Origin of the sequence: Parolsenella sp. LCP21S3_E11, assembly GCF_052118165.1 — a bacterium.
Lineage (GTDB): Bacteria > Actinomycetota > Coriobacteriia > Coriobacteriales > Atopobiaceae > Parolsenella.
Genome location: NZ_JBQKHS010000006.1, coordinates 1 through 115343, shown reverse-complemented (window position 1 = coordinate 115343; position 115343 = coordinate 1). Strand labels below are relative to the sequence as shown.

General features: G+C 61.4%; 101 protein-coding genes, 1 tRNA gene and 1 pseudogene (1 of these 103 running past the window's edge). 28 read left to right on the top strand and 75 right to left on the bottom strand.

Annotated features, from left to right (window positions below; genetic code table 11):
• The 3 genes in view from ACTQ1Z_RS06870 to ACTQ1Z_RS06860 are tightly spaced (each overlapping or abutting the next) and all read right to left on the bottom strand, a layout consistent with a single transcriptional unit that may run on beyond the window.
• On the bottom strand, window positions 1-809 hold the 5' portion of the coding sequence (locus tag ACTQ1Z_RS06870) for a zinc ribbon domain-containing protein (RefSeq protein WP_320679286.1). The gene continues 181 nt to the left of window position 1, outside the view; the window shows 809 of its 990 coding nt (coding positions 1-809); its start codon is at window positions 807-809; its stop codon lies off the left edge, out of view.
• Window positions 806-3481: an aconitate hydratase AcnA gene (gene acnA, locus ACTQ1Z_RS06865; RefSeq protein ID WP_441859799.1), complete on the bottom strand. Its 2676-nt coding sequence runs from the start codon at window positions 3479-3481 to the stop codon at window positions 806-808. Before acnA ends, ACTQ1Z_RS06870 begins: the two co-directional genes overlap by 4 nt.
• Window positions 3471-5894, bottom strand: a complete 2424-nt coding sequence (locus ACTQ1Z_RS06860; RefSeq protein ID WP_441859797.1) for an HAD-IC family P-type ATPase — start codon at window positions 5892-5894, stop codon at window positions 3471-3473. Before ACTQ1Z_RS06860 ends, acnA begins: the two co-directional genes overlap by 11 nt.
• Before the next feature lie 168 nt (window positions 5895-6062).
• Between ACTQ1Z_RS06860 and ACTQ1Z_RS06855 the strand changes: the two genes are divergently transcribed.
• From ACTQ1Z_RS06855 to ACTQ1Z_RS06815, 9 genes are all read left to right on the top strand, one after another.
• Window positions 6063-6139 (top strand) — tRNA-Arg (locus ACTQ1Z_RS06855).
• Between the two features lie 150 nt (window positions 6140-6289).
• Window positions 6290-7309, top strand: a complete 1020-nt coding sequence (aroF, locus tag ACTQ1Z_RS06850; RefSeq protein WP_320679454.1) for a 3-deoxy-7-phosphoheptulonate synthase — start codon at window positions 6290-6292, stop codon at window positions 7307-7309.
• Window positions 7310-8218, top strand: coding sequence for a prephenate dehydrogenase (locus ACTQ1Z_RS06845; protein ID WP_320679456.1), 909 nt, complete (start codon window positions 7310-7312; stop codon window positions 8216-8218).
• A complete protein-coding gene (aroB, locus tag ACTQ1Z_RS06840; RefSeq protein ID WP_441859794.1) occupies window positions 8218-9363 on the top strand; it encodes a 3-dehydroquinate synthase in 1146 nt (381 codons plus the stop codon). Before ACTQ1Z_RS06845 ends, aroB begins: the two co-directional genes overlap by 1 nt.
• A 12-nt stretch (window positions 9364-9375) precedes the next feature.
• Complete coding sequence (gene aroA / locus ACTQ1Z_RS06835) at window positions 9376-10686, top strand: 3-phosphoshikimate 1-carboxyvinyltransferase (RefSeq protein ID WP_441859792.1); 1311 nt, start codon at window positions 9376-9378, stop codon at window positions 10684-10686.
• Between the two features lie 11 nt (window positions 10687-10697).
• A complete protein-coding gene (aroC, locus tag ACTQ1Z_RS06830) occupies window positions 10698-11846 on the top strand; it encodes a chorismate synthase (RefSeq protein WP_441859790.1) in 1149 nt (382 codons plus the stop codon).
• Window positions 11847-11871: 25 nt separating this feature from the next.
• Window positions 11872-13017, top strand: coding sequence for a bifunctional chorismate mutase/prephenate dehydratase (locus ACTQ1Z_RS06825; RefSeq protein ID WP_441859788.1), 1146 nt, complete (start codon window positions 11872-11874; stop codon window positions 13015-13017).
• Window positions 13017-14312, top strand: a complete 1296-nt coding sequence (locus tag ACTQ1Z_RS06820) for a shikimate kinase (protein WP_441859786.1) — start codon at window positions 13017-13019, stop codon at window positions 14310-14312. Before ACTQ1Z_RS06825 ends, ACTQ1Z_RS06820 begins: the two co-directional genes overlap by 1 nt.
• Before the next feature lie 162 nt (window positions 14313-14474).
• Window positions 14475-15437: a type II 3-dehydroquinate dehydratase gene (locus ACTQ1Z_RS06815; RefSeq protein ID WP_320679471.1), complete on the top strand. Its 963-nt coding sequence runs from the start codon at window positions 14475-14477 to the stop codon at window positions 15435-15437.
• Window positions 15438-15570: 133 nt separating this feature from the next.
• Here ACTQ1Z_RS06815 and nrdG read toward each other — a convergent pair whose 3' ends face one another.
• Entirely contained in the window at window positions 15571-16122 is a 552-nt protein-coding gene (gene nrdG / locus ACTQ1Z_RS06810; protein ID WP_441859783.1) for an anaerobic ribonucleoside-triphosphate reductase activating protein, read from the bottom strand.
• A gap of 77 nt (window positions 16123-16199) precedes the next feature.
• Window positions 16200-18422, bottom strand: a complete 2223-nt coding sequence (gene nrdD, locus ACTQ1Z_RS06805) for an anaerobic ribonucleoside-triphosphate reductase (protein ID WP_441859781.1) — start codon at window positions 18420-18422, stop codon at window positions 16200-16202.
• A 422-nt stretch (window positions 18423-18844) separates the two neighbouring features.
• Here nrdD and trpS point away from each other — a divergent pair, with 422 nt between their 5' ends.
• The gene (trpS, locus tag ACTQ1Z_RS06800; protein WP_320680368.1) at window positions 18845-19906 is read left to right on the top strand and encodes a tryptophan--tRNA ligase; all 1062 of its coding nucleotides are present in this window, start codon (window positions 18845-18847) and stop codon (window positions 19904-19906) included.
• Window positions 19907-20077: 171 nt separating this feature from the next.
• Here trpS and ACTQ1Z_RS06795 read toward each other — a convergent pair whose 3' ends face one another.
• From ACTQ1Z_RS06795 to rnd, 6 genes are all read right to left on the bottom strand, one after another.
• Window positions 20078-20503, bottom strand: a complete 426-nt coding sequence (locus tag ACTQ1Z_RS06795; protein WP_320680366.1) for a C-GCAxxG-C-C family protein — start codon at window positions 20501-20503, stop codon at window positions 20078-20080.
• A 94-nt stretch (window positions 20504-20597) separates the two neighbouring features.
• On the bottom strand, window positions 20598-20951 hold the full coding sequence (locus tag ACTQ1Z_RS06790; RefSeq protein ID WP_441859779.1) for a histidine triad nucleotide-binding protein: 354 nt from the start codon (window positions 20949-20951) through the stop codon (window positions 20598-20600).
• A gap of 8 nt (window positions 20952-20959) precedes the next feature.
• The gene (gene xseB / locus ACTQ1Z_RS06785; protein WP_320680364.1) at window positions 20960-21220 is read right to left on the bottom strand and encodes an exodeoxyribonuclease VII small subunit; all 261 of its coding nucleotides are present in this window, start codon (window positions 21218-21220) and stop codon (window positions 20960-20962) included.
• 42 nt (window positions 21221-21262) lie between these two features.
• Entirely contained in the window at window positions 21263-22654 is a 1392-nt protein-coding gene (gene xseA, locus ACTQ1Z_RS06780) for an exodeoxyribonuclease VII large subunit (RefSeq protein ID WP_320680363.1), read from the bottom strand.
• The gene (locus ACTQ1Z_RS06775) at window positions 22655-23359 is read right to left on the bottom strand and encodes a zinc metallopeptidase (protein WP_441859776.1); all 705 of its coding nucleotides are present in this window, start codon (window positions 23357-23359) and stop codon (window positions 22655-22657) included.
• Between the two features lie 105 nt (window positions 23360-23464).
• A complete protein-coding gene (gene rnd / locus ACTQ1Z_RS06770; protein WP_441859774.1) occupies window positions 23465-24598 on the bottom strand; it encodes a ribonuclease D in 1134 nt (377 codons plus the stop codon).
• Between the two features lie 100 nt (window positions 24599-24698).
• On the opposite strand from rnd, the gene ACTQ1Z_RS06765 reads away from it, so the two are divergent.
• Window positions 24699-25670 carry a diacylglycerol/lipid kinase family protein gene (locus ACTQ1Z_RS06765; protein WP_441859772.1) on the top strand — a complete coding sequence of 324 codons (972 nt, stop codon included), beginning with the start codon at window positions 24699-24701 and terminating at the stop codon, window positions 25668-25670.
• 285 nt (window positions 25671-25955) lie between these two features.
• Here the strand turns inward: ACTQ1Z_RS06765 and rfbA are convergent, their stop codons facing one another.
• Entirely contained in the window at window positions 25956-26837 is an 882-nt protein-coding gene (gene rfbA, locus ACTQ1Z_RS06760; RefSeq protein ID WP_441859770.1) for a glucose-1-phosphate thymidylyltransferase RfbA, read from the bottom strand.
• A gap of 104 nt (window positions 26838-26941) precedes the next feature.
• Here rfbA and gltX point away from each other — a divergent pair, with 104 nt between their 5' ends.
• Window positions 26942-28432: a glutamate--tRNA ligase gene (gene gltX / locus ACTQ1Z_RS06755; RefSeq protein ID WP_441859768.1), complete on the top strand. Its 1491-nt coding sequence runs from the start codon at window positions 26942-26944 to the stop codon at window positions 28430-28432.
• A 268-nt stretch (window positions 28433-28700) separates the two neighbouring features.
• Here gltX and ACTQ1Z_RS06750 read toward each other — a convergent pair whose 3' ends face one another.
• From ACTQ1Z_RS06750 to yqeB, 18 genes are all read right to left on the bottom strand, one after another.
• Entirely contained in the window at window positions 28701-30017 is a 1317-nt protein-coding gene (locus tag ACTQ1Z_RS06750; RefSeq protein ID WP_441859766.1) for a lysylphosphatidylglycerol synthase transmembrane domain-containing protein, read from the bottom strand.
• Window positions 30018-30257: 240 nt separating this feature from the next.
• A complete protein-coding gene (locus tag ACTQ1Z_RS06745; protein WP_441859765.1) occupies window positions 30258-30953 on the bottom strand; it encodes an AAA family ATPase in 696 nt (231 codons plus the stop codon).
• Window positions 30954-30963: 10 nt separating this feature from the next.
• On the bottom strand, window positions 30964-31602 hold the full coding sequence (locus tag ACTQ1Z_RS06740; protein WP_441859763.1) for an amino acid ABC transporter permease: 639 nt from the start codon (window positions 31600-31602) through the stop codon (window positions 30964-30966).
• Window positions 31603-31605: 3 nt separating this feature from the next.
• A complete protein-coding gene (locus tag ACTQ1Z_RS06735; protein ID WP_441859761.1) occupies window positions 31606-32352 on the bottom strand; it encodes an amino acid ABC transporter permease in 747 nt (248 codons plus the stop codon).
• A gap of 94 nt (window positions 32353-32446) precedes the next feature.
• Entirely contained in the window at window positions 32447-33286 is an 840-nt protein-coding gene (locus ACTQ1Z_RS06730) for a transporter substrate-binding domain-containing protein (protein ID WP_441859759.1), read from the bottom strand.
• A gap of 128 nt (window positions 33287-33414) precedes the next feature.
• A complete protein-coding gene (locus ACTQ1Z_RS06725) occupies window positions 33415-34155 on the bottom strand; it encodes an amino acid ABC transporter ATP-binding protein (protein WP_441859757.1) in 741 nt (246 codons plus the stop codon).
• A gap of 295 nt (window positions 34156-34450) precedes the next feature.
• Entirely contained in the window at window positions 34451-36373 is a 1923-nt protein-coding gene (locus ACTQ1Z_RS06720; RefSeq protein ID WP_441859755.1) for an ABC1 kinase family protein, read from the bottom strand.
• Between the two features lie 6 nt (window positions 36374-36379).
• Complete coding sequence (locus ACTQ1Z_RS06715) at window positions 36380-36730, bottom strand: phasin family protein (RefSeq protein ID WP_320680343.1); 351 nt, start codon at window positions 36728-36730, stop codon at window positions 36380-36382.
• Between the two features lie 147 nt (window positions 36731-36877).
• Window positions 36878-38074: an HAD hydrolase-like protein gene (locus tag ACTQ1Z_RS06710; protein WP_441859753.1), complete on the bottom strand. Its 1197-nt coding sequence runs from the start codon at window positions 38072-38074 to the stop codon at window positions 36878-36880.
• Window positions 38075-38096: 22 nt separating this feature from the next.
• A complete protein-coding gene (locus tag ACTQ1Z_RS06705) occupies window positions 38097-39131 on the bottom strand; it encodes a molybdopterin-binding protein (RefSeq protein ID WP_320680341.1) in 1035 nt (344 codons plus the stop codon).
• Complete coding sequence (locus ACTQ1Z_RS06700) at window positions 39131-39604, bottom strand: MOSC domain-containing protein (RefSeq protein WP_320680340.1); 474 nt, start codon at window positions 39602-39604, stop codon at window positions 39131-39133. The genes ACTQ1Z_RS06705 and ACTQ1Z_RS06700 overlap by 1 nt, the downstream gene beginning before the upstream one ends.
• 1 nt (window position 39605) lies before the next feature.
• Entirely contained in the window at window positions 39606-40115 is a 510-nt protein-coding gene (gene moaC, locus ACTQ1Z_RS06695; protein ID WP_441859750.1) for a cyclic pyranopterin monophosphate synthase MoaC, read from the bottom strand.
• Window position 40116: 1 nt separating this feature from the next.
• A complete protein-coding gene (gene moaA, locus ACTQ1Z_RS06690; protein WP_441859748.1) occupies window positions 40117-41067 on the bottom strand; it encodes a GTP 3',8-cyclase MoaA in 951 nt (316 codons plus the stop codon).
• Between the two features lie 5 nt (window positions 41068-41072).
• Window positions 41073-42200 carry a sulfate/molybdate ABC transporter ATP-binding protein gene (locus ACTQ1Z_RS06685; RefSeq protein ID WP_441859746.1) on the bottom strand — a complete coding sequence of 376 codons (1128 nt, stop codon included), beginning with the start codon at window positions 42198-42200 and terminating at the stop codon, window positions 41073-41075.
• Window positions 42197-42871 (bottom strand): molybdate ABC transporter permease subunit, encoded by a 675-nt coding sequence (gene modB, locus ACTQ1Z_RS06680; RefSeq protein WP_320680334.1) that lies wholly within the window; start codon window positions 42869-42871, stop codon window positions 42197-42199. The genes ACTQ1Z_RS06685 and modB overlap by 4 nt, the downstream gene beginning before the upstream one ends.
• A 20-nt stretch (window positions 42872-42891) precedes the next feature.
• Window positions 42892-43752 (bottom strand): molybdate ABC transporter substrate-binding protein, encoded by an 861-nt coding sequence (gene modA / locus ACTQ1Z_RS06675; RefSeq protein ID WP_441859743.1) that lies wholly within the window; start codon window positions 43750-43752, stop codon window positions 42892-42894.
• Window positions 43753-43874: 122 nt separating this feature from the next.
• A complete protein-coding gene (locus ACTQ1Z_RS06670) occupies window positions 43875-44846 on the bottom strand; it encodes an XdhC family protein (RefSeq protein WP_441859741.1) in 972 nt (323 codons plus the stop codon).
• Window positions 44847-44848: 2 nt separating this feature from the next.
• Window positions 44849-45643, bottom strand: coding sequence for a selenium-dependent molybdenum cofactor biosynthesis protein YqeB (yqeB, locus tag ACTQ1Z_RS06665; protein ID WP_293814515.1), 795 nt, complete (start codon window positions 45641-45643; stop codon window positions 44849-44851).
• A gap of 111 nt (window positions 45644-45754) precedes the next feature.
• On the opposite strand from yqeB, the gene yqeC reads away from it, so the two are divergent.
• Window positions 45755-46498, top strand: coding sequence for a selenium cofactor biosynthesis protein YqeC (gene yqeC / locus ACTQ1Z_RS06660; RefSeq protein WP_320680330.1), 744 nt, complete (start codon window positions 45755-45757; stop codon window positions 46496-46498).
• 102 nt (window positions 46499-46600) lie between these two features.
• On the opposite strand, the gene ACTQ1Z_RS06655 is transcribed toward yqeC, so the two are convergent.
• Genes ACTQ1Z_RS06655 through ACTQ1Z_RS06630 form a run of 6 tightly spaced genes read right to left on the bottom strand, consistent with a single transcriptional unit; the run spans window position 46601 to window position 51738 of the window.
• Window positions 46601-47761 carry an aminotransferase class V-fold PLP-dependent enzyme gene (locus ACTQ1Z_RS06655; RefSeq protein ID WP_320680328.1) on the bottom strand — a complete coding sequence of 387 codons (1161 nt, stop codon included), beginning with the start codon at window positions 47759-47761 and terminating at the stop codon, window positions 46601-46603.
• Between the two features lie 36 nt (window positions 47762-47797).
• Complete coding sequence (locus tag ACTQ1Z_RS06650; protein WP_441859845.1) at window positions 47798-48025, bottom strand: DUF3343 domain-containing protein; 228 nt, start codon at window positions 48023-48025, stop codon at window positions 47798-47800.
• A gap of 29 nt (window positions 48026-48054) precedes the next feature.
• Window positions 48055-48675 (bottom strand): sulfurtransferase-like selenium metabolism protein YedF, encoded by a 621-nt coding sequence (gene yedF, locus ACTQ1Z_RS06645; RefSeq protein ID WP_320680327.1) that lies wholly within the window; start codon window positions 48673-48675, stop codon window positions 48055-48057.
• A gap of 27 nt (window positions 48676-48702) precedes the next feature.
• Complete coding sequence (selD, locus tag ACTQ1Z_RS06640) at window positions 48703-49740, bottom strand: selenide, water dikinase SelD (RefSeq protein ID WP_441859843.1); 1038 nt, start codon at window positions 49738-49740, stop codon at window positions 48703-48705.
• A 57-nt stretch (window positions 49741-49797) separates the two neighbouring features.
• Window positions 49798-50565, bottom strand: coding sequence for an acyl-CoA dehydratase activase (locus tag ACTQ1Z_RS06635; protein WP_441859738.1), 768 nt, complete (start codon window positions 50563-50565; stop codon window positions 49798-49800).
• Between the two features lie 9 nt (window positions 50566-50574).
• Window positions 50575-51738: a double-cubane-cluster-containing anaerobic reductase gene (locus ACTQ1Z_RS06630; RefSeq protein WP_441859736.1), complete on the bottom strand. Its 1164-nt coding sequence runs from the start codon at window positions 51736-51738 to the stop codon at window positions 50575-50577.
• Between the two features lie 357 nt (window positions 51739-52095).
• Between ACTQ1Z_RS06630 and ACTQ1Z_RS06625 the strand changes: the two genes are divergently transcribed.
• On the top strand, window positions 52096-53295 hold the full coding sequence (locus ACTQ1Z_RS06625; protein WP_441859734.1) for a M20 family metallopeptidase: 1200 nt from the start codon (window positions 52096-52098) through the stop codon (window positions 53293-53295).
• A 114-nt stretch (window positions 53296-53409) separates the two neighbouring features.
• Here the strand turns inward: ACTQ1Z_RS06625 and ACTQ1Z_RS06620 are convergent, their stop codons facing one another.
• The 20 genes and pseudogenes from ACTQ1Z_RS06620 to metG all read right to left on the bottom strand — a co-directional run bounded on the left by ACTQ1Z_RS06620 (window position 53410) and on the right by metG (window position 73342).
• Window positions 53410-54117, bottom strand: a complete 708-nt coding sequence (locus ACTQ1Z_RS06620) for a 5'-methylthioadenosine/adenosylhomocysteine nucleosidase (RefSeq protein WP_320680323.1) — start codon at window positions 54115-54117, stop codon at window positions 53410-53412.
• 245 nt (window positions 54118-54362) lie between these two features.
• Complete coding sequence (locus ACTQ1Z_RS06615; protein WP_441859731.1) at window positions 54363-56951, bottom strand: FeoB small GTPase domain-containing protein; 2589 nt, start codon at window positions 56949-56951, stop codon at window positions 54363-54365.
• Between the two features lie 144 nt (window positions 56952-57095).
• Window positions 57096-57323, bottom strand: a complete 228-nt coding sequence (locus ACTQ1Z_RS06610; protein WP_320680320.1) for a FeoA family protein — start codon at window positions 57321-57323, stop codon at window positions 57096-57098.
• Window positions 57324-57426: 103 nt separating this feature from the next.
• Complete coding sequence (locus tag ACTQ1Z_RS06605) at window positions 57427-57666, bottom strand: FeoA family protein (protein WP_441859729.1); 240 nt, start codon at window positions 57664-57666, stop codon at window positions 57427-57429.
• 322 nt (window positions 57667-57988) lie between these two features.
• The gene (locus tag ACTQ1Z_RS06600; RefSeq protein WP_320680371.1) at window positions 57989-58789 is read right to left on the bottom strand and encodes a purine-nucleoside phosphorylase; all 801 of its coding nucleotides are present in this window, start codon (window positions 58787-58789) and stop codon (window positions 57989-57991) included.
• Window positions 58790-59197: pseudogene (locus ACTQ1Z_RS06595) on the bottom strand (DUF523 domain-containing protein); the annotation flags it as partial.
• Between the two features lie 7 nt (window positions 59198-59204).
• The gene (locus tag ACTQ1Z_RS06590) at window positions 59205-60122 is read right to left on the bottom strand and encodes a hypothetical protein (RefSeq protein WP_441859727.1); all 918 of its coding nucleotides are present in this window, start codon (window positions 60120-60122) and stop codon (window positions 59205-59207) included.
• 97 nt (window positions 60123-60219) lie between these two features.
• The gene (locus tag ACTQ1Z_RS06585; protein WP_441859725.1) at window positions 60220-61314 is read right to left on the bottom strand and encodes an isocitrate/isopropylmalate dehydrogenase family protein; all 1095 of its coding nucleotides are present in this window, start codon (window positions 61312-61314) and stop codon (window positions 60220-60222) included.
• Between the two features lie 111 nt (window positions 61315-61425).
• Window positions 61426-62034 (bottom strand): hypothetical protein, encoded by a 609-nt coding sequence (locus tag ACTQ1Z_RS06580; protein WP_441859723.1) that lies wholly within the window; start codon window positions 62032-62034, stop codon window positions 61426-61428.
• 12 nt (window positions 62035-62046) lie between these two features.
• Window positions 62047-62835: an NYN domain-containing protein gene (locus ACTQ1Z_RS06575; protein ID WP_320678912.1), complete on the bottom strand. Its 789-nt coding sequence runs from the start codon at window positions 62833-62835 to the stop codon at window positions 62047-62049.
• A gap of 5 nt (window positions 62836-62840) precedes the next feature.
• A complete protein-coding gene (locus ACTQ1Z_RS06570) occupies window positions 62841-63272 on the bottom strand; it encodes a hypothetical protein (protein ID WP_320678908.1) in 432 nt (143 codons plus the stop codon).
• Window positions 63273-63275: 3 nt separating this feature from the next.
• Window positions 63276-64346, bottom strand: coding sequence for an NAD(P)-dependent oxidoreductase (locus tag ACTQ1Z_RS06565; RefSeq protein WP_441859721.1), 1071 nt, complete (start codon window positions 64344-64346; stop codon window positions 63276-63278).
• Between the two features lie 64 nt (window positions 64347-64410).
• Window positions 64411-65493, bottom strand: coding sequence for a DegV family protein (locus ACTQ1Z_RS06560; RefSeq protein WP_441859719.1), 1083 nt, complete (start codon window positions 65491-65493; stop codon window positions 64411-64413).
• Complete coding sequence (gene hpf / locus ACTQ1Z_RS06555; RefSeq protein WP_330028117.1) at window positions 65486-66058, bottom strand: ribosome hibernation-promoting factor, HPF/YfiA family; 573 nt, start codon at window positions 66056-66058, stop codon at window positions 65486-65488. Before hpf ends, ACTQ1Z_RS06560 begins: the two co-directional genes overlap by 8 nt.
• Before the next feature lie 178 nt (window positions 66059-66236).
• Window positions 66237-67226, bottom strand: coding sequence for a substrate-binding periplasmic protein (locus ACTQ1Z_RS06550; protein WP_320678902.1), 990 nt, complete (start codon window positions 67224-67226; stop codon window positions 66237-66239).
• 444 nt (window positions 67227-67670) lie between these two features.
• Window positions 67671-68216: a ComF family protein gene (locus ACTQ1Z_RS06545; RefSeq protein WP_441859716.1), complete on the bottom strand. Its 546-nt coding sequence runs from the start codon at window positions 68214-68216 to the stop codon at window positions 67671-67673.
• 311 nt (window positions 68217-68527) lie between these two features.
• On the bottom strand, window positions 68528-69604 hold the full coding sequence (locus ACTQ1Z_RS06540) for a D-alanine--D-alanine ligase family protein (protein ID WP_441859715.1): 1077 nt from the start codon (window positions 69602-69604) through the stop codon (window positions 68528-68530).
• 109 nt (window positions 69605-69713) lie between these two features.
• A complete protein-coding gene (locus ACTQ1Z_RS06535; protein ID WP_441859713.1) occupies window positions 69714-70766 on the bottom strand; it encodes a TatD family hydrolase in 1053 nt (350 codons plus the stop codon).
• Window positions 70763-71650 carry a 16S rRNA (adenine(1518)-N(6)/adenine(1519)-N(6))-dimethyltransferase RsmA gene (rsmA, locus tag ACTQ1Z_RS06530; RefSeq protein ID WP_441859711.1) on the bottom strand — a complete coding sequence of 296 codons (888 nt, stop codon included), beginning with the start codon at window positions 71648-71650 and terminating at the stop codon, window positions 70763-70765. Before rsmA ends, ACTQ1Z_RS06535 begins: the two co-directional genes overlap by 4 nt.
• 78 nt (window positions 71651-71728) lie before the next feature.
• Window positions 71729-73342 (bottom strand): methionine--tRNA ligase, encoded by a 1614-nt coding sequence (metG, locus tag ACTQ1Z_RS06525; protein WP_441859709.1) that lies wholly within the window; start codon window positions 73340-73342, stop codon window positions 71729-71731.
• Window positions 73343-73630: 288 nt separating this feature from the next.
• Here metG and ACTQ1Z_RS06520 point away from each other — a divergent pair, with 288 nt between their 5' ends.
• From ACTQ1Z_RS06520 to ACTQ1Z_RS06490, 7 genes are all read left to right on the top strand, one after another.
• Complete coding sequence (locus ACTQ1Z_RS06520) at window positions 73631-74419, top strand: ADP-ribosylglycohydrolase family protein (RefSeq protein WP_441859707.1); 789 nt, start codon at window positions 73631-73633, stop codon at window positions 74417-74419.
• A 72-nt stretch (window positions 74420-74491) separates the two neighbouring features.
• Entirely contained in the window at window positions 74492-76093 is a 1602-nt protein-coding gene (locus ACTQ1Z_RS06515) for a sensor histidine kinase (protein ID WP_441859705.1), read from the top strand.
• The gene (locus ACTQ1Z_RS06510) at window positions 76083-76799 is read left to right on the top strand and encodes a response regulator transcription factor (RefSeq protein WP_330027681.1); all 717 of its coding nucleotides are present in this window, start codon (window positions 76083-76085) and stop codon (window positions 76797-76799) included. Before ACTQ1Z_RS06515 ends, ACTQ1Z_RS06510 begins: the two co-directional genes overlap by 11 nt.
• A gap of 308 nt (window positions 76800-77107) precedes the next feature.
• The gene (locus ACTQ1Z_RS06505; RefSeq protein WP_441859840.1) at window positions 77108-79966 is read left to right on the top strand and encodes a cation-translocating P-type ATPase; all 2859 of its coding nucleotides are present in this window, start codon (window positions 77108-77110) and stop codon (window positions 79964-79966) included.
• A 2-nt stretch (window positions 79967-79968) separates the two neighbouring features.
• Window positions 79969-80622, top strand: a complete 654-nt coding sequence (locus ACTQ1Z_RS06500) for a potassium channel family protein (RefSeq protein WP_441859703.1) — start codon at window positions 79969-79971, stop codon at window positions 80620-80622.
• A gap of 8 nt (window positions 80623-80630) precedes the next feature.
• On the top strand, window positions 80631-81290 hold the full coding sequence (locus ACTQ1Z_RS06495) for a potassium channel family protein (protein ID WP_441859701.1): 660 nt from the start codon (window positions 80631-80633) through the stop codon (window positions 81288-81290).
• Window positions 81291-81478: 188 nt separating this feature from the next.
• Window positions 81479-81646: a hypothetical protein gene (locus ACTQ1Z_RS06490; RefSeq protein WP_320679511.1), complete on the top strand. Its 168-nt coding sequence runs from the start codon at window positions 81479-81481 to the stop codon at window positions 81644-81646.
• Between the two features lie 71 nt (window positions 81647-81717).
• On the opposite strand, the gene rsmI is transcribed toward ACTQ1Z_RS06490, so the two are convergent.
• The 5 genes from rsmI to ACTQ1Z_RS06465 all read right to left on the bottom strand — a co-directional run bounded on the left by rsmI (window position 81718) and on the right by ACTQ1Z_RS06465 (window position 87804).
• Window positions 81718-82551, bottom strand: a complete 834-nt coding sequence (gene rsmI / locus ACTQ1Z_RS06485) for a 16S rRNA (cytidine(1402)-2'-O)-methyltransferase (RefSeq protein ID WP_441859838.1) — start codon at window positions 82549-82551, stop codon at window positions 81718-81720.
• Between the two features lie 83 nt (window positions 82552-82634).
• Window positions 82635-83696 carry a glycoside hydrolase family 5 protein gene (locus tag ACTQ1Z_RS06480; RefSeq protein WP_441859698.1) on the bottom strand — a complete coding sequence of 354 codons (1062 nt, stop codon included), beginning with the start codon at window positions 83694-83696 and terminating at the stop codon, window positions 82635-82637.
• A gap of 52 nt (window positions 83697-83748) precedes the next feature.
• Window positions 83749-85599 carry an ABC transporter ATP-binding protein gene (locus tag ACTQ1Z_RS06475; protein WP_441859696.1) on the bottom strand — a complete coding sequence of 617 codons (1851 nt, stop codon included), beginning with the start codon at window positions 85597-85599 and terminating at the stop codon, window positions 83749-83751.
• A complete protein-coding gene (locus ACTQ1Z_RS06470; RefSeq protein WP_441859694.1) occupies window positions 85599-87329 on the bottom strand; it encodes an ABC transporter ATP-binding protein in 1731 nt (576 codons plus the stop codon). The genes ACTQ1Z_RS06475 and ACTQ1Z_RS06470 overlap by 1 nt, the downstream gene beginning before the upstream one ends.
• Window positions 87322-87804 (bottom strand): MarR family winged helix-turn-helix transcriptional regulator, encoded by a 483-nt coding sequence (locus tag ACTQ1Z_RS06465; RefSeq protein WP_320679784.1) that lies wholly within the window; start codon window positions 87802-87804, stop codon window positions 87322-87324. Before ACTQ1Z_RS06465 ends, ACTQ1Z_RS06470 begins: the two co-directional genes overlap by 8 nt.
• 576 nt (window positions 87805-88380) lie before the next feature.
• Between ACTQ1Z_RS06465 and ppdK the strand changes: the two genes are divergently transcribed.
• The gene (gene ppdK, locus ACTQ1Z_RS06460) at window positions 88381-91170 is read left to right on the top strand and encodes a pyruvate, phosphate dikinase (protein WP_441859837.1); all 2790 of its coding nucleotides are present in this window, start codon (window positions 88381-88383) and stop codon (window positions 91168-91170) included.
• 350 nt (window positions 91171-91520) lie between these two features.
• On the opposite strand, the gene ACTQ1Z_RS06455 is transcribed toward ppdK, so the two are convergent.
• The 11 genes from ACTQ1Z_RS06455 to ACTQ1Z_RS06405 form a co-directional block, all read right to left on the bottom strand.
• Window positions 91521-92726: a MalY/PatB family protein gene (locus tag ACTQ1Z_RS06455; RefSeq protein ID WP_441859691.1), complete on the bottom strand. Its 1206-nt coding sequence runs from the start codon at window positions 92724-92726 to the stop codon at window positions 91521-91523.
• A 94-nt stretch (window positions 92727-92820) separates the two neighbouring features.
• Window positions 92821-94503 carry an ammonium transporter gene (locus ACTQ1Z_RS06450; RefSeq protein WP_441859689.1) on the bottom strand — a complete coding sequence of 561 codons (1683 nt, stop codon included), beginning with the start codon at window positions 94501-94503 and terminating at the stop codon, window positions 92821-92823.
• Window positions 94504-94516: 13 nt separating this feature from the next.
• Window positions 94517-95242 (bottom strand): amino acid ABC transporter ATP-binding protein, encoded by a 726-nt coding sequence (locus ACTQ1Z_RS06445; RefSeq protein WP_441859687.1) that lies wholly within the window; start codon window positions 95240-95242, stop codon window positions 94517-94519.
• Window positions 95239-96078, bottom strand: coding sequence for an amino acid ABC transporter permease (locus ACTQ1Z_RS06440; RefSeq protein WP_441859685.1), 840 nt, complete (start codon window positions 96076-96078; stop codon window positions 95239-95241). Before ACTQ1Z_RS06440 ends, ACTQ1Z_RS06445 begins: the two co-directional genes overlap by 4 nt.
• A 12-nt stretch (window positions 96079-96090) precedes the next feature.
• Complete coding sequence (locus ACTQ1Z_RS06435; protein ID WP_320679791.1) at window positions 96091-96792, bottom strand: amino acid ABC transporter permease; 702 nt, start codon at window positions 96790-96792, stop codon at window positions 96091-96093.
• A gap of 17 nt (window positions 96793-96809) precedes the next feature.
• A complete protein-coding gene (locus tag ACTQ1Z_RS06430) occupies window positions 96810-97694 on the bottom strand; it encodes a substrate-binding domain-containing protein (protein ID WP_441859683.1) in 885 nt (294 codons plus the stop codon).
• 518 nt (window positions 97695-98212) lie between these two features.
• Window positions 98213-100576 (bottom strand): xanthine dehydrogenase family protein molybdopterin-binding subunit, encoded by a 2364-nt coding sequence (locus ACTQ1Z_RS06425; RefSeq protein ID WP_441859681.1) that lies wholly within the window; start codon window positions 100574-100576, stop codon window positions 98213-98215.
• Complete coding sequence (locus tag ACTQ1Z_RS06420; RefSeq protein ID WP_343005003.1) at window positions 100576-101115, bottom strand: (2Fe-2S)-binding protein; 540 nt, start codon at window positions 101113-101115, stop codon at window positions 100576-100578. The genes ACTQ1Z_RS06425 and ACTQ1Z_RS06420 overlap by 1 nt, the downstream gene beginning before the upstream one ends.
• Window positions 101115-102002 carry an FAD binding domain-containing protein gene (locus ACTQ1Z_RS06415; RefSeq protein ID WP_441859679.1) on the bottom strand — a complete coding sequence of 296 codons (888 nt, stop codon included), beginning with the start codon at window positions 102000-102002 and terminating at the stop codon, window positions 101115-101117. Before ACTQ1Z_RS06415 ends, ACTQ1Z_RS06420 begins: the two co-directional genes overlap by 1 nt.
• 342 nt (window positions 102003-102344) lie before the next feature.
• A complete protein-coding gene (locus ACTQ1Z_RS06410; RefSeq protein ID WP_441859677.1) occupies window positions 102345-103637 on the bottom strand; it encodes an NAD(P)-dependent oxidoreductase in 1293 nt (430 codons plus the stop codon).
• A 93-nt stretch (window positions 103638-103730) separates the two neighbouring features.
• Window positions 103731-104894 (bottom strand): glycerate kinase, encoded by a 1164-nt coding sequence (locus ACTQ1Z_RS06405; protein ID WP_441859675.1) that lies wholly within the window; start codon window positions 104892-104894, stop codon window positions 103731-103733.
• Between the two features lie 224 nt (window positions 104895-105118).
• Between ACTQ1Z_RS06405 and ACTQ1Z_RS06400 the strand changes: the two genes are divergently transcribed.
• The 5 genes from ACTQ1Z_RS06400 (at window position 105119) to bilS (ending at window position 109131) form a co-directional block, all read left to right on the top strand.
• Window positions 105119-105991 carry an amino acid ABC transporter substrate-binding protein gene (locus tag ACTQ1Z_RS06400; RefSeq protein WP_441859673.1) on the top strand — a complete coding sequence of 291 codons (873 nt, stop codon included), beginning with the start codon at window positions 105119-105121 and terminating at the stop codon, window positions 105989-105991.
• A gap of 108 nt (window positions 105992-106099) precedes the next feature.
• The gene (locus ACTQ1Z_RS06395) at window positions 106100-106753 is read left to right on the top strand and encodes an amino acid ABC transporter permease (RefSeq protein ID WP_441859671.1); all 654 of its coding nucleotides are present in this window, start codon (window positions 106100-106102) and stop codon (window positions 106751-106753) included.
• 9 nt (window positions 106754-106762) lie between these two features.
• Entirely contained in the window at window positions 106763-107563 is an 801-nt protein-coding gene (locus tag ACTQ1Z_RS06390) for an amino acid ABC transporter ATP-binding protein (RefSeq protein WP_441859669.1), read from the top strand.
• Between the two features lie 128 nt (window positions 107564-107691).
• Window positions 107692-108378 (top strand): orotate phosphoribosyltransferase, encoded by a 687-nt coding sequence (gene pyrE / locus ACTQ1Z_RS06385; RefSeq protein WP_320679906.1) that lies wholly within the window; start codon window positions 107692-107694, stop codon window positions 108376-108378.
• Window positions 108379-108603: 225 nt separating this feature from the next.
• Window positions 108604-109131: a flavodoxin family protein BilS gene (bilS, locus tag ACTQ1Z_RS06380; protein WP_441859666.1), complete on the top strand. Its 528-nt coding sequence runs from the start codon at window positions 108604-108606 to the stop codon at window positions 109129-109131.
• A 212-nt stretch (window positions 109132-109343) separates the two neighbouring features.
• Here bilS and ACTQ1Z_RS06375 read toward each other — a convergent pair whose 3' ends face one another.
• The 3 genes from ACTQ1Z_RS06375 to ACTQ1Z_RS06365 all read right to left on the bottom strand — a co-directional run bounded on the left by ACTQ1Z_RS06375 (window position 109344) and on the right by ACTQ1Z_RS06365 (window position 112490).
• A complete protein-coding gene (locus ACTQ1Z_RS06375; protein ID WP_441859664.1) occupies window positions 109344-110666 on the bottom strand; it encodes an argininosuccinate synthase in 1323 nt (440 codons plus the stop codon).
• A gap of 68 nt (window positions 110667-110734) precedes the next feature.
• Window positions 110735-111169 carry an arginine repressor gene (locus ACTQ1Z_RS06370; RefSeq protein ID WP_320679910.1) on the bottom strand — a complete coding sequence of 145 codons (435 nt, stop codon included), beginning with the start codon at window positions 111167-111169 and terminating at the stop codon, window positions 110735-110737.
• A gap of 388 nt (window positions 111170-111557) precedes the next feature.
• Entirely contained in the window at window positions 111558-112490 is a 933-nt protein-coding gene (locus ACTQ1Z_RS06365; protein ID WP_441859662.1) for a TIGR02452 family protein, read from the bottom strand.
• 318 nt (window positions 112491-112808) lie between these two features.
• On the opposite strand from ACTQ1Z_RS06365, the gene ppk1 reads away from it, so the two are divergent.
• A partial coding sequence (ppk1, locus tag ACTQ1Z_RS06360) for a polyphosphate kinase 1 (RefSeq protein WP_441859660.1) occupies window positions 112809-115343 on the top strand: 2535 nt, incomplete at its 3' end.

Sequence of the window (115343 nt, the reverse complement as noted above, 5' to 3'; positions counted from 1 at the left end):
AGCCAGCTTGCCAACGTAGAGACGTTAGTCCTCTGGTCCGCATAGGTACCCGTCGTCACCACATCAATGTTAGAAATCGTCGTCGCCACGTTGCTGGCGTCAAGCGAAAGCTGCTTTGCCTCCTCAAGGGCAGCGGAGCGATCCTCAGAAGAACCCGAGATACCCGTGGTGTCGAGTCTCGATTCAAGGTCATCCGCCCTGTCCGAAATATCCTTAAGGCTCTCATAAGCCGAGAGGAGCGAGTTGTATGTCAGGTCGTCGGCGCTTTCGGCCGACGTCGCACCAGAAACCTTATCCTGGCCCTGCAAGGCGGATATCGTACCGGGGAAACCTGCCTGCGAGGTGTCCGCCGGCGTCGTCGCGCGAGTGTCATTCAGGTTGGGGTTCCACGGATGAGTAATGACAAGCGTAAGACCACCGACAAGGAGCAAACTCGCAATGGCGGCGAGAGCGAAAACCTTCGTGTGAGGCAGCCTCTCGCGGCCATAGGCAGATTCTGCCGAGGGATCAGGCTCCGAAGGAATGGCGCTTTCAATACGCGGCAGCGAGGACGTGCGCTCGCGCTCGAGCGCGCGATCCTCGGCACGCCTATGCTCCATCTGCTCTGCGGCCGAGTTAACGCGAGACGCATCGACCGGCATGCCGCACTTAGGACACGTGGTGGCTCCCGCGGGCACGAGCGCGCCGCAGGAGGAGCACCAGGTACCCGTAAGTTTGGGCATCACGCGAGTCATGGCAAGGTCCGCGTGACAAGCTGGGCAGACAGAGAGCCCGTCAGGTATAACGGACCCGCAAGAAGGACAAATCACGAAAGCTCCTCAAGAACATAGGGAAGAATGCCGCCGGATGCGAGGAATCTACCCTCAAGGGCGGTATCTACGCGCACGACACAAGAGAACTCGACAACCGTACCGTCTTGCTTCGTGGCTCGAACGTTGGTGGTACGGCTCGCGGGAAGACCCGACGAGAGGTCGACGGCGTCAATCTCGTACGCCTCGGTGCCATCAAGCCCAAGCGAGGAAGCGCCCTCCCCCTCGACAAACTCGAGAGGCAGCATGCCCATCTGGACAAGATTCGAGCGATGGATGCGCTCGAAGCTCTCGGCTATCACCGCGCGCACGCCGAGAAGCATCGGACCCTTTGCCGCCCAGTCGCGGCTCGAACCAGAGCCATACATACGGCCAGCGACGATGACGAGGGGCACACCGGCACGGTTGTAATCCTCGGCGGCGTCAAATACCCTCACGACCTCGCCAGAAAGCTGGTCAAGCGTAAAGGGACCAGGACGGCCGGCAAGCTTGTTCTCGAGCTTCACGTTGGCGAAGGTTCCTCGCGCCATGCACTCATGATTGCCTCGACGGGCACCATAGGTGTTGAAATCTGCCTGCTCAACGCCTCGCTCGTTAAGATAGCGCGCGCAAGGAGAATCAGCGGCGATCGCGCCTGCCGGAGAGATGTGATCCGTGGTGACGAAATCCCCAAAGAGGGCAAGGGCACGCGCTCCACAAATGCCAAACTCCTGCTGGGACTGAGCCATCTCGAAATAGGGCGGACGGCGTACATAAGTCGACATCTCGTCCCAACTGAACGTGTCAGTCGCCGACGCCTCGATAGAGCGCCACGTGGCATCTCCCTCCATAAGGCCCTTCATACCGAGGGAATAGACCTCTGGAGTAAGGACCTCAGAAAGAACGGCGTCGATCTCCTCGGTAGACGGCAGGATGTCAGAAAGCATGACGGGAGCGCCAGATGCGTCCGTACCGAGCGGCGTGACCGTAAGATCGACGTCCATCGTGCCGGCAATCGCATAGGCCACGACAACCGCGGGCTGCGCGAGGAAGTTCTGTGCCACATCGGGAGAGATACGACCGTCGAAGTTGCGGTTGCCAGAGAGGACGCTCGTAAGCTCGCAGTCGGCTGCGATCGGCTTGAGAGCGGGAAGGATATCTCCGGAGTTACCGATGCAGCTCATGCAGCCAAACCCACAGGTATAGAAGCCAAGCGCCTGAAGGTCGCCGAGGAGGCCCGCGCGCTTGAGAATATCCGCCGCGGCATGGCTGCCAGGCGCAAGGATACGCTTGACCCAGGGCTTAGCCTTAAGACCCGCCTTGTGGGCGGCACGGGCGGTGAGGCCGGCGGCGACCATCATCGCCGGGTCTGTCGCCGTCGTGCAGCTGGTGATGGCGGCAATGGCGAGCGTGCCGTGTCCAAGGTCATGCTCCGCGCCATGGGCACAAGTAACGCGCCAGGTTGCGGCGGCATCGCCATGGCCGTGCTTGGCGGCATTCTCCTCGAAGCGAGCCTTGAGATCCGCGGGCGTCACGCGGTTGTGAGGCCTCGAAGGACCAGCGAGCGAGAGCTCGACCTCAGAGAGGTTGAGCTCGACCACGCGCGCATAGGTACGGCCGCTAACGCCGCCGAAGACGCCCTGCGCTCGAGCGTAGGCCTCGACAAAGGAGATCTCCGCGTCATCGCGACCAGTAAGGCGCAGATAGTCAAGAACGTTGTTGTCGATCGGGAACAGAGTAGAGGTAGCGCCGTATTCAGGCGTCATATTGGATACGCAAGCGCGCTGAGTAACGGAAAGCGTGGAAACACCCTCACCAAAAGCCTCGACGAGACAACCCACGACGCCCTCGGCGCGAAGCCTCTGAGCAACCGTAAGGGCAAGATCCATAGCCGAGATGCCGTCACGCAGGCGACCCGTCAGATGAAGACCGACGACCTCGGGGACGCGAATGGTGATGGGCTGGCCGAGGGCCGCCGCCTCGGCCTCGATGCCGCCGACTCCCCAGCCAAGGACGCCGATACCATTTGCGGTGGGGGTGTGAGAGTCCGTGCCGACGACGGTGTCGAAGCACGCAAGCTCGCCCTCGCCCTCCCAAAGGGCATCAGTGGAGACGACCTGGCAGAAACGCTCGATGTTGAGCTGATGGCAGATGCCTCCGCCTGGCGGAACGATCTCGACGTTGTCAAACGAGCGCCCAGCCCACTTGAGGAACGAGAAGCGCTCGCGGTTGCGCTTCGCCTCGATAGCGAGATTCTCGGCGGCGGCAGTCGGACAGCCCGAGACATCGGCGGCAACGGAATGATCGATGATAAGCGTGCAGGGAATGCGAGGATTCACGCGCGAGGGGTCTCCCCCACGCGCCGCCATGGCGTCACGCATGGCGGCAAAGTCGACAAACACCGGAACGCCGGTGAAGTCCTGGAAAAGGACGCGGGCGGGCGTGAACATGACCTCGTCACCAGCCGAGCCGGAGCGGGCAGCCGCAAGAACTCGCTCGGCCGAAGCGATGGCCGCCTCGTCAGTCTCGGCTCGCCTAACGACGTTCTCGAGAAGCATGAGAAGACAAGCGGGAAGCTCAGATGCTCCGGGGATGCCAGAAACGTCGATATAGCCCCTGCTAATGCCAGATACATCGAGGGTCTTAGGATTCCTTGCCGCCACAACGGCACTGGCAAAGGTCTCACTTGTCATGAGCATCACGTCCCTTGTCACTATTCTCGATTGCATTCATGAAACGCGCGTAGCCCTCGTCCTCCGTGGCAAGAGCAACACCACGGCTGAAGAGGTAGTTGAAGAGGAGAAGCGAGACCACTCCGATGGAAGCGATCGCGACGATCATTCCAGACGTCGGAGAGACGATACAGAAGAACGGGCCCGCGATAGTGCAGCCAAATACAACGATGGCAACGACGACGGCAAGTAGAGCGCCCCTAAGCGAGTTGAGCGGCAGAGAGATTCGAACGACGAGACTGAAGCCAACCAGGCACGTCAGGACCACGCACACGGTGGAGATCTGATCGCGCGTTAGGCCGAAATGCTCCAAGAACCCTGAGGCTACGCCCACGGCAAGAACGATCGCGAGGGACGCGGGCACAGAACGAGCGAGCACGTTGCCGAGGAAGTTACCCCTCACACGCTCACGGTTGGGCTCCAGGGCCAGGACGAAGGACGGTATGCCGATGATTGCGGTCGAGATAAGCGACATCTGAACCGGTTGGAACGGATAAGGAGGAATGAAGGCGCATAGAATGGCCAGAACGGCGGAGAAGACGGTCTTGACGAGGAAGAGCGAGGCGGACCTCTCGAGATTGTTGATTGAACGGCGTCCTTCCGCGACGACGTCAGGCATATGAGCGAAGTCGTCATCCACAAGAACGACCTCGGCGACATTGCGAGCCGCGTCGGACCCAGATGCCATGGCGACAGAGCAGTCAGCCTCGCGAAGCGCCAGAACATCATTCACGCCGTCGCCCGTCATTGCCACGGTATGGCCCGACCTGCGAAGCGCAAGGACGAGCTCGCGCTTCTGCTGGGGGGTCACGCGACCAAACACGCGGTACTTTAGCGCCGCGCGCTTGACGTCCTCGGGAGTTACGAGCGTCGAGGCGTCAACCCACTTGTCTGCATCGGGCACGCCAGCTTCGGCGGCAATGCTTGAGACCGTGCGGGGGTCGTCGCCCGAAATAACATTGAGCTGCACCCCCTGCTCCGTGAAGTACTTAATCGTTGCAGGAGCATTCGTTCGAATATGGTCGGAAATGGAGATGATTCCGAGAGGCCTAGGGACACCAAGAATTGCGTCCTCGCCGTCGAAACCATCGCACTCCGCGAGAACGAGCACGCGCTCCCTCTCGCCCGCAGAAGCGAGCGCGGAGGAAATCTCCCGGGGCACGCCGCCCGCAAACACGAACTGCGCCGCGCCCATGACCAGCGCTCGGCCATCAGCGGTAACGCACCCGGAATACTTGCGCGCACTCGAAAAGCCCACGACGCGCTGGTAATCCGGAGTGTCGATGCTCATCTCATCAGCATGGCGAAGGATGGCGGTAGCCGTCTCGTTGGCGTCATGGCTGCTAGCACGGCTAACACACGCGGCCGCAAACTCGACGTCGGCGGAGCTGTGACCTGACACGCCAATGGCGCGCTCGAAGTCCATGGATCCAGACGTAATGGTTCCGGTCTTATCAAGGCAGAGAACATCGACGCGGGCGAGCATTTCGATGCAATAGAACTGCTGGATGAGAACGCTCTTCCTCGCAAGCCTTGCAGTAGAGATGACGAGAACCGTGGAAGTGAGAAGAACGAGACCTTGCGGGATCATGCCAACAAGCGCAGACACCGTAGTAAGAATCGCGTCATTGAGGCCATATCCATCCTTAAGCGTGCGAATAAACAAGGCAAGGCCGATGGGAGCGAGGAGCCACGTAGACGTCCGGATGATCATCTGGAGCGTCGCCAAGATCTCGCTCTTGGTGTTCTTGATGTACTTGGCCTCGGCGTTTATGCGAGCGGCATAGGAATCCGCACCAACATCCGTCACGCGCGCAACAACGCAACCTGAGTCAAGAAAGCTACCGCTCATGAGCCTGTCGCCAATCGACTTGGCAACAGGCTTGCTCTCGCCTGTCAGCAGGCTCTCGTTAAGGCCAGCCCCTCCCCAAACAACCTCGGCGTCAGCAGAGACCTGGTCACCGCGTCGCAAAACGAGCAGGTCATCGAGAACGACCTCGGCATGCCCGACTTCGACATCCCCACCATCGCGACGAACCGTGACGGGGCACTCCGCCAGAATCGAGAGCTTGTCGATGGTCCGCTTGGAGCGGATCTCCTGGACAACGCCGATAGCGAGGTTAGAGAGCACGACGCAAAGAAACGTAAGATTGCGCCAGGCGCCCGTGTACACCACCAGACAGGCAAGGATGATGTTGATGCCGTTGAACAGCGTGAACGCATGAGTCGCAATGATCTGAGGGATGGTCTTAGTTTGCGGACCAGCGTCAGCGTTGACGCGACCGTCGGCGACACGGTCCTCGACCTCGGCCGAAGAAAGACCCCTGAACTCAGGTGCGACGATATCGAAATCTTCCGTACCCAGTGTAATCATGCCTCCGCTCAATAATCCGTAAGTTCTTATTGTACGGACTAGCGAGTCACATAAATCGAAAGCTAAAAACACTTACATACTTGAAACGTTGAAGAATCAGGCAGCCATCCCCGCCGAATTGCGCTACATGCCCTATACTCTCTTTCGCACACGCGCATAGCGTCGCATGCTCTCTTAGCTCAGCTGGATAGAGCGTTCGCCTCCGGAGCGAAAGGTCGCGGGTTCGAATCCCACAGAGAGCACCATTTGTTTAGCCAGGGCCCCTGTCACGGGGCCTTTCTTGTATGCGGTCATTACATCTCTGTTTCGCGCGAAGTTCCAATCTGACGCTGTAGTACCATCAGTCAACTAACTAAAACTCGGGTTGACCCCAGATAGCGCCAAAGGAGAATCGCATGATCGCCGTCGTCAAGGACACCGCCACGCCAGAGCAGCTTGACCACTTTGTCTCCTGGATTCACGGCAAGGGCCTCGACGCCCATGTGTCCAAGGGCTATAACGCGACGATCGTAGGCCTCGTGGGCGACACCACCCAGATTGACCCGTACCTCATTGAGGGCATGGATATCATCGAGCGCGTCCAGCGCGTCTCCGAGCCCTTCAAGAAGGCCAACCGTAAGTTTCACCCGCTCGACACCGTCGTCGACTGCGGCCACGGCGTGAAGATCGGCGGCGGCACCTTCCATGTCATCGCCGGCCCCTGCTCCGTCGAGGGCGAGAATCTCATCAACATCGCCCGCCAAGTCAAGGCTGCCGGCGCCACGCTTCTTCGCGGCGGCGCCTATAAGCCCCGCACCTCCCCTTACGCCTACCAGGGAATGGGCGAAAAGGGCCTGGACCTTCTCTGTGAGGCTCGAGACGAGCTCGACATGCCCATAGTGACCGAGATCATGGACCCTCGAGACGTCGACACCTTCATGTCTCACGGCATCGAAGTCTGGCAGATCGGCGCCCGTAACGCCCAGAACTTCCCCCTGCTCAAGGAGGTTGGCAAGACCAAGGCCGCCATCCTGCTCAAGCGCGGAATCTCCGGCACCATCGACGAGCTCCTCATGGCTGCCGAATACATCATGAGCGAGGGCAACCCCAACGTCATCGTCTGCGAGCGAGGCATTCGCACGTTTGAGACCCACACGAGGAACACCTTCGACCTCTCCGCCGTCCCCGTCCTCCATGACCTCTCGCACCTGCCGGTCTGCGCCGACCCGAGCCACGCGACGGGCCACACGCGCTATGTCACCCCGATGGCACTCGCCGCAACCGCCGCAGGCGCGGATTGCCTAGAGATCGAGGTCCACGACGACCCGAAGCACGCTTGGTCCGACGGTGCGCAGGCACTCACGCCCGCGCAGTTCAAAGACGCCATGACGCGCATCGCCACCGTCCGCGAGGCAGTCACGATGGAGGTCGAGTAAATGATGGTGGAAGGCAACGCTCATCCCGAGGCTGATTCCCCCTCGATCGTCCCCGGCCGCACGGGCATCGTTGGCCTAGGCCTCATCGGAGGTTCATTCGCGCGCGCCCTGGCCAAGGGCGGCCACGAAGTCTATGCCTATGACCCAAACGAGGAAATCACGAGCTTCGCAGCCATCGAAACCACTTCCGGCGTTCTCACCGATGAGCTCATCGGCACCTGTGAGCTCATCGTTCTTGCCTGCTACCCAGAGGCGTGCGTTGCCTGGCTTAGGAAGCACGCGAGTCTTGTGAACCCAGATGCCATCGTCATCGACACTGGTGGCGTGAAGCGCTCCATCTGCGAGCCTTGCTTCGAGATCGCCCGCGAGTCGGACATCACCTTCATAGGTTGTCACCCCATGGCGGGAACCCAGTTCTCAGGCTACGCGCACTCCCGAGCAAACATGTTCGAGGGGGCGCCGATGGTCGTCTGCCCAGCGCCCGAGGTGAGGGGTGTCGAATGCCTCGCTCTCGTAGACCGGCTCGAAGGCCTTCTCGCTCCGTGTGGGTTCGATAAGTTCACGGTTACCACACCCGAGCGTCACGATCGAGTCATCGCCTACACCTCGCAACTCGCGCACGTGGTTTCCAACGCCTATGTCAAGAGTCCCACGCTAGGACTCCGCGACGGCTTCTCTGCCGGTTCCTACAAGGACCTCACCCGCGTGGCGAGGCTCAACCCAACGATGTGGTGCGAGCTGTTCCTCGATGACGCCGACAACCTCGCCAGCGAGATCGGAACCATCATCACCGAGCTCTCCAAATACAAGGATGCTCTGGAAAAGCGCGACGCCGAGAGGCTCACCGAACTTCTGGCCGAGGGCGACCGCATCAAACGCGCCGACCTCGCAAGGGAGGAGGAGGTCTAATGGGCTCAGCCTCCAACGACGTGATCGTTCGCGTTGACACAACGTCAAGGTCTTACGACGTCCATGTGACTCCCGGAGTCATCACCCGCGTGGGCGAGCTCGTACGAGAAGCCGCCGGCGGTGAGAATGCCTTCATCGTATCCGACACCAACGTGGCCCCGCTCTACATGGACCAAGTTCGCGCCACTCTCGAAGTATCGGGCTATACGACGTCCCAATTTGTCTTTGAGGCGGGAGAGGCTTCCAAGAGGGCAGCGACATGGGCAGCTTGCCTCGAGGCGATTGCCGCAGCGGGACTAACCCGCGACGATGTCGTCGTTGCCCTTGGCGGAGGGGTCACGGGAGACCTCGCGGGCTTTGCTGCCGCCTGTTACATGAGGGGCTGCTCCGTCGTCCAGGTCCCCACCAGCCTTCTCGCGATGGTCGATTCATCCGTCGGAGGCAAGACAGCGATTGACCTGGAGGCAGGCAAAAACCTTGCCGGCGCCTTCTGGCAGCCTCGAGCAGTCATCGCAGACCCCAATTGCTTGAAAACCATTCCGAAAGACCTCTTCCGAGACTCATGTGGCGAGGTCATCAAGCATGGTGTACTTGCAGACCCGTCCCTATTCGATGACCTCGAAAGCGAGCCTCTTACCTCCGAGGGCGTCCCGACCGAAAGGCTGGCGCGCGTCATCGCAAGGAATGTTGAGATCAAGCGCGACGTTGTCAACGCCGACGAGCAGGAGCACGGCATTCGCCAGACCCTCAACCTTGGGCACACGATCGGTCACGCCATCGAAGCCGCAAGCAACTTCGCGCTAGGGCATGGCACCTGCGTCGCCATAGGTCTCTGCGCCATCGCTCGAGCTGCCGCCGCCGAGGGAATCTGCGACCCAGAGGTTGCAACTCGCATCGAACGAGTCGTCTATGCACATGGGCTCCCGACAGATACACGCCTGCCTCATGACATCATCGTGAACCTTGCGATGTCAGACAAGAAGCGGCATGGTGACGGCGTAAACGTCATCTTGCCCACCCGCATTGGCAAGGTCGAGATTCGCCGCGTAAGCATGGCCGAATTCGCCCGCCTCGTCGATGAAGGCTGCGGCACCGCACGTATCGGCTTCGCCGCCGAAGACCAGAGCCAGTCCAGCGTCAACTAGGAGACTTCGTCAATGGACGTAACCATCACGCCGCACGAGCTCGGTGGCCAAATCGAGGCCATCGCGAGCAAGTCGATGGCCCACCGCTTGCTGATCTGCGCCGCCCTCTGCCCGGGACCCACGACGATTCGCTGCACGACGTCCTCGAAGGACATCGAGGCGACCATCGCTTGCCTGAACGCCCTCGGCGCCGAGATCGAGCGCGAGGGTGACCTCCTTCGGGTAACGCCCCTACCGGGCGCGCCGGTCTCTGACAACATCCGCGTCGGCACGCGCGGCGCGCTCCTCGACTGCGGCGAGTCCGGCTCAACCGAACGTTTCATGTTGCCTGTAGTCGCAGCCCTCGGCTGCGACGCTGCGCTCACGGGCCACGGGCGCCTTGCGGAAAGGCCGCTCTCGCCCCTCTACGAAGAACTGATCGCTGGAGGCTGCGACCTCACCGAGCAGGGCACCTTCCCGCTCAAGGTTTCCGGCAAGCTCCGCAACGGGCGCTTTGAGCTCCCCGGAAACGTGAGCTCGCAATACGTGAGCGGCCTTCTGCTCGCGGCTCCCCTTCTTGCGGGCCCCTCAGAGGTTCGCGTGACGATGCCCATCGAAAGCCGCCCCTACGTCAACCTGACGATCAGCGCGCTCGAGCAGTTCGGGGTTCACGTCACAGAGACCAGCGAGCGCGACCAGAACGCCGACTATACCGTCTTTGCCATCTCCCCCTCCACCCCATATCGCTCCCCTGGCGAGGTCTCCGTAGAGGGAGACTGGTCTAACGCGGCCTTCTGGCTTGCCGCCGGAGCGCTCGGACATGGCGTCTCCGTCGAGGGCCTCGACCTTGCCAGCCGTCAGGGCGACCGCTCCATGCTCGCAGCGCTAGCGAAGCTCGGAGCCCAGGTCTGTCGCATGCGTGGGGTTGCCACCGTTCACTCCGGAGCTCCCCAGGGTTGCGAGATGAATGTCGCGGACTTCCCCGACCTCGTCCCACCGCTAGCAGCCGTAGCCGCGCTCGCGCCTGGCAAGACGCGTCTCACCGGCTGCGCGAGGCTCCGCCTCAAGGAGTCCGATCGTGTGGAGACCGTGGTAGCAGGTCTTTCCGCCCTTGGCGCCGATATCGCCAGCGAGGGAGACGACATCGTTGTCCACGGGCGTGACAGCCTCCCCGGTGGCGTCGTTGACGCCGCCAACGATCACCGCATCGCCATGATGGCCGCCATTGCCGCCTCTCGTTGCACCGGGCCGGTCACCATTCTCGGGGCACAATGCGTCGAGAAGTCCTACCCCAAGTTCTTTGAAGACTACCGACAACTCGGCGGCGTCGTCGAAATCGCCTAGGGAGGCTTGCCATGTCTTCGACCATTGGAGATAGCGTTCGCGTCACCGTGTTCGGCCAGTCTCACTCCGAAGCGATCGGCTGCGTCGTCGAAGGTCTTCCTGCGGGTATCGAGGTTGACCTCGAGGAACTCCAGGCCTTTCTGGACAGGCGCGCTCCGGGACGAGGTTCCACATCGACGGCCCGTCGCGAGGCAGATAGGCCACGATTCGTCTCCGGCCTTACCAACGGACACACCTGCGGGGCACCACTCTGCGCTGAGATCCAGAACACCAACACGCGCAGCCAGGACTACGAGGGACTTCGCCGCGTCCCCCGTCCGGGACACGCAGACTACCCGGCGTTCGTTCGTTATGGCAATCACCATGACGTTGCTGGTGGAGGGCACTTTTCCGGGCGACTCACAGCGCCGCTCTGCATCGCAGGAGGAATTGCCCTCCAGGCTCTCGAGTCCAGCCTTGGAATTAAGATCGTCGCCCACATTGCCCAGCTTGGCCCCGAGAAGGCCACTGACGACCCTTTGAATCCGCTGGTCTTCTCGGAAGATCAGCGCAAGTCGATTCTCGCCAACTCCCTCCCCTGCGTGAGTAAGGCGGCGGCGGACGCAATGTACGAGAGCATCATGGCCGCCAAGGCGGAGAGGGATTCCGTAGGTGGCGTTATCGAATGCGCCGCCTACGGAATGCCCGTCGGAGTTGGCGACCCGATGTTCGATGGCATCGAAAACCGCATCGCGAAGGCGGCATTTGGCATCCCGGCAGTAAAGGGAGTCGAATTTGGCGCAGGCTTTGCCGCGAGCACCCTTCGCGGATCCGAGAATAACGACCCGTATCGCTACGAGCACGAAAGCGTAGTGCCACAGACGAACAACGCCGGCGGCATCCTCGGAGGCATCACCACCGGAGCCCCGATCATCTGGCGTTGCGCGATCAAACCAACGCCATCGATCGGCATCGAGCAAGACAGCGTCGACCTCGCCACGGGCACAAACGCCCCCCTCAAGGTACGTGGCCGGCATGACCCTTGCATCGTCCCGCGTGCGGTCCCCGTCGTCGAGGCTGTTTGCGCCCTCGCTCTTCTCGACGCCCTCGTAGAAGAGGGTAAGTTCCCCATGCCCGCGCCCGAAAAGCTGAGCGTCGACTCGACGCAGGACGCGATCTAGCCCCACATCCATCGACAGGAGCACCATGCAAGATCTCTCCGAAATCAGAAAGCGCATTGACGCCATTGATACGCAGATCTGCGATCTGTTCAGCCAGCGCATGCAGTGCACGCACGAGATCGCGGAGTATAAGCGCGCCAACAACAAGCCTGTACTCGATAGGGGGCGCGAGCGCGCAAAGCTCGCCGATGTTGCGTCGAAGGTTCCGGAACCCCTCAGGGATTACTCACAGGTCCTCTTCAACCTGATCATGGAGATCTCTCGCGCGCAGCAGAGTGCGGAGAATAACCAGGACTCTCCTCTTGCCGGTCAGATCAGCAGGGCCGTATCTGATACGCCGGCATTGTTCCCCCAGTCAGCATTCGTCGCCTGTCAGGGCGTCGAGGGGGCCTATTCCCAACATGCCGCAGACAGGCTCTTCAAACACGCGACTATAAGCTATTTTGAGGAGTTTGAGGGAGTCTTCCGCGCCGTCGACCAGGGCTTTTGCAAATATGGCGTACTCCCCGTCGAGAACTCGACGGCCGGCACCGTTAATCAGGTGTATGACCTCATGATGCGCCATAAGTTCTCGATCGTGCGCAGCGTGAGGATTAAGGTCGATCACAACCTGCTCGCACTCCCCGGTGCCAAGCTCGAAGGCATCCGCGACATCTACAGCCACCAACAGGCAATCAACCAAAGCCGGCAGTTCCTCGACTCGCTGCCCAACGTGACCGTTCACGTCGCCGAAAACACCGCTGCTGCCGCCAAGATGGTTGCCGAAAGCGGCAGAACCGACGTCGCCGCCCTCTCAAGCCGTTCCTGCGCCGAGCTCTACAACCTCGTCGCACTCGCTCGCAACGTACAGGACAGCGACGCCAACTATACACGCTTCGCTTGTATCGCCAAGGACCTCGAGATCTATCCTGGCGCCGACCGCACCTCTCTCATGGTCGTCACCAAGAATGACCCGGGCAGCCTCTACAAGGTTCTTGCGCGCTTCTACGCCCTCGACATCAACCTCGTAAAGCTCGAGAGCCGACCCATCCCCAACTCTGACTTCGACTTCATGTTCTACTTCGACGTAGAGTGCCCCGTCGCCGCGCCCGAGTTCGCCTCGCTCATCGCATCCCTCGATGACGTATGCGAGGAGTACCGCTATCTCGGCAGCTATTCGGAGCTTGTCTAATGAGCGGCAACGTCATGTGGGACGGCACGTCACCCATCACCTACGGTCTTCTCGGACGAAAGCTCGGACACAGCTGGAGCCCCGTCATTCACGAGCGCCTCGGAAGCGTTCCCTACGTCCTGATAGAGCGCGAGTCCGATCAGGTTAGGGATTTCATTGTCAACGGGACTTGGCGCGGACTGAACGTGACCATCCCCTACAAGCAGAATGCGGCGCACCTTGCCGATGTCAGGACCACCCGCGTCGAGCGTCTGGGCGTGGCCAACACCCTCGTACGCCAGCAGGATGGCACCATCCTCGCGGACAACACCGATATCCTCGGCTTTGCCTGGATGTTAGAGCGGTTCGCAAACCGAGAGTTCGACAAGACTGCAAGCGAGCTTCTCGCCGCAAAGAGCGTTCTCGTTCTTGGATCCGGAGGCGCCTCCCAGGCGATTCGTGCCGCGTTGGAAGACGTGAACGCTCATGCTAGCGTAATCTCGCGCACGGGCGTCGACACCTACGAGACGCTTTTGGAGCGCCACAGCGACGCCGCGCTGATCGTGAACACGACGCCCGTGGGAATGTATCCCAACTGCCCCGCCTCTCCTGTTACCAAAGATACGCTCTCGCAGATGAAGAGCCTCATAGGCGTGCTCGACGTCGTCTACAACCCGACGAGGACGGGCATCTGCCTTGACGCGGAGGATCTAGGCATCGCAAACGAATCTGGCCTCGCGATGTTGGTTGGTCAGGCCCTTTTCGCAAGCGAGCTCTTCCAGGGGTGCGAGCTTGATCATGCGCTCGCGACGGACATCCTAGACGACATCCATGCAAGCACGGGCAACATCGTTCTTATCGGCATGCCCGGTAGCGGGAAGTCATCCTGCGGCAGACAACTCGGCAAGATTTGTGGGCGCGAGCACATAGACCTCGATGACGCATTTACCGAGCGCTTTGGCAAGTCTCCCGCCGACGTCATTCGGGATTCAGGCGAGGATGAGTTCCGAGAGATGGAGACGGATGTACTCTCCACCTATGCAAGCAGGAGTGGGCTCGTGTTGTCCACAGGCGGAGGGGTCGTCACAAGACCGGAGAATTACCATCTCATGCACCAAAACGGCACCATCGTCATGCTCGACAGGCCTTTAAACGAACTATCGAGCAAGGGAAGACCCATCTCCCAAGCATCGGGAGTCGAGGAGCTGGCGAGAAGGCGCATGCCACTCTATATTTCATGGGCGGATGTTGTGGTCTCGTGCACGGGCTCGGCTCGTGGAGACGCTTTGGAGATTATCAAGCGATTGAACATCTAAACAACCGCTCACCCGCCGAATGTTAACCGTCGACAACTTGAATCGCAATTCTCGAGTGACGATGCGGCCATTTGGTGAGAACGTAATGAACTATATATAACGATTGAGGGCATTGTTTCAGGCCCATCCAATTAGCAACGAAAAGTACGTGGGGGAAAGAGCATGAACTACAAGGACGTGGCCACCAGCATTCTTGCCGCTATCGGAGGCAAGGGCAACGTCATGAGCGTAATGACATGTCTCACGCGCCTCAGGCTCACCCTCACTGATCCGTCTGCCGTTGATACGGATGGCCTTCGCGGCATTCGGGGCGTACTGGGCACCACAACACGAGGCACCTCCGGCATTGAGGTTGTTCTCGGGCCTGCCTCCATTGAGGGGGTCTCACGCGAGTTTGCGATTCTGTCTGGAATCGAACTTAACGAAAGTGGCAACGCATGCGCCAACCCGCTTGTAATTGACAGCGAATCGAATCATGACGAGAAACATGATGAGGAACCTGCGAAGGGCTCGCGAGTAGAGCGCGTTGTCATCACTCCGGGAAGGCGCATGTCCTACCGCGCCCAACAGCAAGCTGCCATTGATGACAAGAGGCTTGAGGAGGAGGATCTCGACGCCCTGCGCGCCTTCCTCGACAACTCTTCAACCAAGGTGAGTGATTCCCCAGCGCCCAAAAAGACCGGAGGTCGCTCGCTCCTCGTGATTAACGGCCCGAACATCAATATGCTTGGCATTCGCGAGCCGAGCATCTATGGAAAGGCTGACTACGCCGCCCTAGTGCGCACCTGCAAGGCAGCTGCCGCAGAAGCTGGCTTTAGGGATATCAAGTGCTATCAGAGTAACCACGAGGGCGCAATCGTCGACGAGATCCAAGCCGCCCTTGGGACGTACGACGGCATCGTCATGAACCCCGCTGCTTACACGCACACCTCGATTGCGATTCTTGACGCCCTCAAGGCGGTCTCCATCCCCTGTGTCGAGGTCCACATCTCTCACGTCGAAAACCGCGAGGACTTCAGGCAAGTCTCCTACGTTCGCCAGGCCTGCTTTGAGACTGTCACCGGCATGGGAATCGAGGGCTATCGCAAGGCAATCCTCGATCTGGCGGCCCACCTCGGAATGTAGCGCCGCGAAGAGCCCGGACTCACCACAACCACGAAGGGCCTTGCAGCCAACCCTCGGCTGCAAGGCCCTCTTGCTTGCGTTGCCAGCCCAAGCGCCGATTCGCCTAAGCGCGTGACGTCAGGGTTGCGAAGCACTACATCGAGCGCGTGGAGTAGACCTTCTCATCGACCCAGGGCACGATCTCGCCGGACTCGCGCGTCTTAGAAACGTCGATGAGGCGCTGGTTGGATGACCCGCGGAAGCGAAGCGTGATGTCCTTCTCGGCCGCAACGAATGGCCCATCAACGAGAACGTCGATGCAACCGAGCAATTCGTCCGTGACATTCTCGAGGTATCGCTTGCCACCAGGCACAAGGTCGCGGTCGTAGACGTAGCCCGTGTAACACCAGATGTCCTTCTCGGGCAGCTCACGGATAACGAGCTCGCACAGCGCGAGGAGTTCCTCCTGGTGCTCAGGCTCCATGGGGTCACCACCCAGAAGCGACAGGCCACGAACGTAGGAGGGTCGAAGGCTCTCGATAATCTCGTCTGCCACTTCTCGCGTGAAGGGCTTGCCGAACGTGAAGCTCTGCGCCTCGTCGTTGAAGCATCCCGGACAGTGAACACGGCAGCCCGAGACGAACAGGGACGTACGCACGCCAACTCCGTTTGCGATGTCACAGTATTTGATGGCTCCGTAGTTCACGGCTCTCCCCCATGGTGTTTCGAGCTCTCGGTACACAAGAGGGCCCCGCAAGGCTCATGCCACGGGGCCCTCCGAATCTAAAGGTGCATAACGCGGTCGCGAATCTCCTCGGTGCGACCCTGGTTCCAGAACTGCGTACCGATATAACCACAGGTACGACGGGCAACATTGAGCTTGCTCTGGTCACGGTTGCCGCAATGCGGGCACTCCCAGACGAGCTTGCCGTCATCTTCGACGATCTTAATCTCGCCGTCGTAGCCGCACTCCTGGCAATAGTCGCTCTTGGTGTTGAGCTCGGCGTACATGATGTTGTCGTAGATGTACTGCAGCAGGCTCATAACAGCCTCGAGGTTGTCCTGCATGTTGGGAACCTCGACGTAAGAGATGGCTCCGCCCGGAGAGAGGCGCTGGAACTCGCTCTCGAACTTGAGCTTCGTGAAGGCATCGATTTCCTCGCGGACGTTCACGTGGTAGCTGTTCGTGATGTAGCCGTGGTCGGTAATGCCGGGCACGATGCCAAAGCGGCGCTGCAGGCACTTGGCGAACTTGTACGTCGTCGACTCAAGAGGCGTGCCGTAGAGAGAGTAGTCGATGTTCTCGGCCTGCTTCCACTCGGTGCACTTGTCGTTCATACGCTGCATGACGGCAAGGGCAAACGGCGTGGCCTCCGGATCGGTGTGAGAGTGACCGGTCATGAACTTCACGCACTCGTAGAGACCCGCATAGCCAAGGCTGATGGTAGAGTAGCCGCCGTACAGCAGCGGGTCGATCGGGGCGCCCTTGGGCAGACGCGCCAGGGCGCCATACTGCCAAAGAATGGGCGCGGCATCAGAGAGCGTTCCCCTAAGGCGATCGTGACGGCAGCGAAGAGCCTTGTGGCAGAGCTCGAGACGCTCGTCGAAAATCTTCCAGAACTCATCGACGTCACCCTGAGACGACAGCGCTACGTCCGGAAGGTTGATCGTAACAACGCCCTGGTTGAAGCGACCGTAGTACTTGGGCTTGCCCGGCTGATAGTTGAGGGCGCGGGCAACGTTGTCATAACCATTGCCCGTGCGATCCGGCGTGAGGAAGCTGCGGCAGCCCATGCAGGTATAGCAGTCGCCATTACCCGGGGTCTCGCCCAGGGAGAGCTTGAGCTCGCGCATCTTCTTCTCGGAGATGTAGTCAGGCACCATGCGCTTGGCCGTGCACTTGGCGGCAAGCTGCGTCAGGTGGTAGTACTTCTGGCCAGGCCTGATGTTGTCATCCTCGAGCACGTAGATGAGCTTGGGGAACGCGGGCGTGATCCAAACGCCGGCCTCGTTCTTAACGCCCTCATAGCGCTGGCGCAGCGTTTCCTCGATGATAAGTGCGAGGTCATGCTTCTCCTGGGCGTTACGAGCCTCGTTGAGGTACATGAACACCGTCACGAACGGCGCCTGCCCGTTCGTGGTCATGAGCGTGACGACTTGGTACTGAATGGTCTGGACGCCACGACGAATCTCGTCGAGCAGGCGAACCTCGACAACCTCGGAGACCTTCTCCTCGGAAGCCTCGACCCCAAGCGTCGCGAGCTCGCGCAGGACCTCACGACGAATCTTCTGACGGCTGACCTCGACGAACGGGGCGAGGTGCGTCAGCGAGATGGACTGGCCGCCATACTGCGAGGATGCGACCTGGGCGATGATCTGCGTGGCGATGTTGCACGCGGTCGAGAAGCTGTGGGGCTTCTCGATGAGGGTACCGGAAATGACGGTGCCGTTCTGGAGCATGTCCTCGAGGTTCACAAGGTCACAGTTGTGCATGTGCTGGGCATAGTAATCCGAGTCATGGAAGTGAATGATGCCCTCGTTGTGAGCCTCCACGACGTCCTCGGGCAGAAGCATGCGCATAGTGAGGTCCTTGGAGACCTCACCGGCCATGTAGTCACGCTGCACGGAGTTGACCGTGGGGTTCTTGTTCGAGTTCTCCTGCTTGACCTCTTCGTTGTTGCACTCGATGAGGGAGAGGATCTTGTCATCCGTCGTGTTGTTCTGGCGCTTTAGGCCCTGAACATAACGATAGGTAATGTAGTTGCGAGCGACCGAGAAGGCGCCCTTGGCCATGATCTGGTCCTCGACCATGTCCTGGACTTCCTCAACCGTAACGGTGTGACCGCAGGCAAGAGCCTCAGCCTCAACAGCGTCGCCGGCATCGAGAATTTGTTGGTGCGTGAGACGCTGCTCGGGCGGAACGGTGATATTGGCACGCTCGATGGCGGAGACGATCTTGCTCACATCAAAGGTGACCTCTGAGCCGTTTCGCTTGACGATCTTCATTGCATGCCTCCAATTCAAGTCGCGGACTGGCCGCGAAGCAAATCTGTACGCAAAATAACGCTTCGAACACCGGGTGCGTTAGGATGGAGCCTGCCATGCTCGCGTCCGGCAGGCTCCATCCTAACGCACCAACAAGACAAAAGAAGACTTGACATTGGCAAGTTGTATACAACCCGCTGGCGGTTTAAATTCTTATACCCCAAGATATTGTGTTTCAGCAGGTCTAGAGCCTATGGAATAAATGCAAAGAAAACAACTATCGCCCATCTTTCGGCGAACGGCCTAAGTCCCCACACGAGGAGCTCAAGATTCGACCTTCAGTCGGGGATGGCGTACCATTGGACAGCATATGACGACCATACTCCGGGATTACAGACCGGAGGATTAACACAATGGCGCGCAAAGCGCCGGGAGGAAGAGACATGCCCAACGAAGGAAGCTATGAGGTTGCCCTCGAGCGCAGCGACCGCATCCGCACGGACCTGCCCGAGCACCCCGAGCGTTACACGATGCTCACCGGAGACCGCCCGACGGGTCGCCTCCACCTCGGCCACTACTTTGGCACCCTGCAGAGCCGCGTCGAGCTTCAGAACATGGGCGTCCACACCAACGTCCTTATCGCGGACTACCAAGTCATCACAGATCGTGATACGACCGAGCACATCCGCGACAACGTCTACAACATGGTCATGGACTACCTCGCCTGCGGTCTGGACCCTGACAAGACGATGATCTACACGCATTCCTCCGTGCCTGCGGCAAACCAGCTCATGCTGCCGTTCCTGTCGCTCGTCTCCGAGGCAGAGCTCTCCCGCAACCCGACGGTCAAGGCCGAGATGGAAGCCAGCGGCCACGAGCTTACCGGCCTGCTCCTCACCTATCCCGTCCACCAGGCCTGCGACATCCTGTTCTGCAAGGGCAACGTAGTTCCCGTTGGCCGCGACCAGCTTCCGCACATCGAGCTCACGCGCACCATCGCACGCAAATTCAACAAGCGCTACTGCAAGGATACCAAGCCCGTCTTTCCGATGGTCAACGCGCTTCTTTCCGACACTCCCCTGCTCCCCGGCCTTGACGGTCGCAAGATGAGCAAGTCCTACGGCAATGCCATCTCCATCTCCATGACGCCCGAGGAGACGGCGGAGCGCATCAAGAAGAGCCAGACGGATAGCGAGCGCATGATCACGTTTGACCCCGAGAACCGTCCCGGCGTCTCCGGCCTGCTTTCCACCGCCGCCATCTGCACGGGCCGCTCCGAAGTCGAGATCGCAGAGGAAATTGGCATGAGCGGCTCTGGCGCCCTCAAGAAGTATGTGACGGAGGCTGTGAACAACCGCTTCGCCGAGATTCGCGAGCGTCGTCACGTCTACGAGAACGATCTTGACTACGTGAAGGACGTCCTCGCCGAGGGAAACCGCCGCGCCAACGAGATTGCCGAGGCCACCCTGGCCGAGGTCTGCGAGGCCATGGGGATGACGTACTAGGAAGTCACCCCAACGTAAGGCAAGGGGCCCAGCCCCTCGCTTCTCCACTCAGACAGCTCTTGCCGCAAGAACGGCGGCAAGAGAACTCGTGGCGAAGCGAGGGGCTGGGCCCTAACTTGTAGCAACACCTCGCGGGCCTCGCGGCGGACGGGGTTGCCCTAGAGGGCAAAGCTACTTGAGGAAGGTGTCGGGGAAGAGGACCTTCTCGACGAGGTCGCAAGCGGTTGAGATGCAGATGGGGCACGGGACTGCGACGGAGCCTTCGCCTTCGAGGCCCTTGAGGACACGGCAAGTCACGGAACCGTTCTTCTCCTCGAATCGATTGAGAAGCTCGCGAGAGAGGGCGTAGCTCGCCTTCTTGGTGGACGGGTTCTCGAGGTTGCCGTCGCTCGTGGCGAGGCTTGCGAGGTAGACGGCACCGGAAAGCGCCCCGCAGGTGCCAAGCATCCCGCCCATGCCAAGGCCAAAGGCCTCGGTCGAACGGAAGGCCTCCTCCTCAGAAACGCTAACGAGGTCGCAATAGGTGCAGGCAACGGCCTGGGCGCAGTTGTAGCCTTTCGTGTGGCGTTCTGCTGCAAGGACGGCTCTAGATTCCAAAACGACTCCTTTCGCCGCGTATCACGCGACAACAATCAAGCCCGGCAACTCGAGGCACCGAGCGCAGACGAATTAAAAATCCCCGGCGGCACCGCTACTCTGAGTCCGCGGGAAGAAGGCCCATGCCGAGATTCTTGCCTCCGAGTACATGCATGTGGAAGTGCATGACCGTCTGGCCCGCATCCGCGCCCGCGTTAGAGATAACTCGGTAGCCAGACTCCTCGAGACCCTCTGCCTTCACGACCTCAGAGATAGCATGGGTCATGGCAGCGAGAGTCTCGGCGGGAACGCCATCGCAGATGTTGGCATAGTGCTTCTTGGGGATAACGAGAACATGCGTCGGGGCCTGAGGGTCGAGGTCGCGGAAAGCAATGACCTCGTCATCCTCGAATACAACGTTGGAGGGAATCTCATGGTTGGCAATCCTGCAGAAGATGCAATCAGACATCGTTTCTCCTAATCTTCGTTTATGGCTGCCGTCGTATCAGGTGCGACGACCTCACTGGTGGTATCGAGCAAGACCTTAACCTTCTGCTCAGCGTTGGTAAGACGCTCGCGAAGGCTTTTCAATAGCTCGACACCACGAGCATAACGCGCAAGGGCGTCCTCAAGCTCAAGATCGCCGCTCTCGAGAGAACGCACGACCTGCTCAAGCTCAATCGAAGCCTCCTTGAAGGAAAGTTCCTCGACTGGAGTCTCCAAATTCTTATCCGCCATATCCAACCGCCTTTCCGCCGGCAAACACCAGCTATGTCGAATTTAATCACAGGTTCCAGTAACGGAAGCTTCGAAGCTACCTGCCCCGACACGGACGCTAACAGAGTCTCCAACGGCCAAAGACGAAGCGTCCGTAACGACATGCCCGGCCTCGTCGCGAGCGATGGCGTATCCGCGCCCGAGGACCTTCAAAGGCGAGAGCGCGTCCAAAGTCGCCGCCATGCTTGAAACCATTGCCTCGTGAGGACGAAGCATGCGGGATGCCGCAGCGTCGAGGCGAACAGAATAGTCTTCCAATGAGCTAGCCTTACGACCCAAGGCACGCGGCAAAGCATCAACCAGACGCTGCTCAGACTGCATGAGGGCGACGGCACGATCATAAATGAGGGACTCCGGATTCGTGAGGCACCGGCGTTTGGCAAGGCCATCGAGCCGGACCCGCTCGCGATCGAGAAGCGTCGCCATTCCGCGCACAAGCGAAGTATCGACCTGCTCGAGAGAGCGTTCATCGGCGGCGAGCGCAAGGTCCATAGCTCGCACCAAGCGCTCCCGACGCCCGTTAATCGAGGTCACAATCTCATCGAGAGCCGGAGCCACGCTTTCTGCGGCAGCCGTAGGCGTTGACGTTCGACGGTCCGCAACATCATCGCAGATCGAGTTGTCTGGCTCGTGGCCAATACCCGTAATGACGGGAACGGGACAAGCGGAAACCGCACGAGCGAGGGCTTCGTCATTGAAGGTCATGAGGTCCTCATAAGAACCTCCGCCTCGGACAAGCAAGATTGCGTCTGGCTCAGAAGCCGCGGCAACCTCAAGAGCGCGGATGATGGTGGCGGGAGCGCGGGGACCCTGGACCTGACACCCCACGGCATCAATCTCGACAAGTGGGTTGCGCCGCCTGAGCGTCCGCTTGACATCATCGATCACGGACCCGGAAAGGCTCGTGACCACGGCAACACGCGTGCAAAAACGCATGATGGGCCGCTTGCGAGCCGGATCCATGAGGCCCTCGATCTTGAGCTTCTCTCGAAGAAGAGCAACCTGTTGCCTCAAAAGCCCCTCTCCAGAAACGGAGATGCGACTCGCAATAAACGAAAGCCTGCCAGAACCGACGTAGACATCAAACTTGCCCCGGAGCTCGAGCTGCATGCCGTCACGCAGCTCGATGCCACTCGATGCATAGACACCACGCCATACGATGACGTCCATCGCAGCAGACTCGTCCTTGACTTGAAAGTAGCAGTGGCCAGACCGAGCGTTGGGGCCCCTAAAGCCCGTGACCTCACCGGTCACGAGGAAGGAACCCATCTCCCCCACACGAGCCTTCGCAGCGCCCACGGCGGAGCTCACCGAGATTGGCTCTCGCGATGCAGCGCCAAGAGCAGCAGATGCGAAGTCTATGCTGCCGCTCGTCTCCTCGCGTCCCCAGGCCATCTAGTCATTCCTCCGCTGAACACGAGAAAGGTAGTAGAGAAGCTGAAGCACGGACACAAGCGCGGCAGCAACGTACGTCAGTGCCGCCGCGATAAGCACCTTACGCGCGCCGCGGACCGCAGTCTCGCTCATGCCGCTGCGCTCGAGATAGGCAACGGCGCGACGAGAGGCATCGAACTCGACCGGAAGCGTCACGATCTGAAAAATGACCGAGAAAGCAAAGAGGATGACGGCAAGCTGTACAAGGCCAGCAAGGCCAATGGCCGCACCAGCGAAGAACACGATCATCCATACGTTGGACGTGAAGTTAACGATAGGCACGAGAGCGGAGCGAACCTTCACCGGAATGTAGCCCCTTGAATGCTGGACCGCGTGGCCAGCTTCGTGACAAGCAACGGCCGCGCTCGCCACGGAGCCGCCGTTCAGGTTGGCTCGCGAAAGGTTGAGAACGTTCGAGCGCGGATCGAAGTTATCCGTTAGCTCACCCGCGATGGACTGAATCCTCATACCGGAGACGCCTTCGTCAGCAAGCATACGCTCTGCTACCTGGGCTCCAGTAAGCCCGCAGTCAAGCCCGACTTTAGACCACGTCTTATACGTTGACTTGATATATGACTGCGTGACAAGGCCAAGCAGGGTAGACACAAGAACCAAGACAAGATACGAGGTGTCATACCCCATCCCGTAGCCCATGCCGTAGTACATACGAACCCCCAATCAGTGAATTTCTTTGAGTATGTACCCAAAGCCGGACACAAAAGGAGCCGGACTCCTCACCCGGCTCCCCAAACATTAGATTCGCTATGTAGCCTAAAGAATCTCCACTCGACCGTCCTTGACGGTCAGGCCGCAGTCGCCCAAGAGGAGTCCCCTGAGCTTCTCCCCCGCGATGTCGCGTCGCCATCCAGAGGCGAGAGACGCATCCTCTCTCCCGGCCATGAATTCAAGGAGGTCTTCGCGCGTTGCGATGAGCTGCGCGGCCACGCCGGTCTTCTCGGAAATGATGCGCACCATGGCGTACATGAGGTCGATGACGCACTCCTGATCGGCAGACGGGCGCGAGCGCTTGGGAAGACTCGGACAATCGGACGCTTGGCATGCGGCGCCGCGCGATATGGCATGAACCAGTGCATCCGCATCGCGCTCAGACAACTGCTCGGTCCCGCGAATACGACGCAGCCGTTCCGTATCCACCGGTCCGCGCTTGCAGATCTCGAGCATCACCTCATCAGAAAGAACCCATTTGCGCGGGATGTCGCGCTTGGACGCCATGCGCTCTCGCCAAGCGCAGGCCTCGCGCGCCACGGCAAGTTGACGTCGGGTGAGCGACGAAGCTCGCTTGAGGTGGCGAAACGCGTCCATCGGCTCGTGACGGTAATGAGACGGGTCAAGCAAAGCCTGCATCTCGGGAAGGACCATCGAGAGACGATCGCGCTCGACGAGCTCGGAGAGCATCGTCTCATAAATACCCGGAAGGTAGCGCACGTCATCTTCTGCATACGTAAGCTGCTCGGGATCAAGCGGACGACGAGACCAGTCCGTTAGGCTCTCGGCCTTGGCGAGGCGAACGCCAGTGTAGGCCTCAACGAGGCCTCCGTACCCAAGTTGCATGCGCTGGCCGAGAAACGCGGCAGCAAGCTGCGTGTCGAACAGAGGAGCCGGAACACATCCCAGGCTGCCATCGATGACTTCAAGGTCTTGGGAGCAAGCATGAAAGACCTTGGTAATAGCCGGGTTCTCAAACAGCTCTACCACCGGAGAAAGGTCTGAGATGGCAATCGGATCAACGGCGGCGATATCATCCGCCGACGTAGCGAGCTGAATTAGGCAAAGACGCGGACGATACGTGCGCTCACGAAGAAACTCAGTGTCAACGGCAAGCACGCTCGAGGAGGCAGCGCGCTCGCAAAAGCGCCTGAGCTCCTCCGATGTGGAGATGAACAAAACGTGACCCCTCAGCCCCGTCGCATCCGTAAAACGACCGGGCAAAATCGGCTACCATGGCTGTGGCCCCTTTGGGCCCACAGACAGGAGGATACCATCCATGCGCTGCCTCATTGTTCATAATCCGCGTTCTGGCTTCGGGTCAGACGCGGTCTACGCATTTGAGCGCGAACTCGTTCGTCCTGGCGACGAATGCGTGCTGCGCGTCCTTGACGACGAGAACGTTGACGAGAAGGCCCTCGCCGATGCCGAGACGTTCGACGTGGTTGTCATCTCAGGCGGCGACGGGACGATTTCGAACCTCCTCTACATGTTGCGTAATCGCGCGGTTACCACCTGCGTGTTTCCGTCTGGCACGGCAAACCTCCTCTTCGCGAATATCGGCAACTCTCCAGAGCCGGCCGCCCTCGCCCGCGCCTGCCGATGGGGAGACACCATAAGCGCTGACCTCGGCGAAGCAAGCTGGGAGAGCGCGGGAGGCCCAACCAAGCGCGGCTTTTCCATCATGACCGGCACTGGATTTGATGCCGAACTCATGGCTGCCGCCGCGCCCAACAAGAGGACGATGGGCGAAGTGGCCTATTTCATGGCCGCCCTCTCGGACCCGACACCCAAGGTCAATCACTTCACTATCAACGTCGACGGAGAAACCTACGAGCGCGACGGAATCGCCTGCCTCGTCGCGAACAATGCCATGCTCCAGCTAGATGTCGATGTGGTCCCCGGATGCGTCATGGACGATGGCCTGCTCGACGTCATCGTTCTTGAGGTGAGCGTCACGGCACAGCTCATTCGACCGCTCATCGCCAGCCTCGTCGACCCGAAGGGCGAGCGTGGCAACAGGCCTCGCATCGAGACCTTCAGGGGCAGAAGTATCGAGGTCAAGACCTCCGAACCCATCCCCATGCAGGTCGATGGCGAAGTCGTCCCCGACATGGTCACCAGCTGGCACGCCGAGGCACTTCCCGCCGCATGCGAGCTCGTGGTGGACGGCCTCTCCCGCTACCAGCCCAGGATTCGCCGCACGAGCCCCAAATTCCCCGTTGCCGCGCAGCTCGCCTTCCCCGAATAACGCAAGTTGCACGCGGCCCGAGGCCCCCGCACGCCTTTCCGCGCGCCGCTTAGCAGGTCGACAATGTCACCAACAGGCCCCGCCCCCGGAGCCCCGCAGCAGACATTCTCCGACGCTCAGCAGCCCGAGGCCCCCGCACGCGTTTACGACGCGCCAAGCAACTCGGCGACAACGTAAACAAAAGGTTCCGCCCCGGTACCCCCGCACAGACATTCTGAGACGCGAAGCGTCGAACGTCTGAAGGGGACGCCGGGGCGAAACCGTCAGGTCAATGATGCCTCAGAACTACTTAGCGCTCTCCGTGGAAAGCGCGATGCCCTCAAGATACTTGCCGTACTCGGTCTTGGCGATTTTGGAAGCCAGAGACAGCAGCTGGGCGCGACCGATCCAACCCTTACGGTACGCAATCTCCTCGATAGAGGCGATCTTCGTGCCCGTAGACTGCTGGACGACACGGATGAACTCGCCCGCATGGAAGAGCTCGTCAACGGTGCGGGGGCAGAACCAGGCAAAGCCCTCGGGCAGCGTGGTGGTATAGAGCTGCTTGTGGTCAAGGTACATCTGGTTGAGATCCGTGATCTCAAGCTCGCCGCGCGCGGAAGGCTTGAGCTTCTTGGCGTACTCGACGACCTTGTTATCGTAGACGTAAAGACCAGTGGCGACGTACTTGGTGCGCGCCTCTTCCGGCTTCTCCTCGATATAAGTGACCTTCTTGTCCTCGCCAAAGTCAATGACGGCAAAGCGCTCGGGGTCATTCACCTGATAGCCAAAGACCGTGGCACCCTTGTCTCGATCGAGCGCCTCGCGAAGGTTCAGGTCAAATCCCGAGCCATAGAAGATGCTATCCGCGAGAATGAGGGCGACGCGGTCGTCACCGATGAAGTCCTCGCCGATGAGGAATGCCTGAGCGATGCCATCGCGACTGAACTGGGCCTTGTAGCTGATGTTCATACCGAGCTGCGAGCCATCGCCGAAGTGGGCCTGGTAGGAAGCCATATCCTGAGGGTTCACGATGAACAGGACATCGCGAATATCCGCCTTCATGAGCGTGGCCAGGGAGTAATAGACGAGCGGCTTGTCATAGATGGGCAGAAGGTGCTTGGAACCCGAGAACGTCATGGGATACAGGTGCGTTCCGAAGCCACCAGCAAGGACAATACCCTTCACAGTTATGCCTCCTTGAGTCGCATACATGTTCAGGGAGAGTATACCGCCAGGCCACGCGTTATACTGTCTGACGTATGTGAACAAATAACGAGAGGACTATCCTCATGTCCGACAGCACCACGCCAGTACGCGTTCGATTCGCCCCCTCGCCCACCGGCAAGCTCCATGTCGGCGGCGCGCGGACGGCCATTTTCAACTGGGCCTTCGCGCGTGCGAACAACGGCACCTTCATCCTTCGCATCGATGACACCGACCCGACGCGCTCGACTGACGAGAACACCCAGGTGATTCTCCGCGCCATGCGTTGGATGGGTCTCGATTGGGACGAGGGCCCCGAGGTAGGCGGAGATTTTGGTCCCTACGCTCAGACGGAGCGCCTAGAGATGTACAAGGCCGCCGCTCAGAAGCTCTGGGACGAGGGCCGTGCCTACCCCTGCTTCTGCACCACCGAGCAGCTCGCCGAGGACAGGAAGGCCGCCCAGGAGCGCAAGGACCCCTTCCAGGGCTATCAGCGCCGCTGCCGCAACCTCGATCCGGCCGAGGCGAAGGCCCGCATCGAGGCTGGCGAACCCTACGTCCTTCGAATCAAGGTCCCGGAGGACCGCGGCGACGTCGTCATCCACGATGCCGTCCACGGCGACGTGACGTTCGATGCCAAGGAGCTTGACGACTTCGTCATCTTCCGCTCCGACGGAACGCCTACCTACAACTTCGCCACCGTCGTCGACGACGCCGCCATGGGCATCACCCACGTCATCCGCGGCGATGACCACCTCTCCAACACCCCGCGCCAGGTCATGGTCTACGAGGCCCTCGGGGCTCCCGTTCCCGTCTTCGCGCACATTTCCATGATCCTTGGCGCGGATGGCAAGAAGCTCTCCAAGCGCCACGGTGCCACGAGCGTCGAGGAGTTCCGCGATGCCGGCTACCTGCCGGACGCCTTCGTCAACTATCTCGCACTTCTCGGTTGGTCTCCGGACGGCGAGACGACCATCGTCCCGCGCAACGTGCTCGCAAGCACATTCTCCCTCGACCGCGTCTCGAAGAACCCCGCCACGTTTGACCCGGCGAAGCTTGACTGGATCAACGCCGAGTACCTCGCCGCAATGAGCGATGATGAGTTCGCCGAGAAGATCATGATTCCCGAGCTTCTCGAGGCCGGCCTCATCAAGGACGCCAACGATCGCACGCCCGAGTGGTTCGCCACCCTCGCCTCCGTCGTCCGCCCACGCACCAAGCACCTTGGTGACGTCGCTGGTATCTGCTCCATGGTGTTTGACACGGCAGAGACTCTCCCCTACGAGGAGAAGGCCGTCTCTAAGGGTCTCGCCAAGGAGGGCATGGCGGCCATCCTCGACGCTGCCATCAAGGCTCTCGAGGGCGTCTCTTCCGATTCCTGGAACGCCGAGGCTGTCGACGCGGCGCTGGAACAGCTCCCTGACCAGCTTGACGCCAAGAAGCGCATCGTCTTCCAGGCGATTCGAGCCGCCATCTGCGGCAACCTCGTGAGCCCTCCGCTCGGCGTCGTGATTGAGCTCGTCGGCAAGGCTGATGCCCTCGCCCGTCTCGAGCGCGCAAAGGGCATGGCACTCTAGCCCGGACGTTTAAACAGGCCGGAGCCGAACTGCCATGTAAAGCCCGCACTTGATTCATCGTGTCACCAGGCCCCGTCGACGCAACTGCGCCGGCGGGGCCATTTTTATGCGCTGAGGGAATTCCGCAAAGCGTCTAGACACAAGAAAGCTCCGAAGGAAATCGCGAAACAAGAAAGCCCCGAACCGCGAAGACGCGGCTCGGGGCATTGGCTACTCAATATTACTGCGTGCAGGAAGGGCTCGGCCTAAGCCACTGTCTGTGAACAGCCTATTTATTGGCTCCAGACTTGCGAGATGAGCCCTTAACAACAAACTTGGTCGTCTTACGTGGAGGATTAGACGGATTGTAGCTCACGGCACCGCGCGCCAAACGCACCTTCCTCTTCCCACCGCGACCAGACCAGCGCTGGACGCGGTGATAGATGCTTTCCGTGCTCGTGCTCTTAAGGCCCAGGAGCGGAAGCGCGGCGAATGTCGGGAAGAAGAACGTGACTACACGCCAGACAAGAAATCCGGCAGTCGCATACCCACCAAACATCGGGCCGAAGAACAGGGCGAATCCTCCCTCGGCTCCCCCGGTGCCGCCAGGAAGAGGTACGGCAGTGGCAACAAGCTGAACCATCGAGCCCGCGGCAAGACAGGTAAGGAAGTCTGCCTCAAGACCAAAAGCATGAATGACGAACCAGGGAATCGTATAGAGAAAACCAAGCTGGCACATAGTGATGACAAGTGTGATCACCATGTCGGGAATGTTGGCAGCCGAACGACGAAACGCGGTGGAGAACTGATTCACCTGCACGTTGATCATGTCATTCCACTTGTCGTAGTTCTTGACCCACCCATGGCCATTGACCCAGCGGAGCAGAGACGAACCCGCGCGCCTGACAAAATTAGGGCACAGGCAGACAATGAAGAGGCCGATCAACTCAAGTGCATGACCCGCAAAAACAAGCAGGTTAAGAAGGACGATATCACCGTAGGAGTCAAGGAAGAAGCCAAGCTTGGCCCAGAGCATGATGCCAGCGAAGAGGACGACACCGAGCTGGAACATGATGAAGCGCGTGAACTGCGTGGCAGAAGCCGCGCCAACAGAGAGGCCGGCCTTGGTGAGTTGATAAATCTGAGAGGGAAGCGCACCCATCTGCATTGGCGTGAGGTTGCCGAAGAAATTGCCGGAAGCCTCCACTGCCATGAGGTCGCGGAAGCCCACGGGAGAGTCATGGTCGAGATACACAGCAACGGCGTAGGCAAGAGAGCCAAGCATGAAGTACATGCAAATGCAGCCAATGGCGCCAACGAGCCACGAAGCCTCTACGTTTTGGAAGGCCTCAACGAACGAATCGATTTGTCCCGAGAAAAACAGGAAGGCGACGTAGGCAGCAAAGACGAGACCGATGAACTGGGCGCCCTTAGCCGCCTGCTTCTTGTCAGGGTCCTGAGGCCGCTCCTCAGCAACCGATCCCTTATGCATGGGAGCAGGAGCTCCGGCTAGTCTGGGCTTAGGGGCATGAGGCCTGTGCTTGGGAGCGCCGTCCACATGGGTGGCCTGCTCCGTCTTGATGTTGTTTTCGGGGTTCTGAGCCATGCGATTCCTGAGTCTGGATGATGTCGCATACAGCGCGAGCGCCGTGCGGCCATTACTTGACTAGTGTACCCCACGCGGCAATTCTTCCCGACACCCACACCATAAGCACGAAAACAGCCGGCCAGGGTGTCGCCCTGGCCGGTTGTCAACTTCTAGCTCAATGAATGATGAAAGCTCACGCGTTCACAAAGACAAGCGCGTTCATAAGGAGCCCGCTTCAAGAGAGCACGCACCTCTGCCCTACTCCGCCACAGGCGCATCCTCGGGAGCAACGGAGGCGCTGCGCTCCGCGCGAGCGCGCTCGACAGCGGCAAGCTTCGTCCTGTAAGCTGCGGCAAGAATGTCGACGCAGCCCTGGCGACCAAAGCGTGCACGGTTAACGACGACGTCCTTGCCGGCATGAAGCGTCCACTTGCTAGCAGAATAGCGCTTGTAGAACATCTCGCGGGCGCGCTGCATGCGCTTAACCAGCTTGCGAGCCTTCTTCTCAGAGATGTCGCGCTTCGAACGGACGATCTCGATACGAGCCTCAAGCGGGGCGGTTACGAGCACGGTAATGAGATTGGGATTATCGCGAAGGATGTAGTCAGACAGACGGCCTTCGATAATGCAGCTCTCGCTCGACCCGAGGTCACGAATAACGCCCTCCATCTGCTTGAAGAGCTTATCCGCAACGGATCGCGCGTCAACGCGATCGGGAAGGAAGGCAGCAACCTCTGCCGCAAGGCTCTCGTCATAGGCGGCGATCTGATCCGTCGTCACTCCGGCACGCATGGCAGCGCGCACGAGAACCTCGTTGTCATACAGAGGTATGCCAAGTTCGACTGACAGCATCTTGCCAATCTCGTGGCCCTCCGCACCAAAGTCGCGCGCAATGGCGATGACTACGGGATAGGTGGAGATATCAGGGCTTACCTCAGAGAAGTTCTCGGTCATGGTTGCTCCTTTAGGCCGCGACCTGGCGACGCTGGTAGGCACGAACGAACAGGGAGATGCCGAAGTTCAGGGCGAAGTACAGCAGGAACACAAAGCCATAGACAAGGAGGACCTCATTAAGGCTCTGGGTCTTTGCCATAACTACCTTAGAGGTATACATGAACTCGGCGACGTTAATGCCGGCAAGATAGGAACTGTCCTTGATGACCGTCGTGCACTGGCTGAACAGAGCGGGGATGATCATCTTGAACGTCTGAGGCAGGATGATGAGGCGCATGGTCGCGAAGAACCCAAAGCCCTGGCTCTGGGCAGCCTCGAACTGGCTCTGAGGAATGGAGTTGAGACCTCCGCGGACGATCTCCGCCATTACGGCCGAGGTAAAGATCGTAAACGCAAGAGTGGAAATGAAGACGTCGCTACCCTTGACCGTGAAGTAAATGAAGAGAATCCAGAGAAGGTTAGGCGTGCAGCGGAAGAGCTCGATATAGGCGCTGACGAGAAGTGAGAACGGTTTGGCAGCGTATGCCTTCACAAGCGCAAGAACCGTGCCGAGTATAAGCGAGAAGAAGATTGAGAGAGCGGAAATCTCGAGCGTCTTGACAAAACCACCGAGCATGAACATGACGTTTGCTGAGCTAAATACCTCCATGACCTACGCCTCCTTCGCGGTCTCGGGCGTAACGCCAGGAATCACCTTTGCGCGCGGGCGCCTCTTGGAACGAGCCTCGAGCCACTGGACGAGAAGCGCCAGGGGGAAGCAGATGATGAAGTACAGAACGCAAGCCATGATGTAGCCCTGCAGATAGCCATACGTGGAGACAAAGCCATCCGCGTTGTACATCAGATCGCCGCCAGCGATGAGGGCGAGCACGGAGCTGTTCTTAACGAGGTTGAGAGCCTGGTTGCACAGCGGAGGGAGGATCACCTCGAAGGTCTGGGGCAGAATGATGTACCCATAGGCCTGAATACGAGAGAAACCCTGTGACAGGGCCGCCTCCATCTGACCGCGAGGAACGCTCTCGATGCCCGTACGAATGACCTCGGAGATGTAGGCCGCATGATACAGTCCGACGCCGATGGCTCCAAGCGCGAAGGCGGAGGTACGAACCGGGCTATCCGTATGAAGGATGACCTGCAGAATCTTGGGCCCCGCCATGTACATGAAGAAGACCTGCACCGGCAGAGGCGTGTTCTGGTAAAACTCGACGTAGACACGGCTGATGGCCCTGAGAACGTTAGAGCGCGTCGTGGAGAACACGCCGAGAATCGTGCCGAGAACGATCGAAAGCATCAGGCCAGCAAACACGACCTTGAGCGTAAGCCCGAATCCCGACCAGAGATCGCCCATGCTGGCGAGGGTAAGCTCCCATCGCTTCACATCGAGGAGTCCGTCTAGCATCTCTATCCCTTCGTCAAAACATACATCGTGCCGCCCAGGCTAAAGTCCAGGCGGCACGGAAGCCCGGCCCCATAAGGAGCCGGGCGAAGCAATCCTAGAGCAGGCCCCAAGCGGAGACTTCCTCGTCAATCCAGCCGTTGGAAGTAACCTCCTTGACGACTTCTTCGGTGACCTCGGAGAAGTCGCAGCCCTTCTTGGTGGCGATACCGTAATCCTGGGCGCCGAACTCGATCTCAGGCTGCAGAAGCTCCTTGTCATCGGTCGTGTAGGTCTTCAGCGTGGAACGATCCATCGCGAAGGCGTCAATCTGGCCGGCGTCAAGGGCGGAGTTGATGGAGGGGTAATCCGGGTACTCGTCAAAGACGGGCGTGGCGGCAAAGTTGTTGTCCTGAAGCATCTGAAGGACGAGGTCCTTGGTGGTCGAGCCCTGGGAGACGCCGATGTGCTTGCCATCAAGGTCGGCCATGGTGGACATGGAGCCCTTCTTGATGAGGATGCCGACGTGGTCCGTGCGATAGGGATCGGTGAAGTCCCAGTCCTCCTTGCGCTTGTTCGTAATGGTGTAGGTGGCGCAAATCATGTCGAGGGTGTCGTTGTCGATAAGCGGGCCACGGGTCTTCGGGGTGACATCGGTGAACTCGCAGAGATCCTGGTCCTTGGCCTCCTCATAAGAGACGTCAAAAACCTTGGTGGCAACCATATAACACAGGTCAATCTCAAGGCCCTCGTACTTGCCAGTGGCGGTATCAAGCAGGCCGTAACCCACGACGTCCTTCTTGACGCCGCACTTCAGCTTGCCGCGATCCTTGATGGTCTGAAGCTTGGAGTCAGACGAGCTGGAGGAGCTACCACCGCAGCCAACAAGGCCAAGGCCGGCGATGGCGGCGGAGGCACCGAGGGTTACGACGAACTGACGGCGAGAGATGTTCTTCATGGGATACCCCTTTCAGTTGCAGGTAGTCATCTACTTCAAAATCGGCGCGACCACCGCTTGCCAGCCCGTTCACACGGGCAAATTCACTTGCAAAATGGTCTTCGGACGAAAGAAGAGCAGACCCTGAGTTAGCGCAGAATCTTGGAAAGGAAGAGCTTCGTGCGCTCATTCTGGGGATTCTCGAAGAAGTGCTCGGGCGTGCCCTCCTCGATGATCCTTCCGTCCTCAACGAAGATGACGCGATCGGCAACCTCACGAGCAAAGCCCATCTCGTGAGTGACGCACATCATCGTGATGTTCTCCTGGGCGAGCTCGACCATGACGTTGAGGACCTCCTGGACCATCTCAGGATCGAGCGCGCTCGTCGGCTCATCGAACAGGATGATCGGCTGCTTGGTGCAAAGGGCGCGCGCGATTGCAACGCGCTGCTGCTGACCACCAGAGAGATTCTGCGGGTACTCCCCCGCCTTCGCCTCTAGGCCAACACGCCTGAGGGCAGCCATGGCAGCCTCGGTGGCCTCTTCCTTGCTCTTCTTCTGGAGCTTGATGGGCGCAAGTGTGAGGTTGCCGAGAACCGTCATGTTGGGATACAGGTTGAACTGCTGGAACACCATCGACGAGTACTTGCGCGCCATCTCAAGGTGGTTCTTGCGCGTAAGCTCAGTACCATCAATCGTGATAGTGCCGGTGGTGGGCTCCTCAAGGTAATTCACGCAACGGATGAGCGTAGACTTGCCGGAACCAGAGGGCCCGATGATAACGAGCTTCTCGCCAGCCTTGACGGTGAGGTTAATATCCTTGAGGATGTGGACGTCTCCGAAATACTTATTGAGACCACGAATCTCAATCATGTTCTTGGCGTCAGCCATGGGATTCCTTTTCTCGGATTGTCTTGTCTGAAGACTCTACGGCACCGAATCGTGTTCAAGTCTTTTTTATACCCGATTGTCATGAAGCCGAAACACGCCATTACGCAGGTGTTATCAAGTAGGAGCCAAATCTACACGCGTTTATGCGAAAAATCGTATCGACCACACCGCCCGACAAGCTAGTGTCGCCCCTCCTGCAGAGAACACGAATGGCGATGACGTTAGCGGCGCCTCCTCCTGTGGCGAGCTCGAATGACGCTAACGTCGCCTCCTCCTGTGGCGAGCCCGGATGACGTTAGCGATGCTTCCTCCTGTGGCGAGCCCAAATGTCACGGAAGACAAAGAACGCGATGACGAAGGCAATCAGATAGCACACGAAGGCGAAGCCGGGAACGTCAAAGACCATGAATCTTGCGCCGCCAGGCTCTGTGCTCATGACGATCGCACTGGCGGCGATGAGGAAGCCAACGCACAGTACGCCAAGGGTTAGGCGGTCCGCGATATGGGAGAGGTCGTCGATGGGGTCCTCAGAACCGACGAAATCCATGTTGATCTTGAGTTGGCCTCGCGTGAGCATGCTCATGGCAAGCTCCGCCTGAGCCGCGGCGCCTAGAAGACCCTTGGTCGCGGCTTTGCTACGTATGGCGAGCTCTCCCACGTCACGCTTGATCTTTGCCGAGCGATCCGTATGGACTCGAATGTGCTGGGAGATGATGTCGATCATGTTGACGCCGGGCAGAAACTCGTCAAGAACGCCCTCAAGCGTCACGAGGCCGCGCGCCATGCTCGTGATCTGACCCGGCAGTTCGATGCCATTCCTCCGCGCGAGCGCGATGATGCGTCCAAGGAAGCTGCCGAGATCGAGCTCGGATAGGTTGACCGTGCCAAACTCATCGACAACCTCGTCGAGGTCAGTGAGGAGCTCGCCATGATCCACGTCCTCGGGACTCGTCGAGGAGAGCCTGAGCAGAGCACTCTTGAGCTTTGGCGTGTCCCGCTCCGCCACCGAGAAGATCATGTCACGCATGATGCGTCGAAGGCTTGGGGATAGGCGGCCCGTAATGCCGAGGTCAAGAAAGACTATCTGCCCACCAAGGACCTCGATGTTACCCGGATGCGGATCGGCGTGGAAAAAACCGTCATCGAGAAGCTGGGAGGCGTAGTTGTCCACAAGCTTGGTGCCAATCTCGGTGAGATCGTAGCCGGCCTCGACGAGCTTGGCGGGAGTCGAGATGGTGATGCCGTCGATGTACTCCATCACAACGATGTGCTTCGTGCAGAGGTCCATATAGGGCTTGGGGCAAGTCACGAACTTGCAGCCCTCGTTATTACGCCTGAACTCCTCGAGGTTGCGTGCCTCGACGAGGAAGTCCGTCTCCTCCCGGAAGGTATCCCACAGCTCTTCGACGACGCTTGTGAGGTCGAGGAACTGCTCGCCCTTGAAGAAGGGCATCAGGTGACGTACGAGAGAGCGCATGATGTCGATATCCTGTGCCATGACCTCCTGAACGTGGGGGCGCTGCACCTTGATCGCAACGTCTTCGCCCGAGGAGAGGCGTGCACGATGGACCTGTGCCACCGAGGCGGAGCCCAAAGGCCGCTCGCCAATAGCATCAAATATCTCGCCGAGGTCCCCGCCATATTCGCTTTCGAGCACGGCGAGAACGGTCTCGTACGGCATTGGCTCGACATCGCTCCTAAGGCGCGTAAGCTCCTCGCAGAACTGCTCCGGGAGAATCTCCGAGCGCATGGACAGGATCTGCCCCGCCTTAACGAAGGTAGGACCAAGCTCCTCGAGCATCCGGCGGAACTTGACGGGCGTGATGCCGCCGAGAACATCGTACTTGCGGACAATCGCAAATATCTGGAGCAGACGCGCATGCCGGCGCTTCCGCGAGACCCCATAGCGGCTCGCATCATTTCTGCGAGCACCTCGAAGAAGGCCGATCGTCACGGAATCAGAGTCGTCGTCAAGCTCGCCTTCGACGCCGGCGAGCGCGGCCTCCCACATTGCGTCCTCAGCCTCAGCCGGAGTCGCATCGGGACGCAACGCGTCTTCTGGGCTCCTCATCTCGTCGGGAGAGCCTGAATCGCGAGCGCAGTCAAAAGAAGCCGGCCTTTGCGTCATCGAGGGCGACGTCGAGCCATGAGAAGCCGCCCCCTGGCCGGAAGCGTCAGGGGCGGCGGCTCTCTCGTTCTTTTCGAGGTCTTCGTTCAAGCCTCGCTACTCCTTTGCGGCGTCTTCGACAGAGTCCGCCTCAACGGGAACCTTGGTTGCCGCAGAGGCCTTGGCGTCAAGGTCGCTCGCAAGCTCCTTGGCGCGGTCGATGAAAGCCGCGCGCTCCTCAGGGGTCATCGTGGACAGGCGGGCGCGAAGAACGGAATCCTGGGCGCCATCCACGGTCTCCTTAGCCTTCTGGGTGAGCTCTCGGTTGAGGTCCTTGCCCTGTTCAACCGTAAGCTCGCCCTTCTTGACGAGCGAATCCACGAGCTCCGTGGTCTTCTCGGCGCCCAGGGCGACGGCACCCACGCCAGCAAGAAACGCCTTACGAATGCCCTCAGTGATATCAACCATGATTGCCCCTCTCCCGCACTCGTGCGCGCGTTGTCGTTAGCCCGCTTGTACCCAAGCGAGGCCAGACGGTATCGGTCGTATCCGCAAACGGAGACAGATGGCATCACGGCAGTGGCAGATAGCGACCGCCGCGCCATCCCAGGCTGGCTACTCGCCCAGGAGATAGCGGCCCATCTGAGAGACGCTCATAGCGATAGCCGTAGCACCGGCGTTTTCCAGCTCTCCCGCGGGAGCGGTGTCGCCAAGGTAGACGCCGATAGAGTCGACGCCCGTCGCGACGGCGCCCTCGATGTCATAGTGCCTGTCTCCGAGCATGACGGCATCCTCGGGCTCAGCGTCGAGGCGGCGCAAGGCCTCAGCGATAAGGCCGGCCTTTCCGGGGTCCTTAACCCCCGTCTGGGTGACGACCTCCTCGAAGAGCTCCTCGATGCCAGTCTGCTGAAGGGCCATGCGGACGAAGCGTTCCATCTTAGAAGACACGATGGCGAGTCTCTTGCCTCGAGCCTTGAGCTCTGTGAGCAGCTCGCGAACGCCGTCGAACAACGGGTTTCTCTCGGGACCGAGGCCCGCGTAGATCTCGCGATAGCGACGAGTGACCTCGGCGGCGTCTTCCTCGGAGAGGCCATAGACGAGCGAGTAGGCAAGCGGAAAGGGAGGGCCGACGAGCCTTCCGGCGTCGCCGATCTCCTCATCGGTCAGGCCCCATTCGCGAAGCACCTGAGTTGCCGTTCTCACGATGCAGGGCTTCGTGTCCGCAAGGGTGCCATCAAAATCAAAGAGCACGATGGGCTTCTCGGCCAGACGGCGAACGCCCGACGCGAGGCGTTCGGCGGCGCAGTCAAGAGGGCCCTCCGCACGGAGGACCTTAAGACCATGCCTAACAGGCTCGATCACGGCAGCGAGGTTCTCCACGGATGCCTTGGGAGAGCCGGGAACGTTGACGACGAGGGTGCGGCTCAGGGTTCCGGCCGTAGCGCGAGAGAGCCAGGCGAAGGGCGTTATCTTGGCGGAAGCGGCGCGCATTGCCTCGCCGATGCCAGGCACGAGGCGGTCACAGACGTCAGCCGTAACATCGGGCGTTACGTCACGAGGAGAAAGGCCCGTACCACCCGCCGTGACAACGAGAGCGACACCCGAAGCGGCGGCACCGCGAATTGCGCGCTCGATACTCGCGCGCTCGTCCGGGACGACGCTGGAGGGTACCACCTCAAAACCGGACTCAGAAAGAAGGGCCGCCACGGCGGGACCCGCCTCATCCCTATAGACACCAGCGCTCGCACGATCGCTCACGGTGATGACGGTGGCGGTATAAGACGAGATGACGTCCTTGTCATGGCAGCTCATGCGCACTCCTACTAGCCAAGGCCTACTTGCCGAAGGGGCAGATTGGGTAATGGCACTCCTCGCAGCCGAGACAGAGGCCGCCCTCTGCATAGGCGACGATATCCGCACGCGTCAGGCGAACGCCCGCCGCGATGCGAGGCATGATGAGGTCGAGAATCGTGGCTCGCGCGAACATCACGCAGCCAGGAAGACCGAGCACGGGGGTGCCGTCGTCATAGTATCCCACGAAAACCATGGCACCCGGGAGCACGGGCGCGCCATAGGTCACCATCTCGGCACCGCTCTCCTGGATGGCGCCAGGGGTGTTGTCGTCCGGGTCGACGCTCATGCCGCCAGTACAGACGACAAGGTCAACGCCGGCCGCGCGCACGCGCCTGATCGCGGCAACGATATCCTCGACATCGTCACCGGGCATCTCGTGGGCAACGCACTCCATGCCGTACTCGGCGAGCTTGCTCTTGACGACGGGAGTGAAGGAGTCCTCGATAAGACCCGCGGCAACCTCGCTGCCCGTGGTGACGATGCCAACGCGGCGGAGCTTGTAAGGAAGAACCTCGCAGACGGGCCCCTCGCCAGCGCAAGCGTCAGCCGCGCGGCGGGCCTCCTCAAGCTTTGACCCCTCGATCACAAGCGGAATGACGCGCATTCCCGCGAGCTTATCACCCGCATGAACCGCCGTGTTACCGGCACGCGTGGCTACCATGACCTGCGTCACCGAGTTAACGGCGGCAAGCGCACTGCTGCGCACGCGGAAGCACCCGTCATAGGCGGCGCGCAGCTCGATTTTGCCCTCGCGGATCTCAGGCGAGCGGACGCAACCGTCACCCTCCATGATCTCGCAGAGGCGGATGGCGGCGTCATCCTCGTGGAGCATGCCCGGCTCGAGCTCGAGCACATAGACGCTGCGCTTGCCCATCGAGAGCAGCACGTCGACGTCCTCCGGAGCCACGACGTGGCCCTTACGGAAACGAGCTCCCTTGAATTCGCCGGGGATGATCTGGGTCATGTCGTGACAGAGCACGTGTCCCACGGCCTGCTGAACGGGAAGTTCCCTCATTAGCGGCTCACCTCCATGACGTGCACCTCGTCGCCAGGGCGAACCTCTCCCCCTCGAATGACAACGGTAAAGATGCCCTCGCTCGGCATGGCGCACTTTCCCACCAGGCGCTTAATCTCGCAGTCGTTATGGCATTTCTTGCCTATTTGCGTCACGGCAAGGAGCGCCTCTCCGGCGGAAATGACCGTACCCACGGGAAGTGCCTTGAGGTCGAGACCACGCGTGAGGATGTTCTCCGCGAAGTCGCCCGCCTTGAGATTGGGCAGAACCTGGCGCAGCTCACCAACGGCCTCATTCGGCAGCAGGCTCACCTGACGGTGCCAGGCTCCAGAATGCGCGTCGCCAACGACGCCAGTGCCCACCTCAAGCTCAATGGAATCAACAGACTGCTTGCGAACACCCTTCTCCGCGCTCGTGCAAACAGCAATGACCTCGCCCGCAAGGGCTCCGGGCGAAACGACGGACTCTCCCACGCTACTCTCCCCTCACAAAATGGCCGCTACGGCCCCCAACCTTCTCCATAAGGCGAACAGCCGTGATCTCCATATCACGCTGATGCGACTTGCACATGTCATAGATAGTCAGCGCGGCCACGGACGCCGCGGTGAGCGCCTCCATCTCCACGCCCGTCTCCCCCTTGCAACGAGCTGTGGCCTCGATTGCGATCCCGTCATCCTCTAGACCGAAGTTGATATCCACGCCGGATAGCGGAATCTGGTGGCACATCGGGACAATCTCCCACGTGCGCTTTGCGGCCATAATGCCGGCTACCTGAGCGACAGCAAGGACGTCGCCCTTGCGTGTGCCACCGGTCCTCACGAGCTCAAGCGTGCTCGGAGCCATGAGCACCTTCGCGGCGGCGCGCGCGACTCGAGACGTCACAGGCTTGTCGCCAACGTCGACCATGCGGGCACGGCCCTGCTCGTTTACGTGCGTGAACTCGACATCGCGAATGCTTGCCGACGTGGTCTGGGAATCCTCCACCCTAGCCCCCTATCTCGAACATGTCCCTCGGGGTCTCGCTCGAGCGAAGCCCCGGGACGAGGTTGTGATGAGCCGGCTTGGCCTCGATGCCACGGGCGATGGCGCGTTCGAGCTCCAAACCATGCAAGCCGCGAAGAGGCGCTTCGGCGGCGGAGTGAAGGCAGGGCTTCAGCCTGCCGTCCGCCGTGACGCGTACCCGGTCGCATCCCGAGCAGAACCTGTGGCTGACGGCGCGAATGAGCCCGACACGCCCGAGAAACCCCGGTGCGGAGTAGAGCTCCGCCACGCCACCCTCGCCAACACGTTCGAGCTCGGGCACCGCTTCGAGGACGACGTCGCCGGAAACGAAGCGTCCCTTCGGCCAGTGGGCGCACTCTCCCATGGGCATGAGTTCGATGAAGCGAACCTCAACGGGCTCCCTCCGTGCGATGTCAACGAAGTCCGCCGTCTCATCGTCGTTCACTCCGCCCATGAGCACACAGTTTATCTTTGGCGGAGGGAACCCGGCCAGCCTTGCGGCGCGTATTCCGTCCAGAACGTCCGAGAGCTCGCCGACGCGTGAAATCTCCCGGTAGCGGTCGGGGCGAAGCGTGTCGAGCGAGATGTTAAGGCGAGTTAGCCCGGCGGTGCGAAGGTCGTTCGCGAGGGGTGCGAGCAAGGTTCCGTTCGTCGTCATGTCGACCTCGTCAATGCCTTCTATGCCGGAGAGCATAGCGACAAGGTCCACGATTCCTCGCCTCACCAGCGGCTCTCCGCCCGTTACGCGAACCTTGCGGACGCCAAGCCTTGACGCGGCCCGGACGATCTCCGCCATTTCCTCGAACGAGAGGACCTCTCCATGAGTGTGATGGGCAACGCCCTCGCAGGGCATGCAGTAGATACATCGGCAATTGCACTTGTCCGTGACGGATAGCCTCATGTAGCTGATGGTTCTTCCGAAGGTGTCTTGCACGTTCCCTACGCCTCCAAGCACATGACGTCAGACGGGGCGACCTCAAGCGTAACGCGTGAGGGGTCCTCAAGCGAAGCCCACGCCGCCTTCTCGAGCTCGACGCGGAGCATGCCGCCGCCAGGAGTTGAGCACATGACGATGGTCGAGAAGACGTTGTCGATAACGCGCGCCACCTCGCAGGGGATGAGGTTGACGGTCTTGTCGAGCTCGCCGCGATTTGGCGCGGCCACACTCCCAAACCCCGTGGGCGCGTCACCAAGGGTATCCACAGCTCGACCATCAGCCTCGACGACCCTTAGGAAGTGCGCGCGGAGGCCAACGTGGTCGCAGCCCCCGACCGGACGTGCGCAATCAAGCGTAACGCCCCAGTCTGCGCAGGCAAGGGAAGTCTCTCCCACCGGCGACGCCGCACTCACGTTCTTGCAACCGCTGATGAGGGCCTCCGCCAGAGTCGCGGGGGTATCGAACAGCTCGCGGGTGGGCACCGTGCGACCGCTCTTGCCATGGTCGAACACGCAAACGCGCTGGCTCATGCGATACACCTCGTCACGGCTGTGCGTGACGAACACCACGCCCCCGGGAAACGCGCGAAGCGTGTCTGTGAGCTCGAGCTCGAGCTGCCAGCGCAGGTAACCGTCAAGTGCACTGAAGGGTTCGTCGAGAAGGAGGAGCTCCGGATCGTTCGCCATGATGCGCGCGAGGGCGCAACGCTGCTGCTGGCCACCAGACAGCTCGGCCGGACGCAAGCCCTCGAGGCCCTCCAAGCGGAAGGCTCGAATCTGCTCCAAAGCCCTCTCGCGGCGCTCGTTGCGAGATCCTCCTCGCGCGCCCGCCATGACATTGTCGAGGACCGTCATCGTCGGGAACAGCGCGTAGTTCTGAAAGAGATAGCCCACGCGCCTATCCTGCACCGGCACGTCAACGCGCGCTTCCGAGTCAAACAGCGCGCGACCGTTCAAAACGATACGGCCCTTGTCAGGGCGCTCGATACCGGCGATACACTTGAGCGTCACGCTCTTGCCGCAGCCGGACGCACCGAGAATCGCAAGCGTCTCGCTCGGGTCATCCGCGCTGAAGGACACGTCGAGGACGAAGTCGCCAAGGCGTTTTGTGATGTCAACGAAAAGGCTCATGCCCGCCTCCCCTGCGTACGGGCCCTACCCTCAAGCCAGTTCATAGCGAGAAGGACAACGGCCGATATGGCGATGTTGACGAGCACCCATCGAAACGCAAGCGCGTCATCACCCGTGCGCCACAGCTGATAGACGGTCGTGGAGACCGTTGCGGTCTGGCCGGGCGTGTATCCCGCAACCATGGCCGTGGCCCCGTACTCGCCGAGGGCACGCGCGAACGCGAGGACCGCCCCCGCGAGAATGCCCTGGGCGCAGCCGGGAACCTGGACCCGCCAGAACGCCCACGTGCGGCTCTTGCCGAGGGTGAGCGCGGCGTGCGTCAAGGTCTTGTCATAGGCCTCGAAGGCGCCGCGAGCCGTTCGATACATAAGGGGAAAGGCAACGACGACGCACGCGAAGATCGCGCTGTACCACGTCATGGTGAGACGAACCCCAAAGACCTCGAGCACCCAGGCGCCGACGGGACGCCTGGGTCCGAGAACGAGCAGGAGCAGGTACCCGACGACGGTCGGCGGCAAGACGAGTGGAAGCGTGAGCACCACATCGAGCAGGGCCCTTACCGTTCTGGGAAGCTTCGCGATCACGCACGCCGCACCGAGACCCAGGAAGAACACGGCCACCGTCGAGACGGCAGCGATGCGCAGCGAGTTTATAAGCGGGTACCAATCCATGGCTCAGATCCTATCGACAATTACGCGGACAGCGGCTTGAAGCCGACCTCCTCGAAGCAAGCGGAGGCCTCTGAGCCCTTGAGGAACTCGAGATAGGACTTGGCGGCGTCCTCGTGCTTCGTGCCCTTGACGATGGCGATCGGATAGACGACCTCGCCGCACATATCCTTGGTAGCGCAATCGACGACCGTGAGGCCTGCAGATACCGCATCGGTGCGGTAGATGACGCCACAGTCGACAGCCGCCTCGGATACCTGGGTCGCTACCTCCTTGACGTTAGTACCATAGGTGATCACGCCAGAATCCGCGAGTTCGTCCTCGTTGAGGTTGAAGTACTTCAAAATTTTCTGGGTGTACTGTCCAACGGGAACATCGGAGTTACCCATGGCGAGCTTGACGTCGCCAGCCGTGAGGTGGTCAGCAAGGTCCTCGAAGTTCTGGATGCCCTTGGGATTGCCTTCGGGGACAACGAGTGTGACCTCGTTCTGAAGAATGTTGAAGCGCGTATCGGACTCGATAAGATCAAGGCCCTCGGTGTTGACCTCGGGGTCTGCGGTGGCATCGAGCTGGTTCATCTGCTTTTGTCCGGCGGAGATGAAGACGTCGCACTCGGCACCTTCCTGAATCTGGGTCTTCAGGGTACCGGAGGAATCGAAGTTGAAGCTAACCTCGGTGCCAGCGTCCTTCGAGAAGGACTCAGTCGCCTTGGTGAGGCTCTCGGTCATGCTTGCCGCGGCAAAGACGATGAGCTTCTCGTCAGACGCAGCGGACGTCGCCGCGGCGGGGCCAGAGCTGCCACATCCGGCGAGCCCGAGGCCAGCGACGGCAGCGGCACCCGCCCCGATAGAAGCGATTGCCTGCTTGCGAGTGATGGATTTCATGAAGATCTTTCCTTTCAGCCGTGCGTTCCGTGGGCAATCTATGCGATTCGTTGTTTTGCGAAATACACAACGGTCGCCATGTTTACGCACGACGCTACGGTTGTCGTGCAATGAGACCCTTCTTACAGGTAGCTGGGGCAGCCCATCGCCCGAGAAACACGATGGCCCGAACGGACTTCGATCATCTTTGCGGCAATTGAAACCGCAATTTCCGCGGGAGTCACAGCACCAATAGGCAGGCCAATGGGAAGATCGACGGCAGCGACCTCATCCGCAGAGACGCCACGCGAGGTGAGCACGTCTTCGAGGACTCGTCTCTTGTTCCTGCTACCCATGCAGCCGAGATAAAGCGGATGGGCCTCGACTACTTGTGAGACGACGTCTTCGTCAGCCGCGTGCCCATGAGTCATGACAACGACGTAATCGCGATCACCAACCGTGACGCTCGCAGAAATATCCTTGAAATCGCCGAGGATGACACTCGAGGCGGCCGGAAAGTTCTCGACGCGTGCCACCTCCGGACGGTCGTCAACAACCACGACGTCGAAATCGATCGCGGCGAGTGCCGGCACGAGCGCCCTGCCGACGTGTCCCCCGCCAAAGATGACGCAACGGGGAGCGCACACCACGGGCTCGAGATAGCAGTCGCCCTCCATTCGCGGAGTCGAATCAGCCCCTGCGGACCCCCCAACGGCAGCGACGGGGACGGAGGCGGACCAATCAACGACAAGCTCGACAGGTGTCCCCGCGTCGGCGGACTCGATAGCGGCCTCAAGCGCCGGGATGTCGCGAGACGATAGACGGCGAATGCCGATGAGCTGAGAGCCCCCGCAGGCGATATCAACCACACCTCGCTTGAAGTTCATTCGCAGGGCGGGCTTGCCAGAAAGCACGTCGTGGCAGAGCCTCTGGCTTTCGAGCTCGGGAGAGCCACCGCCAACCGTCCCCAGAAAGGAACCGTCCTCGAGAAGCACCATCCGGGCGCCGGCGGCGCGGGCGGCCGACCCCGAAGTAGATAGCACGACGGCCTCGGCAACGGGCCTTCCGGCCTCAAGCTCCGCAAGTTCGCGGCGGAGAAGAGAGATGCCTTCCATCCCTAACCCTCCAACCTCGAGGTGAGCATGCAAATCGCCTCGAGCACGCCCCCACCAACGGCGCGGGCCTTGTCAGACGAGGAGAAACAGTGCGAGCGCTCACAACGCGGGTCGATGTCGCCGGACTTCATGCCCGCCGTCACCTCAACGCCCTCCTGGAGAAGGCCACGCAGGACACCGTTGATAGTGCAAGTCATGGGAACGCCGGACACGGTTGCGGCAACCTGGCCGGCGCGCACGACGTCGCCAATCTGGAGGACCGGCTCAAAGACGCCGTCTGCGGGAGCGCGCAGCACGCGGTCCGCAGAATGACCAGCGATGACGCCAGGGATACCGGTGTTGGGGGCAGCTGGACCATCCCAGATGACCTGGCCGAGGAAATGCCCTCGATTGGTCTCGACGACTGCATCGCAATCCTTGCCTGCATAAAAGCCCGGGCCAACGCCAATAACATACGGAGCCATGGACCGTTTCGTGCCGAGGTTCTTCTTGGCGAGGATGGCATCGACGACAACCTGAGGCTTCAGCTCCGAAATGCTCTCGCCCTCAGGGTCGACGAGAACTGCGACGTCGCCGCCGACGACGATCGAACGAGCCTCCGCGCAGGAGCTGGCAAGACGAGCGCAAACACCCTCGACCTCACACGAGCCAAGGCGGATGGCCTCAGAAAAGCAGACGGTACGGCGGATGGAAGTGGGGACCGCAATGTCGCACATGACGACCTTGCACCCGGCGCGCCTCAGGCGAAGCGCGATGCCGGTAGCGATATCCCCCGCTCCCCGAATCTCAACGAGCATGTAACTCACCGTTCCCCAAAGACAACCACAATGGTAAGCAGTTTTCCGCTATGGCAAAGCGTAGTCATCATACGACAACAACGGTATACCAACTTTGAGTTAGGGTTGCTAATGAATTGTTATCGTGGCATCAAAAGCACTGCGAGCGCGCCGAATCGACATGCGAACGGCACAATTTGGTCCGTCATCGGCGGAGGTGGCAAGACGACGCTGCTGCGCTCACTTGCGGATGAGCTCGTCGCCGAGGGAAAGACCGTAATCCTCGCCACAACGACCCATTTCCTACCCTTCAGCGGCATCGACACCGTTGTTTCCGCTGACGAGTTTGAGGTCGCCCGCCAGGTCAAGGCCCAACGAGTCATCTGCGTTGGCACGCCCGCTCACGAAGCGAGAAATGCGGGCAAACTGGCTTCCTCGCGGATCGCACCGCAAGATCTCGCAAGCCTCGCAGACTTCGTACTCGTCGAAGCAGATGGCTCGAGGCACATGCCCGTCAAAGCACACAGCAATCACGAGCCCGTCATTCCGGGGGGCAGCGACCTGACGATCATGGTCGTTGGTGCAAGCGCCTTTGGCAGGCCCGTGGCACAAACCGTTCATAGGGCAGAGCTCTTCTGCGAGAACTCGGGGTGCGAGCAGAATGATGTGGTTACGCCAGAGCTTCTCGCTCGGCATCTTGCCACGGAGGCCAGGAGGGGTGCCGTAGACCCAAACCTGATCATAGTCAACCAAGCAGAAAGCCCTGAGACAATTGAAGCTGCTCACGCCTTTTACGAGGAGCTCATCGCCATGGGCATGAAGGTACCCATGCTCGCGGGCAGCATCCGCAGACACGACCTCGCAGAGATCCGGTAGCTAGACGATGACATCAGCCCGCGATGGCGCATCGCCTGCCCGTTAGCCCAAACACTAGCGAGCAGGCGATGTGTTGGCGCCGCTAAACCACACGGAACGCAGTTAGCCTTGCGCAATCTCTCGAACGGCCTCGATCGCCGTGTCTATCTCATCCTGCGTAGTGAACCAACTCGTGGAAAAGCGAACCACACCCTGCTCACGCGTGCCGAGCGCCTCATGCATGAGAGGCGCGCAGTGGGCGCCCGGGCGCGTCGCGATGCCCCAGCCCTGCATAAGCATGTCCGACACGTCGGCGGACGAGATGTCTCCGACGTTGAGGGATAGGACACCCGCGCGGAGAGGAGACTCGCCAGACGAGAAGTTCTCCCAATCGCCGTAGACGGTCACGCCTTCGATATCGCTCACGCCCTCATACAGACGCCGCGCCATGGCTACCTCGTGCTCGCCCATCGCCTGGACGCCTCCGTTGGCATCAAGGAACTCGAGGCCCGCTGCGAGACCGGCTAGGCCATGCCCGTTGAGGGTACCCGCCTCGAGGCGCGTGGGCCAGTCCTCGGGTTGCATTGGGTCAAAGCTATGCACGCCAGTGCCGCCCACATTCCAAGGGCGAACGTCGAGGCCTTCGGCCACAGCAAGACCCCCCGTCCCCTGGGGACCCATCAGCGCTTTGTGACCGGTGAAACAGACTACGTCCAACCCCTGCCCGACCATGTCGATGGGGATGATACCCGCGCTTTGCGAGGCGTCAACGATGCAAACGGCCCCGACTGCGTGCGCGATGCGAGAGACACGCGCGACATCCACAGCGTTGCCGGTGACGTTTGAGGCTCCGGTCACGATGACGGCTCGCGTCCCCAAAACGACAAGGCGCTCAAGCTCCTCCATGTCCAGGCGTCCGAACTCATCGCAACCCACGTGCTCAACGAGGACGCCACGCTCGGCCGCGAGCCTATTCAGTGGACGAAGGACCGAGTTATGCTCAAGCACCGTGGTCACCACGCGGTCGCCCTCGCCCACCAGGCCATTGATGGCGCAGTTGAGGGCCGCCGTCGAGTTGGGGGCGAAGGCAACGTGATCGGCCCTTGGGCAGCCAAGAAGCCTCGCCACGCGCTCTCGGCACTCATGAATAGTGCGAGCGGCACCCATGGCACTTGAGCTCGCCCCACGCCCGGCGTTGCCGAGCGTACCCATGGCAGTTGCCACAGCGTCGACAACCTCTCGCGGCTTTCGCATCGTCGTGGCAGCGTTATCGAGATAAATCATGGCGTCGTCCTCCAAAGGCCATGCCCAGGCAGGCCCTTACTCCCTCACGAATTCAAGCAGCTCAACCGTGAAGAACCCCTCAACGGGAACGCCCGCCCCAGAGAGGGCGGGCTCGAGAAGGGCGCGATCCTCTGGCGCCGCCTTCCAAGCAAGCCCACAGCCAGCGGAGACCTGGCCGGGAACGGGAATCATCCGCCCGGGCAGGCCCTGAGACTGGCAAAGCTCCTCGCAGCTCATGGCGGCCGCCGTCGTGGGAAACGCCACAACGAGAGCGGGCCTCGGAACGCGCGGCACTAGGGCCTCACGACCACGGATGCACCAGCGAGCTTCTCGGTGATCACGTACATGTTGGTAACCTCGCCAACGGCAAGCTTGTCGGTGATGCCATAGAAATCGAGGCAGGTGCCGCAGGTGAGAATCTCGACGCCGTCATCAGCGAGGTTCTTGAGGTCCTCGAGCGAATCCGAACCCTCGCAGGAGAGATGAGCGCCGCCGTTGTAGAGCAGGATGGTCTTGGGCAGACGCGGCAGCTGCGTCAGAGAGAAGACGAAGCTTTTGAGCAGCTTCTTGCCCAGGACGTCATCGCCCGTGCCCATGGCATCACTCGTGATCTGGACGACTACGTTGTCCGCCGGAGCAGCGCAGGTAACGGCCTCGGGCTCGCCCGCGGACACCTCAACGGCACCGCTCGCCGTAGTAACGACGTGCCACTCCTTGTCGCCCGTCCGCTCGAAGCTGCTGGCGCAACCCTTGGAGGTGGCCATGCGGGAGAGGTTCTCGACGGCAATCTTGTTATCGACGATGGTCTCGACCACACCAGCTCCGCCGAGCGCGCCGAGCGCCTTCAGCGTCTTGACGACAGGTATGGGGCAGGCGTCTCCGCGAGCATCGATGACGAGCTTGTTCTCAGACATATTTGAGCTTCCTTTCTCGAAGCGAATCTACATCGTAACGTGGACGGAACGTTCTCCGCGCGCAACCGCACGGCCTATCACCGCAGCCGGCTGTCCAAGTTCCTTCAGGCGGGCAACATATCCCCCGGCCTCCTCCTCGGGCATGCCGACAAGAAGGCCGCCGGAGGTCTGCGGGTCAAACAAGACGTCCGCGAGGTCAAGCGGGACATCGGGCTCCACCTCGACGCGAGGGCCAAAGAAGTCGCGGTTGCGGTAGGCGCCGGCGGGGATGAGACCCATTGCCGCCATTTCCCGCGCCCGTGCAAGCAGCGGCACGCGTGCGGCCCATATCTCGAGCGTGACGTCGCTCGCCTCCGCCATCTCACAGCCATGGCCCATGAGCGAGAAGCCCGTAACGTCGGTCGCCGCATGCGCGGGGAGGCCGTCGAGGGCCTCGGCGGCGTATTTGTTGAGCGTGATCATAGAGTCGGTCGCTACGCGGACGCCATCCTCGTCGAGAATCCCACCCTTGTAGGCGGTTGTGAGGACACCGGTGCCGAGGGCCTTCGTCAACACGAGTACGTCTCCCTCGCGAGCGCCAGCATTCGCGAGAAGGTGATCGAGGTCCACGAAACCCGTAACGGCAAGGCCGAACTTAGGCTCGTGGTCATTGATGGAGTGACCCCCGGCGACGATCACACCCGCCTCACGGCACTTGTCGGCACCTCCGGCAAGAATCTTCCCCGCCACCTCAAGGCCGAGGCAATTGGGAAAGCAGAGGAGGTTAAGCGCAAGCGCGGGCTTGCCACCCATGGCCCATACGTCAGAGAGGGCGTTTGCTGCCGCCACCTGACCAAAGAGAAACGGGTCATCGACCATCGGGGGGAAGAAATCCGTCGTCCCCACGAGCCCCCTACCGTCGCCGAGGTCATAGACGTAGGCGTCATCAGAAGAGTCGAAGCCGACAACCAGCTTGTCACTTGCGACGCGAGGCAAGTCCGTGAGGACCTGTGAAAGGTACCCTGGCGCGAGCTTCGCAGCGCATCCAGCGGCCTCAACGAGCTCGGTAAGCTTGACTCCCGTCATGTCCATGATGTCTCCAACCCAGTTGTCGGGCTTACACCCGAATCGATTACGCCTTATCTACCCAACAAGGGCAAGCGCTCGCTCGGCGGCACCAAGCGCGCCTGCGGATCTTGCCTGCGGGCATGTCGTGACCAAAGCCCCAAGCCTCTCCCCAAGCTGGGTGACGAAATAGTCATTCTCGCAAAGGCCACCGGTGAGGAAGTATGGGACGCCCGAACCCTGTCCAGCGAGCGCCGCAACTCGTCCCAACACGCTATCCAAGACGCCATTCGCAATGTTTGCGCGAGGCTCCCCTCGACCAATCATGCTGATTACCTCGGACTCCGCGAAGACGGTGCACATACTCGAAATCTTCGTCGGCTCACCCTCGGCAGCCAGACGCGAGAGCACTTCCTGCGAGACGCCAAGCCTGTCAGCCATGATTTCGAGGAAACGCCCCGTACCGGCAGCGCACTTATCGTTCATCGCGAACTTGGCGACGCGGCCGCCACGAAGCGTGATCACCTTGGTATCCTGGCCTCCGACATCGATAACGGTACCTTCGGGCCCGAAGAGTCTCACGGCACTCACGCCATGACAGGTTATCTCCGTAATGACCTTGTCGGCATACGGAACGGCTATGCGTCCGTATCCGGTCGCAACCACGCGCGTCTCGGGATCAGCTGGATCAAAGCCAACTACTCGGAGCTCCTCGAGAGCACGGTCCGAGGCGTCCACGCTCGAAAAACCCGTGGGCATCTGCCTCGTAAAGAGCGTGTCCCCACCGCCATCGATGACGGCGAGCTTCGTTGCCGTGGACCCAATGTCTATTCCGATCCCGAACATGCCCCGCCCCTAGAGAGTCTCGATGAACGCGGCAATGCGCGTGTCGATCTGCCCCTGGTCGCCCTTGGAGAAGTCGGTCTCAATCTTCATGTAGGGGGTACCAGCGCTTTCGACAGCCGCCTGCATGCGGGCGCTCTCGACGTTGAACGTATGGCATGCGGAGAGCGCACTCTCGATAACGCCATCGACGTGGTATTTCTCGCACATCGCCAGCGTGTTCTCCATGCGGCCCTCGTTGGGGGTCATGACGGAACAATTGATCTGGAGATAGCGGTCAGAGATGGCGCGCAGGATGTCAGGCGCGTCAACGTCCACCATCATGCGAGCCGTACGCTCGCCGGAGCAATCGTCCATGCAGACGACGACCCCGCCGTTCGCTTCGATAGTGTGGCCAATCTTGTTGATGACGCCGCCCACGGAACAGCCCGTGAGAAGAATGCGCTTCGCGTCCACCGGGATCGGACGCTCGCCGGCCTCGTAAGCAGCGCGACGATCAGCAGTCACGGTCTCGAGCTTCTCGATATAGGCGTCGACATCGAAGTTAAACGTGCCCGCAAACATCGTGCTCATGAGCTCAACGCCGCTCATGACGGGAGGCTCGCATGCCTGGAGGCCATACATCGCGAGCTTTGCGGCGCGGAGACGGTTGCGCCTCACCGCGGCAGCCCTCAGGTCATCATCCGTAATCGTGACGTCATAGAGGTCCTCGAGGCGCTCCTTTAGGAGACGGCACTCCTCGTACCAGCCATCACGCTCGTAGCCGCGGTCTCGGCTCTGGGGAAGGTGGAGGACATACGTCTCCTTGAGGTCGTTCAGAAGCTCGTACATCTTCTTCTTCCCGTCGCATGTGGTCTCGGCGATGATGATGTCGCTGAAATGTGTGAACGGACACTTCTGAGAGTACGCGAAGCCAAACGTCGACTTGACGAGAGGGCAGAGGTTGGCGGGAAGGACCTTCTCCGCCTCGGGTATCACCTCGTCAGACGTGCCACAGAGGGAAACGCCCGCAGCTCCCGCGGCGTCCACGATCTCGAGCGGCGTATAGCTGCAAAGGTAGCCGACAAGGCGATTACCGGCCTGCTTGAAGTCCTTAACGCGAATGAAGCTTGCCTTGCGCTGTTCATTGAACTCCTCGAACGTCCGCGGCAATGACTGATCGTGCGTATCCTCCATGGGCGCTTAGCCTCCCTCATCTACAGACGGCACTGAATCGCGCCAAGGGCGCAACGGCAGAGACTGCTTATCCGGCAGCTGCCGTGAGTCATCGTCCAATGACACATGGTTTGGTTGCCGTACAGAATGTTAGCGAACGTTATATGCGCTTACGAATAGCGGTCTGTGAACGGTATGTCTACAAGCAACCGTTGTTGCGCAAAAGAACAATGCAACCACGTACCCGGAGGCTGACTCGACGATTTGATGATGCCGGACAAGGCTCTCCCCGCACGCACAGGCAAAATAATGCATAGCCACATCACCCTAAACGCAGGCTAGGCCTACCATGGCATCAGACATACCTAAGGAGGAGCCATGGAGTCAAACGAAGATGCTGCCTGGGAGCTCGCACGCAAGCTCGTACAAATCGACAGCTCCGATCCTGGGGCCTATGAAGGCGAGATCGAGCGTCACATCAGAACCTTGCTACGTCAGAGAATCGAAAACCTCCCCGAATCGCTCGCGTCACGAGTTTCAATCGATGAGCTCGAGGTCCTCCCGGGGCGCACGGAACTCATGGCGACCATCCCAGGCGCAACTGATGAACCCCGCCTCGTCTTCATCTGCCATATGGATACCGTGACGCTCGGAGACGGTTGGAACGACGGCATTGACCCGCTTTCTGGGCTCATTCGCGACGACCGCCTCTATGGCCGCGGGGCATGCGACATGAAGAGCGGCCTCGCAAGCGCTATGGTCGCTTTCGAAGCTACGCTCGACAAAATGGCGAGGACCGGCAAGCTTCCACGGAGAGGGCTCTCGCTCATCTGCAGCGTCGACGAGGAAGACTTCATGCGCGGCGTCGAAGCCGCCATCAAACAGGGCTGGGTCGGCACCTCGGAATGGGTTGTTGACACCGAGCCAACCGACTCACAAATCCAGGTCGCTCACAAGGGGCGCACGTGGTTCGAACTTACCATGCAGGGAGTAACCGCTCACGCGAGCCAGCCGTGGAAAGGAGCGGACGCCATCGCCGCCATGGCGATAGCCATCAGTCACATACGCCGAGAGATTGCCAGCCAGCCCGTGCATGACGAGCTTGGCCGATCAACGGTGACGTTTGGACAGATCGAAGGCGGTTATCGCCCGTATGTCGTCCCCGACTCGTGCAAGGTTTGGATTGACATGAGGCTGGTCCCACCCTGCGACACGCAGGCAGCGTCGAAGATCGTCAAAGACGCGATTGCAGCTGCCGAGAATGAGGTGGAGGGCTGCCACGGATCATTCGTCATCACCGGGGACCGCCCTGCCGTCGAGCGTGACCCCGCCTCTCCCCTACTGGCCGAGCTGCTCGAATCAACCGCCGACATAACGGGTACTTCCGCGAAAGTTGGCATTTTCACCGGCTATACCGACACCGCGGTCATAGCGGGCACGTGCCAGAATCACAATTGCATGAGCTATGGGCCGGGATCGCTCGCGCTTGCCCATAAGCCCAACGAATACGTGCCCCACGGGGATGTGCGCCGAGCCCAAGCGGTGCTCACTCGCCTCGTCGAACGTGTCTGTTGGTAGCGTTTCCACACCTCAAGCCAGGCAGCAGTCAAGAAACACAAGAGACAAAACAGCGCCCCGAGGCTCATCGAACCATCGGGGCGCCAAAGGATTGAAGCGAGTGTCCTCGTGCCGTTACCTAGCAATGAGAGGGAGCGCCGTAAGAACGACACTAGCGCAGTGCTTGGCCGCTGCCGCCTCGAACTCCGGATAGGAAACACTCGCAGAGCCGTCGGCCTTATCTGAAATGGCGCGGACGACAACGTACGGAACGCCAGCCACATAACAGACGTGGGCGATTGCCGCGCCCTCCATCTCACAGCACATACCGCCAAACTGCGAGGTGATTCGAGCCTTGGCCTCAGCTGAGGCGATGAACCTGTCCGCGGAGCAGACACGACCCTCAAAGACATTCACGTCGTCGAGCGCCCTAGCCGCGGATAGCACGTCCTCGCGAATGGAGCGGTCCGCCTCGAAAGCAACCATATGCAGGTCAGGATGCTCGCCAGGCTTGTAGCCGAGGGGCGTCACGTCCATGTCGTACTCGACGGCATCCGTAGAGACGACGATGTCGCCCACCTCAATGTTATTGTCGAGGGAGCCAGCGACGCCCGTATTGATGACGCAGGTGGCGCCAAGCTGGGAAACAAGGACCTGGGCACACATGGCCGCGTTCACCTTGCCAACGCCGCACTTGACGACGATGACGGAAACCCCGTCAATGACGCCCTCGACGAATACCAGCCCCGCGACGTCGTGCTCCGTCGCGTCCTCGACCTTACTCTTAAGCAGCTCGACCTCGGAATCCATCGCTCCGATGATGCCAACCTTGACGTTTCCCATGCAACCTCCCAAATCATCAGGCTACGGTTCATGATACCCGCCGCCCAAGCCGTATTCGCGCGCGGCAATAAACGTCATTCGAGAGGGTTCGATTGCGTCACTCGCTCGCACGAACGGAACAAAGGGGCTGCGCACCGGCATCGCGGCACACAGCCCCTTACACAAAGCACATGACGAGCGAGTTTCAATCTGAGCGATGAACTAGCTGCTAAGAGTCTCGAACGTCGCCAGCCATACCCTAGCCGCTACAGCGACGCCTCGGCCTCAGACAGGGAATCGAGGATATGCTCGTCCTTGCCGTCGTACTTGGGAGCGGGACGGAAGAGCATGAACAGGATTCCAGCAAGCGCGACGAAGGCCACGACGGTCCAGAAGCCAAAGTTACCCAGAACAGCGAGCTCCCAGAGCTGGTTGATGATGAGGCCAACAACCCAGCCGAAGCCGCACTGGTAGGCAATGGCGAACCAGAACCACTTGGGGTCATCCATCTGCTTGCGAATCGTACCGATAGCGGCAAAGCACGGAGCGTCGAGCATGTTGAAGGCAACGAACGCGCACATGGCGCCGGCGTGCATGATGCCGGAAGCATCCGTGAACATGCCAGCGAAGCCGCTCCACATGGAGAGGGAGTTCTCGGTGGCATCACCAAGACCAAACAGGACTCCGAAGGTCGAGACCAGGTTCTCCTTGGCGATGAGCGCGTTGATGGAGGCGGCGGTGGCCATCCAGTTGTCGGCGCCAAGCGGGGCGAAGAGCCAGGAGATGGAACCGGCAATGACCTTCAGGAGGGACTTCTCGACGTCGCCGTCGGCCAGGAAGCCGAACGCGCCATTGTCAAAGCCAAAGTTAGAGAGGAACCACACCACGACGGCAGCGGCGAAGATGATCGTACCGGCCTTCTTGATATACGCGCTGACACGCTCCCAAATGTGGAGCCACCAAGACTTGATGGACGGGAAGTGGTAGGACGGCAGCTCCATGACGAACGGGGTGGGCTCGCCAGCGAAGGCCTTGGTCTTCTTCAGCATGATGCCGGAGATGATGATTGCGGCAACGCCGAGGAAGTAGAACATCGGGGCGATCCACCAACCGTCAGAACCGCCGATGAGGACGCCCATGACGAGGGCGATGATCGGCTGCTTGGCTCCGCACGGAATCATCGTGGTGAGCATGGCCGTCATGCGACGGTCCTTTTCGTTCTCGATGGTCTTGGTGGCGAGGACGCCAGGAACGCCGCAACCAGAGCTCACGAGCATCGGGATGAAGGACTTACCGGAAAGGCCAAAGCGGCGGAAGACGCGGTCCATGACGAAGGCGACACGGCTCATGTAGCCGCAGTCCTCAAGGAAGCAAAGGAGAACGAACAGGACGAACATCTGCGGGATGAAGCCGAGCACGGAGCCAACGCCGCCGATGACGCCGTCGATGACGAGGGACTTGACCGCATCAGACGCACCCGCGTCATCAAGCCAGCCCTCGACGGCACCGGGAATGGAGGGAACGTAACCGTCGTAGTCCGCGGGATCGGGCTCCTCAGACTGCGCATCGACAGCAGCAAGGAAGTGATCGGCCGTGACGGCGGGGATGGTGTCCTCGGTGTCGTTGCCGTCCTCATCGGTGATCACAACGTCCTTCGCGGTCACGTCGGCGGCAGAGGCAACGAAGCCGTCAACGATGGCCTCGGAATCGGCGTCCTCAGGGTCTTCCGCAAGGGCGTCGACAGCGTCGGAGACCTCGGTCGCACCGTCTTCGGTCACGACGCCGTCATCCTCGGCAGCGGCAATAAAGCCGGAGATCTGATCACCGTAGTGGTTATCGGCAAACTCCTCGGCATCGGCCTCGTACTGCTCCTGGCCGGCAGAGTTGACGAAGAAGCCGTCAGAGAAGAGGTTGTCGTTCACCCAGTCGGTACCAGCGGTGCCTACGGTGGAGATGGCGATGTAGTAGACGAGGAACATCACGACGACGAAGATCGGCAGGCCGAGAACGCGGTTAGTGACGACCTTGTCGATCTTCTCGGAGGTGGTGAGCTTCTTCGGAGCCTTCACGACGCAAGCGTCCATGACGCGCGCGATCCACTCATAACGATCGGAAGTGATGATGGACTCGGCGTCATCATCGCGAGCGGTCTCGACGGCCTTGATGTCAGCCTCGAAGGCCTCGAGCTCGGCATTCGAAAGGCCGAGGGGCTCGATGGCGGCAGCGTCGCGCTCGAACACCTTGATGGCAAACCAGCGGTTCAGCGAAACGTCGCACTTGCCAGCGATGCCCTTCTCGATCTTGGCAAGCGCCGCCTCGACATCGTCGGAGAAGACGCGGGCAGGAGCCGGAGCAGCACCCGCCTTGCCAGCCTCGATGGCCTTGTTGACGAGGTCGTCGACGTTCGTCTCGCGCAGGGCAGATACCTGGACGACCTCACAGCCAAGTTCGCGAGAGAGGGCGGACACGTCAATGCGGTCGCCGCTCTTCTCGAGAAGGTCGAGCATGTTCAGGCCGAGAACGACGGGAAGGCCGCACTCGAGAATCTGGGTCGCGAGATAGAGGTTGCGCTCGAGGTTCGTCGAATCGACGAGGTCGATAACGGCAGATGGGCGGTTCTTGATGAGATAGTCACGCGAGACGACTTCCTCAGGAGAGTACGGAGAAAGCGAGTAGATGCCGGGGAGGTCGGTGAAGGTAATCTGCTTTTCCTTCCTCCAGTTGGCCTCCTTCTTCTCAACGGTGACGCCAGGCCAGTTTCCCACATAGCCGTTCGATCCGGTGAGGGCGTTGAACAGCGTGGTCTTGCCGCAGTTCGGATTACCTGCGAGCGCGATATACATGCGGTCTTCCATGACTCCCTTTCCTGATGTGTTGCTGGGGGCGGGGTCGGCCCCCTGGTCCCTTATGCCGGACCTTTTCAGATGGGCACGGAGATCCCCTCGAGACCGCGCCTCTCCGCTCGTGCGGAGCATAGCTGGCACCAAGCCGATCCCCGCTTACTCGGGCTCGACCTCGACCTTCTCGGCCTCATCCTTGCGGATGGAGAGCTCGTAGCCACGAACGTTGAGCTCGAGCGGATCACCGAGCGGGGCGACCTTTACGACCTTCACCTTGGCGCCCTTGGTGATGCCCATGTCCATGATGCGGCGCTTCACGGCCCCGACACCAGTGAGTGCCTTCACCGTGCAAGACGACCCAACTGGTATGTCCTTAAGCGTAGTCACCTGTTCCCTCTCTTCCTCTCTCTGCCGGCAAGCCGACCTGAAACGACAACTAGATGCGAATTCGTCTGACGTAACGCGTAACCCAAGCGAGCGAATAGACGAATTAGCAAACGAACACGTGCATGCAGATTGTGCGATCGAGACCAAGCTGGGCTCCCTTAACCCTCACGATGGACCCCGAAGCACCGCCCTGGGTAACGACCCTGACCACGGCACCCTCGACAAATCCAAGGTTCTCGAGGTGACGTCGCATTTCGGTGGTGCCGCTGACCCTCACGACGCGGACGTCTTCGCCCTCGCGTGCAATGGCAAACGGAAGCTGTGCGACTGACGCTGCAACCATAGCTGCTCCTCTAACCAAAAGTTGTCCCCAACTAACTCCATAACTAATTTGAGTAGTATGTGCTTAACTTTTGCATGAGTCAACCGTGGTGAACCGTTTGTTTTTTTACATTTGGTTATGCCGAAGACTGAGAGCCATAATCCGGAGATCGCCCTAGCAAAACCGGGGATTGCTTCAGAAATACCGGAGATCGTCCCAGCAAAAACCGAAGATTGTCCCAAGGAATCAACGAGAAAAAGGCCGCCTCGGCTTTTTGCCAAGGCGGCCCAGCAAGGTGCGGCTCAATCAAAAAGACTACCGGTACAAAGGCACAAGCCCCTCCCTACTTGAGGCGAGCGAGGACTCCGCGAATGAGGGTCTCGAAGTCATTCTCGTGATCGTGGGCGACCTTAAGAACGGATTCGTGCGTGACGCCGGCCTCGCCAGCCATGTTGGCAGCGAGGGTGACGCCAAGGACGTTCATGCCGAGGGCATGAGCCATGATAGCCTCGCAGACAAGGGACATGCCCGCATAGGAGGCTCCCAGGCTGCCGAGCATGGCGACCTCGGCGCCAGTCTCAAAGCAAGGTCCAAGAAGGCCAGCATAAACGCCCTGTTGGAGGTCGATGCCGTTATCCGCGGCGACGCCAGCGGCAAGACTGCGCAGATAGGGCGTGTAGACATCCGTCATGCCAACGAAGGGCGACTCGACGCAGGCAAGGTCCTCGTCCTCGATAAGGGGATTCGTGCCCGTAAGGTTGAGGTGGTCCGTGATCAGGCCAAGGCCCACATGGGCACGCCCTGCAATGGCGCCCGTCGCGCAGGCAAAGATGATGTCGCGACAACCGAGCTTATAGGCGTGACGCACAAGCGAGGTCACCTGGGCCGGATCATAGCCCTGATACAGGTGGACGCGGCCCGGATACACGACGACGGGCACTCCATCAATGGTGCCGACCGTCGCCTCAAACGTGTGTCCGGCAACCGGGCGAGCCGTAACCGGGAATCCGTCGATATCAGCATACGGAATTCGACGGACGGGCTTGACCGCGGCAGCGAGCGCACCCAGACCACTTCCGAGGACGATGGCAACGGGATGCTCGACGCTCGCACGGCAACCCTCGACAACTTTCTCATCAACCACGATGATCCCCTCCTTTTCGAGAGCACGGGCCGCAAAACCCGTTCCCCTCACGAGTCTCCCTGTATGGGTTCCATCGTAGACGACTCCGGAGCCACAAGCCGGACTCTTCGCCTTGAGTACGGCGAGCGGCGAAGAGAGCTCACGAGCACGAAAGGCGGCGAACCTCGCCCCGCGCACATAAGCTGCGGTTACGTCGTCCCCAGATACGGTAATAACGGAATCTCCGAGAATTTCGGCAGGCGGTCGAGGAGTGGTCAGACCTCCATCAACCTCGGGGCAAATGGGAACGACGCGTCCTCCCCCATCCCTCACGGAACGCACGAGTGCCTCTACGGACGCGCAAGGGCGAGCGCCACCGTCGTAACGGCAACGCTCGCCCAACAGGCACCTGCTTACGATAAGGTCCACAGCTCTCTTATGCGCCCAGGGTATAGATCTGGATGGAAGCACTGGAGAGGATGCCGTTCACGTAGGCAGTCCACTCGCTGCTCGACGCCGTGGCGTTGGAAGCATACTGCTTATAGGCGACAGCATAGGCGATCTGCGCCTGAGCGTACGTGGCGGAATCGGGGGTCCACGTCTCGTCCTTCAGGGCCTCGTAGTAGGGACCGTCAGTGCGCGCCCAGGTGTTGTTGGTGGCATCCCACTCGTCGCCGATGAGGTTGACGATGTAAGCCCCGTAATCGCTCGTGGCGGTATCCTCCGCGCCCTCGGCGGGAGCCGTGGGGGCATCGGGGATGGTACCCGCCTGAGTGCTGCAGACCTTCTCCTTGAGCTTGTACATGGCAGCGCTCTCGCGAACGACTTCCTTAGCCTGATCCTCGGTCAAGCCGTACTGCTGCGCAAGGGAGGCAATGTCGGACGTACCAAGGATCTGCTCGGCATAGGAGCCGATCTCATCATCTGAGACCGTGATTCCCTCGGCCTCTGCCTGCTTGGCGAGAATCTGGTTGCGAGCGACAGCGAGGGTGGAGTCGGCGTTGGGCAGCGAGTAGTTGCCGTCCGCATCCTTGGCGGAGTCGAGCGAGATCTGGGACTCGATGGCATCGCGAACGGTGATGGTCTCAGTCTTGCCGTTATAGGTATAGGAGGCAATCACCCGGTCGAGGTCGCCCTCGGAAACCGTCGTGGCGCCAGGGAACGCCGGAGACGGCGCACCGCCCCCGAGAACGAAGTGACCGACGAGCAAGCCAACGACGAGAGCGATGACGACGCCTGCGGCAAGAATCTGGACAGGAACAGAGGCAGCAGCCTTAGGAGCCTGCGAGAACCTAGCACCGCCGGAGCGCGCGCCCTGCGAGGCATGCTTATCGGAAGACTTCTTATCATCCATTGCAAACTCCAAATCAATCGAACGGCCGGGTGCGAAACCCGGCCGCGCATACATACTTTGGCAAGTCTACCCCAATGTTGGAGACGCCACGTTGACGCTAGGCAAGCTCTGCGACGCGAGCTGCGACTGCGGCACCATAGGTTCGCGTCCCAACGGAACCCTCAGTGGAGCCTGTGAGGGCACGCTTGATGTCCGCAGTGACGCTCTCACCGGCAGAGAGGACCTCGCGTACGGCAGTGCGAATGCGATGCGCCGCCTCGTTCTCTCCAAGGTGATCGAGCATCATCGCCGCGGAGAGAATCATTGCCGTGGGGTTGGCGATGTCCTTACCCGCGATATCGGGGGCACTGCCATGCGTAGCCTCGAAAATGGCCTGGTTCAGGCCAATGTTGGACCCGGGCGCGAGGCCAAGGCCTCCAACGAGGCCGGCACAGAGGTCGCTCACGATGTCGCCGTACAGGTTGGGAAGGACCATGACATCGAAGTCCGCGGGGTTTTGCACGAGGCCCATGCACGTGGCGTCGACAATCTTGTTGTCAAACTCGATATCGGGGTACTCGGCAGCGACGCGCTCGGCCGTGTGGAGGAACAGGCCGTCCGTGCACTTCATGATGTTCGCCTTGTGAACGGCAATGACCTTGCGGCGGCCGTTCTTGCGAGCGTAATCAAACGCATAGCGAATGATGCGCTCGGATCCGCTCACGCTGATGGGCTTAAGTGAAATCGCGGAGTCAGGCTTGATGGTGCCGGCCCCCTGCGCGGCAACGGCGTCGATGATAGAACGAGCGCCCTCGCTACCCTCATCGAACTCGATGCCCGCATAGAGATCTTCCGTGTTCTCACGAACGATTACGAGGTCGACGCCATCATAACGGCTACCATCGCCAGGCATCGAGAGGCACGGGCGCACGCAGGCATAGAGATCGAAGGCGCGCCTCAGGGCAACGTTCACGCTGCGGAATCCGGAACCCACGGGCGTGGTAACCGGGCCCTTGATGGCGGTGCCGGTCTCGCGGATCGAATCGAGGACGCGCTCAGGCAGCGGAGTGCCCTCTTCCTCCATGACGTGGGCGCCAGCCTCCTGGACATGCCAGTCGATGCTTACGCCAGAGGCTTCGACGACCTCACGCATGGCGGTAGAAATCTCAGGACCGATGCCATCGCCAGGAATGAGCGTAACCTGATGGGCCATAATTCCCCCTCGTCGTTATGCGGAGCGACCCGCTATTGGCTGCGCAAGCGATTCTACGCAAGAACAATTGAAGGCGAAGCAAGCGCGCGCACGGCTTCACAGAGCCGAAACCTACTTGCCGTCGACGATGGCGATGATCTCGGCAGAACGGTCCTTGACGAAGCCCCTTCCGTTCTCGGCGTCAAAGCGAATGCGCTCAGCAAGGGCGGACTTAATCTCATCGCTCGCCTCTCCCTGAACGAACTCAAGCATGCCGGCAAGCATATCGCGATAGCCAAGGTCACCGTGATAGCACTGGATGGCCTCGTCGAGAAGAGGCCAGGCCTTCTCGGCAGCATCGGGGGATTTGGAACCCATACGAGCAATCAGGCAGAAGGCGGAAACGCGAACGCGAGAGTTGTTCTCATCAAACAGCGAGGCCTCAGCGCCCTCGTAGGAATCCTCGACAAGCGTGGGGTCGACATCGGCGATATAACGGAGCGCATCAAGTGCCTCCCAGCGCGTCTGCGCCTCCGGACGGAACAGCGCGTCGACCATGGCCTCGGCAACAGCCGGAAGCTTGTCGCCAAGAGCGTTGGGGTCATCGGCAAGCATACTAGTGAGCGTATGGGAAGCTTCCTGGCGAGCGCGACGAACGGGGCCAGAGACCTCGTCGATCAGGCGGTCAACCATGGTAATCTTTCCAGCACCAAACCTCGCGGTGGTGGTCTTCTCGGTCATGCGGGTCCTCCCCTACTCGCAGAACCCATCGACAACGGCGGTGCCGCTTCGAGGGTCGGTGTGAATTTCAATGAGGCCAAACGACGCGGCCTCGCGCAACAGCGCCGTGAAAGAACGATAGCCATAGCTCCTCTCGGAGAACTGTGGCTGCTTACGGCGCATGGTGTCCTTAATGAGCGACGCCCGAATGATGCTGTCGGTCTCTCGCTGGAGGGCGTCGACGGTCTCCAACATGAGCTTATAGCAAGCGAGCTTCTCCTTCGGGACCCGATCCTCGTAGGCGGGAACGCCGCCAGCGGAGACGATGTCCTCATAGAAGATGAACTCGTCGCAGGCCTCGGTGAGCAAGGTGCTCGTCGCCTCGCGCATGCCCACGCCAATCACGGTCTTGTTGAACTCTCGGAGCTTGGAGACAAGCGGAGAGAAGTCCGAGTCGCCGGAGAGAACCGCAAAGGTGTCAATGTGGTTCTTGGTGAGACACATCTCCATGGCGTCTACGGCGAGGCGGATGTCTGCGGAATTCTTGCCCGTATAGGCTCGATCGGGAATCTCGATCAGCTCGATGCCCAGCTCATGCAGCGGCGTTACCGCCTCATCAAAGCGCTGCCAGTCGCAATAGGCACGCTTCACGACGATGCGTCCCTTTTCGACAAGGCGCTCGAGAATGCGTTTGACGTCCGGCGCGGGACCTAGCTCCTGATGGCCTCGACGATTGCGCTTGCCAGTACCAAGAGCAAGGTTCTCGTAGTCGATGAACACGGCAATCGTGCCCTGAGGAGCCGCGGGGATTGATTGGTCCATTTCACTCACGACTGATTACCAGCCTTCTTCTTGTCGTCGGCGACGCTCATGAGCTCTGCCTCGGCCGCGCCAGTGCGAGCTCGCTCGCGTTCCGCACGCTTGACGCGGGCGCGTTCCCGATCACGAGCGCGAGCCTCAGGGGTCATGAGGCGATCAACGAACTTCCACGGACCCACCGACTCGCCATAACCAAACTTAAGCCCGGCGATTGCACCCGCGATGGCACCGATGGCAAACATGCCGAGAACCACATATCCCGTCATCCAGACAATCATGAACAGGAAGGATCCCGCGAGAACCGCAGCGAGATTAGCGGCGAAGAAGCCAGTCGTGCCCCTCACGCGGCCTCCAGCATCTTCACCGAGGTGAAACCCGATGAAGATGCCAAAGACCGCGAACAGGATGCTGACGATAGTGATGCCAAAACCGTCACCCACGCGCTACTCCTCGCAATGGCAGCCGTCGCCATGGTCGCAGGCACACTCTTGGTCGCCGTCGTGATCGTGACCGCATGTGCATTCGTGATCGTGGCCATGGTCGTGGCCGCAGGAGCACTCGTGGTCATGGTCATCAGGCTCGAAGGCACTGGTGTCTAGCTTGCCCCAGTCCAGACCCGCCGCCACGGCGTCAGCCTGCTCGGCGTAGAGAAGGGTGAGCGCCTGGGTTCCAAGACGGCCGCCACCGATCTGATCGAGCATGTCGTAGAGCGTGAAAGCAGTCTCGACACCAGGAAGCGTAATGTCGAGGTCCTCGGACTGCTCAATGGCGAGGCCAAGGTCCTTGCGGAAGTGCTCGACGAGGAAGCCAGGCTTGTAGTCTCCCTCGAGGGCCTTGGGACCAAGGCCCGTAAGCGCGCGGGAGCCGCCCATGCCGGAACCGACCATCTCGAGCATACGGGAAACGTCAAGGCCGCCCTGCTCGGCGAGGGCGAGGGCATCGGCCATGCCGACCATGCAGCCGGCAAGGGAGACCTGGTTGCAGAGCTTGGCGGTCTGCCCTGCGCCAGCCGCGTCGAAGTAGAAGATCTTCGAGGAGAAGGACTCGAGGATGGGAAGGACCGGAGCGACGTCTTCCTCCTTGGCCCCGACGATGAGGGTCAGCGTGCCGTCGATGGCGCCCTGCTCACCGCCAGTCACCGGACAGTCGAAGGCGTGCTTGTCCTCGACCTCCGCCGCGTCGTGAATATCACGAGCGAGCGCAGGCGAAGAGGTCGTGAGGTCAATGAGCCATGCGCCCTTCTTCGCAACGCGAATGAGCCCGTCAGTCGAGAGGTAGACATCCTCAACGTCAGCGGGATAGCCGACCATCGTAAAGATGACGTCTGCATCAGCGGCTGCCGCCGCAGGGCTATCCGCCCAGGTAGCGCCTCGAGTGATGAGGCCATCGGCCTTCTCCTTGGTGCGGTTGTAGACAGTTACGTCATAGCCAGCATCCATGATGTGGCCAGCGATGGGCGCGCCCATAATGCCGGTACCGATGAAGGCGACCTTGAGGTTTTTGGCTGCAGTCATGCTGCTCCTTTCTGGCGGCGCAAACGACCGCAAATGAACAAGGATTCCCCCTCGTGGGGATCAGTTACTTTGAGCGGACCTTACGGGCAATGCGATCCGTGAAGGAGAGGGCCTCGCGACGGTCCTTGCCCCAGAAGACACACGCCACCATACCGGGGCCCACATGCGCGCCAATGACCGGCGAGACGGAGCTGTGGATGATGGGAATGTCGCGGCAGCCAGGCTCCTTGCGAATTTGGTCAGCAAGCCAGCGCGCGTCCTTCTCGGCGTCAGTGTCCACGATGCCGATGGGCATGTGCGTGATGACACCACTCGCGCCAATGTAGTTCTCTTTGAAGTCGGCAATGATGGCACGAAGGGCCTTCTTACGACCGCGACACATACCACGAAGCGTGAGGGCGCCGCTGAGGTCATAGGAGAGCTCGGGCTTGATGTCGAGCTTGCCACCGACGGTCGCCGCCGCGGGGGGAATGCGTCCACCACGCGCGAGGGCGTCAAAACTATCGAGCGTAAAGTAGCCTTGGATGTAATAGCGGGCCTCTTCCGCCCACTCAACAAGCTCGGACGCCGTGAGGCCGTTGCCCACCTGACGCACGGCTTCGATGGTCAAGAGCTCGGCCGCAGCGGAGGGACAAAGATTGTCCACGACGTAAATCTCGTAGCCGGGATGCGCCTCGCGGACAAGGTCAACCGCCTGACGAGCGGCGTCGACGCTCGAGGAAAGGCCACGAGTGAAGGCGAGGTAAACGGCAGGGACACCGTCCTTGGCCATGCGCTCGAACACCTCGAGGTAGTTGCCGGGCGTAACGGCAGACGTCGACACGTGCTCGCCGGCACGCATGCGCTCATAAAACTCATGAGGCGACATGGAGCGCCAGAGGTCATCCACGTGCTCCCCGTCCTCCATTACGAACGGGAAATGGACGATCTCGACGCCGAGGGCACGGGCGACCTCCGGGGCAAAGTCCGCACACGAGTCCACGATGATGCGGCACTGGCCGTCACGGCGATAGCTTGCTCCAACTTCGCGCGCAATGGTCTCGGGCTCTTCCCCCGCGACCGCCGCAGCCTCGAAGCATGCGACGGCCGCGGGCTCCGTAGAACCCGCGGCCTGAAGGTTTGAATTGTCAGAAATCTCGCTACTCATCCGGCTCCTCGATCTTGGGCTTAATGATTCCATATCCGCCGCTCTTGCGGCGATAAATAACGTTTACAAGGCCAGTGGTGGCATTCGTGAAGACGTAGAAGTCGTGACCGATGAGGTCAGTCTGGACGAGGGCTTCCTCCTCGCTCATGGGCGGCAGATCAATGACCTTCTCGCGAACGAGCTCTTCGTCGTCATCGCCCTCGATGAGATCAGCCAAATCCCCCGAGACAGGAGCGACGGGCAGCCCCTGAGTGCGCTGGCGACGATCAATGACCTTGGTCTTGAACTTACGAATCTGACGGGTCACCTTATCGGCGGCGATATCGATGGCGGCGTACATGTCAGGATCTGCGGACTCGACGCGAACCACGTTGTCGCGAACACGCACGGTGACCTCGCAGACTGCCGCCTCGGGATTGGAGCGATTCTTCTCGACTCGAAGGACGACGTCGCACGTCATGGGCTGAATGTCGAAGACTCCGAGAGCCCCGCCGATCTTCTCGTCAACGTAGTTGCGCAGCGCGTCAGTAACGGTAACCTTGCGACCGGATACCTTGATGTCCATAGTGCCTCCAACCCTAGAGCCAAAATGCACGTTCCGGGGACGCAAGCCCTTGGGACTTACGTCTGTACTCTCTAAATACCCAAACGCGACAAAAAAGTTCGCGAGAAAATAAATGACCGGTTACCGATTCCACCCTTCACAAGCGAACAGTCACACGCTTAGACAGACTAATCAGGCATTAATAGACGTCCACGGCATTGGCACCAGCGGTCGATCCATCCTGAATCCCCGAGGTCACGCCCTTAATCCCAGAGGAGTCAGACTCTGACCCCTCGACAGTTCCGGCAGAAAGCGTAATGCCAGAGATCTGCGAGGAATCCGTCAAGGGGCTCAAACCGCCGAGCCATCTGGCGCGAATAACGTCGCCGACTCCATTGGAGGAGATCTTGTCGAGGGCGTCTTTGACCGCCATCTGGAGATCGGTGTTAGAGGTCATAACCCCAACGCCAATCATGGACGGAGCATTGATGGAGCCGGCAAAGGCGATGCCATCATAGGAACCCGAAAGAAAGGCGCCCGAGAACGCGTCGCAGAGCACGTAGTCAACAATGCCTTGGTCAAGCGCATCAAACGCGTCGTTCAAGTTCTGGAAATCCTGCTCCGTGGCGTTGAGGTCGCTGCGCTTGAGATACTGGGCAGAAGAGGAACCCTCCTGGACGCCAATCCTCTTACCGCGAAGGTCCATGCTAGAGGCAACCGTCTCGTCGCCTTTGTGGAAGAAACCAATCGCGTCTTCGGCATAGGAGCCAGCAACGGTCACGTTCGAACGGCCCGAGGCCTCACCCATGACGACGTCGCACTCAGAGCCAAGCGAAGAGGAAGTGCTCGAAACGCTAACGAGCTTGACAGAAAGGCCGAGCTCGTCACCAAGCGCATACGCCATGTCCACGTCATAACCCTGGTAAGAGCCAGCTTGGTCAGTCATGCACATTGGAGCCGAAGAAGAACGGTTGAGACCAACCGTAAGGACGCCGTCCTCGAGAACGGACGGAGAGGAGACAGCCGGCGTAGCAGCGGCAGCGCGCTGAGATCGAGCCTCTTCGACCGTAGGAGAGGCAAAGGCGTCACTAATCGCCTCGAGTGGGTTAGAGCAGCCAGCAAGGGCAACAGTGCAAGCCACCGCAAGCAGGGAGGCGAGGACGGGCTTAGCCGCCAACGAACGTTTCATCGAGTCTCCTCGTATCTCGGGCGCGAGCGCCCACTGGGCCGGCACATGCCGGAAGTTGTCAGTGGTCTCAGACAGCTGACCTGGTATTTGACCCCACACTCGCGCACTGGAGCGTTTGCTTTGGACGCCGCGGCGTCCGCCACTCGTGACCCTCTCGCCCGCGGAGCTTTAGCCCCTCATCTAACGAACGGTGCGGCTTACTTCTAGGACGAGCCATGATCGCCAGCCCGCGCACGGGCCGACTTACGTGGATCCCTTTGCCCTCGTCTGGCATGGACTTGGGACGGCTGCGGGCGCACGCCCGCAGGGACAGACGAACGCATTGGTCACCTTTGGCTCGCAACGTATCGACTGGCCCACCGGCCCGCAACCACAGACCTGAATGAGACTTTGGAATTATAGCAGCTTAGGCATGGTGAGACTGTGAATTCACCTCCCAGGACCTCACCACGAGCGCGCGAGGGCGCAAACGGTGACATCCGCCGCTCCGGCTTCAAGCAAACAGCGCGTGCAAGCGCGAACCGTCGTGCCGGTCGTGAGGACGTCATCAACGAGCAGCAGCGAGCAACCCGTAACGTCCTCGATAACCATAACGCCGCTCTCGAGGTTTGCCTTTCTCCCCTCGCGACCGAGCTTACGTTGGTCCTTGGCGTCCTCGCGCGCGAGAACGTCTGCCAGCGGCAAGCCAAGAAAGGAGGCGAGACACTTCGCGATCGCCTCCATATGGTCAAAGCCCCTGCGCCGGAACGCCTCAGGCGTCGCCGGCACGAAGCAGATGGCATCCGTTTCGTTCGCGTCAAAGCGGGCCAAGCCGTCAGAGGCGGGTAGAGTTGCCGCCTCGTCAAGAGAGGTCGCGATTATCGCGGCGATAATCGCGGCAAGGCGCCTCTCCCCCGCGTCTTTGTGAGCAACGGCCAGCGCGCGGCCGACGCCCTCGAGCGGCAAGGCGCAGACGCACGAGCGGGCTTCCCATCCTCCGCCTTGAGGCAAGTCGCACTCCGTACAAGTGAGCCGACCAAAGGGAGCCCCGCAGTTCGGACACGCGAGGAGTTGTTCGATCCACGGGAGAGAGCACCGGCACGACTCGCAGATTAACTCCCCCGGCTCATCACAAACGACGCAGCGCGTCGGCCAGATAACCTCCATGGCGGCACTACAAACAGACCCCAAATGCACAGAATCCCCTCCATGCAAGCACGAAGGGGATTCTCGGTGACAACGATTCTATCGCTTATACGCGAGGAGGGCCTCGGCCATGTTCAGCCTTGCTCCAGGTTCAACACCAATGCCGAGAGCACGAGCTAGTTCTTCGCCGCCGAGCGAATCAGCTGATCAAGGACGCCTGAAAGCTCGCGACCAGACGCCTTCATCATCTCGGGGAATCGCGAATAGCGCGTAAGTCCCGGAATGGAGTTGACCTCGTTGAAGACAACTTCGTGCTCAGGGGTCATGAAGAGGTCCACGCGCGCGAAGCCCGAGCAGCATAGGGCCTCGTACACGGCGAAGCCCGTCTTGCGAACGAGCGCCATATCCTCATCCGAAATCTGTGCCGGGCAGCGAAGGGACGAGTTCTGAGAAGAAGCCGAGGCACCTGCGGTTTGGTCCTGGTGGATATGGAAGAACCCGCCATCCGAGACGACGGTCTCGTCCACGACGCCCATCTCGAGGCCCGACGTCGCGTCGCCGATCACGGCGCATCCCACCTCGGTGCCGACGATGGCCTCCTCAACGGAGACCTTGGGGTCGAGCGAAAAGGCGAGCTCGAGAGCGCGAGCCATCTCGTTCTCATCGGCGACCTTAGAGACTCCGTAGGAAGAGCCTCCTCGCGTGGGCTTCACGAACACGGGATACCCGCCGCATGCGCTAACGGCAGCCTCCGCATCCGCGGCACTTGCGCCGCGATAGAGGACCTCGCACTTGGGGACTCGCACGCCCGCGCTCGCGGCCAGGCGATGCGAGACGTCCTTATCCATGCAGACGGCGCTCGAGAGGACCCCGCAGCCGACATACGGCACGCCAGCGCTCTCGAGAAGCGCCTGCGTAACGCCGTCCTCCCCACCCTGGCCATGAAGCACCGGGAGCGCAACGTCCACATCGAGACGGGTCAGGGTTCCGTTTGCCTCATGACGACAAAGCCCGCCGCCGGGAACGACAACCACGGGGCACACGTCGTGCGCGGCCCATGCATCGCCCTCGTCAACATCATCGAGGACGCCCGTGTAGTTGAGCCATTCGCCATCGCGCGTGATGCCGACGAGCGTAAGGTCATATTCAAGGCCCGACAGCTCGCGCAGGACGTTGTTGGCCGAGCGAAGCGAAATATCGTGCTCGGACGAAGTGCCGCCAAAGAGAACGGCGACATGAAGGGTGCCTTCCATGCGACTCCCATCTGACACGTGGCGATTGCCACTCACAGCAGCTTCAAGTTAGACAGCACCGCGTCCCGCTTACGTGGGGCGCGGAGGACGGTAAATCATCGAAGATAGGTTAGCTCAGTCGGAAGAGCGCGCAAGCGTTATTCCACAGGGCGCGGTACGTTTCCTCGCGCAAAGAAACGCCGAACTCCGCACGAACGTCAGCAACGCAGGCAGCTTGATAAGCAACCATCGCGGGCTCGCACTCCTCCCCACGGAGCGGGACGGGAGCCATATAGGGGCAATCCGTCTCCGAGAGAAGCTGGTCGAGCGGAACCTTCGCGGCGGCCGCACGAATGTCTTCGCTCTTACCAAAGGTAACGGCGCCGCCAAAGGCAATCGAGCAGCCAAGTTCTATGAATTGCTCGACAACTTCCGGACCAGACGTGAAGCAGTGGATGTCGCAGCCAGCGGCGGGCACGCCCATCTCGCGGAGAACCTGCGCCGCCAAGGCATGTGCGGAGGCGTCAGGGTCATCCGACGCGCTCCTGAGATGCAACTCGACGGGTAAATCTAGCTCATGGGCAATGGCAAGCTGCCGTCTAAAGGCAACAAGCTGAGTCTCGACATCGACCTCGTTATAGGGACCAAAGTCGAGACCAATCTCGCCAACGCCAACGCAACGCTCCCCCGCAAGCAGCTCGCGCATGCGAGCCTCGGCCTCTGCGTCGAAATAAGGCGCGTTATACGGATGAGAACCGGCAACGAATCGCAGGTCAAGAGGCAGCTCTGGCGTGGCGAGTGGCAGCGGCTCATAACCAGGGAACGCGGCAGGCACCAGCCCGGCATCCGCAAACTTCGCCATAAGCGGCATGGCGAGATCGTATGCCTCGTCGAGAAACGACAGAAGGTCCGCCGGACTACGACGGGGGGCGGGATTATCCTCGGTGCAGCCGCAGTCATCGAAAGGATCGAGCGGAACCACAAGCAGGCGCACGCCCGCAAGCGCCGCACGCGCAAGCGCAAGGGCCGGGTCATGGCTCTTGAGCACCGTCAGATGTCCATGAGTGTCAGCAAGAGGGGCGAGTGGCGACGGAAACTCGCGCGCCTTGCCCTTCTTCGTATGAAAGAGCATGCCGTCTTCGAGCGTGAGGGCATCGGCGTTGAGCAGGGCGGCGTGGCTCATCGAGGTTCGCTCTCCCCCGTAGCGGACACAGATTGGGCGAGCGCGGCCGTCAGGCGAACGAAATCTGCCGTCGAGAGGGTCTCCGCACGTGCGCTCGGCTCCACGCCGGCAACCGGGAACGACTCGTCAAGCACGGCCTTGTCAAACCCGTTCGAGCCCATGGAGTTGCGGATGGTCTTCCTCCGCTGTCCAAAGGCTGCGTCGATCACGCGAGAGACGGCCTTGGCATCAATTCCGTCAGGAAGCTCGACGCCCCCGCGATCGATACGAACGACGGCGGAATCAACGTGCGGCGCTGGCATGAAGCAACGTGGCGGAACCTCAAAGCGACCAGTCACGTGACCATAAAGCCCGAGCTTGGCCGTATAGCCGCCATAGGTGCGGTTACCAGGTACAGACGCGATGCGATCCGCGACCTCCTTCTGCACCATGACGACGGCGCGCTTAAGGGCAGGCATCGTCTGGAAGAACTGGAGGATGATCGTAGCGGCAACGTTATAGGGAAGGTTCGCGACGAATACCGTGGGCTCGCCACCGGCAGCCTCGGCAATCTCCGCCGGTGTCACCTTGAGCGCATCGCCCATGATGAAGGCGAAACCATCGTGTTCCTCCGCGTGAGCCTCGAGAACAGGCTCGAGCTCGGAGTCCGCCTCCACGGAGACAACGCGCGAAGCCTCGCTCAAGAGGGCGAGCGTGAGGGTACCAATGCCAGGACCGACCTCGAGCACGCGCTCGCTGCCATCCAGCTCGGCGAGGGACATGATGCGCTCGATCACGTGATTGTCGATAAGGAAGTTCTGCCCCAGGCGACGCTTGGTCGCCAGGCCAAACTCCTTCAGCAGGCCCCTCGTAGCGGCCGGGCTTGCAAGCGGGGATGTGGTCATTGGACCGTCCAATCAAAAGAGCGCCCGCGGCCGCCAGGGCAAGCCGGGCGGTCGCGGGCACAGCGTCAAACAGCTAGATTACTTGTCCTCATCGAGCTTGAGGCGCGGGAAGAGGGCCTCACCCTTCTCGACGGGAGCGCCACCGGCCAGGCCGCCCCAGGCGCAAGCGCCGGCGAGGTCATCGGTGCTGGCCTCAGACTCGGCACCGATACGGCGGAGGGCCTCGGCGCTGGTCTCGGGCATGAAGGGCGCAAGCAGGTGCGCAGAGATGCGGATGGCCTCGAGCAGGTTGTAAATCACGAAGGCGAGCTCGTCAGCCTTGGCGGAATCCTTCGCGAGGCTCCAGGGCTCAGAATCCTCGATGTAGTGGTTTGCCGCGTGGACGAGCGCCATGACCTCGTCCTTAGCGCCAGCGTAGTCGAAGACGTCCATGCGCGCGGAGTAACGCTCGAAGATGCCGTCTGCGACCTCGGCGAGCGGGTTGGCGAAGGCGTCGGCGCTCGCAGGCTTGGCGGGGGCACAGCCGTCGAAGTACTTCACGCTCATGTTGGCAGAGCGACTGATGAGGTTGCCCCAGCTGTTAGCGAGGTCAGCGTTGTAGACCTGCTCCATACGCTCGAAGCTGATGGCGCCATCCGTGCCAGGAACGACGTCCGTCATGAAGTAGTAGCGATAGCCCTCGACGCCGAGAAGATCGATGACCTCGTGCGGGGCGATGGCGTTGCCGCGGCTCTTGGACATCTTCTCGGCCTTGCCGGTCTCCGAGTTGCGGACCGTGAGGAAGCCATGGGCAAAGACGTGCTCGGGAAGGGCCTCGCCAATGGCCATGAGCATGGCAGGCCAGATCACGCAGTGGAAGCGAATGATGTCCTTGCCGACGACGTGCGTGTTCGCGGGCCAACGGTAGGCAAACTCGGCCTTCGCCTCGGGGGTATCGACGCCGTAGCCGACAGACGTCATGTAGTTGAGGAGAGCGTCGAACCAAACGTAGGTGACGTGACCGTCATCGAACGGAACGGGGATGCCCCAGTCGAAGCTCGTACGGGAGACGGAGAGGTCATTCAGACCGCCCTCGACGAAGCTGCGCACCTCGTTCATACGGAAGTCCGGCTGGACGAAGTCAGGGTGCTCGTCATAGAGCTTGAGGAGGCGATCCTGGAACGCGGAAAGCTTGAAGAAGTAGCTCTCCTCCTTCACGCGCTCGAGCGGGCGATGGCAATCCGGGCAGAGGTGGGCGCCGAGGGTGCCGTTCTCCTCGTCGCCCTTCTCGACCTGGGTCTCGGTGAAATAGGTCTCATCGGGCACGCAGTACCAGCCGTCATAGCTGCCCTTGTAGAGATAGCCGGACTCCTTCATGCGCTCCCAGAGGTACTGCACGGCCTTGTACTGGCGCGGCTCGGTGGTGCGGATGAAATCGTCGTTGGAAATCTCGAGCCTCTTCCAGAGGTCCTTGAAGTGCGGGGCCTGGGAATCAGTCCACTCCTGCGGGGTCATGCCGTGCTTCTCGGCAGCCTCGGCTACCTTCTCGCCGTGCTCGTCCATGCCGGTCAGGAACTTGACGTTATAGCCGGCGGCGCGACGGTAACGAGCCTGGACGTCAGCCAGGATGGTGGAGTACGCGGTGCCAAGGTGCGGATCGGCGTTGACGTAGTAGATGGGGGTGGTGACGAAGTACGAGGGCTTGTCTGCCATATGTGGAACCTCTTCTTAGGACGTGCGTCGGCAAATGGGCCGGACGCAGGCGAATGAGCCGCGTGACATTGTATCGCGAGAGTGCCGTCGCGCGGCCCGAGAGCGTAAGGACTGTTCGCGGTCAATAGGAGGAGGGTATCTGAGCGTCTTCTCGTTTGAACGAGCAGCGACTGGGAGCCCTCCCCTTCATGCTATTAATCGCGCGATTTGGTCTACCATCAAGACCGGTCCGATGAGAGGAGTTCGGGACGTCCGTTTGCATGCGGCCTCGAAGAAAGGTGGGATACCATGACTGCGACGCTTAGAGACTGCGTATATGGCCAGGCCATCGGTGACGCCCTTGGGGTGCCTTTCGAATTCCGTCCTCGCGACAGCTATGAATGTTCAGACATGGTTGGCTACGGCACCCACCACCAGCCGGCGGGCACCTGGAGCGATGATACCTCGATGGCGCTCGCCATATGCGACAGCTATCGTGAGCTCGGACGTATTGACACGGACGACATTCGGAGTCGCTTCGTTTCCTGGTACCGTGACGATGCCTACACCTGTGACAGGCTGTTCGATATCGGCAACACCACGATTCTTGCGCTCAAGCGTGGTACAGGTCTCTCGGGCGAGCGTGACAACGGCAACGGATCGCTCATGAGAACGGTCCCGCTTGCCTTCACAAGCGCCACCGACGACGAGATTCGCGCCGTCTCCGCAATTACCCACGCACACAGGGTCTCAACCGAAGCCTGCGTAGACATGGTCCATGCGGCGTGCGAGCTCATAGCGGGCGCCACCCCACGCGATGTCGCCGCTGTCCACGGCGTCAATGTCAACAAAGACCGCGGCGACATCCGCTCCGGCGGTTTTGTCAGAGACACCCATGAGGCAGCCCTGTGGTGCCTCGCCAACACCGAGAGCTTTGCGGAGTGCGTGCTCATGGCAGTCAACCTGGGAGACGACACCGACACGACCGGCGCGGTGGCCGGGGCGCTTGCCGGCATCGTCTATGGTATTGAGGGAATACCGGATACATGGCTTGAGACGCTCAGAGCCAAAGACCTGATTGACGCCTGCCTATTCTAATAATTACGACTTATTTCGAAGGAAAGCAGAAAGGGCAAGCTCGTGATAGGGCGAAAAACGAATGGGGACGGCATGGCAAGCCCGCGCTCAAATTGGAACATAGTCTCGTGGTTCGAGCAGAGGGTTTTCGCGTGGTCCGATAAGCCCACGCCCAAGCGCTTCGCGACCGACACGCTTATCGTCTTCCTGACGATGGTGCTTGCCACGGTTCTTGGCGCCATCTTCTACGGCCTCGACATGGAAGCATGCATAGTCATCACGTATGTCTTGGCCGTTCTCTGCGTCTCGCTCCTCACCGTGGGACGCCTCCACTGCCTCGTGGCCTCCGCCCTCGCGGTCCTGTTCTATAACTTCTTCTTCACTCACCCGCGCTTCTCGCTCACCGCCTGGGGCAGGACCTATCCCGCGACGTTCGCAGTCATGTTCGTGGTCGCTTTCATCGCCAGCGCCGTTGCCGTGACGCTCAGACGCGAAGTCCACGCCTCACAGCTCGCATATCGAAGGACGCAGATCATCCTCGAAGCGGACGAAGCGCTACGCAGGTGCACTACGCGCGAGCAAATCATAGATGCGATTGGCGCCCAGCTGTCCAAGCTGCTCGAAGCCGAAGTCATCTGGTATGCCGAGGGCATCTCGGGCTTTGCTCCCCAAAGGCACTTCTCCGCCGTCTCGGCAACGCAGACAGAGCCAATCGTCGAGACTCCCATGGCTCGTAGGGCTATGGAGAACAGAGGCGCGGTCGGTGCCGGGACCGGCTGCTTCCCCTCCGCAAGCGGCTATTATCTGCCAGTCATCTCGGACGACAAGGTTATCGGCGTAATGGGTGCCTGCCTTGGCAATAAGACGCCACTCCCCGCCGAGCAAAACGAGGCGGAGGCAGTTGTGGGCGAGGCGTCTCTCGCGCTCAATCGCATCCAGGCGCTAGAACAGCGCGAAGAGGCTGCCGTGCTAGCCAAGAACGAGCAGCTTCGCGCCAACCTCCTCCGCTCGATTTCGCACGACCTGCGCACTCCGCTCACGGCAATCTCGGGAAACGCCGACGTCCTGCTCTCGGACGGAGATGCGCTGAGCGCGGACAAGCGCGGAGAGCTGCTCAGAGACATTCGGTCCGACGCAAACTGGCTGAACGCCACCGTTGAGAACCTTCTCGCCATCACTCGCCTCGAAAATGGGAATGTCCAGCTAAATACCACCGTAGAGCTCCTCGACGACATCATCGAGGAGGCGCTGCGCCACGCCAATCCAGACATCTGCCAGCATCGTCTGGAAATCGAGCCGTGTGAGGACCTCCTCCTCGTCAAAGTGGATGCCAAGCTGATTGTCCAGGTCCTGGTCAATCTGGTGAATAACGCCGTAACCCACACACAGGCGGGTTCGACCATCCGCGTCTTAACGTGCTCGCGAGGTACCGAGGCCATTGTCAGGGTCGAAGATGATGGGCCCGGCATCAAAGATAGCGATAAGACGCATGTCTTCGAATCCTTCTATACAATCGGCCGGACGTTCGCGGACTCCAAGCGAAGCGTCGGGCTTGGTCTCTCCCTTTGTAAGTCGATTGTGGAGGCACATGGGGGTAGCATCGTCGTTAGGGACGCTGTCCCCCACGGATGCGCGTTCGAGTTCGCGCTGCCACGCTATGAGCTCACGGAAGGAGCCTCGGAAGATGCCGACTGAATCGAGTCCCACGATTCTCGTTGTCGAGGATGACCCAACGATCAGGAACCTCATCCTGACGACTCTCGACACACAGGGATTTCGCCACCTCAGCGAGAGCACTGGGAGAGGCGCCATCGCGGCGTCCGCCTCGAGCGCGCCGGACGTGGTCCTCCTCGACCTCGGTCTGCCCGACATCGACGGCATCGAGGTCGTCCGTGCCATTCGCAGCTGGTCTCAGATGCCCATCATCGTGGTGTCCGCTCGAAGCGAGGACGCCGACAAGATCGACGCGCTCGACGCCGGCGCGGACGACTACCTCACCAAGCCCTTCTCCGTAGGCGAACTGCTGGCGCGAATCCGCACCACGCTACGACGCCTCAACTATCAGTCGCCCACGCAAGGGCAGGAGCCTTCGACATTCCAGAACGGTAACCTGCGAATCGACTACACGGCAGGCATCGCATACCTTGACGACAGGGAGTTGCACCTGACCCCCATCGAGTACAAGCTCCTTTGCCTTCTGTCGCACAACGTCGACAAGGTCCTCACGCACAGCTTCATCCTGCACGAGGTCTGGAGTAACAATCACCAGGCGGACCTCGCCTCGCTTCGCGTCTTCATGGGAACCCTTCGCAAGAAGATCGAGCCCGACCCGGTTCACCCGCGCTACATCCAGACGCATGTTGGCGTAGGCTACCGCATGATGCGCGTCGCGGACGAATAGGGCTTTTGGCTGGTGATTCGAGCCGAATGGCGAGTAGGCTCGAACTCGACCCGCAAGCTTCGCGCCTACACATATGTGAACAAGGCATATAAGGACGTATTAAGCGCTTTATCTCGGTCTTTAGCCTATCTTTAGGTCACCTTCATGCACACTTTATGCCTGTGAGGTGTGGAATTGCGCACACCCAAAAAAGACTGAAAGCCAGTGTTATCGCGAGGATATTCTCCCTTTGCAACGGTGAAACAACCGTCGGTCGCACGCGTCAGAAAACGCGTGCGCGAACAAGGAAAGGAGGGTCCTTGAACACCATGTCCGATACGCACGAGGAAGAGGTGCCGCAGATCGCGGCACTCACGAGCGACGCGGTATTCAAGTCGCTAGGCACGAGCCAAGCCGGCCTCGCGAGTGACCAAGTGAGCGAACTGCAGGCTAAGTACGGCAAGAACCTTATCCAGGCGGCTAAGAAGAAGTCGCCCATCCTTGCGTTCCTCTCAAACTTCACGCACCTTATGGCCATCCTCCTCTGGGTGGCCGGCATCATCGCCTTCGTGGCCGGCATGCCCGAGCTTGGCGTCTCCGTCTGGCTGGTCAACCTCATCAACGGTTGCTTCAGCTTCTGGCAGGAGCACCAGGCGGACAAGGCCACCGAGGCCCTGAAGAAGATGCTGCCGTCCTACGTCAACGTCATCCGCGACGGCCAGCAGTCCCAGGTTCTCGCGGAGGACCTCGTCCCCGGTGACGTCATGGTCCTTGCCGAGGGCGACAAGATCTCCGCGGACGGCCGTGTCGTGCGCGCGTCTGACCTCCAGGTCGACCAGTCGACGCTCACGGGCGAGTCAAACCCCGTGAGGAAGACCGCGGACGCCGTCCTCGAGGCCGACCTCACTGACGCCGAGACCCCCAACCTCGTCTTCGCCGGCACCTCGGTCTCCGAGGGCAACGGACGCGTCGTCGTCACCAAGATCGGTATGGCGACCGAGTTTGGCAAGATCGCCAGCCTCACGCAAAACATGGAGGACTCCGAGAGCCCGCTCCAGCGTCAGCTCGACCGCCTGACCAAGCAGGTCACCCTGTTCGCGCTCTGCATGGGCATCGTCTTCTTCCTCCTCGACGTGCTGTTTGTTCGCAATGGCCTAGCCTCGTCGTTCATCTTCGCCCTTGGCATGGTCGTGGCGTTCATCCCCGAGGGACTGCTCCCCACGGTCACGCTGTCCCTCGCCATGGCCGTCCAGCGCATGAGCAAGCGCAACGCCCTCGTGAAGAAGCTGAGCTCCGTCGAGGCCCTTGGCTCCACGAGCGTCATCTGCACCGATAAGACCGGCACCCTCACCCAGAATGAGATGACCGTTAACCACCTGTGGACCTGCGACCGCGAGTACGAGGTCTCCGGCGTTGGTTACGCCCCCAAGGGCGAGATTCTCTGCGGCAAGGACAAGTGGGAGGCCGCCGACAACGAGGAGCTTCGCCTGCTCGTCTCCGGTGGTGCCCTTTGCTCCAACGCACGTCTCGTCGAGCCGGACGAGGAGGGCGGCCGCTACACCGTCCTCGGCGACCCGACCGAAGCCTGCCTGCTCGTCAGCGCGCAGAAGGCCGGCCTTTCCCTCGAGGGTCTCGAGCGCGAGATGCCCCGCGTGAGAGAGCTCCCCTTCGAGAGCCGCCGCAAGCGTATGACCACCATCCACCAGCTCAAGCGTCCGCTCGATGGCGCCTCTCGCGTTGCGTTCGTCAAGGGCGCTCCCAACGAGGTCGTCCGTCTCTCCGACAACTACCGCACTGACGGCAAGGTCATGCCGATGAGCGACGAGATGCGTAAGAGCATCATGGACGCCAACGACGGCTATGCCGCCAACGGCCTGCGCGTGCTTGCCCTCGCCTACCGTCCTCTGAACCCGGACGATACCTCCATCCCCCGCTCGATGAGCGACTACACGCCCGAGAACATCGAGTGTGGCCTCACCTTCGTCGGCCTCCTCGTCATGCAGGACCCGCCCAGGCCTGAGGTCGCCGACGCCGTGGCCGAGTGCCGTCGTGCTGGCATCCGCGTCGTCATGATCACGGGTGACTATGGCCTGACCGCCCTCTCCATCGCCCGCAAGATTGGCATCGTCCAGGGCCCAAACCCTCGCGTCTTCTCTGGCGTCGAGCTCGAGAAGACCTCTGACGACGAGCTCAAGGAGGCTCTGAAGGGCGAGGTCGTCTTCGCCCGCATGGCACCCGAGCAGAAGCTGCGCGTCGTCGAGAACCTGCAGCAGATGGGCGAGATCGTCGCCGTCACCGGCGATGGCGTGAACGACTCCCCCGCCCTCAAGAGGGCTGACATCGGCGTCGCCATGGGCATCACCGGCACGGACGTGGCCAAGGAGGCCGCGGACATGATTCTGACCGACGACAACTTCGCCTCGATTGTCCACGCAATCGAAGAGGGCCGCGCGGTCTACGCGAACATCAGGAAGTTCATGCTCTACATCCTGAACTCCAACGTGCCCGAGGCTGTCCCCTCTGCGATCTACCTGCTCTCCGGTGGCGCTGTGCCGCTGCCACTCACGACGATGCAGATCCTCACCATCGACCTTGGCACCGACATGCTGCCCGCCCTTGGTCTTGGCACCGAGCCTCCCGAGGCTGACGTCATGGCCAACCCGCCTCGCAACCCCAACGAGCCGCTGCTCTCCGGCAAGGTCATGCGCAAGGCCTTCCTGTGGTACGGAATGCTCGGCGCCCTGTTCTCCTTCGCTGCGTTCATGTTCTGCCAGGTCATGAACGGCTGGCACCCCGGCATCGAGATGTTTGGCGTGGGCAACGACCTTGATCCGATCTACGTCCGCGCGACGACCATGGCACTCGCGGCCATCGTCTTCACGCAGATCGGTGAGGTCTGGAACTGCCGCACGGAGACCGCATCCGTCTTCTCGGTGGGTCTGTTCTCCAACAAGCAGATCAACAAGGGTATCCTCTTCGAGATCGCACTCATCATCTTCATCACGCTGTTCCCGCCCTTCCAGAGCGTCTTCCACACCAGCCCGCTCGTCCTGAATGACTTCGTGTTCCTGGTGCTGCTGCCGCCCGTCATCCTCCTCCTCGAGGAGGCCCGAAAGGCCATCGTTCGCAAGAGGAACCACATCGATCGCAACGGCGTCGCCATCAAGCAGGCACCGGAAAAGAGGTAAAGATGAAAGTTATCGTCGTAGGAATGGGCCGCATGGGCACGAGCCTCGCTCGCAAGCTCGACAGGCAGGGCTACGAGGTCTGCGCCATCGACCAGGACCCCGAGCGCCTCAAGGCACTCGGCCCCACGTTTGGCGGCCAGACCGTCGCGGGCGTCGGATTCGACCGTGAAGTCCTCGCTGCCGCCGGCATCGATCGTGCGAGCGCCGTCATCGCCTGCACGGCTTCTGACGAGACGAACATCGTCGTCGCCCGCATCTCCCGACAGACCTATCGCGTCCCGCGCGTCATCGCACGCCTGTACGAGATCGGCAATGCCGAGACGTACCGCAGGCTCGGCATCCAGAGCATCTCGACCACCGACTGGGGCGTGAGGCGCGCCTGCGAGCTCCTGACCTTCAACGAGCTCGATGACGTCACCGGCATTGGTTCCGGCGACGTGCGCCTCGTTCGCGCCGACGTGCCGCCGATGCTCGAGGGCAGTCCTGTTCGCGAGCTCACCGCCATTGGCGAGATTAGCATAGTCGCCGTCTCTCATGACAACGAGACCTTCGTTCCCACCCAGGGCACGGTCCTCGACCACGGTGACATCATCTACGCCGCCGTCCAGGCGACCTCGGCAAGCAAGTTCCGCGCCATGCTCGGCATGACGGATTAGGAGGCTGTATGAACATCATCATTGTCGGCGGCGGCAAGGTTGGTTCCTACCTCGCTACTCTGCTGGGCAACCGCGGTTACAACGTTCGCATCGTCGAGTCGAGGAAGGCCGTTGCGCAGCGCCTCGAGGAGAAGCTGCCCGAGGGTTCCGTTGTGAGGGGCATGGGTTCGAGCCCGGATGTCCTCGAAGAGGCCGGCGTGCTCCAGGCCGACGTCATTATTGCCGTAACGGGCGATGACGAGGTCAACCTCGTGGTCGCGATGCTCGCCAAGATGGAGTACGGCGTGAATCGCGTCGTCGCTCGCGTAAACAACCCGGCAAATGCCTGGATGTTCGACGAGTCCATGGGCGTCGACATTGCCGTTGACCAGGCGGACATCATCGCGAAGTCCGTCGAAGAGGGCCTCGACATGGAGGACGTCTTCACTATCATGCGCCTCGGCAAGGATGGTCACGAGATCGTCCAGGGCGAGGTTCGCCCGCGCTCCGCGATGGTGGGCAAGTCGATTGCTGAGCTCCAGATTCCCGATAGCCTGGTCTTTGTCGCACTCGAGCACGAGGGCAACATCCTCATCCCCAACGGTGACACCGCGTTTAGCGCCGGTGACTGCGTGGTCGCCTTCGCGAGCGAGCAGGGCAGGGACTTCCTGAGCCACTCGCTGCAGTAGGGCAAGATCTTCGATAGGCCCCGCACCATTGCATGGCGCATGACCGCCGGGACCAGCCACGGGCTGGCCTCGGCGGTTTTTTGTGAGGGAGGCAGGCGTCGACGGCCACGACGCAGATGCCAGACGCGCTTGGAATCACGATGGAAAGACGCTACCGTAAGCGGATCGGAATGCGAAGGAGACCAGCGATGACGAAGCCCAACGGCGCCAAGCGCCACTACGATATGCCCCTGCCGCCAAAGCAGCAGCTTGGGCGCCAAGCCTTCGGCGGACCCGCGCGCGGCGCGGGCATAGGCCCGAACAAGGCCTGTGGCCACAAGGGCGGCATCCGCCGTCAGGGCTCGAAGCGCGGGTAACCTAGACCAACATCAAGAAACCTGCAAAAGGGACTGTCCTTTTGCAGGTTTCCTTTTGCAGCCATGCAGGGTTAGACGAGTTTGTCATAGACCTCGGATTTTGGGATGCCAAACTGCTTGGCCAGGCGCTTTGCCAGGGCGCTCTTGGGCTCTCCGGCATCAAGCCCCTCGGCGATGGCCTCCTCCAGAGTGGCGGGGCCAGAAGTGCAGGCTGCGCGCAGGCAAGAGAGCTCCTCCGCACTCGGGCCCTCCACGACGACGACGCACTCCCCTCGCACCTCGCCACGTTCACGAATGCGTCGCGCGAGCTCGCCGGAAAGGTCGCGCACGCATTCCTCGTGAAGCTTCGTGAGCTCGCGCACGAGAGCCACGCGACGCGCCGGGAAGGCCTCGGCAATGGAATCGAGCGTCGCCACCACACGATGGGGACTCTCGTAAAACACGAGCGCGCCAGGAATCGGCGCGAGCTCAGCCAGACGCCTCGAACGCTCCCCCGCCTTTCTCGGCAGGAAACCCTCGAAGAAGAAATGATCCATACCTAGGCCACTAGCCACAAGGGCGCAGGTCACAGCACTGGGTCCCGGAATCACCTCGACGGAAAGTCCCTCATCGAGAGCGGCGTCGACCAGGCGTTGGCCGGGATCGGACACGCCGGGCATGCCGGCATCGCTTACGAAGGCGACACGCGAACCGGAGGCGACACGTGCGAGCACGCCTTCCACTCGGTTGGCGATGACGTTCTCGTCACACCGCTCAAGCGGCACGCGAATCTCGAACCGAGCAAGGAGCTTCGAGGTCACGCGCGTGTCCTCGCACAAAAGGACATCGGCGGAGCGAAGCGTATCAATCACTCGGGGCGAGACGTCAGACAGGTTGCCGATCGGCGTGCCAACAAGCGAAAGCATGCCGCCGGGCTGCGCCAGACGTGCCTGCTCCGCACCAGTATCCCTCGCGACCGTCGTCTCGTTATCGTTCACGCGTTCCCCCATTACTCAAGCATTCCGTGCTCGAAGCTCGAAAGTGCCACGCGGGCGTCCCAGCTCGAAAGCCTGCCCTCGGTCTTCCATGTCTGGAAGAACCAACCGACACAGCCAGAAAAGGCGCTCATCTGACCTGCCGTAAATACGCGCTCGAGCGCAATGCGACCCTCCGGCGTCATGCCAGCATCCGCCAGCGGCAACGCGCTCGACCATTCACCCACCATAACAGGCAGGCCACTCTTCTTTGTGCGAGCGAGATACTGCTCCGTATCCTTCACGAGACGCCGCACGCCCGTGGGACCAGCGGCGTTCATGGAGTCCGAATAATGGAACACATGGCTATCCAGCCACACGTTTTCATAGCGCGCGGGCGACATGAAGGCTCGCCACGCATCCGGCAAGCCAGCGTCATTCACGACGAAAACAGGACGCGTACCAGCAGCTTCGCGGACCGCCTCGTAGGCATCGCGATAGAAGTTGCGGAGAAGGTGCGGCGGCACGCCCTCAACAACGGACAACCCGCGACGCGAGCGGCCCTTTATCGCGCCGATTGGCTCGATGCCAAGGAAGTTCTCACGCTCCGCATAACGTGACGCGAGCGCCGCGGCGACATCGATAACCGCACGACGGAAAGAGGCGACATCGCCGAAGAAGCTCGCGGGCGAGGCGGAGTCCGTGCCAGGCACGACGGCGACATCGAGGAGGACCTCGATTCCAGCCGCCTCAGCCCAGTCAAATGCACGATCAACATAGTCCAGGCAGCCCTCGGAAGGGCCGGGCATGGGTCCTGCCCCGCCGAAGACGTACCAAGGAACCTGAAGCCTGACCGCGTCATAGCCACGCGAGGCAATTCGAGCGAAGTCTCCCTCGTCAATGAACGTCGAGCGGTGACGCTCGAGAAGCTCGGCGTAGCGAGAGTCCTCCATCACGCTGGCAAGCTCGGCCTCGCAAAATGCGCCCGTACCAGCGAAGAGGGACGGCGTCACCCAAGGCTCGAGGACGAGCCAACCCGACAGGTTGACACCGCGAAGACGACGATTCTCGACATCCCTCTTGCGTGCCTTGAGCAACTTTGCCCGCCTCTCCTCGACCGCGCAACAGCGCGTGACAGGCTACGCCCGCCTAACTAAGCTCTCTCATTCCATGGTACAGCTGCCAGTACTCCCCGTGTTGCGCGAGGAGCTCATCATGCGTGCCACGTTCAACAATCCTTCCCTGTTCCAACACCATAATTGCGTTGGCGTTACGGACGGTGGAAAGCCTGTGAGCAATCACGAAGACGGTGCGCCCCGCCATGAGGGCGTCCATGCCACGTTCGATGAGGGCCTCGGTGCGCGTATCGACCGAGCTTGTCGCCTCATCGAGAATGAGGACAGGCGGGTCGGCCACGGCCGCTCGGGCAATCGCCAGAAGCTGGCGCTGGCCAGCAGAGAGGTTGGCGCCGTCTGCGGTCACGAGCGTGTCGTAGCCCTTGGGCAGGCGGTTGATGAAGCCGTCCGCGTTCGCGGTGCGAGCAGCGGCCCTGACCTCCTCGTCCGTGGCGTCGAGCTTGCCGAACCTGATATTGTCGGCAACGGTTCCGCAGAAGAGGTGCGTGTCCTGGAGCACAATGCCGAGGCTCGAGCGGAGACTCGCCTTCTCGATGTTGCGAACGTCTATGCCGTCATATGTGATGGAACCAGCCTGAACGTCATAGAAGCGGTTGATAAGGTTCGTGATTGTGGTCTTTCCAGCGCCCGTGGACCCAACGAAGGCAATCTTCTGGCCGGGCTTCGCGAACAGCGAGAGGTCCTTAAGAACGGTTTGGCCCGGCTCGTACCCAAAGGTAACGTCATGGAAGCGGACGTCTCCCGCAAGGGGCACCTGGGTGCCGTCTTCCTTGCCCCAGGCCCAGCCACTCGCCCCGGCGGCGGCGCGCTCCGGAGCATCCTCCTTCGCCTCGAGACGCTCGAGGGTGACCTTGCCCTCATCCACCTCGGGCTCGATGTCCATGGCGGAGAAGAGGCGTTCCGCACCGGCCAGAGCGCCGAGAAGGAAGTTGCCGAGCTGAGTCACCTGGTTGAAAGGCATAGCCGCCTGACGAACAAACACGAGGTAGCTCGCAAGGCTGCCCATATCCGTGAGGCCCCTCGCAGCGAGGAAGGACCCCATGACCGCCACCACGGCGTAGTTGGTGTAGGTCATGGCAACCGTGATGGGCACCATGGTCGCAGCGTAGGTCTGAGCAGCCGTGCCCTGTTCGCGAAGCCGCTCGTTATGCTCGCGGAAGCCCTCGAGAGAAGCCTCCTCATGCGTATACGCCTGGACGACCTTCTGACCAGCGCACATCTCCTGGACATAGCCATCGAGATGTCCGAGCGTTCCTTGCATAGACTTGAAATATGCCGAGCTGCGCTTTCCAGCGAGACGCACGTACACGATGAGCATCACGTCAAACGCGACGCTTACCAACGTGAGGCGCCAATCGAGAACGAACAGCAGCACCAGGGTGCCAAAGGCCTGGATCGCCGCCTGGATCACATTCGCGAAGCTGTTATTGAGCGCCTCTGAGACCGTGTCGACGTCGTTCGTGAAGAAGCTCATGACGTCACCCGTGCGGGTACGGTCGAAATAGCTGAGCGGAAGCGTCTGCAGATGCGCGAACAGGTCGCGGCGGATATCGAAGACGACGCGCTGCGCCGCCCTCACCATCGTCTGCGTATAGCCGAGCGCGGAGAGCGCACCGACCACGTAAATGACCGCCGCCAGCACGACGCCAGCCTTGAAGCCGTCGACATCCTGGGTAGTCAGGCAGTTCACCACGGGCTTGATCATATAGGTGCCCGCAAGCTGGCAGAGGGCGCACGTACTTGCGAGGATGCCAACAAGCAGGAGCTTCATGCGAGCCGCGCCCATGTACTCGAGCAGCCTGCGCACCGTGCTGCCAAGGTTCTTTGGCTTCGAGGAGCCACCCTTCGTTGAATAGACGGCCATTACTCCTCATCCCCCTCAGCAACCTGCGTGTGATAAAGCTCTTGGTAGATTGGGTCAGTCGCAAGCAATTCCGCAGGCGTGCCCACGGCATGGACGCGACCGTCATCAAGGATCACGACCTGGTCCGCATCGTTCACGGACGCGATGCGCTGGGCGATGATGACCTTCGTGACGTCGGTGAGGCCGTGCAGTCCTTCCCTGATGCGGGCGTCAGTCGCCATGTCAACTGCACTCGTCGAGTCATCGAGAATCAAGACGCGTGGGCGCCTCACGAGCGCCCTGGCGATGCAGAGTCGCTGGCGTTGGCCTCCACTGACGTTATCGCCTCCCTGGCCGAGGTCGGCATCAAGGCCACCGATTCGGTCAAGGAACTCGTCAACGGCAGCGACATGGCATGCCTCCAGCAGCTCCTCGTCCGTAGCATCCGAACGACCCCAGAGAAGGTTCTCGCGCACCGTTCCGGAAAAGAGCACGGGACGCTGAAGCGCGATGCCCACGCTCTCTCGCAACGCGGCGACGTCATACTCGCGCACGTCATGACCGCCGATAAGAACGGCGCCATCCGTCACGTCATACAGGCGCGGAAGCAACTGGACGAGAGAGCTCTTGCCAGACCCCGTGCCGCCAAGGACGCCGACCGTCGAACCCGCAGGGAACGAGAGCGTGATGTCATGAAGGACGTCAGCGAAGGCATCGGCGTTGTACTTGAAGCTCGCATGACGCAGCTCGATGGAGCCATTCGGAACCTCCGCGATCGCGTTCTCCGGGCTCGCGATCGTAGGCTGTTCGCGCAGGACCTCACCCACGCGGCGAGCGCTCGTAAGCGCACGCGTCATGAGCAGGAAGACGTTCGAAATCATCATGAGGGAGTTCGTGATCTGAAGAACGTAGCTCATGAAACCCGTGAGCTCGCCGACCTTCAGCTCGCCCGCCATGATCATCGTGCCGCCCAGGGCCAGGATGAGAATGTCGCTCGTATACATAGTTGCCTGGAAGAGCGGGAGGTTGAAAACGGCGGTACCGAAGGTCCGCGTCGAAGTGTCGGCGAGGTCCCCGTTGACAGCCCCAAAGCGGTCGCCAACCCACTCGTCGCGCACGAACGCCTTAACCGCGCGGATGGCCGTGACGCTCTCTTGAACGACGTCGTTCAGCTGGTCCATAACATCCTGGAGAACGCCGTAAAGCGGTGCCACCCGGCGGACGATGAGAACGAGGGCGACGGCAAGCAGTGGAAGCATGACGAAGAAGACGCAGGCGAGACGCACCGAAAGCATGCTGGCGAGGATGAGGCCCGCCGTAAACATGACGGGTCCGCGCATCATGGGCCTGAAACCGTTCATGAAGGCGTTCTGGATGACGGTGACGTCCGTCGTCATGCGCGTCACGAGAGACGACGTGTCAAAGTGGTCGAGATTCTCGAACGAATAGCGCTGGACGGCCTCGAACTGAGCGTCGCGGAGATTGGCGCCGAGACCCATTGCCGCTCGAGCGCTGCAGCGGGCGAACGCCATGCCAAAGCCCATGGCGACAATGCCGCAAGCGAGCATCTGGCCACCAGTAATCCAGACGTGGCTCATGTCCCCCGCGACGATGCCCTGGTCGATAAGGCCTGCCGTAAGGTAGGGAATCAGGAGCTCGAGCGTACCCTCGAAGACCATGCAAATGGCGGCCAGAATGAAGTCGCGCTTGTACGGACCGAGATAGCGAAAGATGATTTTGAGGTCACTCACGGACGCCCGCCTCCTCGGCGCGACGCGCCACCAAGTTCTTCCTCGCACGCTCGAGGTATCCAATGAAAGACTCGCGCTCCTCGTCAGTAAACCCATCAAGCATGGCTTCGTCGATTTCGGCGCAGCGCTCCTCCCATGGCATCACCAACGCCCTACCGGCATCGGTGAGCTTGAGGCGCTTCGTGCGCCGGTCTCCCGGGTTTGCCTCGACGGTGACAAAGCCGCCTTTCTCGAGCGCATCGAGCATGCGCGAAACGGCGGCTGGATCCATGCCAAAGAACGACGCCATCTCTCGCTGGGTGGCGCGCTCGTGAACCGCCAGATACGAGATGACTCGGGGTTGGCCGCAGGCAAGGCCAAGCGATGACCCATACGGCCTCAACAGCGCCTTTTGTGCCTGAAACGCCCTCAAAAGAGCCATGTGCGCGTCAACCAGGGAGTAACCCTCGCCAACCGCATATTTTTCTTCCCCCATAATACTCTGCCTCTTAATCTGCCTCTTAAAGATGCTTGACTTATCAATAATTGACGATTCAAGAGAATAGCGTCGATACTTGATATTTCAACGAAAGTTATCAGCCACGAAACAATCGAGGCGCCCAGGCCACTATGTGCATCAATTCGCACGTCCGTGGCACGCCAGGTACAGCAAGAGCGAGCCGCCCGTGCCCACTACGTGACCACCGCGTGCCCGCCGCAAGCCCGCCGCAAGCCCGCCGCAAGCCCGCCGCGTGGCCACCGCGTGCCCGTCGCACGCCAGCCGAGCATCAGGCGCAATGGCCGATCACGAGGTCTCCCAGACGCTCTCTCAGTCCCTTGATTTATCGCGAGCGGCAGGTATCTCTCCGCGAGTGGTTGGGTAACAAAGCGCAAGACCGCTGCTCGATTTTAGTTGTCCACTTATCGATAGTCATTTGCGAAGACTATATGTATGCGGATTCGTAGTCATTTGCTCACGCTTGGACGCGATACCCTCTCCCTAGTCGACGCCTCAGACGGGCGTCGAGACGACGGCGGCAATAGGTGCCGCCCAACCTCAATACAGGGGAGGATCATGGAGAAGCGCATCTACAGGTTTGGCCTTGATGAAAACGGCGCTGACGTCACCGAGGGAACCGCGCACGACAACTTCACCCTCGGCGGCAAGGGTGCTAACCTCGCCGAGATGGCCCGTATCGGCCTTCCGGTTCCTCCTGGCTTCACGATTACCTGCCAGACCTGCATGGAATACGCCAACGGCGGCAACACCTGGCCCGAGGGTGTGCTCGACGGCATTGCCGCGGCCCGCGAGGACCTCGAGCGCCGTTGCGGAAAGCGCCTTGGCGACGCCGAGGACCCGTTGCTCGTCTCCGTCCGCTCCGGTGCCCCCTTCTCGATGCCCGGCATGATGGACACGGTGCTTGACCTCGGCCTCAATGACGAGTCAGTTCTCGGTCTCGCCCGCCAGACCAACAACGATCGCTTCGCCTGGGACAGCTACCGCCGCTTCATCCAGATGTTCTCGAACGTAGTCATGGGCATCGACTCCGACCTCTTCGAGCACGCGATCTCCGCCGCCCGCGAGACCGCCGGGGTCGCCACTGACACCGAGCTCTCCGCCGAGGACCTCCGTGCCCTCGCCGGCGAGTTCAAGCGCATCTTCGCCGAGAACGTAAGCCTCGAAGAGCACCCCGAGCTCGCGGGCGAGGATGGAGCCGCCCAGTTCCCGCAGGACCCCACCATCCAGCTCCGCCTTGCCGTAGCCGCCGTCTTCGGCTCCTGGGAGTCCGACCGCGCTCGCCTCTACCGCAGGCAGAACAACATCCCCAACGACCTCGGCACCGCCGTCAACGTCCAGGTCATGGCATTCGGCAACAAGGGTGAGACCAGCGCCTCCGGCGTCGCCTTCACCCGCAACCCCGCCACCGGCGAGCGCGAGTTCTACGGCGACTACCTCGTGAACGCCCAGGGCGAGGACGTCGTGGCCGGCATCCGCAACACCGAGCCTATCGAGACACTGCGCCACACCCCCGGCCTCGAAGCCGCCGGCGAGCAGCTTGAGAACATCTTCGGCATTCTCGAGCAGCACTACCGCGACATGATGGACATCGAGTTCACCATCGAGCAGGGCAAGCTCTACATGCTGCAGACCCGCGTGGGCAAGCGCACCGCCACCGCAGCCCTCAAGATCGCCGTGGACCTCGTCAGCGAAGGCGTTATCACCCGCGAGGAGGCGCTCCAGCGCATCAACCCCTCCCAGCTCGACCAGCTCATGCACCCGCAGATCGCCAAGAACGCCACGCGCAACGTCTTCGCCCGCGGCCTCAACGCGAGCCCCGGCGCCGCCGTGGGCAAGGTCGTCTTCTCCGCGGCCGATGCCGTGACCGAGAGCGAGGCTGGCTGCGACTGCGTGCTCGTCCGTTGGGAGACCACGCCCGACGACCTCGCGGGCATGACCGCCGCCAAGGGTATTCTCACCAGCCACGGCGGCAAGACCAGCCACGCGGCCGTCATCGCCCGCGGCATGGGCAAGCCCTGCGTCTGCGGCGCCGACGCCCTGCGCATCGACGCGGAGCGTAAGGAGGTCGCCGTCGCCAACACTGACGTCGTCCTTCACGAGGGCGACATCATCTCCATCGATGGCTCCACGGGCGAGGTCATGCTCGGCGCCGTCGAGCTCGAGCGCCCCAGCACCACGGGCGACCTCGCGACCGTTCTCGACTGGGCCGACAGGGTCCGCCGCATGGGCGTTCGCGCCAATGCCGACAACCCGGCAGACGCCCGCCTCTCCCTCGAGCTTGGTGCCGAGGGCATCGGCCTGACCCGCACCGAGCACATGTTCCTCGGCGACCGCAAGAGCATCATCCAGCGCTTCATCCTCTCCGACACCGAGGAGGAGCGTCAGGAGGCCGCCGACGAGCTCGCTCGCGCCCAGGAGGGTGACTTCTACGAGATCCTCTCCGTCATGGACGGCAAGTCCGTGACCATCCGCCTGCTCGATCCTCCCCTGCACGAGTTCCTCGACAACCCGCGCGACCTCGCCATCCGCCTCACCCGTATGGAGTGCGAGGGCGCTCCCGCCGAGGAGATTTCCCGCCTGCGTGCGCTTCTCGCACGCGTCGACTCCCTCGCGGAGGCCAATCCCATGCTCGGTCTCCGCGGCTGCCGCCTGGGCTTCGCCTTCCCGCAGCTCCCGGCCCTACAGACGCGAGCCATCGCCCGCGCCACGGTGCGCCTGAAGCGCGAGGGAAAGAACCCGCGTCCGCACATCATGGTGCCCCTCGTCTGCCTCAATGCAGAGATTCGCGAGATGCGCGCCATCGTCGAGCGCGCCATCATCGACGTCGAGGTCGAGACCGGCGTCCGCCTGGGCGAGATTCCCGTCGGCACGATGATTGAGCTCCCGCGCGCCGCCGTCATGGCAGACCGCATCGCTCGCCACGCGGACTTCTTCAGCTTCGGCACGAACGACCTCACGCAGACCGCACTCGGCTTCTCCCGTGACGATGTCGAGGGCAAGGTCCTCCCGACCTACCTCGAGTCCAACGTCATCCCGAGGAACCCGTTCGAGACCATCGACGAGGGCGTCGCAAAGCTCGTCGGCATGGGTTGCGAGCTCGGCCGCTCCGAGAGGCCGGGTATCTCCCTCGGCGTCTGCGGCGAGCATGGCGGTGACCCGGATTCCATCCGCACCTTCTATGATCTGGGCATCGACTACGTGAGCTGCTCGCCCTACCGTGTCCCGGTCGCGCGTCTCGCCGCCGCGCAGGCGACGCTCGCCAGCAAGGTTCGTCCGTACGTTCCCGTGACGCCTGCCTACGCCCCTGTCCGCGAGCGCCAGCCGTTCGCCGAGCAGGTCTAGCCAACATCCGGGGCGCCAGGCTAATTCGTCGGTCTGGCGCCCCCTCCAAACCCAGAGGCCCAGCCCGCCCCTGGGCCCATCCGGGGAGTTCGGGTCTCCCCGGACGAGCGGCGAGCGCACAACGCAGGTTGAACGTCTCCCCAAACGTCTCCCCCACGTCCGCGCTTGCCGCACACAAGAACCACCCCGACACGAATCGACTCGCCGTGTCGGGGTAGTTCCCTTTTGGCATGCCAGGGGCATGGCATGTCAACGATGTCGCGCCACCTCGTCCACAGGTGGCGCGCGAGATGATCACGTCTCGCTCGATGAAGTCAGCCCGATGCCTCGTTCCACCTTCTTAAGACGAGCTACGCGTTGAACACGTACTTGTCCAGGCGCGCGAACGCCTCCTGAACGCGATCAAGCGGCAGGGCAAGGTTCATACGCAGGTGACAGGGGCCATGGAACATGCGACCGTCCTGGATGTCGACGCCGACGCGCCAGCACTCCTTCTCGACCCACTCGATGTCACGCCCGCGCTTCTCACACCATTCGGTACAGTCGACGAACAGCATGTAGGTGCCCTCGGGCTTCTGAACGGTGACGCCGTCGAAGTGCTTGGCGATGTAATCGCAGGCCCAGTCGACGTTGGCGCCGAGAACCTGGGTGAGCTCGTCAACCCACTCGTATCCCTCGGGCTTGTAGGCGCCCACGAGCGCGTGCATGGACAGCACGTTCATGTCGTTGTAGTGGCACTTGGAGCTGCGAGCCGTGACGCGATCGCGCAGGTACTTGTTGTAGATGATGTGGTAGGAACCCACCAGGCCGGCAAGGTTGAACGTCTTGCTGGGCGCATAGACGGCCACGGTGCGCTGGCGGGCGTCGTCGGAGACGCTCTGCGTGGGCACGTGCTTGTGGCCCGGCAGGATGATGTCGCTCCAGATCTCGTCGGAGACGACGACGCAGTCATACTTCTTGAAGAGCTCCATCGCGCGCTCGATCTCCCAGCGCTCCCAGACGCGGCCGCAGGGGTTGTGGGGGGAACAGAAGACGACGGCGTGGATGTTGTTCTCGGCGAGCTTCTTCTCCATGTCCTCGAAGTCCATGCGCCAGACGCCATCCTCGTCGATCTTGAGGGGCGAGTGCACGATGTCGAAGCCGTTGTTCTTGAGGCTCATCGTGAAACCGATGTAGGTCGGGCTGTGGAGAAGGACCTTATCGCCAGGCTCCATGAAGGAGGCCAGCGTGGAGACGACACCACCGAGGACGCCGTTCTCATAGCCGATGCACTCCTTGGTGAGGCCCTCGACGCCGTTGCGCGTCTCGTGCCACTTGATGATGGAGTTGAAGTACTCATCGGTCGGGGCGAAGTAACCAAACGCAGGGTGCTTAGCGCGCTCGATAATCGCCTCGGTGATGGTCGGCACCGTGGGGAAGTTCATGTCGGCAACCCACATGGGGATGCCGTCAAAGCCCTCGGCCGGAGCATCCGGAGCGAAGCCGTTGCCAAGACCGTCGACGGCGATCGCATCCATGCCGTGACGCTCCATGTGACTGGTGAAGTCATACTTCATGAGAAGACCCTTTCCATTGAATGCTTGCACAAGATCGCAAGCGCCCTGTTGTCTAGCGAGGGGCGATGATGCTCCCAATCGCCCCCAGCAAAGGTTAGAGTACGTCGATGCTCTGAACGGCGTCAAAGCCATGCTCGCCGGTACGGACCTTCACGGCCTCGGCGACGCCATACACGAACACCTTTCCGTCTCCGATGTGACCCGTGTAGAGGGCACGGCGCGCGGCGAAGACGACATCCTCGACGGGCACCTTCGAGACGACGATGTCCACCTGAACCTTCGGCACGAACTCGACGCTCACCGGGATGCCACGATACGTCTCGCGAGCGCCCTTCTGCTCTCCGCAACCCCTGACGTCGCTCACCGTCATGCCGGTGACACCGATGCGGTTGAGTTCCTCGCGAAGCCCGTCAAGACGCGTGGGACGACAGATGACCTCGACCTTCTTGAGCGTGCAGGACTCGGCTCCACCCATGAGGGCGAGGGGAACGGCGACGTCGATGGGGAGATCCGGCGTGCGGGCGGACGCATCCTGGAGCGCCGCGGGGCTGAGCTCGGGCAGGTACTCCATGAAGGCGTTGTTGAGGCTCGGGCCGGAAAGGCCGAGGCCAGCCGTCTCCTCAGAGTCGAGCACGCGCAGGTCGGCGTTCTTCTTGACGATCGAGAACACGATCCAGGAGAAGACGGCGGCCCAGGCCGCGATCGCGACGAGGCCCACGAGCTCGGCCACGAACGTCCCGAATCCACCGAAGATAAGGCCGGGCTCGCCAAAGACGCCGGCAAGAACGAGGCCGAGGACACCACAGGCGCCATGGGTGACGATCGAACCAACCGGATCATCCACCTTAGAGCAGCGCTCCACTCGCTCCGTGCCAAACACGACCACAAGCCCAGCGGCGACACCGGCGAGCGCGCAGAAGAGCGGGCTCATGACATCCGCACCGGAGGAAACGGCCACAAGGCCACCAACGAGGCCATTGAGCGCCATCGGGACGTCGACTCCCCCATAGCGCGCCTTGGTCGCCACCATCGCCGTCAGGGCAGAAACACTCGAGGCGGCGAGCATGCCGAGAACGGCCTGGCCAAAGGCATCCACGCTGCTCACGCCAAAGGCGAGGCAAGAGACGCCCATGAGGCCGAACCAACCCACGAAGATGAGGAGGGACCCCTCGAGGCAGCGCGTCAGGCTCTGACCCGGAAGCGCGCGGACCTCGCCCTCAACGTACTTGCCGGATCTCGGCCCCATAAGAGCTGCGGCAACGAGGGCGACGACGCCGGCAACGACGTTCAGGGACGCAGAGCCCGCAAAGTCGTGGAAGCCCATCTGGGCGAGCCAACCCTGGCCCCAGGTCCAACGGTTTACGAATGGATACACAAGAAGGCTCACGACCAGGGCAGCCGCGACGTTGGCGGCGATGTTGGAGCGCTCCGCGAGCGTGCCGCAAACGATGTTCGCGCAGACGGCGCAGACGACGGCCTGTGCCGCAACGAAGAGCGTGAGGGGCACGCCCTCGGGAAGCTCGGGACCATAGTTGCCGAGGGTGAAAAAGTCGAGCACACCGAAGAAGCCGCCTCGCCCGCCAAAGAACAGGCCGAAGCCGATAAAGAGGAATCCCAGGACACTCGCAAACGTCACGACGACATGGCGAACGATGGTACCCGACGTGTTCTTGTGCTGAACGGAGCCCACGTCAAAGAGCGCATAGCCCAGCAGCATGAGTGCCACAAGGGAAGTTCCGGCGACCGTCCAGACGGTCGCTGCAGTGATGGAAGACATTGCCATCCCTCCCCTATGCGAACGTCGGGGCAGCTTCGCCCGCGACCTTGCCATCGACGATGTCCATCGGGTGGGTCACGCGCTCGAGGAACTTCTGCGTGCGCGGCTCCTTGGGATTGACGAGGATCTCGGAGGGCTTGCCCTCCTCGACCACGACGCCACCCTCCATGAAGACGACGCGCGTGGCGACCTCGCGGGCGAACGCGATCTCATGCGTGACGATGACCATGGTGATGCCCGTCATGGCAACGCTCTTGATCGTGGCGAGGACCTCGCCGACAAGCTCGGGGTCGAGTGCGCTCGTGGGCTCGTCGAAGAGGATGACGTCAGGGTCGAGGATCAGCGCTCGGGCGATGCCGGCTCGCTGCTGCTGGCCGCCGGAGAGCTGGATGGGATAGTAATCGCACCTCTCGGCCAGGCCCACCTTGGCGAGGATCTCGCGAGCGGCCTTCTCGGCATCCGCTTTCTGGTACTTCTTGACGGTGACCAAGCCCTCCATGACGTTCTCGAGGATGGTCTTGTTCTTGAACAGGTTGTAGTTCTGGAAGACCATCGCGGTCTTGCGACGAAGCTCGATGACGTCCTTCTTCGAGTGCTTCTTGGCATCGACCTTGAAGCCGTTGATCTCAATCGTGCCCTCGTCAGCCGGGTCAAGGAAGTTGATGGTGCGCAGGAACGTGGTCTTGCCCGAGCCAGACGGGCCGAGAATTACGACGACCTCGCCCTTCTTTACGTTCATGTCCACGCCTTTGAGCACGTGGTTCGAGCCGAACGACTTCTGGATGCCCTTAAGCTCAAGCATGTAGTCGGAGTTTGGCATTGTGAGTCCCCTCTTGGATGGTTGCGCCAGGCCGTCTGGGCGGAAGCGTCGGGCGCGGTCAGATTCAGATAGCGGGAAGCCCTGCCTTCGATGACGCGGAAGATGCGGTTGAACACGAAGCTCAGCACCTCATAGATGACCGTCGCCATGAGATAGGCCTCGATGTAGGCGTAGCTCGAGGTGGCGAGCAGGTTCGAGGTAGCCATGACCTCATAGACGCCAACGAAGTAAGCAAGCGAGGTACCCTGCACAAGCCCGACGAACAGGCCGTTGAGGTTGGGAAGGGCGCTCGTGATGGCCTGGGGAAGCACGATGCGCAGGTAAGCCACCGTCTTCGTCATGCCAACGCTCTCGGCCGCCTCGAGCTGGCCCTTGTCGACCGCGAGGATCGCGGAGCGGAAGACCTCCGAGGAATACGCCGCCTGCTCGAAGATGAAGGCGCAGATGGCATAGGCCGCGGCGGGAACCGCGTCGACGTTTACGGAGAGGCCGATCGACGTCGTGTAGCTCTGGATGATGAGCGGCACCGAGTAGTAGGCGACGAACAGCACGACGACCATCGGGACCGACCTCATGAACGAGACGAACACGACAGAGACCTGGTAGAGAACCGGAACCTTGGCGTTCTTGATGAGGGCGATGAGGATACCCAGCACCCATCCAATGGGGATGGACACGAACACGAGCAGCAACGTCACCGGAATGGATGCAAGCACCTGGGGGAACGCCTCGGCGATGAAGGCCCAATCGATCATGTAGATGCCTCCTTAGGCCGTGATGACGCGACCATGCGAGGACGCGCGCTCGACGAGGGTGGTAACGAGCTGGAGAGCGAGGCAGATCACCCAATAGATGATGGCGACGGCGATGTAGACCTCGAGCCTCGTGGCTCCGTAGCTCGCCTGGGAGATGGTCGTCGCACGGCCCATCAGATCCATGGTTCCGATGGAGAACGCGAGCGCCGTCTCCTTGAAGATGCCGATGATGTTGTTGCCGAAGTTGGGCACGGCAACGGCGACGGCCTGCGGAAGAACGATGCGCGTGAGCGCCTGGCGCTCGGTCATGCCAACGGAAAGCGCCGCCTCGGTCTGGCCATGCTCGACGGCGAGGTAACTCGCTCGCATCATCTCGCCGAGGTTCGCTGAGCTTATGAGGGTCATGGCCACGAGGATGAAGGTGCTCTTGGGAAGCTTCGCGAGCGCGGGAGCCACCTGCGGCAGACCCATGAAGAGCAGGAAGATCAGGACCAGCGACGGGATGCCGCGCATCAGCGAAATATAGCCGTGCGCGATCTTGGCAAGGATGGCGCCGCCGCGAAGCTGGGCCAACGTGAGGAGAAGGCCAATGATGAGGCCGAAGAGAATCGAGTACGCCATGAGGTAGAGCGTCATCGGGAACGCGGTCATGATGTTCGCGATGTACCCGGGGAGAAGCTCGGCCTTGAACGTGAAGGTGTATGAAGTCTGCATAAGCGTCTCCGGACTCGCTAGGCAACAAGCTCGTTGTCGGAGAGGGCATCGCCGTAGGCGGAGAAGACGTCAGTGCCAAGGTCCTGCTCGGCGATCTTGGCGAGGGAGCCGTCGCTCTTCATTTCCTTCAGGACGCCGTCGACGGCGTCGCGGAGCTCGGTCTGGTCCTTGTTGAACATGAAGTAAGTGGACTCGCACATGACGACATCAGTCTTGTACAGGCCCGCGCCAACCTCCTCGTTGACGGCGTCAAAGGTACCGTCATAGCAGAGGAAGGAGTCGACCTGGCCGCTAGAGATCATCTTGAAGGCGTCGGCCATGGTAAGGGAGGACACGGTCTCGAAGGTGAGGGCCTTGTCAGGGTACTTCTCGTTGTAGGCCTGGAGCATGCCGTACTCGTAACCGCCGGGAGTTGCGATCGTGGACTTGCCGGCCATGTCGTCGAGCGTCTTGCAGTTGGGGTCAGCCGTGGCGAAGACCATCGGCGAGAGGCAGAAGGGCTCCTCGCAGAAGATGAACTTGGCCTTGCGGTCCTCGTTGGGAACGAGCTGACAGGAGACGAGCTCGGCGGAGCCGGACTCGCAGGCGGTGATCATCGCGTTGAAGTCCATGGAGTCGATCGAGAAGCTGTAATCATCGAGCTTCTCGTCGACGGCCTTGAGGACGTCGACGTCATAGCCGACGAGGTTGCCGGCGTCGTCAAGGTAGCAGTAGGGCGGGTTGCCGTTGTAGGTAAGGACGCTGACGGTCGTACCGGAGGCAGAGCCACCCGCGGCAGAAGAGCTGTCCGGAGCACAGCCGGAGAGGGAGGCGACGCCAAAGACGCCCAGTCCGAGGATGCCCGCACCCTTGAGGAAGTTCCTACGAGAGATCATGTGCGGAGTAACGTTCTGCTTAGCCATGGTGCGTCCCCTTTCGCATCGGTGAGCGGAGCTTGTGGCTCCGCATCCGTCAGGCCTTTGCCTGGCGACAGCTGCAGAATGCGAGCCGCTCGTTAACGAAAGATGACAAAAAGTGCGCCGCTACTGTAAACAGTCACGCGCCGTTTTATGAATCCGCAGGTAGACTGCTGCGTTTTACCATGGTTGCATCTTTGTTGCAGAAACAAAGCGGAAAACGCGAGGCTAAAATCCGGTGACAGTCGAAACAAAAGTGGGCCGCCAGCTGACCCAAATAGAAACAATCGCCCGCCCCGCCAAACCGACGAAACGAGCGATTGGTTAATCCAAGCAGCTAGCGCAAATAGCCTTCCGAGAGCGCCCGAAAAGGCTTTCGAGAAGAGCCGACACCGTAAACAAAGGGACCGGACACGGTGCCGTAGCAAACATTCCGCAGCGCCAATACCCTCGTTTAGCACAAGGCGCTCGCCCGCGAGGACGTTTGCTAGGTACCGCGGCCGGTCCCGGTGGGGATCCGTCAGCTACTCCTCCCCGAACAGCGCCTTCTCGGGCGTGATCGGAAGCGAGCGCACGTAATTGCCGGTTGCATGCGCGACGGCGCTCGCGATGGCGCCAAGCGGCGTGTTGATAACGACCTCGCCGATCGACTTCGCACCGAACGGGCCCGTGGGCTCATAGCTCGGGCAGAAGTCGATGCGAATCTCGGGCACGTCAAGGCGCGAAGGGATCTTGTACTGCATGAAGTTGTTCGTACGCAGGCCACCGTCCGCAGCACGCTGCACGTCTTCGGTGAGGGCCATGCCAATACCCTGCGCGATACCGCCCTCGGCCTGAACGCGCGCGAGGTTCGCGTTGGCAACGGTGCCGCAGTCGACGGCGGAAACGTAATCGACCACCGTGACCTTGCCCGTGGCCTTGTCGACGTCGACCTCGGCAATGCCCGCCATGAAGGGCGGGGGCGAAACGGGCTGTGAGTTAGACGCGTGCGCCGAGAGGAAGCCCGGCTGGAGACCAAAGCCGATGAGACGGCCAGAGAGATCGTCCAAGGTCATCTCGCGCATCTTGCCCGAGGCGATCTCGCCGACGGTGAGGACCTCGTCATCGTCGTCGGCGACGAAGATGCGACCGCCGTCGAGGTCGAGCGCGGACGGCTCGACGCCCATGACGCGGCCCGCCTGCTCGAGGATCTTCTCGCGCAGCTCGGTCGCGGCCTTCACGACGGCCATACCCGTAACGTACGTGCCGGAGCTCGCGTAGGAGCCGCAGTCGAAAGGCGAGGTGTCCGTGTCGACGTCGTTCACCACGATGCGGTTGGTGCTGCAACCGAGGACCTCTGCCGCGAACTGGGCGAGGATCGTGTCGCCGCCAGTACCCACGTCGGTCGCGCCCATGTTGAGCACGTAGAAGCCGTCATCCTCGAGGCGCAGGTCGACAGATCCGATGTCGACGTTGGAAATGCCGGAGCCTTGCATGGTGAGGGCGACGCCCAGGGAGCGCACGCGGTCGCCCAGGTCACGGGCGAGCGGCTTGTTCTTCCAATCGATCATCTCCATGGCGCGGCGCAGGCAGTCATCGAGACGGCAGCTCTCGAGCTTCTCGTTGTAGTACTGCGGCATGGTCTCGCCCTCGTGGACGATATTGGCGAGGCGCATCTCGCACGGATCAATGCCGAGCTTGTCCGCCATCTCGTTGACGGCGCTCTCGACCGCGAACTGGCCCTGCGTGGCGCCGTAGCCACGGAAGGCGCCGCCAGGCGTCGTGTTGGTGTAGACGACGTCATAGGAGAAGCGGCTCGCGCGGACGTGGTTGTAGATCGGGAGCGACTTGTGACCGACGAGGCCGATGGTCGTGGGCGCGTGATAGCCATAGGCGCCGGCGTCAGACAGCGCGTAGAGGTCGATGGCCGTGATCGTGCCGTCGTTCATGGCGCCGAGACGGACGCGCATGCGCACCTTGTGGCGAGTGTTGCCGCTCGCCATGCTCTCCTCGCGCGTGTAGATGCACTTGCAAGGGTGGCCGAGCTTATAGGCGCAGAACGCGGAGTAGACCTCGTTGCAGCCGGTCTGCTTCGCACCGAAGCCGCCGCCGACGCGGGGCTTGATGATGCGGACGCGACTCTTGGGAATCTGAAGAGCGATGGAGACCTGACGACGGATGTGGAACGGCACCTGCGTGGAGGCGACCACGCATACGCGGTCCTGAGCGTCCGTGTAGGCATAGGAGCTGAAGGGCTCCATCATCGACTGCTCGGTCGCCTGGGTCTCGTAGACGCGGTCGATGACGACGTCAGACTCCTCGAACGCGCGCTCGAGGTCACCGTGCTCGGAGACCTCGTGGCAGACGAGGTTACGCTTGAAGTCCTCGCCCATGGGCACATAGGCGCGGATGTCATCCTCGTCATGAACGATCGTGGGGTTGTCGAGCGCCTCCTTGAAATCGAGAACGGCGGGGAGAACCTCGTAGTCGACCTTGATGAGGCGCATGGCGGCGTTGATGGCGAGTTCGTCCGTGCCGACCACGATGGCAACCTCGTCGCCGACGTAGCGCACGGTACGGTCGAGGATCATCGTGTCGTACGGGCTCATCTCGCGGAAACTCTGGCCGGCGAGCGTGTAGCGCACCTGGGGGACGTCCTCGTAGGTGTAGATGGCGACGATGCCGTCGATGCGGCGGGCGCGCGAGGCGTCGATGGAGCGGATGCGCGCGTGCGCGTGGGGCGAGCGCAGCAGCTTGACGATGTAAGAGTCACGCGGAGCAAGGTCGTTCGTGTAGACGGCACGACCCTCGAGCAGGCCCTTCGCGTCCTTCTTGACGACGGCGTGCGAAAGCTGACGAAGCTCGCCGGCGCGGGAGTCAGAGACGACGCTCTCACCGATGGTTCCCATTAGCGCACCTCCCCTTCGTTCGCGGATGCGTCTGCGGAGGGCGCGACGCCGGTGACCTCCGTGCTCGCGGGCGCGGCGATGCCCGTCGCGCGGTCACGGGCGAGGAAGCGGCGAACGGCGCGGAGCTGGCTCGCGTAGCCCGTGCAACGGCAGAGATTGCCGGAGAGGTAGCGGCTGATCGTCTCGTCGTCCGCGTCAGGGTGGTCACGATCGAGAGCCAGCACGTTCATGACAAGGCCCGGAGAGCAGAAGCCGCACTGCTCGGCGCCCTCCTCCATCATGCAACGCGCGAACTCGGCGGACTCGGAGCGAAGGCCCTCGAGCGTGGTGACGCGACGACCGTTCACGCGGGGCATGTAGACCGCGCAGGAAAGGACCGGGGTCTCGTCGAGCCAAACGGTGCAGAGGCCGCAATTGGTGGTCTCACAGCCGCACTTGACGCTCTTGTAGCCGCGCTCGCGCAGGAAGTCGAGCAGGCGCGTGTCGGGACGCACGTCAACGGAGACGTACTCGTCGTTAATGAAGAAGCTTACGAGCATTAGTTGTCACCCTCCCCCGTCTTGGGTCCCTCGGCGTCATGCAGGTCGCCGGAGCACACGGTGCGCGGAGCAGGCGTGAAGGTAGAAGCGGGGATGGGGTCGAGGCCTGCCGCGACGCGAATGGCACGACGTCCAAGCTCGCGGGCGAGGTGGCGGCGATAGCGCTCGGAGCCACGCATGTTACCGCTCATCGGCAGCTCGGCGAGGCGGGAGCAAGAGGCATCAAGCTCCTCGTCCGTGAACTCGAGCGGAAGGCCGAGGCGATCGCCCTCGACGAGGCGGGCGCGACACGGACGGGCGCCGACGGTGACGTGCCAGGCGCCTCCCCAGGCGGCGGCGCAGACGTTCAGGACCGGGAAGTCCGTCGCGGAGTTGCGGAGCGCCTGGAAATTGGCGGCGTAGTCATGCTTGTGCACGATCACGTGGGTGAGGATGTCGCGCTCGTAGGGCATGGAGGCGAAGGTAGCGAGGCTCACGATGCCGGCACCGACGAGCTCGATCTCCGTATCGAGGGCGAGCAGCGAGGTGAGGACATCCGAGAAGCCAAAGCGGCCAAAGACCGAGCCGCCGACGGTGGCGCAGTTGCGCATCTGCACGCCGACCACATCCTGGACGGCGTCGCGGAAGACGTTGCCCGTGGCCTCATTGAAGGCGACGTGGCGCTCGAGCTCGTGCAGCGTCACCATGGCGCCGATCACGAAGCTGTCGGGGGTTTCCTCGATCTGGTCGAGGCCGAGGTTCGACAGGTCGATCATCGTGCTGATTCGCCTGTCTTGGAGGCGCAGCCAGACCCCGCCGCCGAGGACGCGATTCATGCGCCCCTTCCGGAGAAGCTCGTACGCCTCCTCTGCGGTGTCTGGACGCGCATAGTTCTTAAATTGGAGCACGGTTCTCCTTCGGATGCTCTGACGCCCGTCGCGGCGATTAACAGGCCGGGCAGGACGCCCATCTGTAGGGCCGCGCGAACATGCGAGAACGGCCCCCTCTTATCCTTACTCGTCAATCCTATAGGATAGGACCAGGCGACGGGGCCGTTTAACAGCAAAAATACAATTATGCGTGCTAGTTTCTCCCGCATAACGCCGATGATCGGCGAGAGGGTCACGAGAAGGCACGAGTCGCCCGGCGCAAGTCACCCGGCGTAGAGTCGCCCGGCGCATGTCGCCCGGCGTAGAGTCGCTTGCACGCCGGCTCCCAATGCTCCGCGAGCTGGCGGGCAAGGTTGCGCGCTACACGTCCATGATGCCGTGCACGTGGTGGATATAGCCGAGCGGCTCCTTCTCGACCTCGCCGGCGGCGGCCTTGGTGTCGAGGTACTCGAGCATGGACTCGGCGACGCGCTTGGCGCCCTCGACGGCATGAACGACGGTCTTGGAGCCCGTCACCACGTCACCCGCGGCAAACACGCCATCGACCGTGGTCATGCCACGCTCGTCGGTGAGGAGTAGGCCCCGCTCCCCGCCCTCGAGGCCGGGCGTCGTGAGGATGAGCTTGTTCTTTGGGCCCTGGCTGATGCAGACGATCGTGGAGTCCGCGTCGTACTGGACGAGGTCGTTGTCGAATCCGATGACGTTATCGTCCTCGTCAAAGATGGCGCGCTTGAAGACGGGACCGTCCTCCGTGAGCATCGTGATCGCCCTGCCGTAGGCGACTTCGGCACCTTCGAGCTCGGCGTATGCGAGCTCGTCCGGGCTGGCGGTGACCTCCTTGGAGCGCGAGTACATGGTCACGTGGCGGGCACCGCGGCGAAGCGCCGTGCGCGCGACGTCGACGGCGGAGTTTCCCACGCCGATGATGGCGACCGTCTCGCCCAGCTCGAAGGCTGTCGGGTCCGCGAGGTAGTCGACCGAGAAGTGCACGTTGGCGAGAGACTCGCCACGCATGCCGAGGGTTCGCGGGCGCCAGACGCCAGTGCCCACGAAAACGCACTCGTAACCGTCACGGAAGAGGTCACGAATCTCGAGGGCGCCGCCGATCGTCGTGTTCGCGCGGAACATGATGCCCATGTCCGCCATGCGCTTTGCGTAGCGATCGAGCACAGAGCTCGGGAGGCGAAACTCAGGGATGCCGTAGCGCATAACGCCACCGATGCGCTCCTTCGAGTCGAAGATCGTGACGCCATAACCCTCGTGCGCGAGCTTCACGGCAACTGTGATGCCCGCGGGCCCGGCACCGATGACGGCAACCGAGCGGCCATTGGCAGGCTTGCGCTCGATCTGCATGTGCTCGAGGTAGAGGTCTGAGATGAAGTTCTCGATGGCGGAGAAGTGAACGGGAGTGTCCTTGCGACCACGGATGCAATGGCCCTCGCACTGGCCCTCGTGATTGCACACCGTGGAGCACACGACGGAGAGCGGGTTATTCTCAAAGAGCATCACTCCGGCCTCGTTGAGCTTGCCATCCTTGAACAGGCGAATGACCTCAGGGATGTTGGTGGAGACGGGGCAACCCTTCTGACACATGGGGTTCTTGCACTGGAGACAACGGTCCGCTTCTTCGATGATGTGGATTGCCACGGGCATGCATCCTTTCCTCGGGCCGCATCATGCGGCTCGCTTAGGTTGTCTACTTATCCGTGGTCAACTTTACCATGACAAATCGAGGCTACGCGTGAGTCAGGGCCTCGCCACACGACGCGCACGAGTCCCGAGCAAGAACGCGCGCGCCACGGACTCCCCCGCGATGGGTAACAACGTCGCGGCGTCCGCCATGCACTCCTCCAGCGTCGCAGGCCCGATGACGGCAGGGACCACGAGGTCAATACCACTCTCGTAGACCTCGCCAAGGTCCTCGGCGCGCCCGCCCACAACCGCCACGACGGGAATCCCCCTCGCCTTGGCACGGCGAGCAACGCCCACGGGAGCCTTGCCAAACGCAGACTGCGCGTCCATGTGTCCCTCGCCAGTGATAACGAGGTCAACTCCTTCGAGCGCCTCGTCAATATGGATGGCATCAAGCACGAACTCGATGCCACGCTCGACACGCGCGCCGCAAAACGCCGTTAGCGCCGCACCGAGGCCGCCGGCAGCGCCCGCCCCCGGCACGACGTCGATGTCACGCCCGCATATGGCTTCGAGCATGCACGCGTAGGAGCGCATCCAGGAATCGGCGGCACCCACGTCGCGGACGTCGATGCCCTTCTGGGGACCATATATCGCGATGGCGCCAGAGGGGCCCGTCAGGGGATTCGTGACATCCGTAATGGCAACGATTTCCGTATCGGCCAACCTCGGATCGAGACCCGCAAGATCGATGCGAGCGAGGTCCCTGAGACCAGCAAGCCCCGGGGCGACATCCTCCCCGCTCGCATTGAGAAAGCGAGCCCCAAGGGCTTTGGCCATACCGGAGCCGCCGTCGCTCGTGGCGGATCCGCCGAGGCCCACGTAGATGTGGCGGACGCCGTGGTCCAAAGCGTCGACGACAAGCTGGCCGACTCCATATGAGGAGGCGCGGAGCGCATGGGAACGATTGCGCGCGGTCAACGCGATCCCTGCCGCCTCCGCCATCTCAATGATGGCGGAGTCTCGATCGAACAGCCCGTAGCGCGCACAGACGGGGTCGCCGAGAGGACCAAGGACGTCCGCCTCGCGAATCTCGCCGTTCCGAGCGGCAATGACGGCATCCACCGTGCCCTCCCCGCCGTCAGCGATAGCCAGGCGCTTGACGCTCGCCTGCGGAAGAACCCTACGAATGCCCCGCTCAATAAGCTCAGCCACACGAAAGCTCGACGCAGAGCCCTTGAACGAGTCAGACGCGATGAGAATGGAAGGCTCGGTCACCGGAGGATCCTTTCCCCTATGGCAGCGGCACAATGGTTGACAAAGGGACGGTCCCTTTATCAACCATTGTGCACCTCTTTCTGTTAACACGACCGTTACTAAGAACGCGTTGTATCGCGCACTTTAGTCTGCTAAAGTCCTTGTCAGCAACTTTAGCAGACTAAAGTGCCAAGGGACGCAGGCGGCATCGCCATAACGCCCCGGGCACCACCAAGGAGGCTCTCATGCGCACCAACGACTCCATCTCTCGCCGTCAGTTCCTCTCCCTCGCAGGCGGCATCGCCGCCGTTTGCGGCCTCGGCCTCGTCGGCTGCGGCTCTGGCTCCGGCTCCGCGGCGACTACCGCCGCGGCCAGCGCCACGGCCGAAGCCGCCGACGACTCCGCGAACATCACCAAGCTGACCGTCGGCTTCGACCAGGAGTACCCGCCCTACGGCTTCGTCGGCGACGACGGCCAGTTCACCGGCTTCGACCTCGATCTCGCCGCCGAAGTCTGTAAGCGTAACAACTGGGAGGTCGAGTACGAACCGATCGACTGGGACGCCAAGGACACCCAGCTCAACTCCGGCGTGATCACCTGCATCTGGAACGGCTTCACCATGGAGGGCCGCGAGGACGACTACACCTTCTCCGCCCCCTACATGAAGAACGGCCAGGTCGTCGTCGTGAAGAAGGACTCTGGCATCTCCAGCCTCGCCGATCTCGCGGGCAAAAACGTCATCACCCAGACCGACTCCGCCGCCCTCGAGGTACTGCAGGGCGACAAGGCGGACCTCGCGGCGACGTTCGCCGGCCTCGAGACCATCGGCGACTACAACACCGCGTTCATGCAGCTCGAGTCCGGCGCAGTCGACGCCGTTGCCTGCGACCTCTCCATCGCCGAGTACCAGCTCTCCGCAAAGCCTGACGCCTATGCCAAGCTCGACGAGGACCTCTCCACCGAGAACTACGCCGTGGGCTTCAAGAAGGGTTCCCAGGCCCTCGCCGACAAGGTCACCGAAACCCTCAAGGCCATGGATGCGAATGGCTTCGTCAAGGAGCTGTGCGAGAAGTACGCGAGCTACGGCATCTCGTACGAGAACTGGGAGCTCAAGTAGCCAAGGCTCGCCGGCTCAGAGCTCCGCAAGACACCTCACAACACACCCGGCAAGCGCCGGCGGCGCCACATCCCAGGCACCGCCGGCGCGCACGGTACAGGAGGCACCATGGACATAGCAACGATGACGGGCATGCTGATACAGGGCTTTGGCGTGTCGCTCAAGCTCTTTATGCTCACGCTCATCGGAGCCATCCCCCTGGGCATACCGGTGGCCCTCGCCCGAATGAGCCGCCTGCGGCCACTCTCGCTCCTCGCGCGAGCGTTCATCAGCGTGTTACGCGGAACGCCGCTCATGCTCCAGATGTTCGCGATCTACTTCTCGCCCTACTACGTCTTCGGCATTCAGCTCACGCCAGACTCCAAGTGGCATGCCTGCGTCGTGGCGTTCATCGTCAACTACGCCGCGTACTTCGCGGAGATCTACCGCTCGGGCATCCAGTCCATACCGCGAGGCCAGTATGAGGCTGCCGAGGTCCTCGGCTATTCGAGCGGCCAGACGTTCTTCCGCATCGTCCTCCCCCAGGTTGCCAAGCGTATCCTCCCTGCCATGGGAAACGAGGTCATCACCCTCGTGAAGGACACCTCGCTCGCCTTCTCCATCGGAGTCGCCGAGATGTTCTCCACCGCCAAGGCGCTCGTGGCGTCTCAGGTGAGCATGATGCCGTTTGCCATCGCCGCACTCTTCTACTGGGTGTTCAACTTCCTGGTGGAAATCACACTCGGCCTGTTCGAGAAGAAGCTCGACTACTACCACGACTAGGAGGCTTCGATGCCTGAAACCATCGCAACGGACAGCAGCGCAACGAACCAGCGAGTTGTCTCGATCGAGGGCGCACGCAAGTCATTTGGCGACACCGAGGTACTCAAGGGGATTACGCTTGAGGTCAAGCGCGGAGAGGTCGTAGCTATCATCGACGCGTCCGGCGGCGGAAAGTCGACGCTGCTTCGCTGCATGACGCTACTCGAGAAGCTCGACGGCGGAAGCCTATCCTATGGAGACGTGAGGGTCGCCGCGGATGACGGGAGCGGATGCTCGCGCTACGGCGACGCGGCCGTCCTCAAGGCCGCGCGCCAGCGCTTTGGCCTGGTGTTTCAAGCCTACAACCTCTTCCCGCATATGAGCGTCCTGCGCAACGTCACCGACGCCCCCATCCACGTGCAGCACCGCAACAAGGACGAGGTCGAGGCGCAGGCGCGCGAGCTGCTCGCAAAGATGGGCCTCGCCGGCAACGAGGACAAGGTTCCCTGTCAGCTCTCCGGAGGCCAGCAGCAGCGCGTGAGCATCGCGCGCGCCCTCGCCATGAACCCCGAGGTGCTCTTCTTCGACGAACCCACAAGCGCGCTTGACCCGGAGCTCACCGCAGAAGTGCTGCGCGTCATCAAGGGCCTCGCCGCCGAGCAGATGACCATGGTGATCGTGACGCACGAGATGAGCTTCGCGCGCGAGGTCGCTGACCGCGTCGTCTTCATGGACGGCGGCAGCATCGTCGAACAGGGTACGCCCCAGCAGGTCTTCGAAAACCCCCAGCACCCCCGCACCCGCGAGTTCCTCTCCCGCTACACGCAGTAGACCTGAAAAAGGGACAGTCCCTTTTTCTGGTCCGGGTTGACAAAGGGACTGTCCCTTTGTCAACTCTTCGTTGTGGTATTTGCTCTATCCTAGATTTGAATGTGCAAACCACGCCCGAGGGGAGCCCCATGGAGGCATACAAGAGCGAATTCATCAAGTTCATGGTCGAGTCTGACGTCCTGAAGTTCGGCAGCTTCACGCTCAAGAGCGGCCGTCAGTCCCCCTTCTTCATGAACGCCGGTGCCTACGTTACCGGCTCCCAGCTCAAGCGCCTCGGCGAGTACTACGCCCAGGCAATTCACGACAACTTCGGCGATGACTTCGACGTCCTCTTCGGGCCGGCCTACAAGGGCATCCCCCTGGCCGTCGTGACCGCCATCGCCTATCACGAGCTCTACGGCAAGGAGGTCAAGTACTGCTGCGACCGCAAGGAGGCCAAGGACCACGGCGCCGACAAGGGCAACCTCCTCGGCTACGAGCCGCAGGACGGCGACCGCGTGATCATGGTCGAGGACGTCACCACCTCCGGCAAGTCCATCGATGAGACCTACCCCAAGGTCAAGGCTGCCGCAGACGTCGAGATCAAGGGCCTCATCGTCTCCCTCAACCGCATGGAGGTCGGCAAGGGTGGCGTGACCACCGCCCAGAAGGAGATCGAGGCCAAGTACGGCTTCCCCGTCGCCAGCATCGTCTCCATGGCCGAGGTCGTCGAGACCCTCTACAACCACGAGATTGAGGGCAAGGTCGTCATCGACGACGCCCTCAAGGCCGACATCGACGCCTACTACGAGCAGTACGGCGTCAAGGAGCAGTAAGGTCCGCAGGGCATCCCGCCGTAACCGCCGGCAAGCGCTGACAAAATGGCGGCCGTCTCGATTTCGGGGCGGTCGCCTTCTTTGTGCCCGCACGCATGCCGGGCGTATGACTAGCTCAATCGCGGGTATAACCGAACATACGCGACAACACAGCAAGCGGCATGCCACCGCGCTCACGCATAACTATCGCGCCCAGCCACACATCGCACGGTCTCGGAGGTATCCATGAGCTACTCCATCGTCTTCTCGAGCAAGACGGGTAACACCGAGCTCATAGCAAAGCGAATCTCTAAGCTAATGGGAGAGGACGGTTGCGTATATTTCGGCGCACCCGAGCAGGCTCCCGCAAACGCCGCAGACGCGGACATCGTCTTCGTTGGCTCGTGGACGGATAAGGGCACCTCGACCTCGGAGATGGCGGAGTTCGTCCGCAGCCTCTCCCACAAGCGTGTGTTCATCTTTGGCACCTGTGGCTTTGGCGAGTCCGCCGAGTACTTCAACGGCGTACTCGCGCGTATGCGTGGGGACCTCGCCGCGGACTGCGACCTCGTGGGCTCGTTCATGTGCCAGGGCAAGATGCCCGAGACGGTCCTTGGACGTTACAAGAAGATGCTCGCCGATGCTGATTCAGATAGTCCGGAGGCCAAGCGCGCGGAGATGTTCATCAGGAACTTCGAGGTTGCCCGCACCCACCCGGACAACGACGACCTTCGCGCGCTCGAGGCAAGCCTCCGCGACGCGGGCCTGATCTAGCCCCGCGAGCGGCGTGCCCAAACGCAGCGCGCCGCACTGCAAACGTGAACGGCGCGCCCAAACGTATGCATCGCACGGCAAACGCGAGCAGCGTGCCCCAAACGCAGCATGTCCCAAGCGCAACCCGAATCCAAACGCAACCCAGCCCAAACACAAAGCGCCCCGCCTCCAAACCTCTGGAAGCGGGGCGCATCCTGTGTGAAAGGGATTGCCTACTTGGCGCTGGCGCCAGAAGCTCCGGCCTCGCCGGTGCCGGCAGCCTCGGCCTCCTTCACGCTCATCGCGGCGATCTGGGCGGCAGCGGCGACGCCGGCGGCCTTCTCGCGTTCGATGCGACGCTCGGCCCAGACGCGGTTGGGCAGACCAAAGAGGTCCATGAAGCCCTTAGCGGCGGTACGGTCAAAGGTGTCGCCCTTGTCGTAGGTAGCCAGGCCGAAGTCATACATCGAGCTATCGGCACGAGAGCCGGTGACCGTGCAGTTGCCCTTGTAGAGGTGCAGACGGACCTCGCCGCTGACGGTCTTCTGGATGCTCGCGAAGAAGGCGTCGAGCGCGTCCTTGAGCGGCGAGTACCAAAGGCCGTTGTAGACCTGACGGCTCCAGTCGTGCTCGAGCTGAAGCTTGGTGTGGAGCACGTCGCCCGGCAGGCACAGGGACTCAAGCTGCTTGTGGGCCATGATGATGGCCAGGGCACCCGGCTGCTCATAGCACTCGCGGCTCTTGAGGCCGACGAGGCGGTCCTCGATCATGTCGATGCGACCAAAGCCGTGGCTGCCCACGATCTCATTAAGCGCAGCGATGAGATCATACAGCTTCATGCGCTGGCCGTCGACGGAGACGGGCAGACCCGCCTCGAAGCCGATGACGACATCACGAGCCTCGTCAGGAGCGTCCTCGGCGTTGACGGTGAGCGACCAGGCTCCGTCGGGCGCGGAGTTCCACGGATCCTCGAGCACGCCGCACTCGATGGCGCGACCCCACACGTTCTCGTCGATGGAGTACGGGTTCTCCTTGGTAGCGTCAACGGGGATGCCGTGAGACTGCGCGTACTCGATCTCGCTCGAGCGCGTGGTGAGCTCCCAACTGCGGACCGGACCGAGGATGTCGAGCGTCGGGTCGAGGGCCTTGCACTCGAGTTCGAAACGCACCTGGTCGTTGCCCTTGCCGGTGCAGCCATGGGCGATGGCGACGGCACCCTCGGCCTGGGCCACCTTCACGAGGTGACGGCAGATGGCGGGACGAGACAGGGCGGAGAGCAGCGGATACTTGTTCTCGTACATGCCGTTGGCGAAGATCGCCTTGGCGACGAAGTCCTCACAGAACTCGTCACGGATGTCGACGTCATACGCGGCCACGGCACCGAGCATCTTGGCCTTCTCGTTCACGGCATCGATGTCCTTGCGCTCCTCGGACGGCTGGCCGAGGGCGGCGATGCAGGAGACCACGTCGTAGCCTTCATCCTGGAGATACTTGAGAAGGCACGAGGTGTCGAGGCCACCGGAATACGCGAGAACGACCTTACCCTTTACGGACATAGAGATGCTCCTTCGATTGGATGTCTGTTTGAGAGTCGAATAACGGATGCGACGAGGCCAAGAGGCGCTTAGTCGCTCACGCCTCTGAGCTTGTTCACGAGTTGCTCGAGCGAAACGCCCTGCTCGTTAGTGAGGCAGACGACCATAATCGTGTCGTCCCCAGCAATGCAGCCCGCCACGTCGGGAAGACTCGCGTCGTCAAAAGCCGCGGCGACACCCTGAGCGGCCCCGGCCTGCGTGTGGATGACGACGATGTTGTTAGCTCGCACGACATTAGTGACGAGGTCTGACACCATGCGCTGCAGGTGCAGGTCCTCGGCGAGGACATACACGCCCTCCGGAAGCTTGCGCAGACCCATGTCCGCGATGTCGCGCGAGATCGTAGCCTGCGTGCAGACGAAACCAAGCTTCTCAAGCTCCTCGACGAGGGCACGCTGGGTCTTGATGGACTTATCGCGGACGATCTCGCGAATCGCGTCCTGTCGGTTATATCGCTTCTTCACGTCGACACCTTTCGAGCTGCTATGCTTGAGCAACCGCACAGCGAAGATCGCTGGCGATTTGCGTTCGTCATTGGGTACTTACCCCTTAGATTCGCATCGAGAATGCATATTAGCACGATAAAATACGGGATTTTCGCAATTATCCGTTTGTTTACACAACATCGTGAATGCTTGATACGTTCGCAGCGATGACGACGCCGAAGCTGACCAAAAACTTCCAGTCCGGGACGAATTAGGCTCGCCGAGCACGGTGCGCTGATCACAATGCGTGCACCCGATACAGAACCGCCGGCGCATTCGTCCAAGAATGCGCCGGCGACCCAATGTCTCAGTTATACGGGAAGAGCCAACCTCGCTTCCCGGGAGAAACCGGGGTCGCGACTAGAACCTAAAGGTACTTGCGCCAGTCGTCCTCTGCCTCGCCCTCGTTGCGACTAACGGGCGCGGGCTCCGGGGCGGAGGCGTATGGCTCCTCGTTAACCTCGGGGAACGTGGCAAATACATGCTGGAACATCTCGAGGTTCTCATCGCGACGGCCCTTCGGTACGGCGAAGGTCACCTGACTTGCCACGTGCTTGCCAGTCGCGAGCTCCTCGGCAAAGATCTGGGCGACGCGGAGGGCGTCCCACCCAAAGACGCCGCAGCCGAAGGCGCCAAGCACGAGCTTGTCATGGCCAAGAACGTCAGCGATGCCAAGCACGAGGCGGACGCGAGAGCGCATCGAACGCGCGAGGTCGGACTCGAGCACGTGATAGTTGACCTTCGCCCTCTTAAGGTTGGGGGCGGCGGCAACGATGACGTCAGCATAGGAGTGGAAGCGCTCGCGCTCGAAACGCACCTTCGGCACGACCAGAGCTCGATCGCGATAGAGCTCGCAGTTGATGTTGTGGCGGCGATTCTCCGCGAACCAGCCCTCAAAGCGCGAGAGGACGTTGTACAGGAAACTCTCCTGGCAGAGGGCCTCCTCCTGAGCCATGGCACCGCGGATGTAGGCACCCGCGGGATACGTGAACGATGCGAAATCAAGAACGGCAAGGTCACACATATCGGCACGGCCGCGGCCAAGCTCGAGCACCGCGGAAACGGAATCCGCGTCGACGACGCTTACGCTGGGAACGGAAGTCTCCCTGCCCGCCGGCGCCGCGGGAATCTCGTCATAGAAGCGCGTCTCCCTCACCGAGCGCTCAATCTCCGCACCAAGGCGATCGTGCATCTCCGCAGTATGGGCGACGGCGGCGTTCGCCCTCTCGCGACGGCGGTCATCGCGCGTGCGCTCACGGGACTGTCTGTTTCCACGTGCGCGATTGTTCGGTTCAGCCATATATATGTCTCCTCGCGTCCTCTGGAAAAACCTTATCAGCTATTTAGGGATAGCGGTTCACCTGCGGCGCGCTGTCGCATCAACTCATCAAGCAGCACGTTTGCAAGAACTGTACGGCCATAAAACGCTAATTGCAAGTTCTAGCAGCAATTTGTCGATAAATGGGGCGGCAATTCAGGAGATGAAGCGACCTGAGCGGAACGCCCATCAGACGCATAGAGACCCTTACCGAATCGTAACAAGAGATGTCCGGAATTACGTGGATACTAGTTCTGTTGGAAGCATTCGATGCCGTACGTGACGAGCCGGGAGCGACATATGGGCAAGAACAAAGGCACACACAAGTCAGACAAGGCCTCCAAGCGCAAAAAAGACGATGCCAAGTCCTCAAAGAGCTCGAAAAAGGCCTCCGCCGCCGAGCTCGAGCACAAGGCTGCCAAATTTGCCGACGTCGTCCCAACGCCCGCCAACGCCAATCGTCCCCAGAAGCGTTCCCGTGATTTCTCCTACACGCAGAATCGTGAGGTCAGCTGGCTTCGCTTCGACAACAGGGTCCTAGACGAGGCCTTTGACGAATCCGTGCCGCTCCTCGAGCGCATCAAGTTCTGCGCCATCTTCCAGTCGAACCTCGACGAGTGGTTCATGATCCGCGTCGGCGGCCTCTCTGACCTCGCAGAGCTCAAGCACCAGCCGGCAGACAACAAGAGCGATGAGACCCCGTCGGAGCAGCTCGCCCAGCTCTTCTCAATCCTCCCGGGCCTATACGAGCGTCGCGAGCGCTGCTTCACCCAGCTCGAGAGCGCCCTCGAGATGAAGGGAATCAAGCGTCTGGCGCCAGAACAGTACACGGACTCCGATCTCGTCACCGTCTCCCGCTACTTCGAGAGCCGCCTGGCTCCTATCCTGTCGCCGCTCATCGTCGACCCGCGCCATCCCTTCCCCAACCTCAAGAACGGTGTCCTGCACGTAGTCTGCTCCCTCGATGGCAACGATGAGCACGGGGTTCTCGGCATGGTCGAGGTCCCGCAGACCGCGGATCGCATCATTTGGCTTCCCTCCAGCGAGGGTCGCATCCGCTACACCCTCGTTGAGGACGTCATCATCTCCATGCTCGGCCGTTGCTTCGGCTCCTACGTCCCCACGAGCTCTGGCGTCGTGCGCGTCACGCGCAACGCCGACATCGACCCTGACGGCGAGGGAGTCGAGGAGGAGGAGGACTACCGCCAGCACATGAAGAAGGTGCTCAAGCGCAGGAGCCGCCTCCAGCCCGTCCGCGCCGAGATTACCGGAGACCTCGACGAGTCGCTCGTCACGTTCGTCCGCAAGGAACTTGAGCTCGAGAAGCGCAGGATGTTCCACCTCTCGACGCCCTCAGACCTCTCGTTCGTCTACCAGCTCGAAGGCAAGGTTCCCGCAAGCCGCAAGGGCGTGCTCACGTTCCCACCCTTTGCCCCACAGCCCTCGCCCATGGTGCGCGACGGCGAACCCATGCGCGGTCAGGTCGAAAACCACGACGTCCTGCTCACCTATCCGTATGAGTCGATGAGTCCCCTCCTGCGCCTCATCCACGAGGCGGCGAACGATGACGACTGCATCTCGATCAAGATCACGCTCTACCGCGTGGCGCGTCACTCGCGTCTGTGCGAGAGCCTCGTGACCGCTGTCGAGAACGGGAAGGACGTCACGGTCCTCATGGAGCTGCGCGCCCGCTTCGACGAGCAGAACAACATCGAGTGGGCGGAACGTCTCGAGGAGGCGGGATGCACCGTCATCTATGGCTCCGAGGGATTCAAGTGCCACTCGAAGATCTGCCAGATCACCTATCATGACGCGCGCGGCATATCTCGCATCACGTGCCTTGGCACCGGCAACTTCAACGAGAAGACCGCCCTGCTGTACAGCGACTTCATGCTGATGACGGCTCATCCCGGCATCGCCGAGGATGGCAACGCCTTCTTCCGCAACCTCTCCCTGAGCAATCTCCGTGGCTCCTATCGCTACCTCGGTGTGGCGCCGCTGTCGCTCAAGCCCCTCATCATGCGCGGCATCGACCGCGAGATCACGCGCGCCAGAACCGGAGCCCCTGCCCGCGTCTTCCTCAAGCTGAACTCCCTGACGGACCGCGACGTCATCGACCGCCTCGCCGAGGCGAGCCAGGCTGGCGTCGAAGTTATCATGATCGTGCGAGGCATCTGCTGCATGCTGCCGGGCATCGAGAACCGCACGACCGGCATCGAGATTCGCCAGATCGTGGGACGCCTCCTCGAGCATGCGCGTATCTACGCCTTTGGCGTCGACGCGGACACCATCTACCTCTCGAGCGCGGACATGATGACGCGCAACACAGAGCGCCGCGTCGAGATCGCCTATCCCGTTCTCGACCCGACCTGCCAGCAGATCGTGAAGAACTTCATGGAGCTTCAACTGGCAGATAACGTGAAGGCGCGTCGCCTCACGTGTGACGGAACCTGGGCCAGAATCGGCCGAGAGGACGGCGAGCCCTCTGTGAACTGCCAGGAGGTCTTCATCGCAGAGGCATACGCCCACGCGATGGAGGCTGAGAGCGCTGCCGCGACGAAGGCGCCAGCGGTGCCAGAGCCCGCTATTGAGACGAAGCCCGTTGTCGCGGCTGAGCAGGCCGCGGTCAAGCAGCCCGCGGACGTCGCATCCGTTCAGGAGGCAGACGAGACCGAATGTCCGGTACCAGCGGAAACGTTGCATGAAGAGGCGCCCGCGCTCGCCGCCGCCCCCATGGCAGCGTCCGCGCAGGAACCCACGCCGGCTGAGACGGTCGCCCAGCCGTCCGAGCCCAAGCGCGCGCCGGCGCCACCGGCCGCGCCCGCGCCGGGCGCC

What these genes read in the sequence shown, in the direction of transcription:
- ACTQ1Z_RS06655 (WP_320680328.1), bottom strand. Translation starts at nt 47,761, where the DNA reads ATGATTTATCTCGATAACGCTGCCACGACGATGCGAAAGCCGCGAGAG.
- ACTQ1Z_RS06685 (WP_441859746.1), bottom strand. Translation starts at nt 42,200, where the DNA reads ATGAGCCTTTTCGTTGACATCACAAAACGCCTTGGCGACTTCGTCCTC.
- rsmA (WP_441859711.1), bottom strand. Translation starts at nt 71,650, where the DNA reads ATGACCACATCCCCGCTTGCAAGCCCGGCCGCTACGAGGGGCCTGCTG.
- ACTQ1Z_RS06845 (WP_320679456.1), top strand. Translation starts at nt 7,310, where the DNA reads ATGATGGTGGAAGGCAACGCTCATCCCGAGGCTGATTCCCCCTCGATC.
- ACTQ1Z_RS06540 (WP_441859715.1), bottom strand. Translation starts at nt 69,604, where the DNA reads ATGGAAGGCACCCTTCATGTCGCCGTTCTCTTTGGCGGCACTTCGTCC.
- ACTQ1Z_RS06710 (WP_441859753.1), bottom strand. Translation starts at nt 38,074, where the DNA reads ATGAGCTGCCATGACAAGGACGTCATCTCGTCTTATACCGCCACCGTC.
- ACTQ1Z_RS06465 (WP_320679784.1), bottom strand. Translation starts at nt 87,804, where the DNA reads ATGGGGGAAGAAAAATATGCGGTTGGCGAGGGTTACTCCCTGGTTGAC.
- ACTQ1Z_RS06435 (WP_320679791.1), bottom strand. Translation starts at nt 96,792, where the DNA reads ATGCAGACTTCATACACCTTCACGTTCAAGGCCGAGCTTCTCCCCGGG.
- ACTQ1Z_RS06500 (WP_441859703.1), top strand. Translation starts at nt 79,969, where the DNA reads ATGAAAGTTATCGTCGTAGGAATGGGCCGCATGGGCACGAGCCTCGCT.
- aroA (WP_441859792.1), top strand. Translation starts at nt 9,376, where the DNA reads ATGGACGTAACCATCACGCCGCACGAGCTCGGTGGCCAAATCGAGGCC.
- ACTQ1Z_RS06455 (WP_441859691.1), bottom strand. Translation starts at nt 92,726, where the DNA reads ATGAAGTATGACTTCACCAGTCACATGGAGCGTCACGGCATGGATGCG.
- ACTQ1Z_RS06615 (WP_441859731.1), bottom strand. Translation starts at nt 56,951, where the DNA reads ATGGAAGACCGCATGTATATCGCGCTCGCAGGTAATCCGAACTGCGGC.
- ACTQ1Z_RS06440 (WP_441859685.1), bottom strand. Translation starts at nt 96,078, where the DNA reads ATGATCGATTGGGCCTTCATCGCCGAGGCGTTCCCCCAGGTGCTTGCA.
- ACTQ1Z_RS06510 (WP_330027681.1), top strand. Translation starts at nt 76,083, where the DNA reads ATGCCGACTGAATCGAGTCCCACGATTCTCGTTGTCGAGGATGACCCA.
- ACTQ1Z_RS06735 (WP_441859761.1), bottom strand. Translation starts at nt 32,352, where the DNA reads ATGCTAGACGGACTCCTCGATGTGAAGCGATGGGAGCTTACCCTCGCC.
- ACTQ1Z_RS06740 (WP_441859763.1), bottom strand. Translation starts at nt 31,602, where the DNA reads ATGGAGGTATTTAGCTCAGCAAACGTCATGTTCATGCTCGGTGGTTTT.
- hpf (WP_330028117.1), bottom strand. Translation starts at nt 66,058, where the DNA reads ATGGACATCAAGGTATCCGGTCGCAAGGTTACCGTTACTGACGCGCTG.
- ACTQ1Z_RS06725 (WP_441859757.1), bottom strand. Translation starts at nt 34,155, where the DNA reads ATGGCTGACGCCAAGAACATGATTGAGATTCGTGGTCTCAATAAGTAT.
- ACTQ1Z_RS06860 (WP_441859797.1), bottom strand. Translation starts at nt 5,894, where the DNA reads ATGATTACACTGGGTACGGAAGATTTCGATATCGTCGCACCTGAGTTC.
- yedF (WP_320680327.1), bottom strand. Translation starts at nt 48,675, where the DNA reads ATGTCTGAGAACAAGCTCGTCATCGATGCTCGCGGAGACGCCTGCCCC.
- ACTQ1Z_RS06515 (WP_441859705.1), top strand. Translation starts at nt 74,492, where the DNA reads ATGGCAAGCCCGCGCTCAAATTGGAACATAGTCTCGTGGTTCGAGCAG.
- ACTQ1Z_RS06495 (WP_441859701.1), top strand. Translation starts at nt 80,631, where the DNA reads ATGAACATCATCATTGTCGGCGGCGGCAAGGTTGGTTCCTACCTCGCT.
- aroF (WP_320679454.1), top strand. Translation starts at nt 6,290, where the DNA reads ATGATCGCCGTCGTCAAGGACACCGCCACGCCAGAGCAGCTTGACCAC.
- xseA (WP_320680363.1), bottom strand. Translation starts at nt 22,654, where the DNA reads ATGGCCTGGGGACGCGAGGAGACGAGCGGCAGCATAGACTTCGCATCT.
- ACTQ1Z_RS06815 (WP_320679471.1), top strand. Translation starts at nt 14,475, where the DNA reads ATGAACTACAAGGACGTGGCCACCAGCATTCTTGCCGCTATCGGAGGC.
- ACTQ1Z_RS06765 (WP_441859772.1), top strand. Translation starts at nt 24,699, where the DNA reads ATGCGCTGCCTCATTGTTCATAATCCGCGTTCTGGCTTCGGGTCAGAC.
- trpS (WP_320680368.1), top strand. Translation starts at nt 18,845, where the DNA reads ATGCCCAACGAAGGAAGCTATGAGGTTGCCCTCGAGCGCAGCGACCGC.
- ACTQ1Z_RS06825 (WP_441859788.1), top strand. Translation starts at nt 11,872, where the DNA reads ATGCAAGATCTCTCCGAAATCAGAAAGCGCATTGACGCCATTGATACG.
- ACTQ1Z_RS06395 (WP_441859671.1), top strand. Translation starts at nt 106,100, where the DNA reads ATGGACATAGCAACGATGACGGGCATGCTGATACAGGGCTTTGGCGTG.
- ACTQ1Z_RS06580 (WP_441859723.1), bottom strand. Translation starts at nt 62,034, where the DNA reads ATGACCGAGAAGACCACCACCGCGAGGTTTGGTGCTGGAAAGATTACC.
- ACTQ1Z_RS06520 (WP_441859707.1), top strand. Translation starts at nt 73,631, where the DNA reads ATGACTGCGACGCTTAGAGACTGCGTATATGGCCAGGCCATCGGTGAC.
- ACTQ1Z_RS06390 (WP_441859669.1), top strand. Translation starts at nt 106,763, where the DNA reads ATGCCTGAAACCATCGCAACGGACAGCAGCGCAACGAACCAGCGAGTT.
- aroB (WP_441859794.1), top strand. Translation starts at nt 8,218, where the DNA reads ATGGGCTCAGCCTCCAACGACGTGATCGTTCGCGTTGACACAACGTCA.
- ACTQ1Z_RS06775 (WP_441859776.1), bottom strand. Translation starts at nt 23,359, where the DNA reads ATGTACTACGGCATGGGCTACGGGATGGGGTATGACACCTCGTATCTT.
- gltX (WP_441859768.1), top strand. Translation starts at nt 26,942, where the DNA reads ATGTCCGACAGCACCACGCCAGTACGCGTTCGATTCGCCCCCTCGCCC.
- ACTQ1Z_RS06745 (WP_441859765.1), bottom strand. Translation starts at nt 30,953, where the DNA reads ATGACCGAGAACTTCTCTGAGGTAAGCCCTGATATCTCCACCTATCCC.
- ACTQ1Z_RS06565 (WP_441859721.1), bottom strand. Translation starts at nt 64,346, where the DNA reads ATGACTGCAGCCAAAAACCTCAAGGTCGCCTTCATCGGTACCGGCATT.
- ACTQ1Z_RS06730 (WP_441859759.1), bottom strand. Translation starts at nt 33,286, where the DNA reads ATGAAGAACATCTCTCGCCGTCAGTTCGTCGTAACCCTCGGTGCCTCC.
- metG (WP_441859709.1), bottom strand. Translation starts at nt 73,342, where the DNA reads ATGGCAGACAAGCCCTCGTACTTCGTCACCACCCCCATCTACTACGTC.
- ACTQ1Z_RS06620 (WP_320680323.1), bottom strand. Translation starts at nt 54,117, where the DNA reads ATGGGAAACGTCAAGGTTGGCATCATCGGAGCGATGGATTCCGAGGTC.
- ACTQ1Z_RS06535 (WP_441859713.1), bottom strand. Translation starts at nt 70,766, where the DNA reads ATGAGCCACGCCGCCCTGCTCAACGCCGATGCCCTCACGCTCGAAGAC.
- ACTQ1Z_RS06585 (WP_441859725.1), bottom strand. Translation starts at nt 61,314, where the DNA reads ATGGCCCATCAGGTTACGCTCATTCCTGGCGATGGCATCGGTCCTGAG.
- pyrE (WP_320679906.1), top strand. Translation starts at nt 107,692, where the DNA reads ATGGAGGCATACAAGAGCGAATTCATCAAGTTCATGGTCGAGTCTGAC.
- ACTQ1Z_RS06410 (WP_441859677.1), bottom strand. Translation starts at nt 103,637, where the DNA reads ATGCCCGTGGCAATCCACATCATCGAAGAAGCGGACCGTTGTCTCCAG.
- bilS (WP_441859666.1), top strand. Translation starts at nt 108,604, where the DNA reads ATGAGCTACTCCATCGTCTTCTCGAGCAAGACGGGTAACACCGAGCTC.
- ACTQ1Z_RS06750 (WP_441859766.1), bottom strand. Translation starts at nt 30,017, where the DNA reads ATGGCTCAGAACCCCGAAAACAACATCAAGACGGAGCAGGCCACCCAT.
- ACTQ1Z_RS06425 (WP_441859681.1), bottom strand. Translation starts at nt 100,576, where the DNA reads ATGGGAACCATCGGTGAGAGCGTCGTCTCTGACTCCCGCGCCGGCGAG.
- ACTQ1Z_RS06630 (WP_441859736.1), bottom strand. Translation starts at nt 51,738, where the DNA reads ATGGAGGATACGCACGATCAGTCATTGCCGCGGACGTTCGAGGAGTTC.
- ACTQ1Z_RS06430 (WP_441859683.1), bottom strand. Translation starts at nt 97,694, where the DNA reads ATGGCTAAGCAGAACGTTACTCCGCACATGATCTCTCGTAGGAACTTC.
- nrdD (WP_441859781.1), bottom strand. Translation starts at nt 18,422, where the DNA reads ATGAAGATCGTCAAGCGAAACGGCTCAGAGGTCACCTTTGATGTGAGC.
- ACTQ1Z_RS06575 (WP_320678912.1), bottom strand. Translation starts at nt 62,835, where the DNA reads ATGGACCAATCAATCCCCGCGGCTCCTCAGGGCACGATTGCCGTGTTC.
- modA (WP_441859743.1), bottom strand. Translation starts at nt 43,752, where the DNA reads ATGAAATCCATCACTCGCAAGCAGGCAATCGCTTCTATCGGGGCGGGT.
- xseB (WP_320680364.1), bottom strand. Translation starts at nt 21,220, where the DNA reads ATGGCGGATAAGAATTTGGAGACTCCAGTCGAGGAACTTTCCTTCAAG.
- rsmI (WP_441859838.1), bottom strand. Translation starts at nt 82,551, where the DNA reads ATGCTTTCGCTTGTTGGCACGCCGATCGGCAACCTGTCTGACGTCTCG.
- yqeC (WP_320680330.1), top strand. Translation starts at nt 45,755, where the DNA reads ATGAATTGTTATCGTGGCATCAAAAGCACTGCGAGCGCGCCGAATCGA.
- ACTQ1Z_RS06400 (WP_441859673.1), top strand. Translation starts at nt 105,119, where the DNA reads ATGCGCACCAACGACTCCATCTCTCGCCGTCAGTTCCTCTCCCTCGCA.
- ACTQ1Z_RS06605 (WP_441859729.1), bottom strand. Translation starts at nt 57,666, where the DNA reads ATGGTTGCAGCGTCAGTCGCACAGCTTCCGTTTGCCATTGCACGCGAG.
- ACTQ1Z_RS06560 (WP_441859719.1), bottom strand. Translation starts at nt 65,493, where the DNA reads ATGAGTAGCGAGATTTCTGACAATTCAAACCTTCAGGCCGCGGGTTCT.
- ACTQ1Z_RS06790 (WP_441859779.1), bottom strand. Translation starts at nt 20,951, where the DNA reads ATGTCTGATTGCATCTTCTGCAGGATTGCCAACCATGAGATTCCCTCC.
- ACTQ1Z_RS06420 (WP_343005003.1), bottom strand. Translation starts at nt 101,115, where the DNA reads ATGCTCGTAAGCTTCTTCATTAACGACGAGTACGTCTCCGTTGACGTG.
- ACTQ1Z_RS06820 (WP_441859786.1), top strand. Translation starts at nt 13,017, where the DNA reads ATGAGCGGCAACGTCATGTGGGACGGCACGTCACCCATCACCTACGGT.
- ACTQ1Z_RS06490 (WP_320679511.1), top strand. Translation starts at nt 81,479, where the DNA reads ATGACGAAGCCCAACGGCGCCAAGCGCCACTACGATATGCCCCTGCCG.
- selD (WP_441859843.1), bottom strand. Translation starts at nt 49,740, where the DNA reads ATGACGGGAGTCAAGCTTACCGAGCTCGTTGAGGCCGCTGGATGCGCT.
- ACTQ1Z_RS06505 (WP_441859840.1), top strand. Translation starts at nt 77,108, where the DNA reads ATGTCCGATACGCACGAGGAAGAGGTGCCGCAGATCGCGGCACTCACG.
- ACTQ1Z_RS06670 (WP_441859741.1), bottom strand. Translation starts at nt 44,846, where the DNA reads ATGGAAGGCATCTCTCTTCTCCGCCGCGAACTTGCGGAGCTTGAGGCC.
- yqeB (WP_293814515.1), bottom strand. Translation starts at nt 45,643, where the DNA reads ATGCTCGTTGAGATTCGGGGAGCGGGGGATATCGCTACCGGCATCGCG.
- aroC (WP_441859790.1), top strand. Translation starts at nt 10,698, where the DNA reads ATGTCTTCGACCATTGGAGATAGCGTTCGCGTCACCGTGTTCGGCCAG.
- ACTQ1Z_RS06450 (WP_441859689.1), bottom strand. Translation starts at nt 94,503, where the DNA reads ATGTCTTCCATCACTGCAGCGACCGTCTGGACGGTCGCCGGAACTTCC.
- ACTQ1Z_RS06375 (WP_441859664.1), bottom strand. Translation starts at nt 110,666, where the DNA reads ATGTCCGTAAAGGGTAAGGTCGTTCTCGCGTATTCCGGTGGCCTCGAC.
- ACTQ1Z_RS06635 (WP_441859738.1), bottom strand. Translation starts at nt 50,565, where the DNA reads ATGTTCGGGATCGGAATAGACATTGGGTCCACGGCAACGAAGCTCGCC.
- acnA (WP_441859799.1), bottom strand. Translation starts at nt 3,481, where the DNA reads ATGACAAGTGAGACCTTTGCCAGTGCCGTTGTGGCGGCAAGGAATCCT.
- ACTQ1Z_RS06475 (WP_441859696.1), bottom strand. Translation starts at nt 85,599, where the DNA reads ATGGCCGTCTATTCAACGAAGGGTGGCTCCTCGAAGCCAAAGAACCTT.
- ACTQ1Z_RS06445 (WP_441859687.1), bottom strand. Translation starts at nt 95,242, where the DNA reads ATGAACGTAAAGAAGGGCGAGGTCGTCGTAATTCTCGGCCCGTCTGGC.
- ACTQ1Z_RS06550 (WP_320678902.1), bottom strand. Translation starts at nt 67,226, where the DNA reads ATGAAACGTTCGTTGGCGGCTAAGCCCGTCCTCGCCTCCCTGCTTGCG.
- ACTQ1Z_RS06365 (WP_441859662.1), bottom strand. Translation starts at nt 112,490, where the DNA reads ATGGCTGAACCGAACAATCGCGCACGTGGAAACAGACAGTCCCGTGAG.
- ACTQ1Z_RS06625 (WP_441859734.1), top strand. Translation starts at nt 52,096, where the DNA reads ATGGAGTCAAACGAAGATGCTGCCTGGGAGCTCGCACGCAAGCTCGTA.
- ACTQ1Z_RS06715 (WP_320680343.1), bottom strand. Translation starts at nt 36,730, where the DNA reads ATGGTTGATATCACTGAGGGCATTCGTAAGGCGTTTCTTGCTGGCGTG.
- ACTQ1Z_RS06590 (WP_441859727.1), bottom strand. Translation starts at nt 60,122, where the DNA reads ATGGATGATAAGAAGTCTTCCGATAAGCATGCCTCGCAGGGCGCGCGC.
- ACTQ1Z_RS06705 (WP_320680341.1), bottom strand. Translation starts at nt 39,131, where the DNA reads ATGAGGGAACTTCCCGTTCAGCAGGCCGTGGGACACGTGCTCTGTCAC.
- modB (WP_320680334.1), bottom strand. Translation starts at nt 42,871, where the DNA reads ATGGATTGGTACCCGCTTATAAACTCGCTGCGCATCGCTGCCGTCTCG.